The following is a 115,343-nucleotide window of genomic DNA, read 5'->3' on the forward strand; positions in this document are numbered from 1 at the left end:
CTCCCAGCTGAGCTAAGCCTCCAGAACCCCTGCGATTGCAGGGCATTTTGCTAGGTGACCCGTAGGGGATTCGAACCCCTGAATGACAGCGTGAAAGGCTGCTGTGTTAAACCGCTTCACCAACGGGCCATTTCTAAGAAAGTGATGGCGGATGGAGTGGGATTTGAACCCACGAGACGGTTCGACACCGCCTACACGATTTCCAATCGTGCTCCTTCGGCCGCTCGGACATCCATCCGTATATTTGAAGTGGATCAAAGCGATCCGCTTGTTTGCCTTTCAGAATTCATATGTTAGCATGCTTTCATCTGAAACGCAAGAACTTTTTTAAATAAACTTAAAAAGTTCAATGTGACATAACTTTTCTGCTAGGCACAATAGCCATTGTAGCGCGTGGAGGATGTACTGTCAACGAAAAGTAATGAAAATCTCAACTTTTTTCTCTGTCTCCCCCCACAGATGCGAATTACGTATATATCATTACCTGTCAGTAGTGATGTTACTCGCCGAATACCACTCTTTTTGTCGAGTCGGCTCGTATCTACACTAATAACAGAACTCACCATAAAGAAAGCCGAGATGGTATAATTTAACTCGAGACAAGACTGGCGGTGGAAGACCACGGCACAGCTTCCTGTAAAGGAGGTGATGCTGATGGTCTCGCTCGGCACGCTTTACCTTTTCCTAAAAGTACTGGCAACCTTGCTAAGCCTCTGGTTTAGCACCAGGAAGCTCTACCGCTGGATAAGAAAGTGGCGTAACAAGCGAAAACCCACCGCCTAAGGTTGACCGCCTGACGGTGGGTTCGCTGTTTTTGTAATCATGCGCGCCGTGGGTGTGCCACAGCTACTTGTCTCAGGAGCCTTGCCGCTGCAACGGTATTGGCTCCTTTATTTATATGTCGGATCATCAATATCTCTACCAGTAGTTTAACACCCTTTTATCACTCCATACAACACAGGCAACAATTACAAGTAGAAAGGATTTGAAATGGATGACCTCGATCCGTCTAGCTACTCCTCAAGACATTCCTGCTGTCTGTACGATTGATGCAATCGTTATTGGTTCAACCAGTCGTTCATCTGAACTTCAAGAAGCCATCGAAAAAGGGCATTGCTACTTGGCGTTAATCGACATGAATATCGTCGGTTTTGCCATCATCAATCAATCGTTTTTTAAGAACAGCTTTATTCATCTACTCATTGTTCACCCTCACTATCAGAACCGAGGCGTTGGCGAGGAGATGATGCGTTATCTGGAAACGATCTCCCCTACGGAGAAATTGTTCACTTCTACTAACCTTTCCAACGAAAGAATGCAACGCCTCTGCCTAAAGCTCGGATACGTTCACTGCGGAACCCTGACTCACCTAGATCCAGATGATCCTGAAATGTTTTTCTGCAAATACGTGCGCCAGTCGCTATGATTGATTCCGCTCGTAGATCAGACGTAGTCCTTTTAGCGTAAGATTCTGATCCACGACATGGATACAAGAGGTCTCATTCGCAAAAAGAGAGGCCAGCCCTCCCGTAGCAACTACGGTAGGCTGCGTACCGTATTCATCCATAATTCTGCGTACAATGCCTTCAACCTGTCCGACGAACCCATAGAAAATGCCGGCCTGCATCGCCGCTATCGTATTGCGCCCGACTACACTTGCAGGCTTGGTGATTTCGATTCGCGGCAGCTTGGCAGCACGGGTAAAGAGTGCCTCGGTCGATATCCCAATACCAGGAGCAATCGCCCCGCCCCAATACTGCGCCCGCTCATCCACATAGCAAAAGGTCGTCGCCGTACCGAAATCGACAACAATAAGTGGTGCGCCATAATGATGAATCGCAGCAACAGCGTTCACGATTCGATCGGAACCTACCTCTCGCGGATACTCATACTTGATGTTCAGTCCCGTCTTGATACCCGGTCCGATAATCAGTGCTTTTTGTTGCATGTACTTCCCGCACATACGTTCAATCGTGAGGTTTAAAGGTGGCACGACAGACGAGATAATGACGCCTCTCACCTGTTCAAAGTCAAGCCCCACGCTACCAAACAAGCTTTTGACGAGCATGCCGTACTCGTCTTCCGTTTTGTTACGATCCGTGGACACTCTCCAATGGTGTTGGAGCTCGTCGCCTTCATACAAACCCAACACAATATTGGAGTTGCCTATATCGATCACCAATAACATCGTGGTCGCTCCTTACCGCTTGCGCGTATTCAGATCGAGGCTGATATCAAACGCTTTGACAGAATGAGTCAGCGCCCCTACCGAAATGATATCTACGCCTGTTTTTGCAATGTCACCAATCGTCTCCAGACTCACACCGCCAGATGCCTCGACAACGGCCCGTCCATTGATAAACTGCACGGCTTCCACCATTTGATCGAGGGACATATTGTCGAGCATGATCGTATCGGCACCTGCTGCCAATGCTTCCTGAACCTGTTCGAATGATTCGGCCTCTACCTCTACTGTCATCGTATGAGGAATAACCGCGCGTGCCGCTGCAACAGCTTGTGCGATACCGCCCGCTCCTTTGATATGATTGTCCTTGATCATCACGGCATCATACAAGGCAAAACGGTGATTGTAGCCTCCCCCGACTCGAACTGCGTACTTTTCCAAAGCCCTAAGGCCTGGCGTAGTCTTTCTCGTATCGACAACTCGTGCCTTCGTCCCTGCGACGGCCGTTGCGTATTCACTCGTTTTCGTGGCAATCCCAGACAAACGTTGCATTAAATTAAGGGCAAGTCGTTCTCCGCTCAAAATCGAACGAACTGAGCCGCTGACTTCGGCGATCTGCTGACCAATCTCCACTCGTGCTCCTTCTTCTACTTTTGCCTCAAAAACGAGGGTAGAATCAGCCGTGGCAAATACTTGCTCCGCAATCGGCAAGCCTGCCACGATTCCCGCTTCCTTCGCATATAAAATGCCGACACCCTGTTCCGATTCAGGAATCGTGCTCATGGTCGTCACATCACCAAATCCCACGTCTTCCTGTAGCCATTCCTCTATTTTTCGCTGAAGCTCCCGTTTATTCCACATCATGCTTCTCACACTCCTCTTGGACACCATCTTCTACAGACTGGATCAAATGCTTGCGCCACACCAAGTCGTCTTTATTCGGAAAATCAGTACGATAATGCCCACCTCTGCTTTCTTCCCGCAAAAGTGCCGCTCTCGTTGTCAGGACGGCAGTATTCAACAGATTGAAGAATTCAAACGTTTCCAGACTCTCAGGCTCGTACTGGTAGTATTGCTCCATTCGCGCAAGCTCTGCTAGTGCTTTCGTTAATCCCTTATCGTCACGCTTCACACTAACATGCCGCAACATGAGCTTTTGCATTTTCAATCGTTGTTCACGTGTATTGAACGTTTGGGGCAGTTTTTGCTTGAAAACAACCTCGAAGGGATGAATGCTTGGCAAATCATCCATCTGCTTGATCCGCTCCGCGATCCGGTGACCGAATACAACCGCTTCCGATAACGAGTTGCTGGCCAGTCGATTCGCTCCATGTACTCCTGTGCAGGAAGCTTCCCCGCATGCAAAAAGCCGCCTCGTCGATGTCTCCCCGTTCAAGTCAGTCTGGACCCCACCCATAATATAATGGCAGGCAGGAGCTACTGGAATCCAATCTGTCACCATATTGAGCCCGTATTGTAAGCAAAAATTATAAATCGTCGGAAAACGCCGCTTAATAAGCTCCTCCGATTCGTGGGTAATGTCGAGATACACGAACGTAGACTTCGTCTGTTCCATCTCAGAGACAATCGCCCTGGCGACAATATCACGCGGCGCCAGCTCTTTTTGCGGATGGTACTTTTCCATGAAGCGATCACCATTGCTGTTACGCAAAATGGCACCCTCCCCACGAACGGCTTCCGAAATCAAAAAGCGCGGGGCTCCCGGATAGTAAAGCGCAGTCGGATGAAACTGAATAAATTCCACATCTTTAATTCGAGCGCCCGCCCGATATGCGATGCCGATCCCATCTGCGGTAGCGATTTGCGGATTCGTTGTGTAACGGTAAAGCTGACCTGCACCTCCTGTAGCCAGTACCGTTGCTTTGGCTTCCAGGAAAAACAGTTCGCCATCCGGCTTCCGCACGAGGACTCCCACGCATTCGCCATCCTGCGTGATGACATCCACAGCAAAATGATATTCCAGAACCTGAATGTTTGGCTGCTCCATCACACGCTTGGACAGTGCGCGGACGATCTCTGCTCCAGTGGCATCTCCATTCGCATGCAAAATTCGCCGTTTGCTATGCGCGCCTTCCTGTGTCAGCTCATACTCCCCTTGTTCATCGCGGTCAAATTCCGTTCCGTATGCAATCAGTTCATGCAAGCGATCAGGACCTTCATGCACCAGTACTTCCACAGCGTTATACGAGCAAAGACCTGCTCCAGCGATTAACGTATCCTGTCGATGAAGGGCGGGAGAATCCGATTGGGCTGTTACAGCAGCGATTCCTCCCTGAGCCCAGCGTGTATTACTATCATCGAGTCCCTTCTTGCTGATCAACACCACATCCGCATACTCACTCGTTTGCAACGCCGTATACAACCCAGCAATCCCTGCGCCAATAACAGCTACATCTGCCCTCATCCGAGGTAAGGTGTGCAAATCAAAGTCCACAATATAACGGGGAATCATGACTGTGTCCCTTCTCTCTTGTAACTGATGATTTTCCACCCATTATAGCAAATACATGCTTGAAGGAGATGCAAAAAAAGAGCACCCGCAAAAGCGAGCACTCCCCTCTATCCGATTAATTCGAATGCGTTACACATTCTTTACACGTGCCATATACCTCGAACTTGTGCCCCGTCACCTGAAACTCTTCCGGTACCGCGGAAATGATATTCATCGGACATCCTGGCAAAGAAGAAGTCTTTCCACATTCCGTACAAATCACATGGTGATGATGGTGTCCATCTGTCGAACAGGCCAAACGGAATCTGCCTTCCCCATCCAACTCCGTCTCCTCCAGAATCCCCAGCTCAACAAAAGTGGAAATGTTGCGATAGACGGTATCGAAGCTGAGTGTTGGATACTGCTCCTTGATTCGTTCCATAATATCCTTGGCAGACAGGTATCGCTTCTCGGTTGCGCAGATTCGAATCATCTCCTCCCGCTTGCCGGTATACTTGAAACCATGTTCTTTCAATATTTGCAGCGCTTCTTCTACTTTCATCGACAAACACTCCTTCCTTTTGTCATAACTGGAAAACTCTTATCGGAAAGCGACCCGCAGCTTTTTTACACCCAATACAACCAGCATAACCAGTACTGCCATCAGTACAATTGTACCACCAGATGCCCAATCAAGGAGATAGGCAAAATACAAACCGCTCAGCACGGAAAACTCCGCGAACAAAATCGACAAGAAAATCGTTTGACGAAAGCTTTTTGCGATTTGCAGACTAGCCGCTACCGGAAGCGTAATCAGCGCCGAGATTAACAGGACACCGACAATACGCATGGAAGCCGCAATCGTCAGAGCGACGAGCACCATAAACAACAGGTTGATCGAACGCCTTGCCACGCCGGAGACGCGAGCGAATTCCTCGTCAAAAGAAACCGCGAAAAGCTCCTTGTAAATCAACACGACTGTCCCTAAAACGACAACTGCCACACCAATCAGTGCATACAGGTCTTCGATGGACACCGTCACGATTTTTCCGAACAAGTACGAATACAAATCTGCATTAAAACCGTCTGCGATACTGATCAATACCGTAAACAGCCCAAGCCCCGCAGATAAAATAATCGGAATCGCCAAATCCTGATACGCTTTGTACACCTTACGCAACCGCTCGATGAACAACGAACCGATCACCGCAAACAACATCCCGAAAAACAGCGGATTGACGAGGGAGAAAAAGGCGACCTTTTTGGAAATGAGCATCCCGGCAGCTACACCAGACAGTGTGACGTGTGACAAGCCATCTGCCATCATCGACAAGCGACGAACAATGAGAAACGTGCCCAAAATAGGGCAAATCAGACCAATTAAAATCCCTGAAAACAGGGTATACCGCAAAAAGTCATACTGCCACCAATCAGCAAGCATGTGTATATTCCTTCTTTCTTACCTATTTACAAAGCTTAATGATGATGAGACAGCAGTCTGACCGAATCACCGTACATACTTTGCAAGATTTTGTCTTGGTTGTGCTCAAAATCGTGCGCTGTTCCGTGGAAGTGAATTTTCTTCTGCACACAAGCCACCTTGGTCACCCATTGAGACATGACTCCCACATCGTGGCTGACGATCATCATCGTCAATCCGTTCTCTTCCTTCAGCGAACGAAGCAAGCTGTAAAATTGATCGATCGATTCCTGATCGACTCCGACTGTTGGCTCATCAAGAATCAACAGCTCCGGTTCAGCCACGAGAGCTCGCGCTATGAATACGCGCTGCAATTGCCCACCGGACAAGTTGCCGATTCGTTGATCCAGCTTTTCCAACAAGCCGACACGCTCCACCGCAGCCCGAACATTCTCATGATGCTGTTTGGTCAGTCTGCGAAAAAGGCCCACTTTGCCGACCAATCCAGAAGAAACGACTTCTCGGACTGTCGCCGGAAATCCACCAGCTCCATGCGCGACCTGTTGAGCGACGTATCCAATGCGATTCCATTCACGAAACTTGGATAGCGGTTGCCCGAACAGCTCCACTGTCCCTTTGTTTGGCGTCAACAGACCCAAAATTAGCTTCATCAGCGTAGATTTTCCTGATCCGTTGGGCCCGACGATGCCCACAAAGTCTCCGCGTTCCAGTGTGAATTCAACCTCATCGAGAACCTGTTTGTCTTCATATTGAAAGGAGACGCCTGTGAGCTTAATAACTGGCACCTCTTGTTTATGTGGTTCCATGAAATATCCATCCCTTAAATCGGATTTGTTCTTATTTGATTCCCTTCATCGTACTACGATTTTGCCCGAACCACAAGCATCCTACTAATCAATGAAAAAATGCCGCCTGGCCAGCGACATCTTTTCGAGGGAAAGCTTATTGGAGTGCAGTCTTCAAAGTGTTCATATTGTCGCGCATGATAGACAAGTAATCACGACCCGCCTTTACATCATCTTCCGTCAAACCTTCCAACGGATTAAGCGTAGCCGTCTTCACGCCAGCTTCCTTCGCAATCACTTCCGCTACCTTCGGAGAAACCAATGTCTCGAACAGCACATAAGAAATTTTGTGTTCCTTTACATGCTCAACCAAGCTCTTCAACTCTGTTGTGGATGGCTCATCAGAAGGATTGACCCCAGAGATCGCTACTTGCTCCAGCCCGTATCGTTTTGCCATATAGCTGAATGCGCTATGAGAAACCATGAATTCTTTCTTCGGCGCTTGCGTAACCATATCTTTAAAATCTTTATCCAGCTGTTCCAGGTCTGTTGCTAATTGTGTGTAGTTCTTTTCGTAATCAGCAGCGTGCGCCTGATCCTTTTGCACGAGTGTATTTTTGACCTTCTCCGCCTGTGCCTTCAGTTGCATCGGATCGAGCCAGACATGAGGGTCCAGATCCCCGTGGTCATGACCCGCTTCTTCTGCGTGGCCTTCTTCTGTGTGGCCTTCTCCTTCATGCTCATGCTCAGCTGCACGAATCATCTCGAGACCTTCCGTCGCATTTACGATCGTTGTCTTGTTTTTGTCGAGGTTAGTTACAGCCTTCTCTACCCACAGCTCCAAACCACTGCCGTTATAAGCGAAGATATCTGCTCCGGAAAGAGCGACTATGTCTTTTGCGGTTGGTTCGTAGTCGTGAGGCTCTACGCCAGCGGGAACCAGATTCGTTACCTCCACGTGTTCACCACCGATTCGCTTCGCTACATATTCCAATGGATAAATCGTCGTGTATACTTTTGGCTTCCCTGACGCTTCATTGCCAGCTTGCGGAGTCCCAGCCGTTTCGTTTGCTGCTCCACATCCAACCAACCCCACTGCCGTAATGAAACTGAGGGCTGCTAACATCGCTCTTTTCATCTATATTTCCTCCTGCTCCAATTCAAAATGATTCCGATTTACGCTCTTATCGTTTTTCATTATACGGAGAGGAGCCCAAAAAGTAAATAGGATTTATTCCGATTTAAACGTCATACGTACACATCTTCTCTCCCAGCTTCACAATTTCTCCATCTCATTATGATAAAATAATTGGCAGGAGGTATGTCCAAGATGAAACGTAAATCATGGTTAGCCATTACTTTTATCACCGCAGCTCTGCTTACTGGCTGTGGCTCTACTGATCAATCTGAACAGAATCATAGCGATCACACGCAGCACGCCCCCAATGGAGATTTGCAGGAATTGACTGCTTCCGCTGATCAGCTACCAAAATTTTTAGACAACCAAGACCCTGTCATTATCGATTCCTACAAAGTTGCTGCCGCAAATCGTGAGCTGCTCAAATCCATTCCATGCTATTGTGGTTGTGGTGAAAGTGCTGGACACGGGCATAATGGCAACTGCTTCATCAAAGAAGAAAAGTCTGATGGCTCCATTGTCTGGGATGACCACGGTACTCGCTGCGGTGTATGCATGGAAATCGCTGTTATTTCCGGCAAGCTGAAAGCAGAAGGCAAATCTACAAAAGAAATTCGTACCTACATAGACCAAACCTACGGGCAAGGCTACGGAAAACCAACTCCTACCCCGATGCCTTCCTAAACACAGATAACAAGACTTCCCGGCGAGGAGGTCTTTCTTTTTTTCATTTTATAGAAAATCTTGTTATACCTGAGCTACCTCGTTATGGTTTTCACGTGTGTCTGTGGGATGGTTTACCTGTTCGCTAAACCTTGTTTGCTCCATGCCATCAGACGAGTAAAAGATGTATACGGCTCCTTGCTGTTATCCAGCCCTTAACCAAAGCCTCCTAATAGAAAAAGGGAGTAAAGCCCCTGCGCTCTACTCCCTTTTTGCATTTAATCAGACTGCCCGTTAAGCAGGCGCTACCGCAAGCATACGCTCCAAGGAAGCACGTGCCGCATCAGCAACATCCTCTGGCACAAAAATCTCCGGCTTCATATTCTCCAGCGCCTCGACGCACTTCTTCAGGTTGTTCACCTTCATATTCGGGCAAACGAGGTACTTGGAAGCGAAAATGAACGTTTTGTCCGGGCTGTCCTTTTCCAGCATGTAGCGTGTGCCGTCTTCCGTTCCAATGATAAACTCCTTGTGCGAAGACTCACGGCAGTATTTCAAAATTCCGGTCGTGGAACCAACGTAGTCAGCCAGGGATACCACTTCTGGGCGGCACTCCGGATGAACGACAACCACAGCCTCTGGGTGCTGCTGCTTCAACGTCATGATGTCTTCTACAGACAGTTGGTCATGCGTATTGCAGTACCCTTCCCAAATAATCATTTTTTTGTCCGTGAATTGGGATACATAGTGGCCGAGGTTTTTGTCCGGCACCCAAATGATCTCATCGCTGTCGATCGACTCGATCACGCGCTTCGCGTTGGACGACGTACAGCAGATGTAAGTTTCGGCTTTAACATCCGCAGAAGTATTGATGTAAGCCACTACTTTTGCATTTGGATGCTGTGCTTTGAGCTTGCGCAGTCCATCTACGTTCACCATGTCCGCCATCGGACAGCCAGCCCGTTCATCAGGAATAATGACGGTCTTTTGGGGATTGAGAATTTTTGCACTTTCTCCCATGAAGTGAACCCCACAGAACAAAATCACATCGGCATCCGTTTCTTTTGCTTTCTGCGCCAATCCAAAGGAATCGCCAATGAAGTCAGCGACCTCCTGAATCTCGGGACGTTGGTAAAAGTGAGCAAGAATGATGGCATTACGCTCTTTCTTCAGCTGTAGCAGTCGTTCACGTAACTCAGCGTTGCGCTGGGCTTTTTTTTCTAACGCTAAAGCGTCCATGGAAAAAATCCCCCTACGGTGGTGTCATAATTTACGGTCATTGTAAGCGTATAACCTCCCCTTGTCAACGTGGTACATTTTGCACAAAAAAAGCAGAAACCGGCCTGTACAGACGCAGCTTCTGCTTTTTCATTCTCTTACTCGCCCTTTTCTCCGAGAACGCGCTCCCGAATAAAGCGGGCTACGCCTTCCTCATTATGGTGTGGGGCGATATATTTGGCCACTTGCTTGATCTCGTCAGAAGCGTTTTCCATTGCAACGGAATATCCTGCGCCCGTCAATGCCTCACGATCGTTTTCGGCATCGCCAAATGCCATCACTTTCTCTGGGGAGATTCCCCATTTCTCACAAAAGTATTGAAGCCCTTCCCATTTGGAAACCCCTTGAGGAATTACTTCGACATTCTGCTTGCCGGATGAAGTGATAGTCACTTGCTCGCTCCAAGGCTTTAGCTGCTCTTTCACCCACTCCAGACGATCCAGGTCTTGATGCCAGACGAAGAACTTGACGATTTCTACTTCCCCTGACTCTACTTTTTCCAGTACTTCTGCCAAAGGCTCTACGCGTGCGAGTCTGTAATAAGGAAAACTCAAAATCGAGAATCCTTCTACAGATGCGTCCTCACTCATGGTCGCTTCCAAACGTTCACGGTCTTCTTTGATCATCCAGCGATTGCTATTCGTATCATGAAGCTCATAATAAATCGTTTCTTGCCTCAGTGCATGGATCGCACCGATTACCATCTCAGTGGGAAGGAGCCATTGACGGACCAGCGTGCCATCCCCCTCGAAAACAGTGCCGCCATTGCTACAGACATAGCCGTCAAAAGGAAAGGAATCGATCGGAATTTGAGCGGAGCCATACATCCTGCCCGTAGACAAAACGAGTTTGCAGCCTTGCTGTTGTAATTGGCGAAGTGCTTCTTTCGTTCCTTCTGTCAGCTTTGAATCGTGAGTCAGTAAGGTTCCATCCATGTCAAATGCAGCCATGCCTGGTGTAAGCAACATATCCAATCCCTCTCATTCCCTTTGGAGTTGAGTCACTATAGTGGAGGAGAAGAAAAAGCACAGTTCTCTTCGACTCTGACGCGCCAGCATGGTGATTCACTGGCCGTCTCCACTTAAAAAAGGGGACCGTCGAGCCAAAGCCACCCTACGGGCGGATGTTTCTCAAGGAAGAAGTGTTCGACAAGCGTGGTCCCCTTTTTTAAGTTCCGACTGGGGTGGCGTTGTCAAGGTCTACGAGCCCTGTGCTTTTTCTTCTCACCAGCTTTATTGCTTCATCGATACCTTTTAAAAACTTAACCTAATACTTTCCGATATTGCAAAAAAGGGCACCTGAGGCGCCCCTTATTGTTTCGGTTCTTCGTTTGTATCTTCTTGCTTTGGTTCTTCTTTTACTTCTTCTTTTACTTCTTCCAGCTTCGGTTGAATGTTCACGACCACATCTTTATTTGCATCTGGATCGTTATCCATTTTACCTGTTTCGATCAATTGCTTGATCTGTTCAGCATCGAGAGTCTCAACACGGAGCAGCGTGTTCGCAATCAGATCGAGCTGATCACGGTGCTTCGTCAGCAATTCTGTACACTTTGCGTAGCACTCGTTGATAATATTTTGCATTTCTTGATCGATCTCGTACGCAATCTTATCGGAGTAGTTACGCTCATTGCCATAGTCACGGCCCAGGAATACCTGACCTTGACTCTTACCGAATTGCATCGGTCCGAGCTTGCTCATTCCGTATTCGGTAATCATGCTGCGAGCGATAGCAGTCGCGCGTTGGAAGTCATTATGCGCCCCGGTACTAATATCCCCGAGCACCAATTCTTCCGCAACACGTCCACCCAACAGGCCAACGATTTTGTCGAGCAGGTCTGTTTTGGTAGCAAAGAAACGGTCTTCCTTCGGCAGCATCACGGTGTATCCGCCAGCTTGGCCGCGCGGAATGATTGTTACCTTATGTACCATTTCTGCATTTCTCAAGTGGTATCCGATGATCGTATGACCGGCTTCGTGGAAGGCAACCAGACGGCGCTCGTCTTCGCTCACTACGCGAGACTTCTTCGCTGGACCTGCAATCACGCGGTCAATCGCTTCGTCTACTTCCGTCATCGTGATTTGCTTTTTGTTTCTGCGGGCAGTCAAGAGAGCCGCTTCATTCAGCAAGTTCTCCAAATCTGCACCTGTGAAGCCCGATGTACCACGAGCAATCACTTCCAGCTTCACGTCTTCGCCAATCGGCTTGTTGCGGGCATGAACCTTCAGTACCGCTTCACGGCCTTTGATATCAGGACGATCAACTGTAATTTGACGGTCAAAACGTCCCGGACGCAAGAGAGCTGGGTCGAGAATGTCAGGTCGGTTGGTCGCAGCGATCATGATAATCCCTTCGTTTCCACCAAAACCGTCCATCTCTACGAGCAACTGGTTGAGAGTTTGCTCGCGTTCGTCGTGGCCGCCGCCGAGTCCAGCTCCGCGTTGACGACCCACGGCGTCAATCTCGTCAATAAAGATAATGCAAGGAGCATTTTTCTTAGCATTTTCAAACAGGTCACGTACGCGGGATGCACCTACCCCAACGAACATTTCCACGAAGTCAGAACCGGAGATGCTGAAGAATGGCACACCAGCTTCGCCTGCAACAGCACGCGCGAGCAAGGTTTTACCTGTACCCGGAGGACCTACGAGCAGTACCCCTTTTGGAATACGAGCGCCAACCGCATTGAACTTGCGGTTGTCTTTCAGGAAATCAACGACTTCCTCCAGCTCAGCCTTTTCTTCGTCCGCTCCTGCTACGTCGTCAAAAGTAACGCGTTTCTTTTCTTCGTTGTAAAGCTTCGCGCGGCTTTTACCGAAGTTCATTACTCGGCTTCCGCCACCTTGGGCATTATTCAGAAGAAAGAAAAACAGGATGAAGATGATGACAAAAGGAATGATAGAGGTCAAGAACGTGAGCCAAATGCTGTTACCCTCGGCAGGATTAACAACTACATTCTTCATCTTTTGTGCATCAATTTTCTCTTCGACTAGCTTAATAATATCTGAGTCATACAAAAAAACATTGGTGAAGAATTTGTTGCTTTCCTGTCCCGGAATAGCTTTAGCCAACGTACCCTCTACTCTGTAAGTACCATTTTCAGGTCGAATAGACAAATCGGTGACGTTGTCAGCTTTTAGCTGTACCCGGAATTCCTGATATGTAAGTTTCCCAACCTTATCAGTACCGGAGAGGATGAAATTCACGATCCCGACCGTGACAAGAAAAATCAGTAGGTAGAACCCGGTATTACGAAAAAAGCGATTCATTCCTTACCTCCTCTCACGAACAGACACTTTTCACATTTTATCATAGAAAGTACGGTCTCCACAACAAACCTACTTCGTGTAGACCTCAGGCTTCAATACACCGATATAAGGCAGATTACGGTAGTGCTCGGCATAGTCCAAGCCATATCCCACAACGAATTCGTCTGGAACATCGTAACCCTTGTAATCCGGTGAAATATCCACCTTGCGACGCTCTGGTTTGTTCAGGAGAGTCACCACTTTTACAGAAGCAGCTTCCCGATGGCGCAACAGCTCTACCAAGCGACTCAGTGTCAGTCCACTGTCCATGATGTCTTCTACAACCAGTACGTGTCTGTTTTCCACAGATGTATCGAGATCCTTCAAGATTTTCACCATGCCAGAGGACTCTGTTCCACTTCCGTAGCTGGAAACTGCCATAAAGTCCATTTCGCAGGGAATGCTCATGTGACGGATCAGATCAGCCATAAAAATGACTGCGCCTTTCAGCACGCAGATGACCAATGGATTTTTATCCTTGTATTCTGCAGCCAGCGTCTCACCCAGTTCTCGAACTTTACCTGCAATATCCTCTTCTGATAGCAAAATCTTCTCGATGTCTTGATTCATGAAAAAACCTCCCGCCAATCTTCTCCAAACTCTACCCGCACGTGTAGAAAACGCCTGGTCTGTCCATTGATAGGCGCTACGGCGGAACGGCGCACACCTGGTACCAAAATCACCTCATCCCCCGCCGTCAAAAGCGGAAGCTTGTCACGCCATGCTCGTGGAAATTTGGCATCAATCAATAAATCCTTTAGCTTTTTTCCATTTGCTGAGCCAAACAGGGTGATGCGGTCTCCAGGTTTTCGGTTACGCAAATACAGCGATCCTGGCAACTGATCGGCATCAAAGACCGCTTCATTTGCCGAGAGTCGCTCCCAATCCATGGGACCTTCCAGGTAAGTAATATGTACCGTGGCCTTGCTCTCGTCGATCCAGGTTACACCGGGAACGGCGAGTTCGTAACTATACGTATGTATGCGATCCTGTCGCTTTCTACGACGAAAAGTGATTCGCTCGTACACCCGGTCGACTACCAGGTCATTGGGCAAATGCAATTCCGCAGAAGGGCGACTTCCCCCTAGCATGTGCAAAACGGTCTCCACATGTTGCGAAGACCATTCGGTATGTTTTGAGAGATAACTTAATATTAGAGTAATCATTCTCCTTTGTAAAGCAACGTCACAAGTTTGAAACTTGTCATTGTCCATCAAAAATGCTTCAGGTTTTTTCTCAATCATTACCTTTTCCAACTGCTCATTCGCCAGCCGCATTAAAAGCGCTTCGTCCTGCCGAATTGCCTCTGCAGTTGCCAAGATATGCTCTCGATACTTGTCATTCACTTTTTCTAATAAAGGCATGACATCCAGACGTAGCAGATTGCGCGTATACTTGCGCGATTGGTTGCTACTATCCTCACGAGGGACGAGTTGATGTTCCCGACAGTAGCCTTCCAGTTCTTGACGCGTTTTATGCAAGAGCGGACGCACGAGCTCAATCGGGCAATCCGCAAGCATTCTTCGCTTCGGCATCCCTGTCAGTCCATGCAATCTGCTACCTCGCACAAAACGAAAGAGAATCGTTTCCACCTGATCGTCAGCATGGTGGGCCAATGCCAGCTTGGTCGCTCCTTGCGCCAGACCTACCTCTCGATACAGCCGATAGCGAATGTCGCGGCTCGCTTCTTGCCCGCCCAATCCCGTCTTTTCCATATAAGCGGGGACGTCATACTCAAATAGGTGGAAAACCACGCCGAGTTCACGACACAGCTCTTCTGCATAGAGTGCGTCCTGCCTTGCCTCTTCCCCACGAAAGCCGTGATTCAGATGGACAGCATGCAGCTTCCAATGATACTGGTATTGTTTATTGAGAGAAGCCAATATATGCAACAGTGCAGTAGAATCGTTACCGCCGGATATTCCGACAACAACACTCTCACCTGGAAGCAAAAGCCCCTCGGCCTCAATCTCGTTGCGCACGCTTGCCAGCATAGCGGGCTCCTTTCCAGATCGTCAGAACCGAAATTCCAAATATAAGTCCAGAAGCAATCGCGCCAGCCACCATCAATGTCTTGGTCGCCTGAGTAATCCCTCCGACATAATCGTTGTTTACAAAAGCAAGCATGGCTTTGTAAGCCAACGATCCCGGCACCAGTGGAATAATGCCTGCGACGCTAAAATTCGTAGAAGGAACTCGCAGTATAATAGATAAGAGCTGGCTGAGCAAAGAGACAACAGCAGCTGAAACAAACGTCGACAGCAAGACCTCTGCACCGTAGATCGGAAGAATGGAGTAGACGAGAAACCCGACCACTCCGGCTAAACCAGCCGCTACGATTGTTCGAACCGGCACATTGAATAGCACACACCACGCTACTGAGGAGGCGAAGCTAAGCGCCAATCCTTTTAACAACATCGTACTCACCTCGTAAACGAAAGAATAATGGCTGTGGCTACCGCTACGGAGACAGCTGTCAGCATCGCTTCTACCCCGCGTGAAACACCTGCAACCAAATCACCAGCCATCAAATCTCGAAGTGAGTTAGTGATGGCGATCCCCGGAAACAACGGAAGCATCGCACCAATAATAATGATGCTTAAATGCAACTGCGGAAAGACCGTCACGGTCAACAACGCGAAAAGTCCTCCTAGTAAAGCGGCAGAGAACTCCGTAAAAAACTTCATCCGGACAAACTGTTCTAAATATTCCTGGCTCAGGTTCACAATCAACCCGGCTATCGCAGAGGGAACCAGACTGCCCCAATCTCCCCCTGCAAGCATAGCAAAGGAGCCGCTGGCCGTAGCGGCTGCTAGATGCTGCAACCATTTCGGATAGATCTGCTTTTTCTGATCGATCTCACGCAGCGTCCGATAGGCTTGCTCCAAATTAATTTTCCCACCGACAAACTGTCGGGAAACATCATTCACGAGCGTTATTTTATTGAGGTTGGTCGTACGTTTGGGGGTACGAACCATTCTTGTATGATCGAATCCACTGCAACGAAAGGACAGGATGATACTAGTGGGCGTTGCCGAGCTGTTTACATCATCCATCCCAGCAGCCTTTGCGATCAATGCCATTGTCTCTTCCGTCCGGTAAGTCTCTCCACCGTTTTTCAAAATAATCGAGCCTGCCAACAAGCAAGTATCCATCACCAAATCTGAGGACACGAACCGTCACATCCTTCACATAAACCATGCGTAATACAAAGTACCAGCCAATAGGAGTAACGAGGCGACAAAAAGACCGCTAATGCCCGCGCCTACATTCCCTTTCGCCCGCGCTTTCTTTTGCGACTTTTGCGGTTTTGCGCCCATGCTATCTCGCAAGACTGCCAACAGCTCCGCTCGCATTTCTTTCGCGGTCGCAAACTTACCGTGAAAAGCCTTCAATAGAGGCTCTCGGTAAGGATACAGGCTGTCACTTTTTCGTATTATATCACAGAGTAATATCGTGTGACGTGGGTCACCATGGCTGTTTTTCCACGTTTCCGGTCCAACCGTCAGACGCACCATCATCACGGCTGTCGAGAACAGGTCGTAACTTACTTCAGCCCGTCTATCACCTGCGTGCCAAAAAGCTCGATCATACTCTTCTGTAAACTGCCGAACCGCATTGCCCAGCTTGGTCACTCCACCGAAATCAATCAAGCGTACCTGCTTGTCCGTTTGGGTAACCATCACATTCTGCGGTTTCAAATCGCCAAAAATATAGCCATGCTGATGCAAAACATCCAGCCGAGCCAGCAATTGAACCATCATCACGGCCACCCAGTCCGTACCCTCTTGCTTGATATATTCATCCAGTTGTAAGCCTTGAAGATACTCCATCGCATAAAACGTACAGGCCTTCCCGTTTACAACGAGATCATCTACGTCGCACAGGAGCGGTCCCACTCCGGAATCCCGCCCCTGCTGTGTGCTTTTCAACACATTCACTTCCATTAAAATATCCATCCCTTCCACACCGACCTTAACCGCGCGCTGTACGCCACCTTGGGATACCAAGTACACGGTCCCGTTTGCACCACGCCCCAACTCCCGTAAGACGTGGTACGATTTTTTGTTCCATTTGCCTGTAAAGTGCTTGGGCAGGTCGGGGGTGGCTGCCTTAAAAGACATGGTCACGCAGCATTCCGTTCGAATCGTCCTCATCGTCTTGATCGATGTAACGATCTTGCAGTGAGCGTGGGAGCTTGTCCTGCTCAAACAGGGCAATTGCCTCTACGATGGCGGGGCCTGTAGGAGTAATTCCGCTCATTGCCAAATCACTCGTAATTTGATGGGCCTGCTCGACCTTTTCTGTCCACGGAATGCGGATATCGAGATGCTTTTGTTTCCCCGGAAATGAACCGACCGCCATTCTGCTATGGCCACTCCGTGAATGCAGACTGATACTGAAATCGTGAATCGCTTGCTGAACAGCCGACAGCTTTGGCTTCATACTTCCTGAGGTATCGACCAGCATCACGACGTTCAAGCTGCTTCTTTCACCCAACTCGTCAACCATCCCGGCAACCTGCACTCTTTTATCAGGTGCCAGCTCCTCTATTCCGGAATCGCCCAAAATCTCTTTTAATTCTTTATTTACCACTTGATGAATGGTGCGCGTCATTGCTTTTCGCGTCAGCATTTGTACCGTTTGTGCAAGCTGTTGGGGATACACGATGTCGCAGAGTCCACCTCCTGCTTCCGCAATATCCCTGATCTCCTTCTCCCCTTTCTCACCCAACTCACTCTTGTCAATTACGCCAATCACATTAACCGTAATTCCTTGCTCCCTTGCCAATGCCGCCGCAGCAACGGGACTCATCCCTGAGTTGGAGCAACCGTCTGTCACTACCAGTATTTGACGAAGTGTCGCTTCTTTCACAATAATCTCCCCATTCGATCTGTTTTGTCAGTCCCAGCTCCGTGTAGCGAACGTTCATCCACTTCACTTCGCAGGATATTTTTAGCAACAGTATCGACGGGTAATAGAGAAAACATACTCCTAACTCACAATCCGAGGACGCTCCAGCTTCTCCATGCCATGTACCGCGATGGCAGCCCACTGTGGTACAAAGCGGTCAATTCGCGCCACCAACACGGTCATGTCATCAACAATTTGTCCGGAATGCTGGCGAATGACTTTTTCCAATAGTAAATCAGCGACCTCCTGTGGATCATTCGTCTCCAGTTCGCTGATGATTCGCTTCATCCACGCTTGCCTGTTTTCAATATGGCGAGGCGCTTCATAGATACCGTCGGACATCATGACGAGCAGATCACCAGGCTTGAGCATACGAGATACAACATCCACCTCGATTTCTTCCAAAATCCCAACTGGCAGGTTGTTGGCGGTAATCGTGATGACATCTTTATTTCTTTTGACAAAGCTCGGGGTGGAGCCGATTTTTACAAAACGGGTATGAGCGGTTTGCAAATCGATCAGAGCCAAGTCCACCGTCGCGAACATTTCCTCCTTGGAGCGCAGAGCGAGCACGGAATTAACGGTTTTGATCGAAATTTTTTCGTCCATGCCAGAACGCAGAAGCTGCTGGAGCATATCAAGGGCTGATTGACTCTCTATGGATGCCCGCTCGCCATTTCCCATTCCATCGCTGATCGCCAGCGCCATTTTTCCATTCCCCAAATCCATCGTGCGGAAGCTGTCACCAGATAGTAGCTTGCCGTCTTTGGCTGCGCCTGCAATCCCGATATCGATCTCATACGTTTTGGCGGAAGCAAGGCACATCGTGCATGAACCGTCTTTTTGTGCTTCACAATGCCGCTCGCGAACCACAATGTTTTCTCCCAGTATCTCTGTGAGCATGGGAGCCACGATCTTCGCGCATTCATCGCGGCCATAGCAAGTCGGCTGACTGATTTCGATATCGACCTTCCCTTCTTCCAAGCTGTGTATTTCTACGCGGCGTACCGACAGACCCAAGCCCTCCAATGCTTGTGAGACCTGCTTTTCCTGAAAGCTCAGCTCCATTCCCTCTCGCTGTATTTCCCGGGCAAAATCACTCATGACCCGAGAGACTCCAGATAGCTGGTCAGCTACGAGCATTCGGCTTTCCTTTATCTGCTTTTTCAGTTGGTCAAACGATTGCTGGCGATCGTATTCCTGCTCCATCACAGTCATGACCTTCTCTGTTTTTACACACTTACGCTCCCAATCACGGGGCGGTGTAACCCCAGCCAATGTACCGTGCTCGTACACTTTTTCCCTTAAAAAGCGCATGCCTTCATAGGTCGATTGTGTATCTTTTTCCCAGCATTGTTCTTTTTTCCAGCATTTTTGGCAGGTGAATTCAGATACACGGCTGAGAAAGGCATCAGCCTGTTCTTCTATTTCTTCAGGATCGGCGGTTTGGGCAAAGCTATGGGAAAGTTGCGTAAACAAGTCGGAGAATTGCTGGATTTTGCCCGCCGTCACATCGCGGACTCGGCGCATATATTCTTGATGGGATTGTAGATTCTCAGGGGTCCCGGGGATAAATCTGGCTACTTTTTTCCAAATAGCGGCAGGGGTTAGAACGAAGAGCACAATGGCCAAGGAGGTTTCGATCAAGGAGAAGTAGAGTGTCTCTTCTGCTCCACCGTAAATCGCGAGAATAGCCGTACCGATTAATAAGCCTGCAGATACGCCCACTTTGCCGCCTTCCTTCAGCAAGCCTGCCAAAAGACCGGAAAAAGCAAGCAGATTGATTTGTAAAAGAGCACTCACATTAGCCAGACTGAGGATGAGACCTGTAACCACACCAACAGCCGCACCGATCGTGCCACCACCGACAAAAGCAAACACGAGTAGCAAATAGCGTGAAAGTACATGCTCCATCGAAATGCCTTCGACCATCCAATCCACAGTACCCGTCATCAGGGAAGCCAGTAAAATGACTAACGAAACGATCTCTTCATTTTTGAGAGGCTCATAAGGCTTCGCCAAATGAATGATCGATAAGGACTGAATGAATATGAGCGTCAGCACAAAACCAAGGATCGCTTCTACTGCTACCATCACGAGCTCGTAAGTCGTTACTTGATTGGTCAGCACCGCATACAACAGACGGCTAATGAAAATCGTCCCAACAACCAGCAAAGGCGTCCGTGAAAAATCTTTCTTACGCATTTTATTCATCAGTTTGCAGGCAAAGAAAGCAAGTATCACGCTCAAAGAGGTTTCCAGTCCAACTGGCACTGACTGGGTAAAAGCACCGATAATAAGAGCCATCCCCGTGACAAGCAAACAATCTCGACGAATATAAAACATGACAATGAAATACGGTATAGCAAAGGGAGTTAGCTCCTCCACGATCAGAGCTCGTCCTAATAAGAAGCCCATAAGGATGGGGAGAACATTCCACTTCTCTATGATATCTGCTACTTTTTCTCCCCACGTCTGGGCAGTGGTACCCATTCGATCGGACACTTGCCGCGTCCAAGCATGTCCGGCTTGTGTTACGTTTTTGTTCGCAATCATTTCGCTCCACCCCGTTCTTTGTCAATGTGTTTCTCCATTATACGGAGGGGGCATTGTAAAATTTGTCAAAAATCCAATGAATATTCACGGAATCGTGCGACAAATTCAGTAACGCAAATGGACAAAAAAAACCGACGTTATGGCGGATAACGTCGGCTGACAGGTGATTCGCGCTTTGCGAAACGGGCTTAGGATACTGTATTCGTCAAGACTTTGAAATGACCTTCCTATTTTTACATTCAAAATGCACTTTCCACGAAGAAAGAAAAGTCATAATTTTCGGAATTAAAAAAGGCCGACTGCGGCCCTTTTTCTCTACGCTTTTCTTCAAGAGGGACTGTTCCCGCTGATAGCGGGGTGGCTGATCTTGCCTCACGAAGACTTATTTTTAAAAATGGATGGATGTCCCGGACGTAGACGTCAGCAATTTCACTAATATGCACCAGTCCGGTCACATCGCCTGGCAGATGAACACACGCTCCGACGCGGAATGTTTCCCTCTCGTTGAAGAGCAGCTGTATACTCAATCCGGAATCATATAGATGCTTTCGCCTTGCTTGGTAAACAAAATTCGCTTACGTACCAGCTCTGCCAAGTACTCCTGATCGTTTAACCGACTTGCTTCATAGGTCAGATCGTCTTGCTTTTGCTGCAAGACAGCTGATTCTTGCTTCAAGACTCCCAGCTCTGTCTCCTTCTTGGACAACTCGCCACTTTGCAAAAACAAGGTATAGCTAGTCCAGACGAAAAAGCACAGGATCACAAAGAAAAAGAGACGCATTCTCCTTCTTTGCCCTTTTCGGTTAATGGAAGAGGTTCTTGATTCCTTCATCAGTACGCCACCTCGAATCTACTCCCGCTTTCTCTTTGAGTGAAACCAATTCTTCCAATTGGTCCAAAATCCTGTTGTTTTTCCGTACATTTTTTTCCCCAAATGTTGACCCCATCTGGCAAAAGGAGAGGTGACAAAACGCGTCACTTTCCACAAAAAGCCGAGGATCCCGAGCAACACGGAATACAAAAATGTCAGCACCATGATGATCACGCGGAAAAGAAAGAGGACAGGACGTACTAGCAGGATGTCTATAATTTTTACGACCGTACGGTAAAACCACTGACAGAATTTTATCACGCGGTGCAAGAAAAGGATATACTTCTTACTACCTAATAAGAAATATAGCCACGCGCCAAATATCATTCCAAAAAATATCGGAAACCGAATGATCCCGTCGTTCACTTTCACCAAAACTAAGAAGACAACGCCCATACTGCCCACCCAAAAAAGGATGTCAAAGAAAAAGACCAACCAGAGTGGCAGTCTGGCCTTGCCCTTAAATACATGGTACGTATCAAATCCCATACCCATCAGTGCACCACACGTCGACATGGCCAATACCGTCTGCAACTGGATGACGATGTTCACTTGAATAACTTGCCGAAGAATCCTCTCGACCGATCGCCGGCCTGCCCTTGCTCCAGATAGGCCATCTCGTGAACGAGCCCCTCGATCGCTACTTCTCCGGTTTCCAGACTCAGATTTTTCATATGCAGGTTTTGGCCTCGTATGGTTAAAAAGCCGCCGTCCGTCTCCAAGAGGAATTCTTCGCTGTCAAAGCTTTCGACGTTTTTTACTCCCGAAATCGCTAAGCTGCGACGATTAATCATCACGACTTCATGACGTGGCCGTCTCGTGTGATCGTTCATGATTACTCCCTCCTCGCGTACCCTTCTTGTACTATCGTATGGGGAGGGATGTCCTGTTAGAACAAAAACGGTCCATACACAAAAGAAAACCCCGTATAAATACGGGGTTTCGTCTCACTATCTTTACTTGTAAACGGTGTAGTTCCCGTTCACGTAGATGATTTTGTAACCGGTACGCTCCGTGATGGTTTTCAGAGGCAGGGTAGGAACGTTGTTTTTCAACTGAACCGCTGCAGGCAGCGTTACATTTTTGCCATTGATGGTCGCTACGTTTGAACCGACCTTGAATTGCATGACCGTATTGCCGCTCACGACTTTTGCCGTTGTTTTGGTGTAGCTGATCGAAAACCCGAGGGCATCACGGAAAAACGTAGTTGGCATTAGCGTGTTGCCATTTACGGTATACGGTGCCACTGCGAGTCCGGTTGTTTTACCAGCCTTCGTAAAGGAAGCGACGCTCTGCTTGAAGCTCACGCCATTCAGAGCCACGATGGTCGCCGGACGGGAGAAGAGCAGGCCTCTCTCCTCGGAGTTGTAGACGCCAATGCTGTACACGCCTGGAGTAGCTGGATTCACAATGCCAGCAGTCTCGGCGATATTGACCTGAGCTACTGTTTTTGCCGGAATATCCTGGGCAGGAATAATAATCAGATTTTGTCCGCGTACACCAACAAAGCTAGCGGCCACACCGTTCACCGTTACTGTGTTCGCTGGCAAGTAAGCTGGAACACGGAAGCCAACTGGGAGTACGACTTCAATGAAGCCCTGATTACGAACAATCGGAGCACCCATAGCTTTGATGCCGATTGAAATACCAGCAGGAGTAGAGGCAGTCGCTCTCGTCAGCCCAACCGTTGCCAATGTATTATCCACCGCAACTGGTGGAGTCACTCCGGAAACTTGAAATTCCTTCGATTTATAGGTCTTATTGTCGATCTTGGCTGTCACGGTATAGGTTCCCGCTGTTCTCGGAGTGGTCAAGTAGCCTTCGAATGCAAACTTGATGCTCGCGCGATTCGTACTAGTGAATCCGTAAGGTGTGCGGAAATAAACCTTATTCCCCAACACGCTTACATTCGTCACTTGTGCGCCATTGACGGTGACGCTGTTACTGGTAAGAACCGGTGGAACGGTTACTCCATTTGGGAATTCGACCTCGATTTCTGCGTTCGACCCCAGCTTGTTGGAAAGATCCACGTCAAATGTATAGCTCGTACGCGCTCCCGCTGCACTATCCGACAAAGAAACGGTGAATGGCGTATTGCTTGTGTTTGTAATCTCTACATCTTTTGACTTGTATTCTTTGCTGTCATATTCAATTTCAAACGAATAGTACTTGTCTGGTTTCGATGGGTTTACAATTCCCGCGGAAGAGGTAAACTCCAGCTTTATGTAGCTATCTCCGTCTGCACCGCTCGGGATCTCAATCCGAATCGAGTCGCTGTCGAGAATCGAGACGTAATCCGGTTTGTACCCGTTTACCTTCACATCAGATTTGCTGATGCTCTTTGGCAGCATGTCCTTGGAGGGGAAATTGACATAAATGTATTTGCCCTCTTTCAGCTTGCTTTTTGAGCTGAGATTAAATTTTCCGAGCGTTAAGGAGATGGAGTCCTCGGCATTTTTACTGCTTGGGGAAGCCTCGAAGTCACCCTTGCTACTACTACTGCTGCTACTGCTCGAAGATTTGCTGATCGTAATCTTTTCGCCCTTGTAGCTGGTCTCCGCACTTGTTTTCACTTCGATCTCGTAGCTGCCCTTGTCTTCCGGGTTGGTGATATTATCAATGGTTAGTGTAAGCACAGTGCCTTTTCTGATCTTCTCATCGACTTCGACCTCAACCACATTTTTGCTTACGGATACGCTGTCGATCGAAATCTTGTCATTATCGTCATCTTTTAGCGTGACGTCCGATTTTTTTAATTTTTTATCCACCGAATAGTCAGATGGGAACCTAACGAAAATACTGTCGCCCGATGATAGGTCCTTATTGATTTCAAACTCAATCGTATATTCTGTTTCCTCGTCCACACGTGTACTGTCTGCAGAAACATCCTCGATAGAGAGAGCATAAGCCGCTTTTGGCTCGAGCATCACTGGACTTGCCAGTACCGCAGTGGCTAGCAGCACTGAGATCCCTTTGTTTACGCTTTTGTTCAACGGTAACGCCTCCTTATCTAAAGTTCCCTACTATGATAGGAAATGTTCGGCAGGAAAGGGTTACAGACTGGTAACGAATGATTTTACCCACAGCTTGGAAAAGTCGATCCACCCAAACGAATCGACCGCAATTCCTTGCAAGGCGGGATGGTAGTGATCGAATCGCTTCGTATGGTACAGGAAAAGCAGCCACGCCTCATCCCTAAGTATGTCCTCCATCTTTTCCAACGCCCGCATACGTTCTTTGCTGTCCTGTAGCTGAAGAATTTTTGACATCCGCTCCTCAACAATCGCCAGCCTGTCATCATCTAAAAAACGATGTACCAAGGAGCATTTGTTTTTGTATATCTCCATCAGCCCCAGCTCGATATCACGTTGCAGGACTTCCCCCATCATAGCCATATCGGCATGTTGAGCTGTATCGTACGACAAGAACTGACCTTTCGTAATGCCCTGCAATTCAAGTCGAATGCCAACCCGCTGACACCTCTCCTGAAGCCACTCTGCTTCTTCTCTCTCTTTTTTCGCGTCGTTAAAACTCAACAAGACAGCCTCGCCCTGATACGCGCTTTTTTGTAGCCAATGAGCCGCCTCCTCTATGGTATGGGAGGAAAAGTGCATGCGTTGGCTTCTCTCCGGCAAAAAGCTTCCGGCAGGCGTACACGTCTCTTTTTTCAGTTCTCGAATCATTTGTACGGGGTCGATCAGTAGTTTGATCGCCTGGCGAAAAGCGAAGTCGTGCTGAATACCTGGCTTTCGAAAGTTGAAGTTCAGATAGTGACAGCCTACCTCTTGAACCTCCAAAGATTTGCTATCATCTTCCGTCGCTTCATCCTCAGCCAGCGAGAGCTGATACCGTTGCTTCGAAGAACATGATCCCGGTACTCGCCAGATTTCTACCCGATCCAGAATCGCCCGCTCCCGATAATAGTCGTCGAACGCTGCCAATACCAACCGATCCTCTGTAAATTCGACCATCCGAAACGGGCCTGTCCCTACAATTGCAGACTCCGAAAACGGCACATCATGCGGCAAGATCGACATTCCGATGCAAGATACTAAATGCAAGAAAAAACCGTTTGGCTTCCGCAGATGAAAAGTAATAGCTCCGTCATTTCGCTGTTCGATCCAATCGATATCGTCCACTTGCCAACGATACGGCGAATCCAGCTGAATCAGTCGCTGAACGGTATAGGTTACATCTTCTCCTGTCAGTACACGACCATGGTGGAATCGGACTCCTTTTCGTAAATAGAAGGTCCAAGCAGTCATATCCAGATTTCTTTCCCAAGCATAGGCTAGCTGGGGCTTAAAATCTTGTGTTGCCAAATCGAAAATGACAAGCGTGTGGCAGATTTGCTGGATAAAATGACTCTCCGCCGCTACTGCTACGAATGCAGGGTCGACGGTGGAAAAAGCTCGTTCACGCGGAATACGTAAAATCTCCTGACTCCTCTTATCGTTCTCTATTGCAACAAATCCGAATTGACTGTCCCATGTTTCCTGCAAAAGCCGCTTCGCACCCGCAGGCAAATTTTTATGATGCAAAAGCTCCACTGCTTCCCCAACTTTTCCGTCCATCAGTCGCTTCTGAAAGTAACTAGCCAAAAAGTCAGTGATATCGCAGAGAATCGTGAGCCTCGAATGATTGCCCCGACCTACCCCTGCCTTCCATAAAAGAAGCCCCTCACTCTCCCATTTGCGCAAAATCAGTTTCACATTGCGGGGTGTACAGCATAGAAGATGGGACAACTCTTGTATACCGATCTTTTGTTCGCGCCCCGTCTCCCATTCGGATAGCCCGAGTAGCATCTGCATAAAGTGCTCATTGCTTTTCATAAGGCATCTCATTCCTTAAAAGGTGAAATTTATAGAGGAATCTTACCCTTTTTCTTCTCCTTTTCATAGCTACAATTGGAAAAAAGGAGGTCGTCCCCATGAGCTTTTCGCAACTCCATCCCAACATTCGCATACGAATCGTGACTTCCTTTCTGACACGTCTGGTAGGAAATATGATCTTCCCTTTTATGGCCATCTACTTTTCTGCCAAGCTCGGTCCTGCTATAACGGGGCTCCTGTTAGTCCTGACCGTATGTGCGCAAATCTTGATGGGCTTCTACGGAGGCTACCTGGCTGATCGATGGGGCAGAAAAAAAGTGATGGTCTACGGACAATGGATTCAGTGCTGCGCTCTCTTCATCATGATGGCAGCGAACTCCCCGTGGCTCGACTCTGCTTGGCTCACGTTTGCCATGATGCTCGTTCAGAATGCGAGTAACGGAATGATTAACCCTGCCGCAGATGCGATGCTCATCGATGTCAGTACGAAAGAAAACCGGACGTATATGTACGGCATCAGCTACTGGTCCAACAACTTATCGATTGCGCTAGGTTCTGTGGTGGGAGGACTCTTGTTTGCTACCCATCGCTTTGAACTGCTTCTCGTGCTAACGGTTGTCAGCTTTCTCACACTGGTGATCATCGCCTTTTCCATCAAGGAATCGTACCAGCCAAAGCCAAAGCCAATGCCCTTTGTCGGATCGAGGACAGGTATCTTACGGGATATGGTTGCAAGCTACAAGCTGGTAATGACTGACCGTCGTTTCATCCTCTTTTCACTAGGCGGCATGCTCATCTTTGCACCGGAATTCCAAACACCTAACTACATCGCTGTCAGACTTGCTCAAGAGTTTGCCCCGCGGAGCATTGGTTTATTTGACTGGTTTACTGTTGAACTAACTGGCCTCAAAATATTCAGCCTGATCCAGCTCGAAAATACGCTGCTCGTGGTATTATTCTCTCTTGCCGTCACCAAGCTCATCGAGCGCTTGAAAGAAGCACCTGCCTTGTATATAAGTGGACTGATGTATATTGCCGGGTACTCACTGATTATGTACAGCAACTCCCTTATCGTTATCCTGGCTGCGGTGCTTATAAGCACATTAGGCGAGCTGATTCACGCTCCCATTCGCCAAACCTATCTGTCGCAAATTGTAAAAGATGATTTACGTAGCTCCTACATGGCTGTGAACGGACTTGTTGTGCCCGGAGCGCGGATCATGGGGGCAGTCGGAATCACTTTGGGAGCTGTCCTCCCGTCCTATCTAATGGCACTCCTCATCTTTTCGCTGGGGGTCGTAGGTGTCATCCTCACCCGCTCGATCGTGTTGCAAATGGATTCCAAAGAACGTTTACTTCCTCACACAAAAGAAGCTGCCCGATGACACAGGCAGCTTCTTTTTTTGAAATGTTACTGGCTCGTCAGGCTCTCCAAAATGGCATCGCCTCTCCCGCCAATTTTCACAATAGCGTATTTGGCATTCCGCTCCACTTCAAGTCCGGTTCCTTCCGGGACAAAATAGCTTTCTATGCCGTATTCCACTCGATTGCCACCGATTGTGCTTCCATTAATGATCACATCCGATGGCTGAGGCTCGTAGGCCCGATTCCATTGACCATTGCGCTCATAATAGCCACTGTAGCTATGCAAGCCATTTGCTTGTTGACGGAGTACGACACGAATCTTATCCCCTGAGTCAACCTGTTCCTGGTCCAATGCAGATATGGTGTAGCCAAGTCTGACGTAATCCCCTTGCAGCAACGAACGCGGATCGATTGGGACCAGCTCCAGCTTCACCGTTTTTCCGTTGGCCAGGATCGTCTCACTGCTCCATACTTGATAGCCAATCAAAGCAAATTGCAGCAAAATAACAGGAAGCAACACAAGCGCTTTTCTCACAAAAAGGGAAGGCTCGCTTTTTGGCCACTCGATTTTCGCCCTTCGATCCCACCACAAGGTAGCGACGAAAAACACCAGGCTGAGCAAAAGCAGGCTCAGTGACTTGTGCAGCAAGCTCCATAGCATGTCATAGTACTTCATGAGGAGAAAGGCAAACCAGAAACCGAGCACGATTCCAAATCTCACCCTATTTTGCTGATGCAATGTCCGATACAACAAATACGTGCTGACTGCGAAAAAAGCCAGATTCACAACTACATTCATGGAGCCTGATTGAAAGCTTTTCTCCGTCAGGATCAAAAGCGAGAGTAAGGCGTACACCAACGAGCTGTTTTGCAAAACGACTGGCAATTGCTTTACGTAATGCATCGCCATCTGCGTAGCAAAGATGATTACGAGCACATATTCAAAGGAAGGCAGGTACTCATCCAGCTTCGTAGCGAGGACGACTAAAAAGGTCAACTGTGTCAAAAGCCGCGCCGGAATGGCTGAGACAGCTTTCCACACGTATAACAGTACCAACAGGAAAACGATCCAATAAGCTCCTTCTAAAAAGAGAATAGAACCGACACCCAATAGATACCCCATTGTGAGCAGCGTATATCGTACCGTTGTATTCATCCTGCTCATAAACACCACAGGGCCAATAAAGCCAATTAATGAAAGGAAAAACAGTAAATCAATAACCACTTCGTCTTGAATGATCAGAAAAAGCAGACCTGCTATCGAAGTGGCTCCAATGGATGCGGCAATGGTTGTGACGAGAACCGTGAATGCCTCTTGAAAAAACACAACCCATTTGCTTTTTTGATGCGCTGATTCCTTACGCAGCCAATTAATCCCTGCAACTGCTCCCCAAACAATGAGTACAGTCAGCAGCATCATGAAAACAAAGAAGCTTTCTGAGAAATATTGCACCATATAGGATATGAAATTAGCGAGCACAAACAGCGCGAGCAACGATGCCGTCACAATCAGAAGCCCGCGACTCGGCACCCATTTTAAAAACGTAACAAATAGAATCCCGCCCGTCAGGACATATAAAAGCTCAGGGAGCGGACCATACACTTCGGTGAAGGATGAACCGAAAAGACTGAGGGAAAACGTCAGAAACGATAGGTAGTAAATCGGCTTGGAATGCCATTTCCCCGTAGAGGTTAACCAGAACAGGACCATATTCCCCAACGCAATCAACCAAAAAATCATGAACCACCACTCGTCTTCACGTGCTACATGAATGACGGATGGATGGAGAAAGAAATAAATCGCTAAATGAGCGAGGACATAGCTGATGACATAGAATGGCTGATAGCGCGTGAAAATCGCGAACAGCAAATTCGGTATGAGCCATACGACGAACAGCATATAGCTGTCGGCATGTGAATTGTATATTTGCCCCAACAAAGCTACACTGGTGCCAAAAGCCAAGCCTCCAGCTACCAGAAGCCAATTGCTCAAAAACGAATGTCGTTTGATAAAACGCAATCCATAGGATAATAAATAAAAAAGAACGAGGATTGCCACACTGACGCCGATCTTTTGTTCCCTGACCATAACCGGCCAGTTCGAAGCAAAAAAGTATAGGATAGATGATAACAGAAGCGAAATGGACAAAAAGTAGCCCGTTCGAACCCCGTTTTGTTGCATACTGCACACATCCCTTCGGAAAATGCCTTCAGGTACTCCCATTATATCCCTTCGTTGAAAAAAAGCCTAAAAAAAGACTGCCATCCCGGCAGTCTCTGTTCGTATGCACATTACCCTTTGAGGTAAGCATCTTCTTCTTTTTCATCACGCGGAACGGGAACTTCGCCGATGACGGTATACAGTGAAGCCGCTTCTTCTTTGCGTGGGTTTTCTTTGATATCCTCTACTTTTACCGAAACGATTTTTTGTCCGAAACGGATTGCCAGCTTGTCGCCGATTTTCACATTACTGGATGCCTTTGCTGGGCGATCGTTGATTTCCACACGCTGTTTGTCGCACACTTCTTTTGCGAGCGTGCGCCGCTTGATCAGTCGAGACACTTTCAAGTATTTATCAAGTCTCATGTTTGGCTTCCTCCCACCATTTGTCCATTTCTTGCAGGTCCGTCTGCTCAAAGGTACGGCCCGCTTCTTGCAGCTTGCCTTCAATATAGGAAAAGCGCTTCTTGAACTTGTTGTTGGTCAATGCGAGGGCTTCCTCCGGATCGAGCCCGAGGAAACGCGCCAGATTGACTACCGCAAATAGTAAATCCCCCAACTCGCCAGCTCGTTCTTCCTCTGATGCTTCTTGTAGTTCGTGGTATTCCTCTTCTACCTTTTTGTACACGTCTGCAATATCGTCCCAGTCAAAGCCGACTTGGGCTGCTTTCTTTTGCAGCTTGTACGCATACATCAGTGCTGGCAAGTCGCGCGGTATTCCCGCCAACTGTGATTGAACCGTTACATCGATGCCTTTTGCTGCTTTTTCCTGTGCTTTGATCTCCTGCCAATTCGCCAGCGCTTCCTCGGAATCATTCGCGCTCTTTTCTCCGAATACGTGCGGGTGGCGGCGAACTAGCTTTTCATTCAATGTCGCGACAACATCATCTACCGAAAAATATCCGTCTTCGGCTGCCATCTGCGAATGGAGCATGATTTGCATCAACAAATCCCCCAGCTCCTCACACATCGCATCTGGATCATCGTCGTCGATCGTCTCCAAAACCTCGTACGTCTCTTCAATCAAGTTTTTGCGGATGCTTTGATGTGTTTGCTCGCGATCCCACGGGCATCCATCCGGACTGCGCAGGATCGCCACGATCTCCTTCAAGTAGGAGAATTGGCGGTACGACACCTTCTCGTCCTTCGTCGGCGGTACATACACCAGGGACAAATTCCCGAAATGATCGAGTCTGTCCAGTTCATACAACGGGACTGTCTCAATGATTTCTTGACCCGCTACCCCTACGGCTGTCGCTACGGTCACCTCGTAATCATCCGGCAGCACTTCCATCAAGGTCAGCTTCACATCAGAGGCCACAAACGCATCGTACACTTGCGCGATAATCGTGTGCAGACCCGGTGATACTTTATGAGCAGCGATGGCCGTCCCATCCAGCAGAGAGAATCCCTCAATCGGATCAATATGTAGGCGGGCAAACAACGGATCGATAAAGCTCTGTCCACCGCCAATTTCGATTTCTACGCCACGGTTTGGTCCCTCTGCCAACAACAACTGCACGGTACGTTCCGCCACCAAAGGATGACCTGGTACGGCATAGACAAGGCTACCAGCTTCGTTTACCCGTGAAAAAAGCCGCTCCACAATATCGGTGTACACATCAGAAAACGTATCGTGCTGCTCATATACATCGTCAAAGGATTCAATCGTGATGCCTTCTGCGATCAACTCGGCTACGACCGGATGCTCTTTCGTGCGCAAATACAGCTGTTTGGCAGCTTTGAGCGTACGATAGATGCCATAAGGAAGCTGGTCCAAATCTCCGGCACCAAGACCGACTACGGTAATGGTCTTATTCTTCATTTCCACTTGTCACGCCTCCTTTTCGTTCATTCTCGCCTTCTCCGCTGGGAGGAGCTTGTATTTCGTTAACAGCGAAGCAATTCGCTTTCCTTTTGGCAAAAATTGAATATCACTTCTCGTGAGTCCACCCGTTTTCAAAAGCGCCAGCAAATAGAACAATGCTCCTAAAGCGACAGCAATCAAGCCTACCAGCGTATAGAACAAGCGATTGGAAAGTCCGGCACTGGCCAGCACTGTATTAGCAAGCCACTCCACAATCAGCACGACAATCGACATCACAACGACAGACACAAATGGCTTTTTCACCGTTTGACGGAATCCAATGTTTGCTCCCGTGTATTTGATTACCGCTAAAACGTTTAGTCCCATGGCAACCAAATAAGCTAAAACGGTGGATACTGCTGCACCAGAGATACCCCAGAACGGGACGAGTGCCAGATTGAGGATGAGCTTCACCAATACACCAATAAACAGGTTGCGGGCAGGTCGCATTACACGCCCCAAGCCTTGCAAAATTCCCGCGCTAGCAATACTCACCGTGGCGAAAATAATCGTGAAGGACTGTACAGCGAGGGCCTCGGTACCGTTGCTATCTCCGTAGAGCATGACGTTGATCGGCTCCGCCAACAGAGCAAGTCCAAAGGAAGCAGGCAATCCCAACAGGAATGTCAGTCGAATCGCCACTTCGGAACGATGAGAGATCAATTGATGCTGGCGCTGGGCAACAGCTTCACTGATCGCAGGCACTAACGCCAGCGACAAGGACGTGGCAAAAAACGTACCAAACTGAATGAGTGGTTGACCACGGTCAAATGCACCCTTCAAAAGCTTGGCCAAGTCCTCTGGGGTCCCGCTCCATTGCAGTATATTGACGACGGTCATCGAGTCTACAAGCGGAACAAGCGGCAGAACCAGAGCGCCCATACAAATCGGAACGGCATAGGTCAAGAGATGACGAAGTATTTGACGATTGGTCCACGGTTGCACGGATGATTGCTGAACCTGACCCATGGACAGCTGACCCATCTTCTTGTCCGCTCTCCAATACCAAAGCAAGACGAGAATTGCTGCAATGGCACCTGGAAAAGCAGCAAAAACGGCACCTGTACCAGCCAGGTAAGGGTCCTGATACACGTTCATCGCCCAGAATGCAGCAACCAGAATGAAAATCACGCGAATGAACTGCTCAGCAACCTGAGAGACGCCAGTCGGCATCATGTTTTGATGCCCCTGAAAATAGCCGCGCAGGATCGCAGCCATCGGTACCAATGGCAGTGACCAAGCTACCGCTCGGAGCGGGGTAATCAAATGCTCATCACCCATCATACTGGCAATAATAGGTGCCCCTCCATATAACAGTAAGAAGAAAAAGATCCCGAGAACGACCAGCGATATACTGGCTACTCGAAACGCCCTGCGTGCCCCGATCGCATCCCCGACAGCGACGCGCTCGGAGACGATCTTGGAAATGGCAATGGGGAAACCCGCCGTCGCTAGAATCAACAAAGCGGTATACAGCGGGTATACTTGCATATATACGTACAAGCCGATATCTCCGGCAATGTTTTGGTATGGGATGCGGTATACAGCGCCTAAAAGCTTGGAGACAAGACCGGCAATTCCAAGTATCGCCGCGCCTTTCACAAATTGAACGGAAGCTTTTTCTTGACCCATGTGAGTGAAATTTCTCCTCTCCAACCTAAAACTTCGTTCATTATACCACAAGCATCTGAGCATAAAAAAATGAGTGAAGTCACCAAAAAGGTCACTTCACTTATATAACTCTTATTCATTTCACTGAAGTCGTCATAAATTCTGGCTACTATTGCAAATGCTTTATATCAGCGTTTGTTGTTGTATCATTGGACTCTCACTCTCCCACGTGATGCCTTAATTATACAGAAAAAAGGTACAGTCTTCTCATCTTTCGTGAGTGACCGTACCTTTCTCGCACCAACGGGACTTTTTCAGTGGCCTCTTTTTTTCAAGGGGATTTTCAACGTTTTGAAGTAATCGCTAATGATTTATTCTTTTAGTTTTCCACTTTCATCTATTTCTCTCATAAGTTCTTGCTCAACTCTATTTTCTTCATTGATATCGTCTGTTTTTGCGTTTCTAAGACTCCTCGGTTCTTCATAGTCATTTTCATCAAGTGTTTTTTTCAATTCGTCCAATGATATACCTGATGATGCAATCTCAAGCAAATCCGTGTTCTCTTTTGAACCTATCGAATTCACATGGTTGTGTGAGTTTGATTCGCCTTCCTTTTTAGGGAATATTTTATCATCCTTAATCACAAAATGTCCCTGCATTGCTCCTACAATAGTAAAGGCATCATCATGAACTGGTCCTGTGTATTTATCTAGGAACAGAACTAAATTTTCCTTTTTTTCAACGACAGGATCTTCTTCCATATATGTCTGTAAGACTGTGATTGTATCATTTTCCTTTATACCGAGATTTTCTCTATATACACTTTTTATCTTTACATCAGTTTTAACAAAAACAACATCCTTATATTCAAATTTATCACCTTTTCCAGTAACCTCGGCTTCAACAACAAGTGGTGTATCCTGAGATAATTCCCCTAGACTTGTATACACTTGTGCTAATTGTCCATGAGCCATTGCATAACTCTCATCGGAATTTACATACAACCCGTACCCACCTAAACTAATGATTCCAGCAATAGAAAACAAAAGTATTACTTTTTTCATAACGGATGTCTCCTTTGCATTTAGTATAATTTATATATTCCTTGGCGGTCACCATCATATGGGTCAACTACATGCGAATGAGCATATAGCATTAACTCATCCCGGCAATCGTAATGATCCAAACCATGTATATGTCCTATTTCATGTGCAGCTACATTTTCATAACATTCATAGGTAAAATCGTGTCCTTTAACTGGTGAATTTGCTTTATAATACTCATTTAATTTTATTGGCTTCTGACTCCTATTAGGAGAAGCTAATCCGATCCAAGTTACTGATCCATAGTCGTCACTAGTAATTATCATATCTGCCCGATCTATATTCGATGCTTTTACAAAGTCAAAAGGAGAGTCTGCCATGTCCTCCCAAGCAATTGCTCCGATAGCTACTCTTGTCCCAAAATCATATTTTCCATCCTGTGTGTAATGGTACCTAATTTTGATTACACCATCTTTATTATATTCCCAATTAGCACTATCAGTTTCATAATGAAGCCGATGAGAGCTAGCTGCACTTACTACTGAGGTGAGTAACATAATTACAACGAACATTAAAACAGATACTGAGAACACTCTCTTTTTCGACAAAATCCTCACTCCTGTTCAATTATTTACATATTTAACCATAACATTTTTTGTAAATTAATCAACGTATTTTTAAACGGAAAGTTTCAAATTGTTTTTGTGATAACAAAAATCACTGATCATCCAATGGTAATCTTGTTGTTCTATTTCTAATATATGGATTGCTGAACGTTTCTCAGCTCAAGCCATTTGAGGCAGTCGAATCAAATTCAACACCCATTTGAAAATCGGCAAAAAGAGAACGCGCGCAGCTTGCATTCAAGATTCATGACACGTAGTTGCAGGGTGATGACCGATTCGCTTGTCTCTCGAAGGCGTACTCGAAGGCGTACTCGAATACGCCCCAGTCCATAGGAACATTTGCCTTCTCCAAATTTCCCTTCGATCGCGTTACGCGCTGAAGCATCCTTTCGCGCCTGGTCCCGATCTTGTTTTTGACGAATTGTCAATCCAAGTGCGACAGAGCTTCCATGAATGATTCCTGAGCCGTCTTCCAGCCTAGACATTTTCTTGGCCGCTTGTTAATCAGACACAATACTTGAGTAAGCTCTTCCTCAAAGACCTCGGCAAAATCCTTACCTTTGGGGAAGAACTTTCGGAGAAGACCATTCGCGTTCTCATTGGTACCCCTTTGCCAGGAAGAGTAGGGATCGGCAAAGTAAATAGCTAGATCATTTGCTGACTCCAACCATTCATAACAGGAAAACTCTTTTCCTCGGTCAACGGTGGCTGTCTGAAACGTACCCTTGGGAAAAGAGACTCCAAATGCCTTCTCTAAAGAGGCCGCTGTGCGATCAGGCATCTTAATTGCAATGTAGAGGCGGGTCTTACGCTCAGCGAATGTAGCGACGCTTGCTTTATTTTTTCCCCGACTGGAAACAACCGTATCTAGCTCCCAGTGACCAAAACTATGACATTTCCTCACTTCTTTGGGGCGCTGGTGAATGGACTTTCCTACGTTGAATCGGCCATGCGTTTCTACAGGACCTCGGCGTTTGCCTTTGTGGCGAAGGATAGCAAAACGAAACATTCTGTTCTGGGCATTCTTGATTATCCGTCCAGTAATCTGCTCGGGCCAACCTCCCGGCAATGTATTCTTCACTTTCGGTTGTCCATTTCCCACGAGAAACAGAACGTTCTCGCCGCTTTACGTAAGCCTCATGATCAGCCTCCGCCTGATATTGTTATACCCCATACCCTCGTTTTAACTCGCGGGAAATGGTAGAGTGATGACGTTTGAGTTCTGTGGCAATTAGCACGGGTAGACCAACAACCCAAGCGAAGAAGGAGTGCTAGCTGACTACGTTCCGTTATGCTAAGATGTGAACAACTCATGATTGATTCTCCTTGTGTAAAAGGTTGTTGTGATGACTCCATTTTACATGAATCAATCATGGGCTATTTTTTATCTACGCATAGGTGTCGCACTTCATATTACAATCCGTCACAAGAAAAAACAGCCTCGGACCCCGGGGCTGTTTTTCACAATTACATGCTATTGCTCCATCTGCTTTGCCAGGAAACCGGCCGCTGTTTCCGACATTTTGATCTCCAAATCACTCATCTTCGTTGACTCGTTTTTGTTGAGGAGGATCACGGACCCGATTGGATCGCCTCCTGCAACAATCGGTGCGATGACGAACGAGCCCATCGTCTCGTTCAAATCACGACAAATTTCATAAGAGCCTGCGTTTTTCTCCAGTCTGGTCTTTCTTTCCTCCAAGCATTTCTCAACAATGCTACCAATTGGTTTCTCCAAGTATTCCTTTTTGGAGGCCCCTGCCACAGCAATGACAGTATCCCTGTCTGAAATCAGTACGGTATGATTCATGCTTTCATACAAAGAGTCGGCGTACTCTTTTGCAAAATCACCCAATTCTCCAATCGGTGAATACTTTTTGAGAATGACTTCTCCGTCACGATCCACGAAAATCTCAAGCGGGTCGCCCTCACGAATGCGCAGTGTACGACGAATCTCCTTAGGAATCACGACCCGACCGAGGTCGTCAATTCGACGAACGATACCAGTTGCTTTCATGTCTTGTTGCCTCGCTTTCCCGTAAGAAGTGGGTAGTGAATAGATGGTGGTTGGTTGTATTTTTTCCTCAAATTCTAATTTTAACTATGGGTGATGGTATCAATTTTTGCCAGTTACTTCAATTACTCTCCCCCGGGTGGTAGCGAGTGATAATAGTATTTGCCCACGTTTGAAGAATATGCGAGAAAACGAAAAAACAGGGAAACGAATTCCCTGTTTTTCTTCGGACTTCTTATTTTTTTGCTGGAGCATCATTTTTGGACTGCGGGATGTTGAATTTCGTAATGAGCTTGTCCAGCTCGGTCTTGGCGAAAGTATCGTACGCTTTCTCCAAAGAACTCGCGCGGAGCTGTTCTTTCATCTCATCAAAGGTCTTTTCTTTGCGATTCTCGACCTTAATAATATGGTAACCAAAATTAGTTTTTACTGGCGGTCCAACTTCACCGACTTTTTGTGTCAGGGATGCTTCTTTAAATTCTGGTACCCATTGCGTTACATCCGCATTTTCGTACAAGCCCCCAGACTGCTTGCTGCCTGGGTCATCTGTGAACTCTGTTGCCAGCTTCGCGAAGTCTTCACCCTTTTTCAAGCGCGCTTCCAAGTCGTTGGAGATTTTCAACGCCTCTTCTGGTGTGCGCTTTTCGGTAGAGATCAGGATGTGGCGAACAGAAGCAACGGTACGGGAAGCTTTGTCCATTTGATCATAGGTTTGCTTCAGCGTAGCATCGTCGATATTCTTTTTCATCACATTGATGGACTGATTGATCAAGTCCATCTGATTGAGAATCATGTCCTTGGTTACGCCTTGGCCATCCATGAGCTTGTTGAACTGAGCTTCATCCTTGCCCAAAAAGCTCATGTACTGTGTTTTGATTTTCTCGAAAGTTTTCTCAGCGAGTTCTTTAGACTCTTTTTTCATAGCGTCGTCGGAACGGCTAGCCAAAACCTTGGTAGCTGTGAACTCACGGGCAAAAGCCTTCAGTGATTTGCTATCAGCCATTTCAATCATGGTACCTTGTTGTGGGTTCATGAAGTTAATGACACGCAGGAACTCTTCGAACTCTTTTCCTGTTACAGTTCCTCCTTGATACTCCACAATGACCGCTTTCTGGTCTGCTGCGTAAGGCAGAGTGAGTTTAGGGAATTGTACCAAAGGATCATTAGCAGCTTGATTGCTGCCATCTGTCTGATTCGCTGGAGTTTTTGAGTCTTGCTTCGCTTCTTCTGCTTTTCCACCGCAACCAGTCATGAGTGCCACGACCAGAACAGCCGAAGATAGAATCGCTACAGAACGTTTCATAAATAAGGTTCTCCCTTCTCAGGCAAGCCCATTTTGTCAGTTAAGACACAGGGCTCTCCGTACCGGTGTCTCTTCGCACCTGGTGAAATTGACGCAGCAGCTTTTCAACCAACTGCACGCCCTCATCTTCTTTTAACCCCTTTACTTTAACAGCAATCGTGATCTGTTGTCCACCCGACAGCCCAACCCTCTTGCTCCAGTTACTGGTAAGCGCAAACAGCGCTCCACCATCGATATTGTTGTTCTGACTAGGGTGCAGTAACAATTTAATCTCGTCTGGATTCTTCTGGCTAATTTCGGTGATATGGTGCTTCAAGGCATACACCCGCAAACGGGAAATAGTCAACAGATTATCAACCGGCTTCGGAACTGGTCCAAAACGGTCTAGCAGCTCCTCTGCCAAATCGTCGACGTCTTCCAAGGTAGACACCGCGACAAACTTTTTGTACATCTCGATTTTCTGTCGGCTGTCCGTAATGTACATCGACGGAATATAGGCATCCAGTTGCAGGTTGATCTCCACAGGTGTGACAATTTCGTGTTTGACTTCGCCCTTCAGCTCATCAATGGCTTCTTTCAGCATCTGGCTATACAAGTCGAAACCAACCGTATTAATAAAACCATGCTGCTCCGCGCCCAGCAAATTACCCGCTCCACGAATGGACAAGTCTCGCATCGCGATCTTGAAACCAGAGCCGAGCTCGGTAAATTCCTTGATGGCTTGCAGACGTTTTTCCGCTACCTCTGTCAGCACCTTGTCCCGTTGATACGTAAAGTACGCGTACGCAATTCGATTGGAACGACCTACACGTCCACGCAGCTGATACAGCTGAGACAAGCCCATTTTATCTGCATTGTAAATAATCAGCGTATTGACGTTCGGGATGTCCACCCCGGTCTCAATGATCGTCGTGCTGACCAATACGTCAAAATTCCCTTCCAAAAAGTCGAGAATGACGCCTTCCAGCTCGCTTTCGTTCATCTGTCCATGCGCTACAGCGATACGTGCGTCAGGAACGAGCATCGAAATCTGCTCCGCCATCTGTTCGATTCCCTGTACTTGGTTGTAGAGGAAGAACACTTGCCCATCACGAGCCATCTCACGCTCAATCGCTTCGCGAACGAGAGCAGGGCTGTAATCCATCACATACGTCTGCACCGGAAAACGATTTTCTGGCGGCGTTTCGATGACAGACAAATCACGCACACCGAGCATCGACATGTGCAAGGTACGTGGAATCGGCGTAGCGGTCAGAGTCATAACATCCACATTCGTTTTAATCTGCTTCAGCTTTTCCTTGTGGCTCACACCAAAGCGCTGCTCCTCATCTACGATTAACAGACCGAGCTCGCGGAATGTCAGGTCTTTGGAAAGTAGACGGTGCGTACCGATGACGACATCGACTGTGCCTTCCTTCAGTCCTTTTAGTGTGGCATTCTGCTCTTTACGCGAACGGAATCGACTCAATACCTCCACGCGGATCGGATATTCCGCAAAACGCTCACGGAACGTCTCGTAATGCTGCTGTGCCAGAATCGTAGTCGGAACCAAAACAGCTACCTGTTTTCCGTCCATGACAGCCTTGAAGGCAGCACGAATCGCAACCTCAGTCTTCCCGTAACCTACGTCCCCACAAACGAGTCGATCCATCGGACGTTTGCGCTCCATGTCCGCTTTCACTTCCGAAATCGCGCGGAGCTGGTCTTGTGTTTCTTGATACGGGAACATCGCCTCAAATTCACGCTGCTCTGTCGTGTCGGGAGAGAATGTGTGACCGACAGCAGACTCGCGGGCTGCGTACAGCTTGATCAAATCTTCGGCGATATCCTTTACAGACGACTGGACTTTGTTTTTGACGCGTTTCCACTCGCTGCCGCCCAAGCTGTAAATCTTCGGCTGTGCCTCTTCACTCGCCACGTACTTCTGCACATGGTCGATTTGATCAATAGGAACAAACAGACTGTCTCCTGCTGCGTATTGAATATGAAGGTAATCTTTATGAATTCCGAGAATTTCCTTGGTTTCAATTCCAAGGTATTTTCCAATCCCGTGATTCACGTGCACGACGAAATCACCGGGCTTGAGCTCGAGGTAGTTTTTGATACGCTCCGCGTTGTTCATCGTCTGCTGAACTTTGCGCGCCTTGCGCTGTTTCGCGGTAAACACTTCACCTTCCGTAATAACAACCAGCTTGTTTAGCGGAAGCTCAAAGCCTGTCTGGAGGTTTCCTAAAATGATCGTAGGACGCCCCGGAGGTACTGTCTCGACTGCTTCTGTTAAAACATCCGCTTCCATTTCGTAGTCATGCAGGACACGCTCCAGTCGCTTCGCACGCTCCAAATCAGCTGCGACAAAGACGATCTGATCCTGGGACTTCTTCCAACGGGCCAGCTCTGTTTTCAGCACGTTCATCTGTCCATGGAAGTTTTGCATGGTACGACAAGTCAGATTTACAATGTTTTGCGGCTGGGTCTTCGGTGATTGTCTCAAAAATAGGGAGAGGTAAACGATCTGGCGCTTTTTCGTCGACACGATCTCGTCGTACGTACGCGACAGGCTGAGATTGGACATATATTCGCCCTGAATGATGCGTCCCGTCAGCCATTCCCCTTCTTCTTTTTGCAGTTGCGCTGCCGTATCCAACACACGGGAAGGCTCATCAACGAGCAGCAAGGTATCGGAAGGCATATAGGACAACAATGTATCACCCGTCGGGTAAATGACAGAGATGTACGAATACAGCTGTGCAAAACGCTGTCCCTGCTTCATTCTCTCTGCATCAGAGCCGATTCGCTCCATGACTTTTTCCTTGGCAGCCCCATCCTTCAAATTGGCGAGGGTTTCTCCCAGCTTTTGTTCTAAGCGAACAGCCGATTCCTGCAATAACGGAGTCGAAGCAATCATTTCTTTTGCTGGACCAAGAATATATGTCTGGACCGATTCCAATGACCGTTGGGAGAGCATGTCAAACGTACGGATCGAGTCGATCTCTACATCAAAAAGCTCGATCCGCACTGGCCACTCCGAATCAATCGGATACAAGTCGATAATTCCACCGCGAATACTCATTTCTCCCTTGCGCTCAACCATGTCCACTCGCTCATAGCCAAGCTCAATACATCGGAGCAAAAAGGACTCGATATCGAGCTCATTACCGACGGATAACTGAATCTGCGCTTCCTTCCATACTTGCGGGGGAACGACCAAGCGACGCAAGCCAGCAAAAGGGGCAACCAAAAAACCCGTAAAGCCTTGGGCCAGACGGTTGAATACATGAATTCGCTGCGCCAGCATTTCAGGGCTGGCAATAGCAAGCTCAGAGCCAATCAGCTCATTACCGGGATAAAGCAACACCTGATCAGAGGGAACCAACTCGATCAAATCTTCGTATACTTTTTGTGCTTGGTACATGTTATGCGTCACTACACAGACCGGACGATCTGCCATTTGTTGCAATGACGCCATCAATACTTGCCGGGCGGAACCAGCTAAGCCAGAGACAAGCTGCTCATGTAGCCCCTTCTCCAAACCAGCCACGATTGTCCCGACGTTCGTGTCCTGTTTCATCGGGTTAATGATGACTTGCATTCACTAATCCCCTCTCTAATTCTTCTGTCAACTAAAATCAGAGCTTCGCTTACGCTCACAACAACCGCAGGTCAGCCATGCGAAAAGAAGCCTTAGCTCCCCAAGCTAAGGCCTTGTCAGTGCAAGCCTCCCTAATGCGTATCCACTTATTGAAGTGGGTTTCCGACTAGCGAAAGCTCTGGATGCTGAATCAGCGCTTCACGGCAATAGTCGCACGTGATGCTGACGACCGTATCTCCACTTTGTTCTCTCGATATTATAAGAGCACGTTCCTCCGGGGTCAAGGAATCAAACCCGAGTTGCGCTTCTGTTACTTGCGATTCGTCAAATTCTGCAATCTTCATGCCGCAGCAACGACATGTATAGCGTATGCTCATGCACATACCACCCCCATACTGTTCCTATCGGTTAGTATGGACGAATGGGTGGGAAATCATACTACTTCTTCAAGCTGTTGTAATGGTTCATGACCTTTAAAAACGACTCTCTTGTCCACATAGCGCATGCATCAGCAGCCAAGCTCACCGCTTCTTGCATGTCAGCTCTTTCCGCCACTGGAAACGTATTCAAAACATAGTCGCTGACGCTCCGCCCTGGTTCAGGACGACTGATTCCGACCTTGATTCGTTTAAACTCCTGTGTGCCCAAATGCTGAATCATCGACTTGATGCCGTTGTGCCCACCAGCGCTGCCTTTTTCTCGCAGACGTAGATGGCCCGTCGGCAAATCAAGATCGTCGTAGATGACGACGAGATCGTCCGGAATGAGCTTGTAAAACTTCAGGACTTCCGCAACCGATTCACCGGAGAGATTCATGTACGTCTGTGGCTTCACCAGCAGCACTTTCTCGCCCTCGATTCGGCCTTCGCCCACGAGTGCGCGAAACTTGTTTTGTGTAACAGGAATTCCCCATTTGTCGCTAATCTTATCTATGGCCATAAAGCCAGCATTATGTCTGGTGTCTTCATATTTTTTGCCGGGATTACCCAATCCAATTATGACTTTCACACTTATTCCCTCCTACTCTCTTCCCATTGTACTCCAATGGTCACGTGAACAAAAGGAAAAGGGCAGAGATGAAATCACCTCGCCCTGCTTTTTCATGCCCTATTTTATTCGTTCGCGGTTCCTGCTTTTTCAGCCACTGCTTCTGCCTCTTGCTCCGCATCAATCGATTCTTCGGACTTGACCTTAACTGGCAGGACACTGATCAACACTTCCGTGGAATCAAGCCCCAGCTCCACACCTGGCGGAACTGTCAAATCCCCTACCAACACGACATCCCCGATGTTGAACCCGTCGACATCGACTAGGAACGATTCTGGTATATTACCTGGCAAGCAAGTCACTTCCACACTGTGGCGGACAAGGGTAGCTACACCCAATTCCGGATCTCCTGTCATGAGGACAGGGACAGACGTGTGTATTTTTTCATTCATATTGATCTTCTTAAAATCTGCATGCAAAATGTTCCCCTGCAAAGGATGCCGTTGCAGCTCATAAACCATGACATCATGCGTGTTCCCGTCTACACTTAACCGGAATGGCTTGTTCGTCGACTGCTGACGCAGGGCCGCATCCAGCTCTCTTCCTTTGACCTGAATCGGCTTATTGCCCACTTCGCTGCCGTAGATAATACCGGGAACCCAGCCTTCGTTACGCAGCACCTTTACAGCATTGCCTGTCTTTTTTTCGCGAGACTGTGCCTGTAATTGTTCCACAAAAAAACCTCCTTCGGACCGCTAGTAAAAGTTTCCTCACTAGCTTGTCCATCGGAGGTTTAGTTCAACCCCCAAAGAGGGGATTGTATATTAATCGAACAACTTGCTTACGGAAAGCTCTTCGTGAACACGAATGATTGCTTCACCAATGATTGGCGCTACGGAAAGAACGGTAATCTTATCGATAATTTGTTCTTCTGTCAGCGGAATCGAGTTGGTCACAATCAGTTCCTTGATCTTCGAGTTAGCAATACGCTCAATAGCAGGACCAGAAAGAACTGGGTGCGTGCAGCATGCATATACTTCACGTGCGCCTGCTTCTACAAGTGCACTAGCAGCCAGTGTGATCGTTCCAGCGGTATCGATAATATCGTCGATGATGATCGCTGTTTTGCCTTCGATGTTACCCACGATGTTCATTACTTCGGCTACGTTTGGTTCTGGGCGACGTTTGTCAATAATGGCAATAGGCGCTTCCAGACGTTCTGCCAATTTACGAGCACGGGTCACTCCACCGTGATCTGGGGATACGACAACGATATCTTTCAGACCTTTTTCAGAGAAGTGTTTACCTAGGATAGGCACACCCAGCAGATGATCTACTGGAATATCGAAGAAGCCTTGGATTTGTGTTGCGTGCAGATCCATCGTAATCACACGTTGTGCACCTGCAGTCTCGATCAGGTTAGCAACCAGCTTGGCTGTGATTGGATCGCGTGCACGTGCTTTACGATCTTGACGAGCATAACCGTAGTAAGGAATGACCACGTTGATGCTCTTAGCCGAAGCGCGCTTCAATGCATCGACCATCACCAAAAGCTCCATCAGATGCTCATTAACGGGAGCAGATGTTGGCTGAATGACAAATACGTCACAACCGCGAACGCTTTCATTGAGTTTGAGTTGGCATTCGCCATCACTAAAGCGCACTACTTGTGCGTTTCCGAGTGGTACGCCGATGTGTTCGGCGATTTCTTTTGCCAGTTCCGGGTTTGCGTTGCACGTAAATACCTTCAGTTTTGGGTCGCGGTAGTTAGCCATGATCTTCTCAAGAACCTCCCGTTTATGATTGCTTTTTGCCCTTGCGAGGCATTTTGTTCGCGTAATCGATTTTATTTACTTGACGCTCACGAGCGATCGCAAGCGCATTATCTGGCACATCTTGATTAATGGTCGATCCTGCAGCTACATAAGCATTTTGTCCAACTGTAACTGGTGCAACCAGATTGCTGTTGCATCCGATGAATGCGCCATCTTTTACTGTTGTTTTATGCTTCACTGCCCCATCGTAGTTGACGGTAATCGTTCCACAACCAATATTGACTCCGTCTCCGATTTCCGCATCTCCTACATAGCTGAGATGTGGAACCTTCGTACCGTCACCAATTTTCGCATTTTTCAATTCCACGAAATCACCGATTTTGGCGTTGCTTCCAATCTGTGATCCTGGTCGAACATAAGCAAATGGCCCGACAGAAGAATCGCTTTCTACACGCGAATCAACCATCACCGAGTAAGAAATGGTCACGCCACTCGCTACTTCCACATTCGTCAGATCCGCTTGGGGTCCGATTACACAATCAGCTCCAACGGTTGTTTGTCCACGCAGGAAAGAACCTGGGTGAATCACGGTATCTGCCTCAATCTTCACATCAGTTTCGATGTACGTAGAAGTTGGGTCGATGATTGTCACACCATTTCGCATGTGACCAGTCATAATACGTTTTTTCATGTAGGCTTCTGCTTCCGATAGCTGCACACGATCGTTCACACCCATTGTTTCCTCTGGGTCAATCGCTTCGTACCCCACTACCTTTTCACCTGCATCACGCAAAATACCGACAACGTCTGTTACATAGTATTCGCCTTGTGCGTTGTCATTTTTCACTTCCGCCAAGGCTTTCCACAATTTTCGGTTGTCATAGCAGTATATGCCCGTATTAATTTCTCTGATCGCCCGTTCCGCTTCCGAAGCGTCTTTATGTTCCACGATTCGCAATACTTCGCCCGCCTCATTGCGCACGATACGCCCATAACCTGTTGCGTCAGGTAACACGGCGGTTAATACAGTTGCAGCCGCTTGCTGCTCCTCGTGATAGGTCAGCAAGGCCGACAACGTAGTCGCTGACAAGAGGGGAACGTCTCCATATAAAAGAAACGTAGTGCCTTCTTTATCTTGTAAAAACGGCGCTGCCTGCGAAACGGCATGGGCCGTTCCCAACTGTTCTTCTTGCAGTGCATAAGTGACGTCCTCGCCTAGCTTGGCACGGACAGCGTCAGCACCATGACCTACGACGACAACGATATCCTGAACCTGCATGGACGCCATCGTATCGACTACATGCTGAACCATTGGCTTTCCGCACACAGGGTGCAGGACTTTGTACAGCTTCGATTTCATCCGTGTACCCTGACCAGCAGCCAGAACCACGGCATGGATCTTAGACATGTCAACCCTCCATCGTAGAAGTTCCACAATGACTATATCCTAATTCATATGTGAATTTCAAGACAATCGATACAGGATTCTCCCTGATTCCTTGCATTGCCAGTAGTTAGACACAAGCCAGACAACATTTAATTTTCTGACAGAAATGTGATATATTGTTGGGCGAAAGGGGTTATTTGAAGGAGGTAGGATGAGATGAGCGCAGAGGTATACTTGCTGACTGGGTACTTAGGAAGCGGAAAAACCACCCTTTTGCAAAAATGGCTGACTCATTTGCGCATCACAGACCAGAAAGTAGTCGTCTTGATGAATGAAATGGGGGAAGAAGATATTGACGGGGAACAATTGCAAGGCTTCGGCTTTCCTGTCAAAAAAATGCTCGATGGTTGCATATGCTGCTCGATCAAAGGCGAGCTAACGGAAGGCTTAAAAGATATTATGAACACCATTGCGCCAGACCGAATCCTCATCGAGACTACTGGCGTAGCCGATCCACTCGATGTCATCGATACGATTACCCATCCAGAGCTGTATGATCGACTGGAGTTAAAAGGGACCATTAGTGTTGTCGACGCCTCTCGTTTTCTCGACCTCAACTCACGATTCTCCTCGACTGCCACTCTGGTCAAAACGATTCGAAATCAAGTGCGCTACGCAGACCTGCTTCTTTTGAACAAAACCGATTTGACTAGTCCTGATGTCATAGAGCGAGTCCGTCAAAAGCTCAGTGAAATCAATCCGACTGCACCCATACACGCTACTGTTCAGGCAGAAATAGAAGTCTCCCGGCTTTTGTCAGTCAAACGCACCGTTCATGAGCGATCGCCAGGCAACGAGATAAGCCGCCCCATTGCTGTACAGAAAAGCATCGGCCGAATGTCAACGATGGACAGGCTCAAGCAATCCCTTGGCCTAAAAACAAGCCAACCCTCTCTCTACAATAGTATCGAAACGTTTTCCTATGTATTCACCGGGCCCGTAGACGCGAAAAAATTCGAGGACTTTCTGTACGATCTTCCCAAAAACGTCTATCGGGCAAAAGGCTACGTCCAGTTCCACGGAAAGCCCGAGCTGATCTCGTTTCAACATACCGATAATCAGGTGCTCCTGTTCCCTTTTGAAAATTTCGGACCGAAAATGGTAGCTGTCTTCATCGGGGAAGGAATGGACCGAGAAATTATTTTGAACGATCTAATCAAATGTTATGGTTAACGGACGCCGAAGCACCCTGCCGCAAGTGACAGGGTGCTTTGTGTTCAGGACTTTTTAAGCACCAGCTTCGATAGTGCTCTCTTCCTCTTGACCTACGCGGTCGTATTCTGTTAGTACTGCTGCCTGGATTTTTTCACGGGTAGTCGAAGAAATCGGATGTGCAATATCACGGAATTCTCCATCTGGTGTACGCTTGCTCGGCATAGCTACAAACATACCATTGTTTCCGTCAATGACACGGATATCATGAACCACAAACTCATGGTCAATTGTAATGGATGCAATCGCTTTCATCCTACCATCCGTATTCACTCGGCGAAGTCTTACGTCTGTTACTTCCATCTAGTTCACTCCCTTTATCTATGTAACGCGTTTAGGATTATTTCCACCCGCTGGGTAAATATTCCTGCTTACCATTATGCAATATTTGAAAAAATATATAAATATGTTTATATGTCATTTTTTGGAAACATTTTCTGCAAGTACAAAAAAAGCCCAATGCGCGTGGCATCGGGCCGTTTTTCCATTATTTTCTATTCGATATAAGCTACAATTTCGATTTCAACTTTTACGTCACGCGGCAGTCGTGCCACTTCCACAGTAGAGCGAGCTGGCTTGTGATCACCGAAATATTGACCGTACACTTCGTTCAGTTGACCAAAATCATTCATGTCCTTGATGAATACAGTCGCCTTCACTACGTTCGTCAGGCTGCCACCGGCCTCTGCCAGTACCGCTTGAATGTTGGAAAAAACCTGATGGGTTTGCTCCACGACGTCACCCTCTACCAAAGTGCCGTCTGCACGCAGCGGAATTTGACCTGATGCAAAAAGAAATGGACCTACCTTTGCAGCTTGGCTGTAAGGACCAATAGCGGCAGGAGCCTTGTCAGTTGAAACAAAAGAGATTGCCATACCTATCTACTCCCCTCTTTTTTCAAAAAAACTGCCTAGCTCTATTTCAATTTGCTTGCCCTTGAAGTCTACATCCTGCAGTTTTGCAAGCGATACGTATTCATCTACCAAACGCTCAGAAACATCCGCTGTCGTTTCTACCAGTACGCCGCATCCCACAACGGTTGCACGGAATTCCTGCAGCAAATCAATCATGCCCCGCAGCGTCCCGCCAGCTTTCATAAAGTCGTCCACAATGAGGACACGAGACTGCTCGGCCAAACCGCGGCGAGCGAGTGACATGGTTTGGATTCGTTTACTGGAACCCGATACATAGTTAATGCTCACTACTGAACCTTCCGTCACCTTGTTGTCACGGCGCACAATCACAACAGGTACATTCAAAAACATAGCCGTCGCATACGCAAGTGGAATCCCCTTTGTTTCCACCGTCATGACGACATCCACATTTTTATCCGCATAAGCCGTTGCAAAGAGCTTTCCGATCTTCGCCATCGTTTGTGGATTTCCAAGAATGTCTGACATGTACAAGTATCCACCTGGCAAAAGTCTCTCTGGATTAGCGAGTTGACCAATCAGTTCGCGCATGAAGTGAAGGGCCTCTTCCGTTTTGACCTGTGGAATATACTTCACTCCGCCTGCCGCTCCCGCCACCGTTTTCAACAAGCCTACCCCTTGGACTTCAAAAGCCTCTTTGATGATAGACAAGTCTTCACTGATGGATGATTTCGCTGCGCCGTATTGTTCCGCGAACAGAGTGAGAGGAGTCAGCGTATGGGGATGGGCGAGCAAGTGCTGCGTCATGTCAACCAGACGTGCACTTCTGCGCAATTTCTTCATGGCTCTTCCTCCAAAACCGAATATTATGCTGATAATGTATCATTTCCATACGGGTTTATGCAAGTATTTCCCCTTCTTGAGCGCCTAACATTCGGACAACAAACACATCTTTGACAAAACCTCGCAACGCGTTGTAGATCCGATGCACTTTCGCTTCCTTTTGCACAAGAGCAAACACAGTAGGGCCGCTGCCAGACATCAGGACACCATCTGCTCCTGACGCGATCATGAGATCCTTGATCTGTCTTACTTGTGGATGGAGCGATAGTGTAACGTTCTCCAGTACATTCCCAAGAGATTGGCACATGAGTGAAAAGTCTTGCGTCGCGATGGCTTGCAGCATCTGTTTGGTATCAGGATGATTGTCGATCTGGGCCACACGCAAGTTGCCGTATACATCTGGGGTAGATACTCCGATAGGCGGCTTGGCTAGAATGACCCAGCACGGTGCAGGAGCTCCCAGATGCGCAATCTGTTCGCCACGCCCCGTCGCCAGCGCTGTTCCACCATAAACGCAAAATGGCACATCAGAGCCAATCTCCGCTCCGATTTTAGCCAGCTCATCTCTGGTCAACCCGAGATTCCATAATTGGTTCAAGCCGCGTAGTGTTGCCGCTGCATCACTGCTGCCACCTGCCAGTCCAGCTGCAACAGGTATTTGCTTGTCGATATACAAGTGTACGCCCTGGCGTACTTGAAATTTTGCTTTCATGAGCGTTGCCGCTTTATATGCATGGTTACGGATATCATCTGGTACGAAGCTGGCAGAACAGTCCAGCGTAATCTCACCATCTTCGCGTAGAGTCATGTCCACACGATCTGCCAAGTCTACGGTTGTCATCACCATTTCTACTTCGTGATAACCGTCCGGCCGTTTGGCAAGCACATCGAGAGTCAAATTAATTTTGGCCGGAGCTTTGACCGAGATACGCACGTAATTCACCTCTGCCTACTTTCTAAATTTCCTAGTTTCTTATTGTAGCATAGGCAAACTCTCCCATGCCACTTGATCAATTAAAAAGAATAGGATCGAGAGCATTATGGGTATTTCGAAAATTCAGCCCTCTTTCTAGAAAAAAAAGCCGGGATACCCCGGCCTTGTCAACGAGTTTTTATGGTGAGAAACGTCCGTACGTTCAAAACCCAAACGTTACAATCGCTTAGCGGCTAATGCTTCCTCAGCAAGCTGAACAGCGCGCTTGACCATGTTACCCGCGTCCCGTGTCGTGATGCCTCCCCAACCCTCGGATTTTACCGTATCGTAAAACCCAAGCTCTTTGGCCAGTTCCATCTTAAACTGCTCTGACATCAGTCCTCGTCTGCGACCCATAGCACCCTCCTTCTCGTTGACAGGCTTAGTGTGCTCCATACCGCTATTTTTATTGCCTGAACCAAATGTTCAGAGCTTTTCGATATAAAAAACAAAACAGTAGAACCCAAAAGGGCTCTACTGTTGTACAAATGTGATGCGGATGTGCTCGTTTTCGCGGCACACCGTCAATTCTACTGTTTCCGTCAAGATGTCAGCATAGCTGTAAGATACCCGCTCAAAGAGTTGGTCGTCATCCAGCTTTACCACAAACACAGATGGGTAAGTTTCTTCGAGGATGCCACTACGTTCAACGGTTTTGCGGCGACCGCCATTAGCCTTCAGCAGGATGCGCTCACCAATGTGTCCGTCCAAACTACGTTTAATGTCAAGTAACGCGTTTCTTGCCATTGTTCCATCCACCTCGCTTACATCTATTATAACAGCTCACTTATATTTTGTCAAAGAAATAAAAAATTATAGCAACCCTGCAGATATTTTGTCAACGGGGTTTTTTTCATAAAAAACGTAGATATTTGTCAAAAGATATGCATAAAGGGCATAAATACGCAAAAACCCCCTTTCTGGGGGATCGCGCCCAAAAATAAGGGGGTTGTCTACACGATTTACGTAATCAGTCCGCGGCGCATACCTTCGTTCGCTAGGCGGGCAAATTCGTCCAAACTGAGTGTTTCACCACGTCGGGTCGGATCGATCCCAATGTCGGTGAGCATCTGTATTACTTCATCCTTTTGGGTTTTAGGAAACAGTCCATTCATTAGGTTGTTCAACAATGTCTTGCGGCGCTGTGCAAACGAGCTGCGTACCACCCGGAAAAACACGTCCTGATCATCTACTTCCACTGGCGGACGATCTCTTACCTTTAAACGAATCACTGCCGAGTCGACATTCGGACGCGGGATAAACACACTTGCAGGCACAATCATCGCTACTTCTGTATCTGCATAGAATTGAGCTGCGACTGACAGAGAGCCATAGTCTTTCGTTCCTGGTTTGGCTGCAATTCTCTCTGCCACTTCCTTTTGAATCATAACAACGATGTTCTCGAGGGGCAATCTCTCTTCCAGCAGCTTCATCAGGATCGGTGTCGTCACATAGTAAGGCAAATTCGCCACTACGCTCAGCTTTTCCACTCCTGTCATCTTTTCTTCTATTAACTTCTTCAGATCCAGCCCCAGTACGTCCCCATGAACGACTTCAATATTTTCATAGGGTGACAGCGTGTCCTGCAAAATAGGCAAAAGTCGCTGGTCGATTTCGATCGCCATCACTTTTTTGGCTGCTCGTCCCAATTGCTCCGTTAGAGCACCGATACCGGGCCCAATCTCAATCGCTCCCTTTTCCTTGGTGAGGTCTGCCTCTGAAACAATGTTGTGTAAAATGTTGGTGTCTATCAGGAAGTTTTGGCCCAGACTCTTCTTAAAAGCAAAGCCGTACTTCTCCAATATCTCTTTTGTACGCGTGGGTGTGGCAATATCCTTGCCCGCTATTTGGGTCATGGCTTACTCCCTCTCTTTGTTGATGGCTGCAATAGCCGCTTCGAATTCTGCTCGACTGATTTGGAAGGCATTGAGCCGCTGCAGCATTTGCTTGGCGTTGGCATATCCGATCCCCAATGCTTCTCCCAGCTTGATTCTGCGTTCTTTGGCATCTACACCGGACGTCAGGCCATTTGCCAACAAGTCGTCAGAAGTAATCTCCCCAGCCGTTTCCGCCATTTCGGTACGCACTTCTGAGAGCGCACGAATAATCACGTCAGGTGTCGCATTTTCGACACCGATGTCGCCCTTTTTGGTCCCATCCTCCTGGGTAATAAATGCGTGCTTACAGCCTGGAACTGACTTGCTGATAATTTTTCGGATACGCTCCCCTTGATAATCAGGGTCTGTGAAAATAATAACACCGCGCTTTTGTTGCGCCAGCCTGATTTTTTCAATCGTTCTTTTATGAATGGCAGAACCGCCAGTTTCAATCGTATCGGCATTAACCGCGCGCTTGATCGTTGCGGTATCGTCTCGTCCTTCGACCACGATGACTTCCTTGATCTTCATCATGTGCTCCCACTTTCGTACAAAATCGGTACGATACTATTGTTCCAAAAAAACCGTACCTCAAGCAAAAAATACATGAAACATTTGGTAAACAGGATCGTCTAACTAACAAACAGCTTATCACAATAACCATCTTGGAAACAGAAGAACAGGAGCAATCGCTCCTGTCCTAAGGCTTCTGTGGTCCAATAATATATACAGTTTTGTTGCGCTTGCGACCGAAATTCCTCGCCTCGGACTCCGTGCCTACGAATACGTCGATTTTGCCACCTTTCATGGCACCACCCGTATCTTCAGCTCGACGATACCCAACACCTTCAATGTACACCCACCATCCATACGGAATGACGTTAGGATCTACAGCGATTGTGTGACCTACCTTGGCTTTTGCCCCTGTTGATGTGCGTCCATATCCCGGAGAGCTTGGGTGTTTGCCACCTCCCGAAGGAGTATAAGCGGTCAGGGTAACCCCGTTCAGTACTTTTTTCGGCCTAAATACTTTTCCACCACGCGAGACCGGACCCGCTGCAGAAGCAACCAGGACCCGATCTGGTTGACCCTTTTTCTGCAACATTGGGATTGCGGTACCCACGGCTACAACATTATCTTTCTTCGGTACAAGTACATCTCTTTTGACCAGATCACGGGAGACTTCTTTCCCATCTTCCATGATTAGCTTGTAGTGTGCAATTGCCTTACCTTCTTGCCCGCTCTGTAATACGCGGCTCTTACCTTTTTCCAGCGCTGGATCATTTTTGCGTATTTCTTGAAAGGTGACTCGCTCATCGACTTTTACCATTTTCTCAACAATTCGCTTTACGCTGATCGAGGAGTCCTTGGTAAGTGTAGCGGTCAATGCCGGTTCTACCCGGTCCTTCTCACCTAGCACGATGCCGCCGTCCTTCAACGCACCAGCAACATCACGACTAAGTGTCTCTATCGTTTTTTTCTGCCCGTCAACCTGGATTGGTATGGACCAGGTCGTATATAAAGTAATGAGTGCTCCGTCTTTTAGCTTCGTCTCTGGTGTCGGTTGAAGGGAATCCTTTTCCGTTACCGTAATGTTTCGCTCGGTTAAGAACTGCTCAACAGTCGTGGCTTTTGTAGCGACTGTCTTGCTTTCTCCGTCCATCGAAAAAGTGACCTGTTTTGGCTGAGTAGCCTGGGCAGAGAAATAGCCAATCATGGGAACGAGCACAAGAGCAAGGCAGCCAAACATGACGAGCCCACGATTCTTATACCTTTCCCATATCGCGCGTAACTCCATTTCCCACACTCCTTTTCCTAGAAAAGCACAAGGCTCTTCTTGTCTAGCCAGGTAAGGGTCGATGTAATTGCACTAATATTCTGGAAGTGGCCGGTACTTCACAAGGTCGGCTTTGATTGTATTTCACTTTCTCTCCTTTGTCAAATTTACCCTCCCATTTGGCTGAAACGATAATGGTATCAGACTAGCAAAATAGGCTTGGCGAATGGTAGCAGAAACCTGTCGAGAAGCCATGTCGGATGGACAATAATCGTTCGACACATTGTTCATCGTATGCGTCGACAAAATCGAGTAGAACCTGGTTACTTCACACAAAAAAACGGGAAATCACGTGATCAATCGTGATTTCCCGTTTTTATTAACCGTTCATGCGAAAAAGACGTCTGGCGTTGTCGGCGGTAATTTGCGCCATTTCCTCGTAAGACAATCCATGAATGTTCGCCATTTCCTCACAGACGTAACGCACATATCCACTCTCATTTCGCTTTCCGCGGAAAGGATGCGGAGTGAGATATGGGCAATCTGTCTCTATCAACAACTTGTCTAGCGGTACCTTCGCTGCTACTTCTTTTGGCTGCTTGGCATTTTTGAACGTAAGCGGACCACCGAACGAAATATAAAAATTCATATCGAGTGCCTGCTTCGCTGTTTCCCAGCTGCCGGAGAAGCAGTGCATGATGCCGCCAACATCTGCTGCCTTCTCTTCCTTTAGGATCGTCAAAACATCTTGGTGTGCATCGCGATTGTGGATGATGATCGGCATGTCGAGCTTGCGAGCCAGACGAATCTGCTTGCGGAATACCTCTGCCTGCACATCACGTGGCGACGTATCCCAGTAGTAGTCCAGGCCCATTTCACCCAATCCTACTACTTTCGGATCACGACTGAGTTCCTCGATCCATTCCAGGTGTTCGTCTGTCATATCCTTGGCGTCCTGTGGATGCCAACCGATGACGGCGTAAATAAAGTCATACGCATGAGCCAAATCCATGCAGCTTGGAATTGTTTCAGCGTTGAATCCGATGTTCACAATCGTACTGACGCCATTTTCTTGCGCACGAGCAATGACTTCTGCACGATCTTCATCGAATTCATTCGCATTTAGATGAGCATGGGTTTCAAATAACAAGATGGGTCCTTCCTTTCCTTGCCCTCGTTACTTCACGATTGCTCCGTTTGGCATACTTGGGTCAACAGTCGCAAGTGTCAACTGATCTCCTGCCGATGCTGCCAAGATCATTCCTTGGGACAGCTCACCACGAAGCTTCACTGGCTTCAGGTTAGCTACGAGGATCACTTTTTTGCCGACCATATCTTCTGGGGAGTAGTATTTCGCGATACCAGAAACTACTTGGCGCTTCTCGTAGCCGAGATCCAATTGCAGAACCAACAATTTGTCTGCATTTGGATGCTTGGCACATTCCACTACCTGTGCGACGCGCAGCTCTACTTTTCCAAAATCGTCGATGCTGATTTCTTCTTTTGCATCAGCTGGCTTGTCAGTTGCTGCTTCTGTTTGGTTGGTATTTGTTTCGCTCACAGGTGCTTCCCCTTTCAAAGCTGCTTGCTTTTTCTTGTTTTCTTCCGCTTGGCGGCGTGCCTCTGCTGTCGAGTCGTCGATGAAAGCGAGTTCCGCTTGAACATCCAGACGAGGGAAGAGCAGTTCCTTGCGGCTAACGATGCTTCCAGCAGGCAATCCACCCCATACACTTGCAGATTCCCAGTTGGTTGCTTCTTCATTGCCCAAAATACCCAGTTGATCCCAAATTTTCGCTGGTGCTTTGGTCATGAACGGTTGGATCAGCACGGAGCTAATGCGGATGCTTTCCACCAAATTGTACATAACGGTTGCCAGACGACCTTTGGTTTCTTCTGATTTCGCCAAATTCCAAGGCATGGTCTCGTCGATGTATTTGTTTGTACGTCCCACCAGCTCCCAGATGTGAGCCAGTGCATTGGAGAAGCGCATTTCTTCCATGTGCTCTTCCACCAGCGCCTTCGTTTTCATCGCAAGGCCGATCAAGCTGTCATCCGGCTCTCCTGCATCCTGTGGAGCTGGAACGACACCATCGAAATATTTCTCAATCATCGTAGCGGTACGGCTGAGCAGGTTTCCGATGTCATTAGCCAAGTCGTAGTTCAGGCGCTGTACGAACGATTCTGGCGTGAAGATGCCATCCTGACCGAAGTTGATTTCACGAAGCAGGAAGTAGCGAACGCCGTCAGAACCGTAACGGTCGATCAAAACCTTCGGGTCAATGACATTGCCCTTGGATTTCGACATTTTTCCATCCGGCATCAGAAGCCAGCCATGACCAAAAATTTGTTTTGGCAACGGGATGTCCAGTGCCATCAACAGGATTGGCCAGTAGATCGTATGGAAGCGCAAAATGTCTTTTCCAACCATATGAACATTGGCTGGCCAGAAGTTACGATATTTGCTGTCGTCTTCGGACAAATACCCGAGAGCAGAAATATAGTTCGTCAATGCATCAATCCATACGTAAATAACATGCTCTGGATCGGTTGGCACCTTGATTCCCCAGTCAAATGTACTGCGGGATACGGACAAATCCTGGAGGCCTGGTTTCAGGAAATTATTGATCATTTCGTTGCGGCGGCTCTCCGGTTGAATAAATTCAGGGTTTGCTTCAATGTGTGCAAGCAGTCTGTCCTGATACTTGGACATGCGGAAGAAGTAGTTTTTCTCCTTCACTTTTTTCACTTCGCGTCCGCAGTCTGGACACGCATATCCGTTGTCCGTTTTCGCTTGGGTTTCTGTCCAGAAAGCCTCACACGGTACACAGTAGAAGCCCTCGTACTCGCCCAAGTAAATATCACCTTGATCGAGCAGACGCTGGAACACTTTTTGTACGACTTCTTTATGACGAGGCTCTGTGGTACGGATGAAATCGTCATAAGAGATGTCCAGCTTTTCCCACAGGTCCTTTACCCAATCGACAATCGGGTCGATGAATTCGAGCGGTTGTTTGCCCTCTTCGGCTGCACGCTCTTGGAGCTTTTGACCATGCTCATCTGTCCCTGTCAGGTAATACACATCATAGCCGCGCAAACGCTTATAACGTGCCAAAGCATCACACGCGATTGTGGTGTAGGCGTTACCGATGTGGAGTTTGTTACTTGGATAGTAGATCGGTGTTGTAATGTAATAAGTAGGTTTCATTGCAACTATTCCCCTCCTGTTTACGTTAATGAAAATAAGGAAAAGCCCACCCCAAAAAATTGGGGCGAGCTCTATCTCGCGGTACCACCCAAATACTCCGTCCCCTCACGGAAAACGGACTTGGTGAGTCAAAACATGACTCTACCCGTAACGTGGGCATACGTCACAAACTACTTGGTACGGTCAATGCCGTTACTGTTCATTTGCAAGACTCAGGGTCCATGTTCAGCTTGCTCGCTTATACCGGTTTTCAGCTACCCCGGCTCTCTGAAATAAGGAGATCGGCTTACTCTTCCCATCATGGTCGTTTGGTATCATTTGCTGTATTTATCCTCTATTGTACACGACCAACCTGTTTTGTAAACATCCTCGACACCCCCATCTTCCTAAGCGATTTTATCGCTCGCTTCATGCCAACTTTACAAATTACAAGCAGAGAGGGGAAAACTTGGGGTTTTTGTCGAATCATCTGTTGTGTTTCGACATTCGTCGACTCATTCGACACCCAATAATCCCAGTAAATTTTATCCATAAAAATTTCCATATCCCTTCCAACACTTTGAGAAACACCTATTTAACAGCATTTCGGTTTTGAAAAAACATTTTGCTTTTCAAGGAATTGTCAAAATCATGTTGACACCTTTGGGAATGGCTGGTATGATTATCCCAACAGAAAATGTCGAATATTGACGATAAATGATGAGTGTATAACAATAGCATCGACATATACAGTATTTTGGGAGGAGATTTTAACTATGATGAAATCAACCGGTATCGTTCGTAAAGTAGATGAATTGGGTCGTGTTGTTATTCCAATCGAATTGCGCCGCACTCTGGGTATCGCTGAGAAAGATGCTTTGGAAATCTACGTTGACGGAGAGCGCATCATTCTGAAAAAGTATGAGCCTGCATGTATCTTCTGTGGAAACGCTGACAAAGTATCTCACTTTAAAGGTAAAATTGTGTGCCAAGATTGCCTGACAGAAATGCCTGTTAAACGCTAATATCATTTGATTACATAAACATGCCTTTGTGGGACGAGCCCCACAAAGGCTTTTTTTTGCTATTTTTTCTTCAAAAGCGCTCGGAAGAAGAACAGCCTGGGCGCATACAAATCAGAATAGACCACATCTATCGGCATTTCAAAGGATACATCGCCAGAAAACTGTAATCCAACCTCCGCCAAAACTTGCTGTAGTCGAGCTAAATTGATTAGCGGGTAATCAAAAGTGAGCACGAGCTGCCCATCGTCTTTTAACACCCTGTGAAATTCACTGAATGCTTGCACCATAACCGGGTCTTCGAGATGCTCGAGAACAGAGATGCAAAATACAGTATCAAACTTTTGATTTGAGTACGGCAAGTAGGTTAAATTGGCTCGACAATAATGAATACCATCAAAATAGTGCACAGGCAGGCTGTCTGCTACCCTTTTCCCAAATACGTCCACAATATCTTGATAGATCGCTTCCTTAGATAGTATCCGATTATCGAGATCACAAGCGTGTACTTCCCTGCAATGATCGGCCAAATAAAATTTGAATGGGTGGCAGATCCCACAAGCTGAATCAAGCACAACGTCATTCGGATTGGCAAACCGTTTGGCCCAAGCATATTCGTACGGTCTACTGTTCCATGTAACGGGCAGGGTAAATATGAAGTGATCGTCTTTTTCATCTGTATTCACAATAAAACGAGAATCACGTATACTCACTGTTGATTCCCCCTTCCATTCCTTCCGAAAACACCGCGGTACCCCTTACCATCGTATTAAACGTAACCCGTCGAGATGACGAAAAGAAAAAAGCCGACCGCATCGGCCAGCTTTGCTCACTCATTCCCTTTTATTCACGATGATACTCGTTGTAAACATCTCGTTTGGATACGTTTCGATCATCAGCTGCTTGCTTGATGGCTTCCTTTTTCCCCATGCCTTGTGCGCAGTAATGATCCACGTGCTCCACGATACTCAGCGATTGCCACCATGCATCATCGACTTCCGCTTCCAGCGGACCGGTGTTGCCTTCGACAATGACACAAAACTCACCGCGCACCTCGCCGCTTCTGAGCCATTCCAACAGCTCGTCCAACGTCCCGCGCGCAAATTCCTCGTAGCGCTTTGTCAGCTCTCTTGCCAGGACAGCTCGCCGATTCCCCCACGCTTCCCGCATGGCCGCAAGCGTCTTTTCCACCCGATGAGGAGCTTCATAAAAAATCAGCGTTTCTGGATATCGCTTCAGTCGTTCCAGCTCTTCGCGTCTTTCTTTGTTTTCGCGTCCCATAAATCCGCAAAATACAAAGCGATCAGTAGGAAGGCCGGAAGCGATCAAAGCTGTCAACGCCGCATTGGCACCTGGAACGGGGATGACAGAAAATCCTGCTGCGGTCGCATCTCGTACGAGCTCCGCACCCGGGTCGGAAATAGCCGGCAAGCCAGCGTCGCTTACCAAGGCAATCTTTTTGCCCTCGGCAAGCCACTGCAACAACCCATTTCCACTTGCCTCCTTATTATGCTCGTGATAGCTGACCGTACGTTTTTCGATTTGAAAATGATTCAGCAGCTTTCTCGTCTGGCGGGTATCTTCACACGCGATGACATCGACTTCACGCAACGTATTTAGACACCGCACCGTGATATCATCGAGATTACCGATGGGTGTAGCCACCAAATAAAGGACTCCTGCTTCTTCTGACGCAAAACTGCGTTGCACATTCATTCGGAGGCCCCTCCAATCAATTCTTCTTTTTTCTTGCGCGTTAATCGTTTGATGCTCTCTTCACGCTTGAGACCCCAGGAACGGTCTGCTCCTTCTTCCCAATAGAGCAGCTCCACTGGCCCGCGGCCTCTCGTATACTTGGCACCCTTCCCTTCATTATGAGCAGCCAAGCGACGGATCAGCTCTGTTGTATATCCGGTGTAGAGTGTCCCATCCGCACAAGAGAGGATGTAGACATAGTGACTCTTACTCGAGGGAATCTCGTCTGCCATAATAGATTTCCTGTAGTTCTTCACAGTATTGCTCTCCATTTTCATACACAATCAGCGGCGGCTGAATTCTCAGCTCCGGCTTTCCACCCCTTATTCCCTCGATCAGAACCATATTCGGCTCTGCTTCCCTACGCGGATAAACCAGACGCATTCGTTTCGGCTCAATGCCGTATTGGCGCATAAGTGAAACGATGTCGATCAAACGTGTGGATCGATGCACGAGCGCCAGCTTCCCGCCATTTTTTAGCAACTGACTCCCCACGCGAATGACATCCTCCAAGGACAGCATAATCTCATGACGAGCGATCGCAAAGTGCTCGCTGATGTTTTTCTCCCCACTGGTCGCAGGCATATATGGCGGATTGCAGGTGATCAAATCGAAATTCCCGTGCCCAAACAGCGACACCGCATCCTTCACATCGCCATGATGCATCGTAATTCGTTCGTTCAAACCATTCAATGTCACATTGCGGCTCGCCATGCTGAACAAACGCTCTTGAATTTCGATTCCATCAAAACTGGCTTCTGGCGTACGCGTCGTCATAATGAGCGGTATAGCTCCATTGCCCGTGCACATATCCAATACTTTTCCGCGTTTCGGCACCGATGCGAATCGCGCCAAAAGAACTGCGTCCATGGAGAAGCAAAACACCTCGTGGCTCTGGATTATTTTCATTTCATGTGTCAATAAATCATCGATGCGCTCTGTTTCGTACAGCGGCACGTTGGTGACAGGTTCCATCTGCGACTCGTACTCCCTTTTGTTCTTGTCTTATTATTCCTATCCGGAAAAAAGCGACCTGACACGTGGCCCAGGTCGCTTTTTCATGTGGTGCTGGTTACTCACCGCTTATTTTTGAGGGCCGCCGCTCAGGAATGAGAGACAGAACAGGCAATCCCCTTCTTTTCGCAGGCTGCCGAAATGCACATTACAGATATGAAATCCTTCCGCGTACAAACGGGCTAGGTTGTCATATCCTTCGCCGACCACTGCCTTTTTGGCTTTTTCCTTCGCGACAGGGCTTGTTCCCTTTTGTTTTGCTTGGGAGCCGGTCTTTTTCCTGTCTAGTCGGTTGCGAAGGTGCTGGTTTTCAACGAGTAATTGGGCGTTTTCCTCCATCAAAACAACGATGACGTCTTTCAGTTCACCAATTTCCTTATAAAGGTCGCCAATACGTTCTTCAATGCTCGCCATCTTGACGAAGATTTCCCGTTTGTCCACTAGCTCACCTCTCCCCTACCCCCACACTTTATTCAAAGGTGGGGAGACCTATCGCAATCTCATCCAATCCGAATTCGGTGACACGTTTGTCAATTGAAAGCTCTACTTGAACAGATTGGTCAAGCACGTTTACGGAAACGACTCGTCCATTCCCCATCGGGGTGGTGACCAATTTGCCGACGTCCGGCATCTCATCCTTCGAGCTTTCATAGTTGTCGTTCTCGTATTTTAAACAGCACATCAACCGGCCGCATAGACCAGAGATTTTGGCTGGATTCAACGAAAGATTTTGGTCCTTGGCCATTTTGATCGAGACTGGCTCGAAATCGCCGAGGAACGTCGAACAGCAAAGCAACCTGCCACAAGGACCGATTCCGCCGAGCATTTTGGCTTCGTCACGCACACCGATCTGGCGAAGCTCAATCCGGGTGCGGAATACGGAGGCGAGGTCTTTTACCAGCTCACGGAAATCAACCCTGCCGTCAGCAGTAAAATAAAAGATAATCTTGTTGCGGTCGAACGTGTATTCCACATCGACCAGCTTCATATCGAGCTTGTGCTCTTTGATCTTCGTCTGACATACAGCAAAAGCATTCTTGGCGGCTTGCTTGTTTTCATCCACCTGTTTTGCATCTCGCTCGTCTGCCATCCGAATGACCTTTTTCAGCGGCAATACGACATCAGACTCAGCCACTTCTTTTTTGCCAATGACGACCTTGCCAAATTCGACCCCTCGCGCCGTTTCCACGATGACGGTGCAGTCTTGCTCAATCGGCAGTCGGTCAGGGTCGAAGTAATATATTTTGCCCGCTTTCTTAAAGCGGACCCCAACAACCTCGTACAAGGGTTATCCCTCCTGGAATTGAAGAACCAACCGCTCAAGAGCCAACTGTGCGTTGGCATTTCGCTCTATCCGATTTTTCGTCTCCATGACCAAATCTATCCCACGCAAGAGCTCAGCTTTTGTCCATACCAGTGCTTGTCCTTGCAGCACATCCTGTTGGTCGCTGTTAATGAGATGGGCATGCCTGCCTACTTGCAAATACAGGATATCGCGCAGCCAAAGGATGAGCAAATCTAAAAAGAGGGGTAGTTCCTCTTTACTTTTGTCGCTCTTTTGCAACATATCATGGATCGTTAAGAGTGCAGATGAATTGCGCTGTTTGCACTCCTGCACCAATTGTATCACTAGATTTCTTAGCTGTGCAAACGATTCTGATTGGCTGAGTATCATAGCTTCTTCCACATTTGTCGTAATGTGGGAGGCAACCTGCGCCATTCCCGCCAAAACGCCCTCTGCACGCAGCTTTTCCGCAATCGATTCTGCAGAAAGTGGTGAAAATTGAACGATTTGGCATCGAGATAAAATCGTAGGAAGAATCGCATGGCTGTGCTCTGTCAAAAGTAGTGCCAGTACACCAGCGGGCGGTTCCTCCAGAAACTTGAGCAGACTGTTGGCAGCCTGTGTCGTCATTTTATCGACGTGCTCGATGATATATACCTTGCGTGACGACTCGACGGCGCGCATCGCCATTTCTTTTTGCAGCGAACGGATCTGGTCGATCTTAATCGAAGCCCCATCAGGCGTAATAAACAACACATCCGGGTGGTTGCCACCCTCTATGCGCCTGCATGTAACACAGGCCCCGCAGGCGTCTGCCTCCCTTTCTGAACAAAAAAGGGACTTCGCCAGATGCAGGGCCATCTGCTTTTTACCTGAACCTTTGGGACCCGCCAGCAAGTAGGCGTGTGCCAGTCGTTCGTTGCGCAAACTATGAGACAGCAGTTCCTGTGCTCGTGGCTGCTGAGAAAAACGGGTCCATGTCATGATGGTTTCACACCCACTAAAAATACAAATTGATCAACATGCCGCGGATTTCGCCAATCCTGGCTAACAAATCAATCGTTGGTGCCTGCTCGCTCAAGAGCTCATCTGTCAGCTTGAGCAGCTCTGCATCCACCTCTTTGACGATCTTGTACAGCCTGCTGCGACCACGTCGATTCATTCCTCGTCTGTCATCTAAGGCAATACCGAACTTCACAGCCTCTTCCATGAACTGCTTGACGAGATTTTTATAAGCATAGAAGTCACGAACGGCGCGGGAACGAGCAAGAATCTGTCCCTGCTTGTCTATGTCTGTCAGCAGCCGGGTAAGCTTCTCCTGAGACATACGTTCGTCTTCTCCTTGAATCATCGTGCCAAAATTCAGCTTTTCCAGTTGAGGATTCTTGCGTGAATCCGTCGTTTTAATCAAGTCCAGTTTAGGCCGTAACCCATCACTGATTTTCATATCGCCACCTCCGTCGCCCGATCCAATACTGGGTTTGTCCCCATGAGATCAAGTATATACGAAAGCTGCGAAAAAAGAGAGGAGGAACCACATTAAAATGAGTGGAACTCTCCGACATCCAATACGAATACTGCCGCACCACCCACCTGTACTTCCAGCGGATAGGGCATGAACGAGTCTACCGCATTACTGAGTGGAGAGACGGGAGTGACCATTTGTTTGCGGGATTTGCAATTATGCGCAATGATGTCGATTACTTCCGGCACGCTTTCGTCAGACGTACCGATCAAAAAAGTTGTGTTACCGGCGCGTAAAAAGCTACCCGTACTAGCCAGCTTCGTAGCACGAAAACCTTTTTTCACCAGTTGTTGAGACAGACGACCACTATCTTTATCTTGGACGACCGCAACTACCATTTTCATCGGCTATCACCCTTTCTCCCATGATCGATTCCCAATTCGACTTCTTCATTGTATGAAAAACACGTAGGCTTGGTACGTTATTTCGCTTAAACATATTATACAGCATGTACATCATCCTGCGGTACAGGGAACCTTACAGCTTTACAATCTGTCTAGCAGTGCCTGCAAGGCAGATTGATATACATGTTCCATCGGCTGCTCGGCATCAATGACGACAAAGCGCTCTGGGTCGCGTTCCATGACCAGCTGATACCCTTCTCGAACAAGCTCATGGAAACGCATCCCTTCCAGATCGAGACGATTTACTTCTCGTCCACGGGAAGCATTAATCCGTGCCAATCCGGTTTCGGGCTGTACATCAAAGAATAAAGTCAATTCCGGCATACAGTCTCCGACAGCAAATTGGTTAATCTGGTAGACAGCATCAATGCCCAATCCCCGCGCATGTCCTTGATAGGCGAGACTACTGTCGATAAAACGGTCGCACAGTACCAGCTTACCCTCCGCCAAAGCAGGTAACACCTTTTCCGCCAAATGCTGACCACGTGCTGCCGCATACAAGAGAGCCTCTGTTCTTTCATCCATTTGCGTGTGGGCCGGATTCAAAATAATTTCCCGAATTTTTTCGGCGATATCAATTCCACCGGGCTCACGAGTCAAAAGCACATCGACTCCCCGCGTTTTCAGCTCTTCGTACAGCTTGGCGATGACGGTGGATTTCCCAGCCCCTTCTCCGCCTTCTATCGTAATAAATCGGCCTTTTTTTCCTGTTGCCACTTCTATACTCCTTCCACCCCTGTTGTAGCAGGCCAGTTGCTTAAATTATCGTAATACCTGTATCGTTTGTAGCTGGTCGTCTTGTACGCCGTGGAATCGCGTTTGTCCTCTCGCCAATTCCTTTAGCATCGCCAGACTTTCTTCATCGATCCGCTCGCCTGGCACCAACACCGGAATCCCTGGTGGATATGGAATCACCATCTCTGCCACAATGCGTCCCAGAGCCTGCTCCAAAAGAATCGACTCCCTCGGGCAGTCAACGGCTTCATGCATCGGCAATGCCTGCTCGCGCAAATAATGGGAAGACACGACTCCCGCCAAAAGAATGCGCTCCTCCCCCGGTTCTACTTGTGGCGCCATCGATTCAAGCAATCTCCACAAAGCTTCCAGGTCACGGGAGGCTGTTCCTGTCGAGGCTGCGAGGAGTACATGAGAGTCATCCGCCAGCTCCGAGAAAATCCCGTGCTTTTCCATCCATTTCTGCAAGTCAAATCCACTGAATTGGGCTGTTCGCAAATGGAAAAACAGCTTCAACGGGTCAAGCGTAGCGTATACGCTGTTCGTGGACAGTCGCGGCCAATCCAGCCAGTCCAGTCGATCGAGTCGCTCCCGAAACTTGTCCAAAAGCGGCAACAACCTGTTCCACTCCTCGATCGCCTCCAACACCAGATGACGTCTGGCTACATCGAGCGAAGCCATCAGCACATAGGAAGGGCTGGAAGACTGAAGCATGGCGAGATGGCGGAACAACCGTTCACGATCAATCCGCTTCCCCTGAATATGCAGCATCGAGGACATCGTCATCGCTGTTCCCATTTTGTGTGTCGATTGGACCGAAGCATCTGCACCTTCCTGCATGGCAGAACGCGGAAAGGCAGGATGGAACCCGTAGTGGGCACCGTGAGCTTCGTCTATTAAAAGCGGTACGTCAAACCGATGGACAGTAGCCGCCATTTTCGCCAAATCGATACCCATTCCATAATAGGTCGGATTCGTCAAAAAAACTGCCTTGGCATCGGGGTGTGCAAGCAGCGCACGCTCTACATCTTCGCGCCTTACACCCGCAGCGACTCCTGTTGCCAGATCGACGGCAGGTACTAAAAAGATCGGGGTTGCTCTCGCCATCATAATGCCGTTGAATACAGACTTATGGCAATTGCGTTGTACGAGTATCTTGTCGCCCGGTCTGCATACCGTCATGATGAGGGCGATATTTCCTACTGTACTTCCTCCGATCAAAAACTTGGTCTGTTCCGCATGGAAGGCTTGCGCCGCCAAATCCTGCGCTTCTGCAATGACACCCTGTGGCTGATGCAGGTCATCTGTCCCGCTAATTTCCGTTACGTCCAGCTCCAAAATGTCTTGAAAGCGATTTTTCGCATGGTTGTCAAAGCTGTGGCCCATTTTATGTCCTGGCACATGAAACGGATGCGGCCGATGCTTGGCGTGCCGTTCAAGCTGTTCATAAAGGGGCGCACGCTTTTGTCGCTCCCGAAATTCAACATCTCTCTCCAACACGCGCGACTCACGTCCTTTATTTTTATTCCCCTATTTTAGCATGATTTGGACACGCATGAATCCAGCAAAAAAAAGACACCGGAATGCACCGATGCCTTCTTTCTTCACGCATCTTTTCGCAACCAAATGCGTCTCATCTGATGAATAAAAAATGGGTACTTTTCATCCTGTACATCGGTATTGACCATTTCCTGTTCGCACCGTTGACAGATAAACTGCTCACAAATGGCGATTCCGTCATTCTGCTCCTGTTCACAGACGATACATCGCTGAGCAACTTTTTCCATAGTGAAAACGCCTGCCCTTTTCCTCAATATACCAATCATTATACCCTATTATAGTCAGCATCATTCCCAAACGTTCGTGTTTTCGCCGATAGCTCGGTAGGCTTGGAAGTAGGACTGGGCTTCCTGCACAGGGAAACAAGCTGCCGCATCAATAACATAGGAATGCCTCATTCTGCTAACCAGCTCTGATAACGGCAGCTCTGCAATGGTCGTTCCCGCAGCATTCCCGATCACGAGCAAATCCGCATCCTTTATAGCATCCTGCCACGAATCGTATAGCGTCCAACGCGTCATCCTTTTGTTCGGAATTGGCTTGTCCTCCCCCGTGTACATGGCAACGTCCTTTCCAGCCAACCAGTCAGAAGACATCTGCTCCCATAGCGAATCCTCTCCCCAAAGTACGATCCGCTGTATATTGGCTTTTTGTAGAACGAGCCTGCATTCTTTTTCAAGCCATCGAACGATGAGAGAAGAGTCCTGGCGGGACGGGTAGAGCCAGCCGTGACCGATTCGTTTGTCCATACCGAGCGCACGACTGACTTGGAGCAGAGAAATTCCCTTCTCATCGCAGCTGGCACCAAGTTCGATATAAAACTGCTCCTTCCACGCCAAATAGCGCGGCAATTGCCGAAGCGCTTCATCCACTTCGCGCATCCCGCATACCATCGTCACCAGTGAGTAACGAGCGAGCTGCCTACAGAGGAATCGCATCCATCTCCCATCAGGTTCCCCTCCAAGCAAAGCACGCTCGTGGGTAAATAACGCCATGCGAATGACCTCATACTCCCCGGTGTGCACGTATTGGGTATGTAAAGTATCCGCCCAGTCGTATGGCACATCACTTCCGTAGACAAGCGCAAGCCATGGCCCCGTCCCCAGCTGTTGCATCCTTTCCTGAAAAAGCTTGCCATCACTCTCTTTTGTCAGCAAGAATCCATTGGCGCCTTCTTGAATGGCATCTGTGCTGCAAACAACCAGCTCGATTCCACATGCTCCTAGCTCATTTCCGAATCTGGCTACGACCTCCTCTGAAATGACCCAAAGCTTCACGCTCTTCTTCCCTCCTTACGCCCTACCCCTATCATTCCTTTTATCCTTTCCATAACAAAAAGCCGTCAGTCTAATCAGGCTAGACAAACGGCTTGTTTCATTCGTTGTATGAGCTTTCTCAAGATTTGCGACTGTGCGATAATGGAAACGCAGACTTTCATTCATCCAGACCGCTGTTAAAGGAAGTGACTTCTCATGAAAGAAACCGCCGCCCATACGATCTATAGCTACAAGCTGCTCTATCGTTTTCGCTGGCTATTCGTCGGCTACCTTTTTCAACTGCTGTTAATAGGCTTGTCCCTTATTTGGCACTCATTCATGCTACAAGTCCCCGCTTATACGCTGATTGTGACATTAGCGATTCTACCCGTTATACCGATCTGTCATTTGGTCTTATTTCGATTGTATGCCCTTCTGCGCGGCCATAAGCCAAAGACAACTGCCGATATGCTCGTCTCTCCATGGTGGGGGGCAGGCTATCCACTTCCCATCCCGCTCTCTGTCTATCGGGGAAGTGAGCTGACGGTAAACGTGGGGAGTATGGCGATTGCAGCCGGGGCTTATGTGTGGCTTTCGGAAGGATACGGACTCACCTTGATCACCGGAACGTTGATCATCTCGCTGCCACGCCTCCTCGCCCTCCTTACTTCCTTTCGTCAGCCAAGTCATAGCCGTGTGAAATACGAGGATCGCGGCGTTGCCTTTTTGCTTACCGATGGATAACCGAATCGATACACCTTTACATAACCCATAGCTTGATGACAATCAACGCCGCCAATCCAGGCAAACGGAGAAGTCCGACGAGCAGAGCCGTCACCGGGTTGATCGGGATGTGGAAGTTAGCCAGCTCTCCAACCAGATTGGTGAAAAACAGCAATAGTGCGCCAATCACGACTTGCATGATCCCAAATCCAATCCACCTGATCGGGCCCGTGACAGATTTGCTGACGGCAATCACGAGCAAAATTCCAACTACAATTAGTGCTATAACCCACTCAGTAGTCATCGGCTTTTTCCTCCTATGCCTGTTGGCGATTCCTTTCGCGCTTTGCTTGCGCGAGCAAATACATATACCGCTTTTCGGTCACATGCAAATAGTAAATGACATCATCCAAACCGCCATCCGGTTCACTGATCTCCACAAGATGGCGGGCATGCTGCCAGTCCATTCGCGCCTGATTGACTGCCACATCCAAGCTCGCTTCATTCCATTCCACCACGAACCGCGCTTTTTTTCTCCACCTACTCACCAGCAAGCTTCCCCCTCATTGAAAGTAGTAAAGTACCCCTGTCATGTTGTTCAACGCATGCAACAAAACGGCTCCCCAGATTGATTGGTACCGATGTCGAACGAATCCGAGTAAAAGTCCAATGACAAAAAGTGGAGCAAACAGGGCGAGATCCATATGTAGGAGCCCAAACCAGAAACTGCTCAGGAAAATCCCCAAAAGAGGCCCAATTCTCTGAACCAGATAAGTCTGAATCACGCCCCGAAACAAAATCTCCTCCGCAATCGGAACCAAGATGCCAATGACCACGAGTGAGGTGAGCGCCGCCAAAATATCCGTTTCTTTCGCCTGCACAATCTCTTTTTCGATCTGCTGCTCTCGCTCTGAAGATAGAGACAGTCCAAACCAGTCGGCAATTGGGTTAGTCACCACCGCATCCATCACTAGTGCAATCAAAAGAAACAGAGCAGCGAGCATCAACAGCATCCGGCCTAGTCGTACAGGTCGGCGAACGCCGATTTCTCCCAGTCGTCCACGAAACCACAGTGGAATCAAAATCAACAGGAACAGTTGAAAAATAGCTGATTCCAATATCCCTCCGATCGTTCCGATGGAAAAGAAGGTACCTTCCAGTAAAAACCCATACAACAGCAGTACGCCCGTTTGAAACACATGCAGCCAAGCTACAATATGCAGTACATCATTCCCTGTAAGCTCGTCATATTGCCACAGCCATGACGTCAGCTGCCGTCTTTCTCTTAGCAGGCTCACAATGAAACCAACGGTTGCAATGAAGCTAAATACCGTCACCCCAAATGCAAGTAATCCTAACCACACCTCCGGTTGCCCGACGGTACTAGCGACCCACTTTCCGTCTACCCCCTTGTGAAAACGAATCATGGATAACTCCGCAGTAAACATGAGCCAATACCCAATAAACAGCATGATCGCCCATGGAGTGGACTTTTGTCGCCGTATCCCACTCGCAAGCGACAGTCCTGGTCCTGTCAGCATCTCCTCACGCTCCTATTTCACTGTATGTCTCGTCCATTCAAAAAAGTCCGGCATTTCTATCAAGATTGCAAAGCTTTGATCTGATCTTCTGCCACTTGCTTGAGATATTCATTACGCGTTCGTAAAAACCGCGTCATATACGCCTCCAGGAACAACCAATCCGCGAGCTTTCCCAAAATACCCAGCGGAGATGTGTAATCAAAAATGTCGATCATCCTCGTCTGATTGTCCGTAATCGGAATGAACTCATGCGTGTGATGAAACCGTTTGAATGCGCCAGAAACCATTTCATCCACGAAATAGCACGGTTCCTCCATCTCTGTGATTTTCACCGTCAAATTCTGCTTGATACCGAAGTGAATGGCTTCCCAGGTAACAGTCTCCCCCAGGTTTATCAGTCCGCTCGTTACTCCTCCAATGGCTCTCTCCTTCGTGCTGGCGGTTGATTCCATATGCAAATCAATGCTTCTAGCAGCATCAAAGCAGACCTGTCGCGGAGCATCTATCAAAAACTCCATACGAATAACTGGCATCCTGCATCCTCCTCTTGAAACGAAAAAAAAGACAGGCAGACCCCGTCTTCTTTTCTATCTATAGCGTACTTTAGGATAATATTTAAAAAGTCGTCCTTTCAGCACCGAGAAAGTGGCGAGAACCTGAAGAAGGAGGAGCGGAGTGTAGGGGACCTACATGAGCACCGGACTTCGAAGGTGAACGACAATTTCGATGTCGAATGATCATCTAGAACTACATCGTGATCAAAGGACGACTTTTTAAAATTCCTTTATAGGTCGCGTCTGCCTTCCAATGCTTTGGTCAGCGTCACTTCATCGGCGTACTCCAAATCTCCACCGACTGGCAAGCCGTGGGCGATACGCGTCACGCGAATGCCAAAAGGTTTAATCAGCCGGGAAATGTACATCGCTGTTGCTTCCCCTTCGATATTCGGATTGGTCGCCAAAATGACTTCCTTCACCTGCTCGTCACCGAGGCGCTTCAACAGGTCAGGAATGCGAATATCCTCCGGACCGATCCCATCCATAGGAGAAATCGCCCCGTGCAAAACGTGATAATACCCTTCAAACTCTCGCGTCTTCTCCATCGCTACCACGTCTCGCGGCTCTTGCACCACACAGATGATGGAGCCGTCACGGCGTTTGTCCCGACAAATATGACATGGATCGAGATCGGTAATATTGTTGCAGACCGAGCAGTAATGAAGCTGACGCTTGGCATTGACCAATGCTTTTGCCAGATCAAGCACGTCGTCCTCTTTCATATTGAGCACAAAAAAGGCAAGCCGCCCAGCCGTTTTGGGACCAATGCCGGGCAATTTCATAAAACCATCAATGAGCTTTGAGACCGGTTCTGGATAAAACATCGCCTACTCCTCTTTTCCTGCCCAATTTTTAGAACAGGCCTGGGATGTTCATGCCTCCAGTAAATTTGCCCATTTCCTTGCCTACCATTTCATCTGCTTTGCGCAGTGCATCGTTCACAGCAGTGAGCACCAGGTCTTGCAGCATTTCTACATCTTCAGGGTCTACTACTTCTGGCTTGATCACGATGTCTTTGATTTGCTTATGTCCATCAATTTTCACAGTGATAGCACCACCACCAGCAGAGCCTTCCACGATTCTCTCTTTCAAGCCTTCTTGTGCTTTTTGCATTTCTTCCTGCATTTTTTTCACTTGCTTCATCATTTGTTGCATTTGCTGCATGTTTTTCATTGAGGTATCCTCCCTAAATGGTTATGAGTGTATGATTTAGTCTTTGACTTCAACAAGACCTTCTCCGACGAGCTTGATGGCTTCCGCAAAAAACGGGTCCTCTTCTGGCTCATCAGAAGCGTCTTTTTGACCAACCTGCTGGTCTACACTTTGCCACTCTTCCTCCATGACAGACAAGAGCTGCAAGGGCCTGCCCAACACCGTAGACATAACGCGCTCGATCACGCTCCGAAGCTCTGCCTCCATCGTCTTATCGCAATGGATAGAACTGTTGAAGGTAACGACAACCGCTTCATTGCCGGCAGCTACCGGTTGACCATTGACTAGCCAAGCCTGGTACTGGATCTTGATCTTTTTCAGTTCGGTCAAAATTTGACTCCACTGCCCACGCACTTGTCTCGTCAAATTCTCATCCATGGCCTTCGCGACTTCCCTGACTCTGTTCATCGGGGTTCGTGAACCACCAGAAGCCGCAGCTATGCGCCTTGGTTCGCTCTTGCGCGTTTCTTCGGCCTTTTGCTGGCCGGGAATGCTCACCTGACCTTGCATCACTTGAACCAAACGCTCTTCCAAAACGCGGATACGATTGGACATCGCGGTCAGTTCCTCGCTGTTAACGGGTGAGGCTCCCATAGATTCCGTCGCATTCGCATTAGGCTGGCACATTTTGACAAGGGTCAGTTCAACCAGCACCCTTGCATAGGTCGACCATTTTAATTGCGACAAAGCCTGATTGCAGGTCTCAATCGCTGCGTAAAGCACCGGAAACGAGTACAGCTTTGCAACCTCTGCAAACTGGTCATCAATCATGGTCCGCTCGACAATCTCTTCTAGCTGCGGAGCTGTCTTCAATAACAGCATATCGCGGTAATAGTAGAGGAAATCGTGCAGGAACTGCTCCGGGTCCTTCCCTTGCACCATGACTTTATCAAATTGCTCCATGACCTGCGCAATATCATTTTCGGCAATATGTCGCGCAAGCACAGAAAAGTAAGATTGGGCAACTGTGCCCGTAATCTGCATAATATCACTAGCACGAACCTCGTCCTTGCTATAGCTAATCGCTTGGTCCAACAAGCTAAGAGCATCACGGGCTCCACCTTCAGCCATCTTCGCTACGAGCTGCAGGGCCTGCTCCTCCACCTGCACCCCTTGTGACTGGCAAATCCTTTGCAAAAGATCGACCATCACTCTCAGTGGAATTCGGTGAAAATCAAAGCGCTGGCAACGAGAGATAATCGTAGCTGGCAGCTTGTGCGGCTCTGTCGTCGCCAAAATAAAAATGACGTGGGACGGCGGCTCTTCGAGGGTTTTTAACAAAGCGTTAAATGCCTCTGTCGTCAGCATATGCACCTCATCGATGATGTACACTTTATACCTGACGTCGCTCGGGGCAAATTTCACTTTGTCGCGAATGTCGCGGATCTCTTCAACACCACGGTTGGATGCCGCGTCGATTTCCAGCACATCCGTTACAGAACCGTTGGAGATGGCTCTACACGTATCGCATTGATTGCATGGCTCGCCATCTATGGGCTGCTCGCAGTTCACTGCTTTCGCCATAATTTTGGCTGCACTTGTTTTTCCCGTACCTCGGGGACCGTTGAATAAATAGGCATGGGACAGCCTATTTTCGCGTAAAGCATTACGCAAGGTTGTCGTAACATGCTCTTGTCCGACTACGTCTTGAAAAGTCTGCGGTCGGTATACGCGGTATAGCGCGGTATAAGCCATGTTCGTGTGACACTCCCCATCTGCACAGTCCTCTTCTATATCCTATTCAGTATACACGATTGCCACCGTTCGTACAAAGTGAACGGACATGTCTCACTTAAAAAACGCCCCGTTCACAATTGTGCGGGACGCATTCTACACCTAATATGGCAGCATGATATGGAAGGTCGTCCCAAACCCTTTGGAGGAGACACGGATTTGACCGCCAATATCGTGAATGATTTTTTGGCAGACAGACAATCCGAGCCCTGTCCCTTCCTCTTTTGTCGTAAAAAACGGATCAAAAATCTTATCAATAATGTAAAGCGGAATGCCTGGACCTGAATCGTGAATATCGATACTCACTTTGTCGCCATCCTGATCGAAATGATGGGAAATCTGAAGCGATCCCTGCTCTCCCATTGCTTCTATTCCATTTTTGCAGATATTAATGAACACTTGCTTCAATAGCTCGTTATCCCCGACGACCATCGGAAGCTTACCGCAAGAGGCAAACTGGACATCAATTCCGTACAGATTCGCCTGTGACTCGACGATCGGCAAAATTTCCTCAAAAACGGTATTTAAGTCGACCATGGAATATTGAATATTACGCGGCTTGCTTAATAGCAGGAATTCACTGACTAAAGAATTGATGCGATTGATTTCTGTGAGCATGATTTCGGTGTACGTTTTCTCCCTCTCCATGCCACTGTCACCAAATAACTTGAGGAACATTTGCAGAAAACCTTTGATCGAGGTAAGGGGATTGCGAATCTCGTGTGCTGTACCAGCAGCAATTTGCCCGATCATCGCCAAGCGCTCATTCCGCTCGAGCTTTTGGGCGAAGGATCGCAGGTTTGTTATGTCTTTGAAAAGAATAAACGCCCCCACTATTTTCCCTGACTCGTCTTGGAGTGTATTTGCGTCGACAATCAGCTCATAGCGTTGGTTGTCATTCGTCCAAGAAGTCGCGACATTTTGCAGCTTTACGCCTTCCAACAGTTCTTTTTTAATGAACCGATGCGGTTCGGGGATGCCGCTAAATACTTGATCGACGTGCTTATTGATGACGTCCAGTCTCTCCATACCCAGTAGCTTACACGCCGTCTGACTGGCTTCGATAATGATCGATTTCTCGTCGAGGATAAACAAGCCCATGCTTGTATCATAGGTCAGTTTGGTCAGCAATCGTTGCGATAAAAGCTGATCGCTTTCTTTTAGGAGTTGGGGAAAATGAATCATGTACAGAAGTTCTTCTGCTTGCTGTGCCATGATCATGACAGATGTGTTCCTGCATTTCCCTTGTTTATCACGCCATTCCAGTTCGACCTCGCCTTTGGTTCCCACTTCTTCTTCCCTTCGCAAATATTCCTCATACAGGTGCTCTATGGAACCTCGATGGGGAAGAAGAGAGCTGATTGGCTGATTGACTAGTTGATCGCGTGAATATCCGGTTACACGAAGCAGTTGTTCGTTGACCTCCACGATACTACCCGCTTGATTCACCAATAAAACGGCAGTAGGCAGTTGATGCATGAACCGCTGCAATCGACCGGACGAGCCAACGAGATGTAACGAAGAAAGTGCACTCATTGCTTGTCCCTCCTGGCCTATGACGTATTTTGAAAGGAAAGAAACCGAAATCCTTTCCGCCTATTATGAAAATTCGTGAAAATATTCATAAAACCTTCATTCTATCCGCTTGAAAAGCATGGAAATGTTTCGCTAGTTATCGTCAAATTGCAACAAAAAATAATTGGATCGTAAAATAAACATAAACAAAAATAGCATGCTTCCCTTTGGAAACATGCTATCTGTACATGCGTGATAAGTACCGTGCACCTATCTTCGATAATTCTTATCCAAGCGTTACTTATGGTAGCAGCTCAGAGCAGGCTACCCTGCGGCACACGCGATGATCCACTTATGGCTGCTTCCTTCCGGACCTGACCAGATTCATGGGTTCGCGTTGCACAGGACCCGCTCCTCAACACCGCCGCCATAAGGCAGCCTCACATAAGAAAACCTAGGATAGGAATTCAACCCTGCTGTTGCGGATTGCAGGTTACAGGGCACCGCAACCTCCCCGTCTAGCACGGTAGAATTAGAATACCAAAGTTAAAAGCCGATAGCAAGGAGTAAACCTATCCAGTGTTAGGAAATCTCTCTATCCTTACTAACTCTTCCCTTGCAATCCGCCGATTGTGTAATCTGAATAGCTCCATCCTCAAAAGCCTTCTTAAAAATCGAAACAATGGAGGGATCGAACTGTGTTTTTTGGCATCGCAGAATTTCTTCGTATGCCTCATTTGCTGACATGGCTTTGCGATAGGAACGTGTAGAAGTCATCGCATCAAACGTATCTGCAACGGCAAGAATACGCCCGATCAGCGGGATTTCTTCCCCTTTGAGCTGATCAGGGTAACCTTTTCCATCCCATCGCTCATGGTGATGCCGCACCCCTGGACTGATATGAGACAGGTTTTCTATCTGCTCCACAATTTTTCCACTGATGATGGAATGAGTTTTCATGCATTCATACTCGTCAGGTGAGAGCTTTCCTGTTTTTAAAAGGACGTGATCCGGAATGGCTACTTTTCCGATATCATGCATTAATCCAGCATAACGTAAATCATCTCGTGAAACGGCAAGCTGCTCCTGTTGCTGTAAATAATCATAGATGATAAGGGCGTAGTGTGTAACTCGTTCTGAATGTCCTGCTGTATAAGGGTCCTTCATCTCTACCGCTAAATAAAAACTGCGAACGATTTGATCCAGGCTCTGTTGCGAATACTCCCGCTCTCGGGTAATTAACGAATGCATCTGTTCTGCCATGGTGTTGAACTTATTCTCCAGTAGCGTTATTTCTTTCATTCCCTGTATCGGGACGCGTATAGAAAAGTCCCCTTTCAACAAGGAGTCAGTGGCGGATACCAAGCTATAGATCGGCTCACCAATCCATTTTGATAAACGATGAGCCACATAACAGGCAAATAAAATAACGATTAAAAGGGTGAAAAAAAAGATGAGGTTCAATCGTTGTAACCGTTCATTAATCCCGTCTCTTGGCAACCACTCAAAATAAACACCACCGCTTTTTTCAGATACTTGACGGTATACGTAAATGTCCTTGCCTTGGATGAGCAAAGAAAAGAGTCCTTTTTCATTGGAATGTTCCCACTGAGTGCGCACGATTTCATAATGAGGAAGCCCCGAAACATGGCTTCCAATCATCGCTTTATCGGTGTGAATCATAATGGTTCGGGAGGGGGAAAGAACCATCATGCCATACTCTTTTGGAACGACGTAGGTACGGACCCAGTCAGTCAGTTTATCCAGATCGATTTCCACCAATAAAAGCCCCGTAGCTCCTGGATTCGAACTCTCCAGACGCTTCTCGAGAAAAAATGATCTTGGATACTCCTCTTTCTCCCTTTTGGTTAGAAAATCTACCCTGCTTTCTCCGGTTCCCCAATGCTCTCGTTCCATAAATTGATTATCCGCACTCCAGCTCTTATCTTCGCGTAAGGAGAAGACTCTCCCATCTTCACCGAGAAAAACAATATTGCCTACCACGTTTTGTTTGTGGGAGAAACGATCGAATAGATTTTGGACAGCTTGTTCCTGCGATGGCCATCCACGCCGGATGCCATTTTTATTTCCCTCGACAAAAGATGGTCCCTCTGTCATACGCACAGTCAGCCTAATCGCCAATTCATCGGTATCCTTTTGGATAGACTGAAAAAGAGACAAAAGACGTTCATCGACGAGTCCTATATTCGCATCCATGTTCGTCTTGTATAGCTCAAATACTGCCTCTTTGGCTTGATCATAAAAAAGGAAGCAAATAAAAATAGTAGGGCCTAGAATCAATAATAAAAATGTGGAAAATAATCGATCCCTCCACTTCAGGTACACAAGCCTCCCCCTTTTTTCTCAGCTGTTCACTAATCCTATAGCTACACCATTTGTAGTGGGTACGATTATATAGTGTCACTTCACTATTTCCCGCTGGGATCAAACGTAAACCTTTGTTCGAACCAAAAATGGAATCTTTTTCATCCATAGACAAACGGACGCTGTCGTAATATTCTAGCTAAGAATTATTATCGTATGTGAGGAGATGCATCAGATGAGATACATCCTCCTGGTTTTTCTCGGAGCATGTAGTTACGGCATACTATCAACCATCGTAAAGCTTGCCTACAAGCAAGGGTATTCGCCCGCAGAGGTAATTGGTGGGCAAATGTTTTTGGGCTTTGTGCTGACCTGGATACCCGCTCTTTTCTTCCTGCGAACCAAGCCTCCCCTTCGCCAGTTGCTACTATTGGTCGCTGTCGGTCTGACTGTCGGTTCGACGGGAATGATGTACTACAATGCCCTGCAATATATCCCAGCTTCGATCGCCATCGTCCTTTTGTTCCAGTTCACGTGGATGGGCGTACTGATTGAAGCAGTGATGACTCGCCGGATGCCTGGAAAGGAGACGATTTTTTCCCTCCTGTTGCTGCTGACAGGGACACTTTTTGCAGGAGGAATTTTTGAGAGCGGTGGATTGGCCCAATTTCATATCCTGGGTGTCATATTCGGCCTTCTCTCAGCCGTTTCTTTTACATTGTTTATTTTGTTCAGCGGGAAAACCGCCATTTCTGTTAATCCGTGGCTTCGTAGTTCCAGCATGGCGACGGGCTCTTTTCTGTTGGCCAGCCTGATTTACCCACCTGCTTTTCTATTCAACGGAGCATTGTTGGACGGGTTGTTTCCATACGTATTTTTACTCGCCTTTTTCGGGATTTTGATCCCGACGGTTTTTTTCAATTATGGTATGCCCCACATCGGACCGGGGATGGGAGCCATATTGGGAGCAGCTGAGCTACCTATGGCTGTACTCTCCTCCTATGTCATTCTGAATGAATCTGTCTCTATACTCCAAGTGAGCGGTGTCGTGATCATTTTACTCGGAATCATCTTGCCGGAATGGCTGCGCCAGCGAAACATTCGAAGAAACAAGGTTACCTCATAAACGTTGTCCAAAGCCCATCCATTGTGCCACTACCACACAGACGGACGGGTTTTTTTATGATAAAAATAAAAAAACCTCTGCTCCACGCAGAGGGGTTGTTGACTTCGTCATTATTCCATTCGGGTTACTCTTTTCGATCAGGATCGATCATCAGTGGCTGTGGCGCAGCTGCCATGCTTTTTTGTTTTCTCCAAACGGTAAATCCATAATAAGCAGCAGCAATGAGAACGAGTACACCTAATACAGAAAAAATCACAGTTCGATTATTTAACAAGGCCACATAAGAAGTAAGCAGCTCCACCTTATTTCCCATGAAATGACCAAGCAAAAACAAGATCAGTGTCCATACAAAACCGGTTGTGTACGAAAACAGAGCGTACCGTGGAAACGTCATTTTCCCGATTCCGACCAAGTAAGGAACCACATGCCTGACGACAGGAAAGAAATAGCTGATACAGAGAGCGTAGCTTCCGTAACGATCGAGCAGCGACTGCGCTTGCTCTACGTACTTGTTCATTCCTTTTTTGCGACTAATCCAGTTCAGTGCAGGTGCACCTAGCCATCTCCCGAGCACATATCCCAATGACAGCCCAGACACAACACCCAAATAGGTTGCAATAAATGCAGGAAAGACATGCAGAAGTCCCATCGAGGTCAGCACTCCCGCAGACAGCACGATCACCTCGTCAGGAATCGGCATACCAACAATCCCTAGCCATAACATAAAGAAAAGCGCAAAATACCCAAACTGACCCACAGACTGGGACAGCATATCGACAATCATTTTGAAATCCTCCTAGCCGACACCCTTACCATCATCCTTTCGGCAGATGTAGACAAAGGCAGGTGGCAGATTCAATGGAACCATTTTCACCGATACTTGTTCAAATACAGAGGAAAGCTGCTTTTTCATTTGCAGTGAATATTGAAAGGCAACAAATACTCCGCCTGGTTTTAGCGCATGATATACCTGATCCATAATTTGATCACGCAGCTCTTGTGGGAAGTTGGCAAATGGCAATCCTGACAAAATACAGTCGGCTTTCCCCAATCCTGCGTCCGTAAGAACTCGATTCAAATCTACCGCATCTTCGTGGAATCGTACATCGGGAAATTGTGGTTCCAACCTCATGCGCATCTTGGTCTCCTTTTCAAAGGATACCAGTACGGCTTCCGGTTTTTTCTTTTGCTCGATCCACTTCGTAAAAATCCCCGTTCCTGCTCCTAATTCCACAATTGTATGTGCTTGCTCCCAGTCGATGGGCGCAACCATTTGTTTACAAAGCGCACGGGAGCTAGGAGTAATACTGCCTACTTGGCCAGGTGACCGCAAAAAATTATAGAAGAACATCATCCGATCCTTCATGCTGGATGGATGATGACAATCGATCATCATGTTTATATACTCCCTTCTCAGTTCTTGCTTATCCATATATCATATCCAAAAAACATTACGAATTATCTACCAAAAACGAAAGATTTTCTTACTACTATAACAGTAAACGAATGTAAATAAAAATTCCTCCGTCTATAGTCGGAGTAAATAATCACGCTTATGATGGTTTTTTGAGTGATTTCTATACGTTACAATGTCACTAGATCAAGATTTACATCGAATCAAGGAGGACTTATTTATGGATTATAGAGGTGTAAAAGTCATCACGCACGCTAGCACATTTTTTGCACCGATCCTTGTGCCAATTCTGGTCTGGCTGCTCGTACAAAATCGTGACGCCAAAAATATGGCGCTGCAAGCTTTGTTCTTCCACATCATTATGACGGTGCTCATCGCGATTTCCTGGTTCTTCACCTTCTTGTTGATCGGGATTCCGTTCCTGATTGTGTTTGGACTGATGGCGATCTACTACCCGATTAAAGGTATCCTTTACTCCTTAAATGGACGCCCGTTTTCCTACCCATTCGTTGGTGGGATTGGCCGATAATCTCGATACACAACAAAGACCAGCTATCCTTTGGTAGGAAGCTGGTCTTTGTGTTCAGGTAGAGCCTATTTTCAATCGAGATTAGGAGCCTACTGTGAAGCGCTCATTTTGATGCTTCGGATTTTCGATTTCATCAAGCATCGCCACTGCATAGTCAGCATAGCTCACATAGCTCTGTCCACTCGCGTTCACTAACAGATGGTCTTTTCCGAGTCGGTACGCGCCTGTTCTTTCTCCTGCTGCGTCAAAAAAGGCAGATGGACTGATATACGTCCATTGAATGCCGTTTGACTCTTCCAATACACGCAAGTACTCTCCATGCTTTTGTGCAGTTGCCAAGTAAGCCTTAGGGAAATCAGGAGTTTCTACTAGGCGCAGTGTTTTGGCTTCGTCTACAAACAAACTGCCTGCACCACCTACAACGAGCAAACGAGTAGAAGGAGCACCCTTCAATGCTTCAATCAGAGCCTTCCCAGACTCGACATGCAAATGTTCTTGACCTGCTGGTGCGCCAAAAGCGTTTACGACTACGTCAAATCCATTCAAATCTGCTGCTGTCAGGTCAAACACATCTTTCTGAATCACAGCTACATCTTTTTGCTCGATTTTGGATGCATCACGCACAATCGCTGTCACTTGATGGCCACGATCCAACGCCTCTTTCATAATTACCTTACCTGCTTTACCGCTTGCTGCTACAATTGCAATCTTCATGATGATATTCCCTCCGTTTTGTATGTTTTAGATGTAACTTATTTAGTTACAACACTTCCAAAAAGAATAGGCGTTTACCGCATCGCCTTGTTGTAATCATTTTAGTTACAACGAAACGAAATGTCAACCCTGTTTTTTTAACACATAAAAAAGCACCGGGGTATTCACACATACACCAGGTGCTAGCTGTTACTTCTTTTTTTTCGGACCACTCCAGGTGATGAACCCGCCTTGCAGGTGAGCCATCTGCGAAACGCCGTGTTTCTTTAAAATTTTTGCTGCCCGCTTGCTACGCATCCCGCTCCGGCAGTATAGCAATATATCGTTTTTGCTGGAAATTTCTTTTGCACGTTGGTCGAGCGCAGACAAAGGGATATTCACTGCTGATGGAATGTGACCCGCTTTATATTCGTGCGGTTCGCGTACATCGATGAGCAGCACCCTGCTTTTTTGGTTAACCCGTTCCTTGAACTGATCTGACTTGAGATTTTCCAACCCCTTTACAGGAAGGAAGCGAGAGATGAGATACCAAATAATGACCGCATAGGCGAACAGCAAAAGAATCGTAGTGAAACTCATAGGAAGCTCCTCTCCAAAATCGGTTTAACGGCTCTTGACCAAAAGCTCTACGGCTTCTTTCACCAGCTTGCTCGTGTCTCCTCCAGCAGCCTGTTCCTCTAACAAACAGCGTTGCAGGTTTTCCGCTACAATCTGGGCAATCGCCTTGTCTGAAGCGTTGCGAACGGCAGAGAGCTGCGCTACTACGTCTTTGCAGTTTTTCTGCTCTTCCATCATGTTCAGCACACCGCGGACTTGTCCTTCGATTCGTTTTAAACGTCTTTTAATATCGTCACTATAGTTGTAATCCATATGAATTCCTCCTGTTTCACGACAAGGCATACGTATCAATCTTGGAACTAACTTACATACAGGTATCTTATGCGAAATACAGGCAATGTCAAGCCAAGCGCCTACGCGGGCTGTATTAAATAAACAGGTTTACTTTTGCCTGTGTCGCATCCCCCAAATAAGCAGCTACACCTGCATACTCCATTCCGTCGAGCAATTCCTCCTGTTTGAGGCCGAGCAAGTCCATCGTCATCGTACAAGCGACCAGCTTCACTCCCTGCTCCTGTGCCAGCTCGATGAGTTGTGGAAGCGTCAGGGCATTGTGCTTTTTCATGACATGCTTGATCATTTCTGGACCCATGCCCATCATGTTCATTTTAGACAGCCCGAGCTTCTTGGCGCCCCTTGGCATCATCCAACCGAACGCTTTTTCAAGCCATCCCTTTTCTACCTTCACGATCTCGTCTTTGCGCATCGTATTGAGTCCCCAGAAGGTGAAGAAAATCGTGACATCATGATCATAGGCAGCAGCTCCGTTCGCAATAATAAAGGCTGCAATTGCTTTATCCAAGTCACCGCTAAACAACACAATCGTCGTTTTTTCTTTTTGTTTTTCCATGTAAGAACACTCCTTCATAATACTCATACTTGTATAGGTATAAAAATAAGCAAAAGAAGCTTTTGCAACGAAAAGCGTCTTTCCTTATAGAATGTCACTCCAAATCTTGATCGCCGTTGCACAAATCAGCACAATCAGGCCATAACGCAAATATTTCACATCGCTCTTGGCGCTGACCATACTGCCCACCGGCGCCCCCAAAACACTTCCGATGACCGTATACAAAACGGGCACGAGCGGAATTTGCCCACCCGACAGCTTCCCGATCACACCACCTATTGCGGAGATGAATACAATAGCCAAAGATGAGGCAATCGTCACCCGCGTAGGTATTTTCAGCACGGTCAGCATGATCGGAATGAGGATGAACGCTCCCCCTGCACCGACAATCCCGGATACGATTCCTACGGCAAACGCAGCACCAGCAGCAATGAAGCGATTATATTCGACCTCCCCTGCTGCCACTTCTGTCCCTCTATTTTTCACGAGCATCAAAATCACAGCGATGATTGCCAGTATCCCGTACACCAAATTAATGCTTTCATTCGACAAGTATCGGGAGAGAGCTGCACCAATCAGGCTTCCCCCCAAGATACTTACCCCCATATCTCTGACGAGTCCTTTATGAATCAGGGGCGAGTTTTTCCCGTATCTTTTGCGGAAAGCCAGTACGCCAGACAGCGACGCGAAAAATACTTGAAACATCGATATCATCGAAACTTCTTGGGCGGAAAACTGCGCTACCCCTAGTGCCGGTGGTATAAACAGGAGCATCGGATAGCTGATGATCGCTCCGCCAATCCCAAGCAACCCGGAAAAAAAGGAGCCGACAAAACCGATAGAGACCATAAGCAGAAGTAGCAAAACGTCCATATATCCTCCTTGCATTCCTACCTAACACATCGGAATGCTCAACCCTCTTTTCAAATGAACCATCTTCAAGTAAAATTAATTCCAAGTAAATAACTATGAATAAGGTGATTTCGATGATTCCCTTTTTCAAATCCATTTTTCAGCATCGGTGCCCCACCTGCCAAGAACCTTTGCGCTCACACAATAATGCCTTGTTCAGTGAAAAGCAGTGCCCAAATGGCCATTACAAAGAAGAAATCTATACGCACCTTGGCGTACGTATCGTTTATGAAAATCAGGAGTAAGCGAGCACGACACGAACCGTTAGCGGCTTCATCCAAAAGTGCTCGCTTCTGTCTCCCTACAGCTTTTTCACTAAAAATTTGTATACACCGTTATCAACCTCATGGGAAACCAGCTCATTCCCGGTTTGCTTGACCCAAGCGGTGAAGTCGTTCAGAGAGCCTTTGTCCGTCGAGAGTACCTCCATGGTTTGACCGGATTGCATTCCGTCCATTGCTTTTTTTGCTTTGACGATTGGCATCGGGCAAGCCAGGCCTTTTGTATCTACCACCATATCCGCCATTTTTTATTCCTCCTGTTATATAAATGCGTGATCAAAGGACGATTTTTTGAACTACCTCTTGGTTACTTATCGTGAATGGCGCAGCGATTTGGCCCTACTTCCATCTCTTGTTGTTCCTCTTCGCTCGGTTTTAATTTCCCCATGTTCACTTGACGAATCTCTTGGTACGCATTCGGCTGCGGCGGCAAATGATGCGTAACGATATGCCGGAATTCACTTTCATCCGCAATCGTTAGCCCTGGATTGTTGCGATACAAGTCACCCAACCGGGCAGATACGACACCCATTGGACCAAGCTCCGTGTAGCTGCCAAAATGTGCAGGCAGCACGACTAAATGCTCGGGAAGCTCTTTATATCGATTATACAAGGTGTTATGAAGGTCTCCCACCCAATCTTCTGCTTTCCCAGCCAAATCGGGACGTCCGATCGAAGCTACGAACAGACTGTCTCCCGTAAGAAAATACGTATCATCGACAAGTAGTGACGTACTCCCGATGGTATGTCCGGGGGAGTAGATCGGCAGGATCGCGATTTTGGTTGCACCCACCTGGATTTCCTTCCCTTCCTCTAGCTTACGATAGGAGTACGTAACTTCTTCCGCATCTTTTTCTGGAAGCCAATACGATGCATCGAGTCGTTCTGCCAGCTTCTTTCCACCAGAAATATGGTCGGCATGCAGATGGGTATCGATGGTGTGCTTAATCGTCCATTGATGCTTGGCTGCAAATGCTTCGTACACATCCGTCATCCGCAATGTATCGACGACAGCCGCTTCCCCTCCTGATACGATCATGTAAGACAAGCAGCCTTTCCCAATGCGGACAAACTGATAAATCGCACCACCATCACGGAGTTCTCCCACCTTCACTGGCTCCAGATGCTCACTCCACGCCTTCATGCCTCCTTGCAGGTAAGAAACATCCGTAAAACCCGCTTCTGCCAGCATCTCTGCGACAAAAATAGACGAGCCCTCTTTTGCACAGACGACCAACACCTTTTGATTCACAGGGACTTTCTCAAGAACACTCTCCACCCCATCCAGCAAATCAAAGTAAGGGATGTTCATGCTCACGACTCGATGCCCTTCGATTCGCCAATTCTCATAATCGCTCGTATTGCGAACGTCTAGAATAAACAATTCCTCCTGAGCAAAAAGAAGCTGTGTTAGCTCGTGTGCTGTCATCGCCTTCACACTTGTTTGTTGTTCCATCATCTTTCCCTCCCCCTTATTGTTTTTCTGCCGGGCCATTCCAGCCGGACATACCCGGTAGCACATTAGTGATTTTGGTAAAACCTTTTTTGGCCAGCAACTGACATGCCATGTCGCTGCGTTTGCCGGATCGGCAGATCATGTAGATGTCGTCATCGAGCTGTAGCTCATCCAAGCGCTGCTCCAATACTCCCAGGGGTATCGAGATGGCTACAGAAATGCGGTGAAAAGCGTATTCTGCCGGTTCTCGCACATCAATGAGCGTCAGCTTCTCGTTGGCTTCCAGCTTTTTTTGCAGTTCTTCATTAGAAATGGTCCGCAAGAAATTCGTCTCCTCTTTCACCTCATGGGTACTCGCTTTTCGCAGGAAATGCTTCCATACTTCCCCCTCCTGAATCGAGCCTAAATATTCATGCCCCGTATTGTTTGCCCAGCTCTTCAGGTCAGCCAATGACCCTTTATCCGTCGCCTGTACCTCCATCACTTGACCCGGTAACATCTCTTCCATTGCTTTTTTTGTGCGTACGACAGGCATTGGACATGCCAAGCCTTTGCAATCTAATGTTTTATCAGCAGAAAAATTCGATTGTACGGACATGTTGTCTACCTCCTACTTTTTGAATGAAAATGTGATCAATCAACTTTATACGTATACCCCTATAGGTATTATGATATGCGCCTCGTTTTTCTTTGTCAATAGTCGAAACGTGACCGACCTACTCTTTCATACGTATTTTCTTAGAAATGAACTTGTATCAACATGGAGGCGCCCAATGAAACTAGCTGACCGGATGAAGGAAAAGAACACGAAGACAACAGAGCTGTCTATTTGGGGACCATACTTACGGGAAGAATGGGAAAAGCATTTTGCGAGCCATCTGACCGAAGAGGATAAAGAGAGGATTTTTCTCAAAAATAAAGACGGCTACCAGGGGTATCTGTGGCATTTATTCAGCTATAAACTGAGAGATTGTCTTGAACGCGAGGAAGCGGATGAAGCCTTTCAGCAGGTGGCCCATGAGTCGTACTATGTGTTTTACCAGCTTGCTAACGAAGTTCTGATCTTGGAAAATGCTGCGAGGTTTTCTGTCGCGGACTTGGAAAAGGAATACGATGTGTACATCGTGGATAAGGACTTTACGTGGACGTATGTGAAGACCCATGAAACCGAGTGGTGCGGGCCTTATTTTTGTAAGAAGTAGAATGGGGAAAACAAAAAGAGGAAGCATTCGGATACCTTTAGGGGTATACCGCTATGCTTCCTTTTTTGATGGATGGGTTGATTATCGTTTTTGGAGATACTGCAAACTGTTTTCCATGATCTCTATGAAAGGGGGAGCAACAATTTCTTGTCCCCATAATCTTACCCAGAGGTCTGTATTCGGATTATCAACAGCTATGTAAACCAATAGCTTTGGATCATCGCTTGGTGCAAATCCGATAAATGAATACGTATATTTTCCATCGATGAAATTTCCTTGCTGGTCGCGTTTCTGCACTATTCCTGTACGCCCAGCGACTGTATGCTCTTTTATGGAAAAGGCTGTATCTGAGCCAGGTTTGTTGTTTACTAACGTCTCTAAAATTTCTCGAACCTGTTTGGCTGTTTCCCCTGATATGACTCGATGCCCTTTGTCAATGTGATTCGTTTCCTCCCTCGTGACATGGGGTTTCATCAATTCACCCCCGTTGGCGATGGCCCCGACAGCAGCTACTTGTTGAACGGGAGAGGCAGAGCCAGCAAGTCCATAAGCTGCCATTGCCTTATTATAGGGAGTATCCATGTTTGGTATCTTTCCAGACTGTTCATTTAATTGTTCTGTGCCCGTTTTCGCTCCAAAACCGAACCGTTCAAAATATTGCTGTAACGAGTCCTCTGGTATCCGTTCACTGAGCTTGGCAAAAGCGACTTGAGAAGAACGTTGAATACCCTCTAAATACGCAATCTGTCCCCAGCCCTTCCCAACATTATGGTCTTTTATAAACTTGCCCGGGGTAATCTCGTAAGTTCCGGACTCATAAGTTTCGTAGTTCTTATACTTCCCCTCTTCAATAGCAGCCGCCAACGTCACGATCGGAAATGCGACCACAGGATCTGACATCGCCCTGACTATGTGTGGAACTCGGTCAGTTGGTCTTTTCAGATTCCCCATCCCAAGAATTTCTCCGTTATTTGGATCGGTAACAATTACCGTCATATTTTCAGGCTGATAGGCTTTGTTGGTCTTATGTATCGCTTCTTCTATATAGTCCTGAATTTGTGAATCGAGGGTCAGAACCTTATCTGTTTGGGATGTCGTTCCTGCGGCTTGTGCCTTTTGACTCCCCTCTGTATTCATCTGTTGTGCGCTCGGCACGGCCTCCGAAGGCATCCACTGATAAGCGATAAACAATAAAGCCAATGAAGCAACTGCGCCTCCGATTACCTTGGCATATTTTTTGCGCTTTTTCATTTGTTCGAGCAGCTCCATTTCTCGACGGATATGACCCGCGATTTCACGTCGTTTGTCCTCGTCCATCTGAAGCGACGGAAATGCTTGCAGCACTGTGCTTAGCTCTTTTTCTTCAAAAGATGACGTCATGTAAATTGACCTCCCTGCCGCTATTGCCTATTTGTTTTTGCAATTCCTTGATCGCACGATGGAGCGTCGTGCTGACTTTTTCTTCACTCCAGCCCAAGATTTCTGCCGTCTCTGCTGTAGATACTCCCTCGATCAACCGCAGGATGAGAACTTCTCGATACGTGCTTTTCATGTGATTCATCGCTTCATATACTTCTTGCAATTGTTCCTTTAACACCAATGCCTTCTCTGGTGTACGCTCTTTGGAAGTGAGGAATCGGAGGACGTTTTCGGGGAACCAGTCCATCATTTTTTGCTTTCGCCTATTATCAATCGCTGTATGGCGTGCGATGGTCAGAAGCCATGTCTTGGGCTGTGCCCTTCCTTCGTAGCTTGATAAGGCTCTTAGCGCCTTCGTAAAAACTTCCTGGACTAAATCCTCGACATCTCTCCGTCCGGTAAAATACGCGAGGTAATTGTAAATATCATGGCCGTATTGCTGGAACCATCGCTCTATTCGGTCATCGGAATCCATTCGTACACTCCTTTGTGAAGTTTGTATCTTATTAGACGCAAAATTAAAATTTGCTTACAGTTTTTGTGATAGAAAAAAAAAATGCTGTCCCACCTAAGCTTTTATCTAGGAGGACAGCACCTTTTGACGATAATACGTTATTCAGTGGAGGCGTTTAAAAATGGAGAAAAAAAAGTGTTAGAGAGACTAGGGTCTCGGATTATCGTGATATTTATTTGTAACCATAACATCAAGTTAATCGGATATATCCTTAGAGGTCCCTATGAATTGCTCTTTTCCGAAAAAAACGCTTCTTCTGCCGCCCAAGCAAACAGAAGAAGCAGTCTGGTTTTGAATTATACTTTGAACTTGTTGATCTGCTCCTGAAGCTCCTCAGCCATCTTCGAGAGGGAATCCGCTGACGAAGCGATCTCCTCTGTGGAAGCCTGCTGCTGCTCCGTAGCGGCAGATACGTTGTGCACGCCGCCCGATGCTTCCTCTGCAATCGCCGAAATCTGCTCTACGTAATTGACAACCTCGTCCGCGCTTGCCGCCATCTGTTCCGCGCCTGCAGATACTTCCTGAATCTCACCCGCTACCTTGTTGACCGCATTCGAGATATTCTCGAATGACTGTCCGGCTGCTGTGACAATCTCCATGCCACTTCGCGTCTCGTCGCTGTTCATTTTGACCGCTTCAACCGCCTTGCTTGTATCATTCTGGATCAGCTGTACTAGGTCAGTAATTCGTTGGGCAGACAAAGAGGATTCTTCGGCCAGCTTTCGAACCTCTTCGGCAACGACAGCGAAGCCGCGGCCATGCTCTCCAGCTCTCGCGGCCTCAATCGCCGCATTCAGCGCCAGCAGGTTCGTCTGACTCGCCATATTGTTAATAACCTCGGTGATCGTTCCGATCTCTGCCGAACGTTCTCCCAGACCGATAACGAGCTCGGAAAGGGACGTGATGGAATTACTGACAGCATTCATCTGTTCGACCGCTGCCTTAATGATCATATTACCTTCCTCAGATTGTTTTGCTGCGTCAACGGCCGATACCGATACGCTCTGTGCTAGCTGTGCGATCTGTTCCGAACTCAAAGCCATTTCACCCATAGCCTGCGAGGAGTTCTTGACAATATTGACCTGCTCGGAGGTACCCACAGCTAGTTCCTCGACCGTTTGGGAAATTTGCTCGGATGCCTTCGCATTTTGCTCGGCGCTGGCTAGTAGCTCCTCTGACGAAGCTGCTACTTGCTCAGAAGTCGTAGCAACCGATTCAATCATGGTGCGGAGATTCGCTGTCATCGTGTTGAAGGAAGCTGCCAGCGTGCCCAACTCGTCTTTATTCCGTAGCACAATCGTCTCGCCCGTTAGATTGCCACTCGCGATCAGGATAGCGGCCTGATTCATTTTCTGGACAGGTTTTGAGATGATGTGTGACATGAAGAAGGCGATGAGCAGCGCAATGGCCGCCGCAGCGAACGTAGACACCATAATGATAACAAACGCTTGCTGAGAAAGCTCTGAAGCGCTTTGACTAACCTGTCCGGCCCCCTCATTGTATATATCGATCAAGTTCTTGATATTATCATTGGCCTCGTACCACAATGGGTAGGCCACGCTATGTAACTTGCTTGCCTCATCATATTTGTTTTCTCTGCCCAACTTCACGAACTCAGGCATTTTTTCCAAGTATGCATCGTATTTGCTGTTAAACTCTTCGAACAGATTGGCAGCCTCACTGCCTTCCTTATTACTGGCATACACAAGCGTCTTAAGTTTCTTCCGTTCATCCTCGATTTTGACGAGCAGTTGATCCAGAACCTTCTTCTGCTTCGTGAGCTCCTCCTCGTTCTGTTCAACGATAATATCGAGCGCAAGACGCTCCACATCGGAAATGTCTCCATTCATCGTGCCAAGCAGGGTAACTGCTGGCATCCATGACTTATTGATATCCCCGGATATCGTGGTTACTCCTTTGATCTGGCTTAATGCAAAAACGCTGACAAATGCCAGCAACGCAACAACTGTAAGAAACCCCGCAAGTAATTTGGTGCGAAGTGAAAGCCCTGTTCTCCCCATTGTATTTCCCAACTTGCCACTCATGCTCCCCACTCCTCAGATGCAAATATATGAAACCAATAAATATATCGACATATAACACAACGAAATGTAGAGTGAGGGAAATCGATTTTCCAGGGTCGATAATCCCATCGCAATAGCGGATGCAGCGGCATTCACAAGTGGCGGCAACTGATACAAAAAATGGAAGCATATTTTTGCCACAGTGGCAAAAATTGTGACTTAAACCATAAACTTGCCCCACAATAAAGCATAATCTTGCCATAGGATTGCATATTCTTGTTCTTCACAGACTAAGTTTCTCTGGCTTCTTCAAAAAATTAAAGCATAAAGTTGCCTTTAGTTTATTTAACAACCATAAATTTACCGTAAGTATACAGAATAATTCATTAACTAATGCCCTTTATCTCACGTCTCAAATCGTAACTTTATATTGACAACAATTTGAGGTAATAACAAAAAAGAGCGTCTTTAAACGCTCTTTTCTTTAAGTGAGGAATGATGATGTTAATAAACCTATTTAAAGAATAGAATAATAAAGTGAAGACAGCATTGATCTAATTACTCAAATGGATATATGGATACTGATGAACCACCTTATCTTTAACCATATATCTATAATATTTAACTAACTACTTTCTCCTGAGAGTTGTTGCCAAATTGATTTAAAATCTTTCCCAGTCATAGTTGCATTCTTAGGTCGTAACATTTCCCACTCTTTATCAGAAAGTGATTTAATATAGGCTTTGGCTGTCATAGGACTAGCGAAAGCTAGACTTCCCCCTGTTTCGTTTACAAATCGCTTCCCTAGTGATTCGGCAATACTGCGGGGGATCGAGTTCATCCTCATAAGAATTGCTGCTTCGCTATTTACACCATAATAAATCATTGCTGGCAAGTTATTGTACCTCCGCCTTTCTTCATCGGTCATTTTATCAAAATCAAGTCCTGAATTAGGCAATTTACTTAAAGAAGCAAGTCCCCAGGTACCATAATTAGTTAGGTTACGATAGATTGCTTTACATGTTGTAGATAAAGCGGTTGTTAGACTCTGCTCGTCCAACTCTTTCCCTTGTGCAAAGTATGCCTTTGCTATTTCTTCAATACTTGTACCATTAACCCAATCATGAGTAATGTCAGCTATTCTTTTATTGTCAAACCCCTTACCACCAATTTCATCCAATGGTTGAGCTAACTCCGTTACGCTAAACATTACTCCAACTAAATTTTGAAGTACTTTAGATTGAGAACCAAATAAACTCTCTGGCTCCCAATCAGATGAGTTTAATTTATTCTCCAATCGACTAAGACCTGCAATTGCTCTCCCTACACCTTCTGGTGCAAAACCTGTGGTATCTGCTAAAGCAGAAAAGCTGGATTTTTGTGCTAACTCGGCTACATAAGCCTTTGTAGCACTTAAGAGAGCATTTGCTTTTTCCTGTGATTTTGGATCATTAACTTTGTCCTTTAAAGTCTTATATCCCAGTGTATTTCTAAGCAACAGTTCTGTCTCAGTGAGAAGCTCCTCAAGATTTTGTTTTTCGTTCCACAGATGTGCAATATAAGATCGAAATGCACTCCACTGCTCCTGATAGATAACTGTATGAAGTTGATTTAACTTACCTGCTTTGTCCACTTCATCCAGCAACTGCACAAAAGTTGAAAGTAAAGATTCAACTGCATTTTTTAAAAAGTTTATTGTTTTTGTTCTATCCTTACCAGCAGCTACTCCAACAACACCTACGCTGTCCTGATCCATACGACCAGCTCTTCCAGCCAAGTTCCAAAAGTCCCTAGCAGACATTTCATTAGCTTCTTTTCCCTTTGGTCTTCCTGCTTTAAATCTTGAGGATAAGAATATTGATGACACTGGAAAGTTAATTCCCTGTGTTATAGTGCTTGTCGCACATAGTACATCCAGCTCTCGAATCTCTGCTAACCACTCCATCAATGAACGAACTTCGTCTGGCAAGCCCGCATGATGGACACCAATTCGCTTGTTTAGTAGATTAATTAACTGAAATTCAGGACTCAGTTCTGTCTCAAGAAAACGTTTTACTAACGAGATTTCCTCAGAAATAGGTTTGGTCTGCTTTATACTTTTTTCAATGTTTCGAGCCATTTCCCAAGTATCGGAAATTTTCCTACCAATCGCAATACTAGTCCCACGTTCTGAAAAAATCTTTGCCATTGCACCAGTTTGGTTTGTCAGGGATCGAGCCTTTGTTACACTTAAATCTAAAGGTTTGTTCCCTCCAGCTGTATGCTCACCTGCTAAATGTATCGTCTTTTGTGTTGTAATCATTGTCTCGTATTTCATGGTCCAGTCTCGTTTGTCTGGGCATATATCGTAAATCCCCACAATTCGGTCGTTTGGTTGCCATGGAGTGGTACTTAAACTAATAGTTTTCCCCCTAGCTGGGGCTAACCATTCAACTAAATCTGAGGAATTCGGCACAAATGGCATTAGTAACAGAAAGTTCGCTTTGTCACATTCTCTTTTAATCGTAGCTAATAACAACTCTAATCTTAGCCCGCGATCCTCGTCCTCAATATTATGTGCTTCATCTACAACTACAAGGACAAGAGGTCTCGATACCTTCTTATTTCTGATGATTAAATCTAATTTTTCTGGTGTCATCACTAAAATATCAAAAGAATTTTGTGATGTCTCAGTTAATAGCGCTTCCTCAAATCCATCAATATCAATTGCTCCTGTCATTTGCATTACCTCGACACCTATTGGCCCGAAATCTCTACGTAATCTACGGGTTATTTGGGATACAAGCGCTCTTGTAGGTGCAATATACGCTACCCAACCTCGATCTGCATCAAATTGATTTAACGCAAGTAACATCCTAAACTGAGCAAGTGCTGTCTTCCCGCCGGATGTAGGCAAATTAACTACAACCGCCCGATTAGCAGTATCCAACAATCCTTGTTCTTGCAGAGCAGCTCGTTGCGGTGGCAGTAATTCAAACATTCCTTGCGCTTTAGTTACATGTTTTACAAATTTGGACACCCTTGAGTTAATCGTTTGGAATGTCCACCATAATGACCCAACAACCATTTGCCTTGCTACGACGTGAAGCCACCTGATCACATTTTCAAGCGTTATATCTCTTCCATTTTTCGTTGCTTCAGCTGATGCTTCAAAATGACTGTTTAAATCTTCAAGCACAGCTGATGGTTCGCCTTGGAGCATATAAAGAGATAATATTTCTGTTGCTCTTGCCCAATGATAAAGAGCAATTAACCGATATGCTGCAAACTTAGACGCAGAATTATTGTTAGAGAGATACTCCTCTTCATAAAATTTTTGTTCCTCCCGTAATTCCGCAATTAGTTCCCGTATTCGATCAACGTCGTCCCAACTTTCTTTACGTATGAGCCTAATCCAACATTCATATAGACGAATAAGTATTCGTTGATCCCACTCTTGGTTATACAACCTTGGTGGCTGTATGTCCTCAAATTCCTCTCTAATCCAGCGGCGAATATCAGACCATCGATCCCCAGCATAGGCAAGTCCAATTAAGCGAAATACGTGAAGCATTTTCCCTTCATCATCTATAGGTATTCTTTGAACACGAGCGTACTCATACGCGAGAAAGGCCCCTGCTTTAGATTTTCTTTCCATTTGCAGATTATCACTCGTTGGGTGCAATAAAGCTTTTAAACCTTCCAATGCGCCAAGCTCATATGCTAAGGCGACACGCTGAATAAGACGCTCATCTCCATCGATGTTTTCATACCCTATATCCAGCTGATTTCCAATAACTTTATGGACCAAACGTGCTTTCCGTAACTCATCAGCTTTTTGCATATCCTTTTCTGAGATCGCCCGAACCGTCCAATGCTGCTTGATATTCTCAATATCTTGGTCCAAAATTATCATTATTTTTACCTCGCCACTTTTGCAACATCCGAAGAGAAACACTTGATCTTTCCGGATGGCATATAGAGTGCCCTTAACTCAATACTTGTGTTTTTTGAACAATCCTTAGCCAAAGCCTTTGCACGAGCACGCAAATCCTTTTCGTCCGAAATGACATCCCTAATTAAAAAGCCATATAGGGATACATCGCCATCATCAGACAAATATCGTCCAGCTGCTGTTTCGTAATCCGATCTCCATGATGCATTAACTGCGTGAAATCCCAAATATTTGACTAGAGCATCCTTTACCACTGGAGATGATTTTAAATCTGAGAGTTGTTCTGACAAACCATGCCGACTTGTCATAACATTGGGTGGATACTTTTCCTCAAACGATGTTTTAACCTCACCAAAAGAAAAACGAACTGAATTATTCATATAATGAAATCCTACTAGATCACAACCAGCAGGGCTAGATTTTGGATTTTTAAGATCGCGGCCTCCAGGCCATGGATACACACAATTATGATGATCTATTAGATATGCTTCTGCAATAGCTTCCCCAATTTTCCAATCTTCATGATCAGTTTTTTCCGTTAGCAATCTTGATAAATTTGCTTGGCTAAAACCGGTTAATGCCAGAGGCGCCAATGTTGAACTTAGAATGTCTTTTCCTTCTGCATCATCAATAATCGGAATAACTCGGTTTATTATTACATCATACTCTTTTAAATTATATTGAATTCCACGAGCAAGTACTGGCTTAGAATCCACATTATATGATTCAACCCCTATTGGAATCGTCATCGGTATCCTCCGTAAAATGTCTAATTTTCCAGTTAAAATATTCCTATAACCTTCTCTACCCTCCCACAAATTTCCTTTTGGAAAGAAAAAACTTTAGGCAAAAATACCTAAAGTTTAAAAACACGGAATCTATCCTCTTTATATCCACTTTACCGATTGATCTACATGTAATTCATTTTGTCTTCAAATTTTAGTTTCTAAAAAATTATCTATCTTCACTCATATATCCTAAATTGCAAAGTAAGGATTTCCAATAATTGTACATCTCCTTTTGTAACATTATTGCTGGCCTCCCTATCTCATTTGCTACCCTATTGGCACTTGGATAAACTCCTGATTGATGAAGTATAATCATTGCCTCTTGAAGTTTGTTCTTCGTATTATTCTTGTTTTCTATATTCATACTTTTTTTGTATCTCAAATAATTTTTTGAAATTTCCCTACTTAAACCGGGATATTTATCTCTAAGCATTGCTATATCAATACCTATATCCTTTGAGATTTGCTTTAGCGAAGGTACATGATCACTTTTAACACTTAAAATATGTTCTAAAGTATTTTCAACACTTTTCCAATCAATTTTTCGTTTTTTGATAAATTCTTTTTGTCCTTTAGCTTCGTATTTTTTTGAGAAATTAGCTTTCTCAATTTTTTGGTTTATGAATTCATTCATTGTAATTCCAAATACTGAGCAAACAAAAAATAGAGACTCAATACTTAAGGTGCTTCTGGATGAAACATAGTTATTTAAAATTGCCCTAACTTTCCTTATCTCTTGCCCTAGATTTTTATTCTTAATCTTCTCTTTTAGATAAATAATATTACGGTGGAGAGTTTTCTTAATTTGTTCTCCAGATTGCATTTGAGAGATTGTTAATAGATCAATCAAATTTAAACTGATAAACTCATAGTACTTAAACTCATCGTCTAAATTTAGATTTCTGCGTTCTAGATCGTCGTCCGGTTCTATTCCCAACCACTTATTACAATGTTCACAAAACCCATTGTTTAAATTACCTCCCAGGTGCTTATTAGTTTTGTTACATTTTTTATTTGTACACCTTTCAACTAACAGCGTATTATGAATTGGGCATATTTTCAGGCATTTAATCTTCCAAATTAGAGGTTCGTAAATAGGAGCACGCATTTTACGCCACTCTTCAAAGCAAACAGGACACCACTTTCTGTTTGTAGAATGTAACCAACTGAGTGAGATGTAACTCCTCCATATACTCATTGTTAACAAACTCAAATCTTTGCGTTGGCATAAATCCTCAAGTATCATAACAATCGAACCCTTGTACGATTCCTCATCTCCACAATTATTAATTGCTCCTGAATTTCGGTACAATGCTTTTCGATTTCGAACAGAATTGTACTTTTGAATTCGGGGTATGATCTCCTCCAAAACTAAAGTTCCTGTTCTTACACTATGCGCCTCAGCTAAACGACAAATATAGCTCGTTAAGCTCTCTACATAGGGTGTTCCTAATCCAATCGGTTCGAGACTGTAAAACATGCTTGGTTTAGTAATTTGGGGTATAGAAATATCCCAGGACTCGTAAATACTACTTGTACCACTGAGCATTAATCTATCCCCCCAACCTTATCCCTCTTTGCGCTTCGCTGCCCTACTCTATGTTGTTTAGATTTAGTAGCCTCAATTTTACTTCCTTCATATTCGTTTGTGAGTTGGTCTAAGCCCAAAATTCTGTGTAGCTCATTACGTTTTTCCTCATCCTCTTCTATTTGAGCCTCTCCTTCTGCTGCTTCTCTAGCCATCTTGATACATTGCTCAATAGAATAGGCAACTCTCAAAAAATCATCCATGGAAATACGAGTTTTATTCTCTAACAACTTTGTCCTAACAGCTAACGATAACCAATCCTTTAGAATTCCGATACAGCCTATAGATCTTTCATAAAAAAATTCTAAGTGATCATACAAAGTTGGCGTTCCTTCAAATGGCATGTGATGCTGAAAGGTATAAAGTACTTTAGCAAACGACTCAATATGTGAAGGATTATCTGCTTTGTACCTTGAGAAATGAATATCATTACCGCGCCTAGTCAATTGACCACTCAAATTCCGGAAGTGAAGAATTTCATATGTCCCAATCAGTACATGCGGCACCTTTGAATGTGAGGCAAGGGATTTAATAATATCCAATTGATCACTTAATTTACGACCACTTGACATCTTTATTAAATGCTGTGCTTCATCAACAATAAAGGCGCCTGGATTTCGATATCTAAGAGCATTTTCTAGTGCTTTCCGAAGTGTACGGTTTTGATTATCTTTTACAACGGGATGCCCGATTCGTTTATCCAGATTTACCTTTTTATCAATTAAAGGCTCATAAAGTGCTTCTAATGATCTTATATAAAAATCTTTCCAGTCAAACTTGCCGTTGTCCGGAGCAATTGCTTCCTGGCCTACAACTGGAACTATGCCAGGGTCCTCTTCTAATTTTGGCCCAGCCTCTTCAATTAGTCTTTTAAGAATTCTTGTAAAGAGCGTTGACTTACCAACCCCAGTCGGTCCATAAACTAAAATTATTGGTCTTTTTTGATTTTGAATCGCATCATACAGTTGCGAATATGCACTTACTAATAGTGGATGTGCTACTGTGTAATTCTCAAAATACTCTATTCGGGATTGAATAGGCATGCTAAGAAGTTTTTCAGGAAAGGAACTTTTATCGGGCATGGTCAAAACTCTCCATAAACTTCGAGATTTAATGGTGAACGAGGACTCTTTTCATTTCTGACGAGCTTTAATGAGCTAATTTCTGACTGAGTTTGGCTCTTTCTCTTCTTCCCACCATCAAGTACTCTAAACGCTTCCTTTAACTCGCTATCTTTCAGGCGCTGAATCAATAATAGTTCTTCTGCTTCTGCAGACTTTAAAAAGTTTGCTAACTTGGCTGCTGTTATTTCTGTACTTTGTCCATGCATTTTCAACCTTTGACGTAATTCTTCTGAAGCAATGGTTACTTCTCGTTCAGTTCGATTTACAAAGGTCGAATAATACTCGGAATGTAATTCAACCCAACGATTTTTTACATAAACATACCCAATCCCCATATTATATGGGTCGTACTTTACAGGAAAACTTTTACCCGCAATATCCGGATCACGAAATACTTCAGACCAATAGTATCTTGAGTTAATTTTCACACCCCGACCTTGTTCAACTTTTGCTGTCCCTTTTCTTGTTGATGGTAGTGATAACATGTAAAAGGTTTCATCATAGGGAATAAGCGTGAATGAACGACTCCCTGTATTTGCTAAACCAGTCATAAATGCCTCCCGAGGACTTTCCCCTAACGCTGGATGAATAATGGTGTCGTACACATCGTATGCCCACTCTGATAGCAACTTAGAGAAACTTGCTAGTGTCCAAGTGGCCAGGTTTCTAGGATTGACCTCTTTTGTAACTTGTCGTACATTTTTCATTATTTGGGTGTTCCCTAACAAGTTATTAATAAAAGTAGTGTTTGCAGTCCCGAACAACCGCTCGCATACAGTACCAAAACGAGGCTTTGCTCCTGGACGTAGTTTCTTATTGCAATTATATAGGGCTAATAAAGTTTCAAAATAAATACTCTGGAACTCTTTCCCTCCATCGACTACTAGGAACTTTGGTAATCTTGAGTGCCTCTTTACACACTCTTTTAGTGTCATCATGCAGGATCGATAACTTGGCTTCTCAAAAGTTATATAGATAGCCAAAAATCGTCTAGTATAAGCATCAACTAAGAATGTTGCCCACGGTCTTCCTAAAACCTTATTGGTCTTAGAGCAGATTAAAGAAATATCTAATTCTGTATGATCCATATGACAAATCTCAAATGGTCGATCACCATGTCTTGGTGTTTTCAATTCTAATTCCCAATACCACTCTTCTTGGTTATATGCAGCTTTACTTCCTTTACGCTTTTTTGTTTGTTCATATTGAGGACGTTTATTCACATAGTTACAAAAGGTTTGATAACTTGGCTTTACTATGCCCATTTGAATACATTCATGATTTTTTGTTCCTTTGTCTAACAGCTTCGTAATGTGTTTGAATTAGACGGTTCATTATCTCAATTGATTCAGAAGGAAGCTTTTGTTGCCTATTTCCTTTCTCCTTATGGTTAGGAAGAAGTCCAACATATCCATTACCATATTGAAGCTCGGCAGCTTTATACTTTGCAATCCATAGCCTTAATGTTCTATCGTTTATTAATACTGCTGTGGAATTATTTCCACTTAATCTTGGTTCGATAACTTTAAGTCTGTAATTAGCAACCTCCAGATCTTTAGTCCCTGCCCTTTTTAAGATCTCGTATAGCTGTGTTTCTCTACTGTCACTCCTATAATTCAATCCTTTAATCTTCCCTTGCTTTAAAAAGAAATCGAAGCTCTCATTAGGTATCTCTACATTGAGTTTTTCAACTTCATTAATCACCGAGAGGCTGGAAACCCCAACGTTTACAATGTTCCATGGCTTTCCGTCCCACTCAAATCGAGAGCCAACTCTAATATCTAATTGAGAAGTACATAAAATTTGATTTTGCACCTTAGTTTTTTGAAGGTAAGAATACGCAGAATAAGATTCGTAACTGGGGTATATGAAAACGTTATTGTAATCAGTGATTCGAGTATCTTTTAGATTTATGTAAATGTCCCTTAATGCTATCAAAGAGTAAACATCGTCAGCACAAAAATTATAATCTCTTTGTGAAGATAAAAGAGTTTCAAGAGTAATACCTGGATTTTTGCTTACTATACTAGTTATGGCATCATAAGAACCATCTGGTACATTGGGGTTATCATTATGCAGATAATCTTCTAAGAACCTTATATTTTGTTGATATATCCAGTTTATCTCTGCTGATGATCTAACTCTAAACCCTAAACCATACTGTTCTGCATATGCTTCGGCAGGAGGACAGCGCCACTGGCCCTCTTCATCCTTAAAATAGCGATTAGGGTTATCCTGCATCAATCTTATTAATTCCTCATCCGTTTTCCATTCTTCCCAACCTATCCAATGAGTAGAAATAACAAAGAAATCAGGTGTATAGTTATGGCCTCGTATCTTCCCTTTTATTTCATACTTTAATTGAATTATTGATGGTTGGTCATAGTATTCAATTACGTCATCATCATGCTCATATTCGTAAATTCCCGCAAGTTCTACGGTATGACTCTCAAATTGAACGGTCACACCCATTTTCTTGCTTGCATACGTACCTGATACGTTATTACGGTTACTTTGAACACGCCGAACCGGTTCTGAAGACCTGATATTTTGAATCACCTTAATAGCCTCTTCTGATAAACTAAGATCCTCCTTCAGTTTTAAAAGTTCTACCTGAGTGAGCATATAATCACCCTTTTCCTGAAATAGAGAAGTCATACAGAGACTCTTTGGAAAGATTTTGTTAGGTGTGCTAGAGGGGATGTGGAGGATATTTACTGAAATGTAAGTTTACGTCTGCATAGTTTCTACAAAAAGATGGTTATTCCTCTGTATCTAGACATTAATCGATCAAGTAGACACTTTACATTTAAAATATACTTTTATCATCAGGTATAAAGTCTTTTACGGTTTGATGCCACGCTTGACGAATGTCGATTTCTCTTAAAACGCCAGACCCTATGCATAATTCGACTTGACGGGTGCTGGGATAGATCCCCTTCTCTAAGAGTTCTATCGCGGTACACCTAACACTTTCAGATAAGGATTTTAACCTCATTTTCTTACATAACTTCTTGTTATACATGTATTTGGATGAGATAGCCTTACATGTATCTGGGAAATATTTATATAGTAATCGTCTATCAAATCCGACTTTCTTAGCAACACAACTCACCGAAACTGTAGTAAATTCATCACTGTCAAGAAAACTCTCCATTGTAGTTTTTATCACAGATACATTAACATTTTTGGGCTTTCTTCGATTACTAGCGCTTCTAATTGGTTCTTTAATTAAAGTTGAAACCAAAATATTTTCAGAACAACCGGTAACAATTGAGAGTAAAGGAATTTCCGTGGAGTAGGAGATTTTTAACAAACCCGTTATAGTGGGCATATTTTTCTCCTTAACCCAATCCCATAGTGTTACTTTTGGTATTCCAACTTTTTTAGCAAAAGACTGTATATTATCACCTGAAAATCTTTTTATAAGCTCTCTTATGCTAACAAAAACGTGCTGTTTATTAGGGGTATCCCTTAATAACGATGCTGCAATGACCCTTCCTACTTCTCTCGCCCTCCATACGTCCCAATCTGAATATTTGTTCTCAGTTGAACACGTTAGAATCCTTCCAAGCCATCCATTACAAAATGAGCAATAACCTGGCTTCGTGTATCTATTAAGGATTGGCAGACATTTGTTACAATGATGACATTTGGTTTGAAGTCTGACGAGATGTTTATTACACACTTCAACATCCCAAACATACCAAATTAATGGATCATAAATGACTTTACTGGAGTTTTCCCACTCCTCATAACATTGGGGACACCAAGCCCGCTCTTTACGAAGAAGTGATTTTGTTGGTAAAATTTTACCCCAGGTAATTAAAGTATGATATTTTAAATCTTTATTCTCTGTAAGCTTACCCATTGCATTAATAAAATCAGCTGCTCCACTACCTATTCCATTTAGACTTACAGCACAATCTGAAAAGCCCTTTCCTCCCCGGTTAACAATTTTTCTTAAATAGTTCTTCCCCAATACCGGAATTATTTCTTCTACCACTAACGTTCCTGTTAGGACACCATGAGCCTCCGCTAATCGTGCAACGTAACTAGTTAAGCTTTCAGCGTGTACGGTTCCAGTTCCAACTGGTTTTAAGTGATACAACGCTGTTTTCTTAAAGTCATTTGGCATGGCCATGTCCCAAGTTTCGTAGTATTTCTTCTCCAAAGTAACTATCCCCATACAATAAAATTTATGGGTATTTTCTCCTGTTTCCATTGAATTATTCATGTTTTTTCTACTTCAATAAAATCCTTTAAAATTTTTCAAAGTCAAAGGGAGCTTGCTTAAAGCAAACTCCCTTTTTATATCTTTTAGTAAGAAATCAACAACTCAGTACGTAAAACACGGTCGAGATAATTTTTATCTGTCACAGGATCATACTCAACCACTTTCCATTCTTCTTTGTGCTCCCAGTAGACCATCATGACCTTAGCATAATCAGGGTGTTTAGCCTGTGCTTTTACCAATGCATTTCGCTCCTGATCGTTAATAACTCGTTTTGTTTCTATTAACAGGATTCCATTTCCATGTGTACGACCTTTTATGCCCACTATGAAATCAGGATAAAAATCAGGTTGTCCAGGTAAAGGCATTGTAACCGAGAAGGGTTTACGTGGGGGATTGCGATGCCACCACAAAACAGTACCGGTTAAGTCATTATCAAGGTATTCCGCGAAAGGGCGCTCCCATGTGTTTAAATCATCTGGGAATACTTCATAAAGATTTAATCTTGCTGGCTCCAAAGCTTCAATTGAATAAATTGAATCAGGAAGGGGTTCAGAGTCTTTCGATTGTGTAAATTGAGCTACAGTTTCTGATATAGCCTGCTTTAACTGTCGTGGGCGTAGTGCCAATATTTTATGTAGACCAGCCCTTATTTCCTTATCTGTTTCAAAAAGATGATCAATGCCCCTAATTTCAAGCTCTTTCTGAAACTGTTTTGTAAGGGCAGCATATAATGCTCGAGAATCAATAACATCAAAATCGTCAGCTGTTAAAAGTGTCGTTTGGGCACGGGCATCAATTTCCTTCTGAGCTAAATCTGCCCGGATTTCTTCGGGACGATCTTTTTTGTTACCGAAAATTTCAATTTCTTCTTTAATAATTTTGGTACCGCTTTGTTGAGCAACAATAAGAGAATCCTCATCAAAACGAAATCGTGATACGATGTGCTGTACTATATCAATATTGTTGAGGGATAGAATTGCACGTCGGAAGACTCTTGGTGATCCTAATGAAGTATTCAAAGGATAGTAATACCCTAATTTTTTGGCAGTTGTGACAGTGTTGGAACCATAATTATTGTGCAAATCATTTGCAAACCATTCCCCAAATAAGTCAGGTTGATAGATATCATTTTCAGTTTCAGAATTGCAATTACTATCAGAACTGGAGGTGTTATCTTTTAATGTAACAGTTTCATGGTTATCTGGGGCTTCTGTAACTGCACTTAAAGATCCATCTGTTTGCTCAATTGTTTCTTCTCCCCAATTATACGTTAAAAAGGTCTCATTGCCCTCTTGAGTAATTTGCATAGTTGGAATTTCTATATCCGAAATGACAACATTAGTAGTGACAGAAGCCAACTCAGTCTTCACTTGGTTTATTCTTTGAGCTGCGCTGGTCAAGCCAGTTTGACTAGTGCTATCAGAAAGAAAAACATATCCATAATTAAGGTAGTAAGGTAAATCCTTTACAACCTGTAGTCTACGATCCACACGCAGAATTCGTCCAACTACCTGAACTCCAAAATCCTCATCTCTATTTGGTCGAAATGAAACGAGTGTAAAAGCCCTTGGCGCGTCGAAACCAGTGGCTACAGACATCTTAAAGATTAACACTTCTACTGCCTCGTCCGCAGCAATTGTCGAAAGGAAAGGATCAGGCTCATCCGCAGTGTGGTGTCGAATAAGTTTACTATCCCCTTCCGTTCGAAATCCCATCTGCTTTAGCCAAGCTATAGTTTGTTCAATCGATCCCTCTTCCGAATCTACCTGAACGAGTAATAAGGGTACAACGGTTTGTCCTGTTTCCATCAATGCTTGTTTTATCCTATTATGTGTTGCCACAGCTTGCTTCAAAGCAGTTTGCTTGAAATTAATAAAACTTGCCACATCATTTGAAGCCTTAAAAACTGCTGCTTTTACACCTTCTTTGATTAAGTGTTCTTCTATGGCTTGTTGGCGAGAAATAGTAATACGGCGAAGATTAGTAATTTCAGTAGCATTTGTAAACGTTGCAATATCCTTATCTCGTGGTGTAGCTGTCACTAAAATCGTTAGCTCTGGTTCCAGTACCTCTTTATAAAATGTGAAGGCCTTCGTCTGGCCACGAAATGTGTGATGAGCCTCGTCAATTACAACCCCGATGGCAAAACCTTGGGCTTTGGCGTAGTTTACCAACTCATCAATTGATGACATAGTTTCTGTACTCTTACGGGCAGTACGACTTGCCTCGTTAGAGACAGCTACGCTGGCCCAAGTAGTAACAAAAACGTCACCCGATTTCAAATCACTTATTGAACGATCGACAGCTGGGTTTTTAGGTCGGAGTGTAATAAACTCGGTTTTTATTGTATTAATTGCCTGATCAATAAGACCACTAAAAGGTGCAAACCAGAACCAGATTACCGGCGGTAGGCCTTTTGTATTTTTTAATTGGCTGATGTTTTCAGCCACGTGACCCGCCATTAATGTTTTTCCAGTACCAGTTGGTGCCTCAAATAATATTGCTCCGATGTCGGAAGTAATTAATTTTTTGTTTTCAGCATATTTCTTGGACTCTTTACTGAGTTTTGCTAATTCTTTCAAGCATGTAGATAGTACAGCGGTTCCATTATTTACTGCATCATTCTGGAAAGGTTTCAGTACAGTCCCAAACGTTTTAACGTTACTCATACGAATCCTCCCCCGAATCGATTAGTCAGATAGTCTGGTATTTTCTCTATTTGTATATGACCTACATTGAAACTTTGTCGTATCAAGCCCGGTTGCCATGAGTAAATAATTTGAGGTTTTAAAGATGAATTAATTCGATCTTCAAGTGCATCTAAAGCTTTTTGATCAAGTTTAGGTACATAAATAATATCAAGATTGTTTTCTTTTCCTTCAAGCAATTGAAGTGCTTGCTCTTCTCTAAATGGATATATAGCATTAGCGTGTAGACTTTGCAAAGCTAACCATATGTGATCGTGACGAATATCAATAACCATTGTTTCAAATGGGATTCGGTTTGTCCGTAAGTATGCGAAGCTGCCTCCAGTACCAGCCTTGTCTTTTATTCCATTTATAACAGCAGTTAATCTTGGTGCTGTAACATCTCGACAAACATTCTTATCCTTTTCTTTTTCCGTAGCTTCTGTACTTGAAACAAGAATAAAACTGCGCTTCTCACTATCTACATCTTCGTTGTTTAATTCAAGTACAGCTTGCCCAGTTGTTCCTGACCCAGCAAAAAAATCAAGAATGATGTCACCAGGTACAGTTGTTTGATCAATTAGATTTCGAATTAACGATGGTGGTTTGGGGTAAGGAAAATTCAAATCCATATTTCTAAGAGCTTTCGTTCCCTCACTAGTCAAACCAGAAGTTATTGCTCCAGTATTTTCAGCCTCTAGCTTTCCCGTTTCTACGATCCAACTAGACAAAGGTTGTGATGCACTTTTTACCCTTTTCTTATAGGTCTTGAACCTTGGCTTTCCGTATCCAATAAACTTATTTACCCAAAATTCTAAGTCATCCTGCTCTCCAAGATGTGATGGAGCTGTTCCGTCATTAATTGCTGTCTGTATTTCTTCAGCAGATCGATAGAACGCAGGCTTTATTTCGTTTGGAAAATGAACGCCATTACGTGCAATAAGTTCTTCCATTGTCTCTGTTCTAACTTCCTTATTTCCTAAACGCTCCTCCGTGGCACGTGCCCAAACTCGATTGGGATCACATGGATACCATATATCGGTATTTGGATTGTAAAGTGGGTAAAAAAGATTCTTACGTTGGTGTCTATCAAATCCCAATGTCAGCTGAGTTGATGTCCACCAGTCCTGTTCTATCTCATCCCAGTTATTATACTTTCCCCAATCTTTTGCACTTCCCTTAAATTCAAAGCCAGCACCAGCATATATTAGTACGTGCTCATGATCTAATGAATAAAAATTCTGGATGCCTGCAGCATTACTCGAACGTCTTTTTTTCCATACGAGAGAACCAACTCGCATACCTGAAAAAACTTCATCCATTAGCAATTCTAATTTTGCTCGATTTTCATCGTTTATTGAGACTAATATAACACCATCACTGGATAACAAGTCTTTTGCAAGTACTAAACGTCGATATAGATACTCTAACCAAGTAGAATGTCGATAAGCATCATTTTGGTCAATAAAATGGTCATTATATATAAAATCCTTATTCCCAGTATTATACGGTGGATCAATATAGATGCATTTTACACGGCCTTTATAGGCAATGCTCAAGTAGCGAAGAGCGTCGAAATTGTCTCCTTCGATTAATAAGTTATCGAATGGGGGTTCTCCGATTGATAACTCCTCATCCAACTCCACTGTAACAAAGTCATTGTTGAGCGATCGTTCATGCTCAATTTCATCACGTTCCCATACAAGTCCTAACTTCCGAGTAGCATCACGTTTATGTAGCAGTCTAATTAATTCCTCTTTACTTAGGTGAGAATAACGATCCACTGCCATACCAACACTCCATTTCTGTTCTGTGATTTTAGTTTACGGAACCCAAATCTTTATGTCTACATTCCAGGTCATTAAGTTTAAAGAGGGATTTTGTAATTTATAAAGCCTACCAAATCTTTTCGGGTAGGCTCAGAGTTAAATTTCTATTCAACTTTTCATTCAGTACTCTCGGTAACTTACGGTGTAAATTCAATTATCACTCTCGAAAAAAATATAAGGGGACATCCCATTTTAGATGTCCCCTTATTATTTCTCTAAATCAAGCATAAGTTTGCCGTTAGTAAAATCAAGCATAAGTTTACCTTTGCGGTAAACTTATGCTTGAAATCACAAAAATATGCTTCCATTTACGTAACTCTAAGCGGAGAGAGTGGGATTCGAACCCACGCACGCCTCACGACGCCTAACGCATTTCGAGTGCGTCCCCTTATGACCACTTGGGTATCTCTCCATATTTGGTTTGTCAGAAACATTACTTACTATAGCAAAATACAGTCAAAAATGCAAGACTCATTCCTCTGTATGCCCCTTGATTTGCGCGGCTCATTAGGCCAAACTAATAACAGCACACACGATTGGTATCCGATCAGAAGAAAAGCGAGGAACATATATGAAACGTGAACGTTTGGACAAGGTGCTGGCCAATATGGCAATCGGCACGCGCAAGGAAGTGAAAGCATTAGTAAAACAGCGACTGATCGTCGTAGACGGCGTTGTCGCAACAGACCCAGGAATGCATGTCATTGCCGAGGAACAAGAAATCCTTGTGGATGGAGAACCGCTTAACTTTAAGCGCTGGGTATATGTTTTGCTGAACAAACCGCCGGGGGTGGTTTCAGCTACAGAGGACAATGTCCATGAAACCGTAGTGGACTTGCTCCCGTACGAGTGGGCAATCAAAGTGCACCCTGTAGGCCGACTGGATATTGATACAGAGGGTCTCTTGCTCTTGACCAATGACGGTCATCTCTCCCATAGCCTCTTGTCCCCGAAAAAGAAAGTGGACAAGGAGTACTTTGCACGTATCGAGGGCCGGGTCACTGAGCGTCATGTTCAGGAGTTTGCCAAAGGCGTGGAATTAGAGGACTTCACTACACTGCCAGCCAAGCTGGAGATTATCTCTTCGGGAGAAACGTCAGAGATTCGTGTCACCATCATGGAAGGAAAGTTCCATCAGGTAAAGCGGATGTTTGCTGCTTTCGACCTGCATGTCGCCTATCTGCAACGGATTCGTATGGGCCCGCTTCACCTTGACCCGTCACTCGCCCCTGGTGAGTATCGCGAACTGACCGAAGAAGAGCTGCACATGCTGCAAAACGTAAACAAATAAAAACCGCCTGCATACAGACGGTTTTCCAGACAGCCGGGTCATTCCTGTACCGGCTGTCTTTTTTTGCGTAACCCACGAAAGAAGTCCTTGAGCATCTGCCCGCATTCCTCTGCAAGCACACCCTCGATGACTGGCACCTGATGATTGAAGCGCGGCTCCGCGAGCAGGTTCATTAATGTCCCGGCACAGCCCGCCTTCGGATCGCGAGCGCCATACACGACCTGTTCGATGCGGCTTTGAACGATTGCGCCCGCACACATTGGACACGGCTCCAACGTCACGTACAGCGTACACCCGATCAAACGCCATCCACCCAAGCGTTTACTCGCCTCCCGTATCGCGATCAATTCGGCGTGCAAGGTAGGGTCTTTTTGTGTTTCCCGCAAGTTGTAGCCACGACCTACGATTTCCCCGTCGCGCACGATGACCGCACCGATTGGAACCTCCCCAATCGCAGCGGCTTTCCGCGCCTCTTCCATGGCTTGTTTCATATAGTAATCATGTTCATTTTCTTGTATCACGTTTCCCTAAAGCTCCTTCAAAAAACATTCTTTCGTCCCAACAAACGGACCCTTTTACCCAAAAAAAAGTTGATTCAAGAAGTTTTTGTCCCTACCCGTTCACATACTATCTGCGAGATTACATACATTAATGATGTAAGGAAGAAGTATGCAAATCATTGTTAGCCTCTTTCTGGAGGGATGTGAGTGGGCTTAACCTCTGCAAATACGTTATTTGATCGCTTTCACAGTCCGACTAGAGGTCTACTGGCAAAAGAAGAAGTGTTTTCCCACATCGAACATACCATCTCATCAATAGGTGGTCCATTTGAAATTATTGTGGGGGCCGACTCTCAATTAAAAAGCCGCGGGACTTTTTTTGCTCTTGTTATCACAGTGATCCGTCCCGGCCATGGGGGTACCTTCTTTTATCACAAATTTCAGGAACGCCGGTACTCATCCTTGCAGCAGCGTATATTCCAGGAAGCGATGTACGCAGTCGGACTTGCCACAGAAGTACGCCAATATTTGCGGGACCGCCACTTAGATACTCCCATCCGCCTGCATTTTGATATCGGCACGAATGGTCCTACCCGTAAGTTTATCCAGTCTTTGTTGAGCTTAGCAGAAACCAATCACTTTCGTGCCGAGATCAAACCGAACTCCTTCTGTGCATCTACGATTGCCGACAAGTACACCAAGTAACAAAACAGGCGGATTGCTAATGGGGCGTCCGCCTGGCTTTGTTTTGCCCTTATCCTGTTGGTTCAAACAATTCGGGACAGGCTGCTGCATCTCCTGCCCACCGTGTTTTTCCCGCTCACAGAGTGATTGACAATGTACGAGACGTGAGCTATCATAAGCTTTAATTGAAGCGTTTTCACAAGGCGTGTTACTGGTAATGCAGGCATGAGCCGAGAAGATCTTTTTCTTGTTAAAAAGGTTTTTTCGGCTCTTTTTTCTGATTAACGTCATGGTTCATCGGCGTTTTTCATTAAATTGGATGTGACCGCTTGCGGTAAGCAAATACGGTCATGGACCGTTTTTGTCTATCTAAAGGTGGTGGAATGGATTGTCCCGTGAAAAGGAAAAAACGTACGCAATTACGCGTGTGTTGAACCATAATGTCGTACTCGTGGAAGAACCCGGATCCGGACAAGAAATTGTCCTGTTCGGAAAAGGAATCGGATTTGGCGCAAAACCCGGGAATACCATCCCCGCCCATGACTTGCGAGTGGAAAAGCGCTTCAGGCTCGAAAATGAAAGTCATCAGAAGCAGTATCAGAACATTCTGAGCCAAGTAGATCCTGCTGTCGTAGGAATTGCGGAAGAAATCATCGCTCTCATTGCGAGTGAGATCACGCCAGAATTGAACGAACACGTCCACGTTGCCTTGCCTGACCATATCCAGTTTGCCATCTATCGGCTCAATAACGGCATGGAGATCGTGAATCCCTTCTTGTTCGAAATCCAGACGCTGTACACGAAGGAGTACGCACTAGCGAACCGGGCAGCGGATATGATCAAAAACGCATTCGACCTGGACATTCCCGACAGTGAAATCGGATTTCTGGCCTTGCACATTCATTCCGCGATCAGCTACGTCCCAGTAAAAAAGGCTGTCCAATTCACCAACATCATCACGGAGTTGGTAAGCCTGATTGAAGAGCGAACAGCCATTACGATTGAACGCAGTACGATTGATTACGTTCGCCTCATTACCCATTTGCGCTTTGCAGTTGAGCGCATCCGTCAACAAAAATTCATCAAGAACCCGCTTCTGGACCGAGTCAAAACCACCATGCCAGAAGCCTATCAATTGGCAACAGAGCTGGCTCAATACATCTCCACCCGTCTTGAGATCGCTGTACCAGAAGACGAGGTTGGTTACATGGCTCTGCACCTTTATCGCTTATTACAACAAAATTAAATCATAATCCTGCGTGTTACTAGCTCGACTAGGCATGAGCGGTGAGATCATACGGACATAGTAAGTATGTCGTCGTATGAATTCAACCGTCTCATGCCTTTTTTGGTTCAGACGCAAAAGGAGGATACTATGCTACGCAGTCTATTTTCCCGGAAAAAACAACAACAAGAGGTAACCTTTCTAGCACCATTAACAGGTACCGTACTCCCTCTGTCCGAAGTTCCTGATCCTGTATTCGCAGGTAAAGTCGTCGGTGATGGTGTAGCGATTCTGCCAAGTGCAGACACTCTCGTCTCCCCTGTCGATGGAAAGGTAACGCATCTTTTCCCTACTCACCATGCTATCGGGCTGTCGACTGAAAGTGGTCTTGAGATATTGATGCATATTGGAATTGATACCGTGAAATTAAACGGGAAGGGCTTTACCCCATTTGTCTCGGTTGGCGATCAAGTGAAAGCTGGCGACAAGCTCATCCAATTCGACAAGGGCGTACTGGAGGATGCGGGCTGTCCGATTGTGACACCCATCGTCATTACAAACGGTGATCGGGTTGCTGAAAAAAATGTAGTGGCAAAAGCAACTGTGCAAGCAGGTCAAGAGCCACTCATGACTGTCGTCTTAAAATAAACGAAGTGCATGGTTGGGGGAGGTACAACATGGTTCAATTTGAAGTAACCGTCAATGTAGAGGGTGGGCTCCACGCGAGACCGGCTGCTCTACTCGTGAATTGTTCGTCACAATCTCAGTCAAAGATTACGCTGAGCAAAGGGACAAAACACGCAGATGGCAAAAGCATTCTTGGCATCATGACGTTGGGTGTCTCCCAAGGCGATACCCTGACCGTTCAGATCGACGGAGCGGATGAACAAAACGTAGCAACTGCAATTCAACAGCTATTGGAGCAATCCTCGTCAAACATATAGTGTAAACGACGGACAGGAAGGTGAAGGATGTATGTTAAAAGGAATCCCGGTTTCCGCTGGCATTTCGATTGCCCCTGTTTTACGCCTCACACACGAAACAGCCATCACGCAGGCAGAGTCCATCACTCCAGTAGATACGACTCAGGAGCTTGGACTACTTAGCAAGAGTGTAGAACAAGCACGCGAACAACTAGAAAAGCTAAAAGAACAGACAGAGGAACAATTAGGCTCGGAAAAGGCAGCCATCCTCTCTGCTCATATCGCCTTTCTGGATGACCCGGCATTTGTCGGGGAGATGAGTGCGCTCATCGAAAATCAACAACTCGCGGCATCTACCGCCGTTTCGCAAGTAGCCGATCAGTTCATCGCTCTCTTTGAGAGTATGGACGATGCCTACATGAAAGAGCGCGCGGATGATATTCGTGATGTGAGCCGCCGTCTAATTCGAAATATTTCGGGCGGTGACACCATCATCTCCTACCCGGAGGAGCCTTTTATCCTGGTTGCATGGGACGTCACCCCATCCGAGACGCTTCAGCTTCCACTCCAGCATGTACGAGGAATTGTCACGGCAAAAGGCGGCGCTACCTCTCATGCAGCCATCTTGGCACGCTCTCTCGGAATTCCCGCTGTCATGGGCGTAGGCGATGCCTTGATGGAAAAAGTAGACTCCGGAAGCTTGCTGATCATCGATGGAACCTCTGGACAACTGATTGTTTCGCCTGATACGGATACACTGGCTACCTATCAGGAAAAAGCCGCGCAGGAAGAAAAGGAACGCCAATTGTACGAAGCCATTAAGGAACTGCCTGCCGAAACCACCGATGGCCACCGTGTTCACCTGATGGCAAACATGGCTGTGCCAGAAGAATCTGATGCATTGATCGCATCGGGTGTAGAAGGAATCGGCTTGTTCCGCTCCGAGTTTTTGTTCATGGATCGAAGCACCCTTCCCGATGAGGCCGAACAATTTGCTGCATACAAGCATGTAGCCGTTGCTTTTGGCGACAAGCCAGTCATCATTCGCACCTTGGATGTTGGCGGCGACAAGCATTTGCCAGCACTCGCGCTACCACAGGAGGAAAACCCGTTCCTTGGCTTCCGCGCCATGCGCATCTCGTTAGCCAGACCGGAATTGTTCCTGGTGCAATTACGCGCGCTCTTGCGTGCCAGTGCATTCGGTCGCCTGCTGATCATGTTCCCGATGATTTCCCATATGGAGCAGCTGCGTGAAGCCAAACGATTGCTCGAGCAGGCAAAAGCAGAGCTACGGGCAGAAGGGATCGCTTTTGACGAGAATATCGCAGTAGGCATGATGATGGAGATTCCGGGTGCCTGCCTGCAAGCAGATGCGTTTGCGAAAGAGGTAGATTTTTTTAGCATCGGCACGAATGATCTCGTTCAATATACGCTGGCAGTAGACCGGATGAATGCCAATATCGCCGAGCTGTACAGCTACTACCATCCAGCCGTATTACGACTGATTTCCCAAGTCATCGAAGCTTCCCATCGGGCAGGTATTTGGACCGGGCTGTGTGGGGAAATGGCGGGAGATCCGTTGGCAACCAAGCTCTTGCTCGGATTGGGGCTCGATGAGTTCAGCGGTGCCGCTTCGGTCATGCCAAAAGTCAAAGAACGTATCCGCTCCACCAGTTTAGAGGAAGCGAAAAGATTGGCTGAACACGTCCTTACACTCTCTACTGTAGACGAGGTCGTTCAGTATCTGAAAGACAAAGCCTTATAAAAGGTTTTGTCGCCCGAGTAGTGAAAGCGCTTCCAAATATATCGATCAGAATAGTCTCTCTCCGGCTTATTCCTTGTGCCCTCATCATTTTGCCATTCATCCGGAGAGCGGCTTCCCTGATAAATTCATCCCATTCCAAGGAGGTTTTATCCTATGCTCGCTTTTCTGCAAAAGATTGGGAGAGCCCTCATGCTCCCGGTCGCAACGTTGCCAGCCGCAGCGATTTTGCAAAGCTTTGGTCTTCTCAAATTCGAGAAGGATCTCAATCTCGGCGCCTTTGGTGCATTTATGGACACGTACATCGCTCCGCTTTTGGCTGCTGGCGGTTCAGCCATTTTTGACAACCTGGCATTAATCTTTGCTATCGGTGTTGCGATTGGCTTGGCTGGAGATGCTGTTGCTGCTTTGGCCGCCGTCATTGCCTACGTCGTATTGACGAAAGTACTTGCAGCTGTTCCTGCTGCCATGCCTTTCATTGCGGATGATGTAAAACTGAACATGGGTGTCATTGGCGGTATTTTAGCGGGTGCTATTGCAGCGTTCTTCTACAACCGCTACCATTCGATCAAGCTGCCTGAATGGCTAGGCTTCTTTGGTGGAAAACGCTTCGTCCCGATCGTCACTTCCCTTTCCATGGTTGTCGTCGGCTTGATTTTCGGAATCATTTGGGGGCCAATCCAGATTGCCCTTGACTCATTGGGTTCTTGGATCGTAGGTCTCGGCGCAACAGGTTCCTTCTTCTTCGGATTCTTCAACCGATTGCTCGTTCCATTTGGTCTGCACCACGTACTCAATGCGATTGCCTGGTTCCAAATCGGTGACTTTACAGATGCGACCGGAAAAGTGGTACACGGCGACTTACATCGTTTCTTTGCGGGAGACCCATCAGCAGGAATGTTTATGACTGGCTTCTATCCGATCATGATGTTCGCACTTCCTGGAGCGGCTTTCGCTATTATTCACTCAGCGCGTCCTGAAAAACGCAAAGTAGTTGCTTCTATGTTTATTGGTGCAGCTCTCGCTTCGTTCCTGACTGGTATTACCGAGGTAGTTGAGTTTGCGTTTATGTTTGCTGCTCCACTCTTGTATTTTGTTCACGCAATATTGACGGGTGTATCCGGGTATATCGTGACATCTTTGGGCATCAAGCACGGCTTCGGATTCTCAGCGGGTCTGATCGACTACGGTATCAACTACCATCTCTCTACGAATGCTTGGATGATCATCCCGATTGGTCTGGCATTCGCCGTGGTCTACTACGCCCTGTTCCGCTTCCTAATCGTGAAGCTGAACCTCAAGACACCGGGACGTGAGGATGACGAAGAAATGACAACTACAGCTACGGGAAGGAACAATTCGATGCAGGATAAAGCGATCCAAGTGCTCACTCACATTGGTGGAAAAGAAAACGTCGTTAGCGTAGACGCTTGCATCACTCGTTTGCGTCTCATCTTAAAGGACGACAAGAAGGTCAATGACAAAGCTTTGAAGGACCTCGGTGCAGCAGGTGTTATGCGACTGGGTCAAGGAAGCGTGCAAGTCGTCTTCGGAACCCATTCCGAGCTGCTAAAAGAAGAGATTAGCAAGCTGTAAAAGATAAAGAATGCCCGGTCACGGTGAAATCCGTACCGGGCTTTTTTCTGTTTCCTGAATGGGTAACGGACGCGACCCGGCATCATTCCCACCATGTGTCGTACTATATGGGCATCGCGCGTTGTTTTCCAACTCCTTTTCAAACATGACTAAGCGCTCGAGAAATCCCTCGCAAGCCGGCATACTCTGTGGCGCCATCATTTCAATTTCGTAAGCGACGGTCTTTCTCCATATTTCCAGCTGCCTTTTATTTGCCTCCCAAGCGTTCAATCCATCCCACCCCTTTTGCTAAATCAGCAAACCATTCTGATAAAAAGATCAAGCATGCTGCATCGTAGCTTTTTCGCCAACACTGGCAAATGATTAGCCTTGAAGTCATATTCTCCCTTCTCGTACTTCAAGTATGTCGAAGCATTTCGAAACCCGAGTGCTTCCGCCATTTCTTGCAAGGTTAGCTTGCACTCATTACGTCGTTGCGCGATAAACGGGAGGTTGAGCCGTTCCATCAGTTATCCCCTCCTGATTTGCAAAAATGGCAAATATTTATAGTTACATCATAGCCTTTCAATTTTAGCAAAGTCAATACAGTTTTTGTCATATTAGCAATCTTGTTTTTTCCGTTTTGGAAAATTGTTAGAATGGAATTGCCAAAACGATAGAGGTGGTCTCACGATGTCCATAGTTGGTCAACGCATAAAATGGCTGCGCGAACAAAAACAATGGTCACAACTTCAATTAGCTGAAAAGCTGGGCATACATAATACAGTACTTTCGCGGATCGAGTCAGGTGAAAAGAAGGGCGTCGATGTTCATCTGATTTCCAAAGTCGCAGATTTATTTGAAGTATCCACCGATTTTCTCCACGGTCGCACGGAGGAACCATCTTGGCAACGCGGTTCTGTCCGGGAAACACCGGCGACCTTTTTGGATGTTGATGGCCTGACA

At 46.3% G+C, this 115,343-nt stretch carries 111 protein-coding genes, 3 tRNA genes, 1 other RNA gene, 3 pseudogenes and 1 other annotated feature (1 of these 119 running past the window's edge); of the genes and pseudogenes, 17 read left to right on the forward strand and 101 right to left on the reverse strand.

Going from position 1 to position 115,343, the window contains the following annotated elements:
• Nucleotides 1–55 precede the first annotated feature (55 nt).
• Nucleotides 56–129, reverse strand: a tRNA-Glu gene (locus tag HP570_RS24660).
• Nucleotides 130–145: 16 nt separating this feature from the next.
• Nucleotides 146–238: transfer RNA gene (locus HP570_RS24665), tRNA-Ser, on the reverse strand.
• Nucleotides 239–994: 756 nt separating this feature from the next.
• Here HP570_RS24665 and HP570_RS24670 point away from each other — a divergent pair.
• Nucleotides 995–1,426 (forward strand): GNAT family N-acetyltransferase, encoded by a 432-nt coding sequence (locus tag HP570_RS24670; protein WP_173627486.1) that lies wholly within the window; start codon nucleotides 995–997, stop codon nucleotides 1,424–1,426.
• On the opposite strand, the gene HP570_RS24675 is transcribed toward HP570_RS24670, so the two are convergent.
• From HP570_RS24675 to HP570_RS24705, 7 genes are all read right to left on the reverse strand, one after another.
• Nucleotides 1,421–2,188: a type III pantothenate kinase gene (locus HP570_RS24675; protein ID WP_173627487.1), complete on the reverse strand. Its 768-nt coding sequence runs from the start codon at nucleotides 2,186–2,188 to the stop codon at nucleotides 1,421–1,423. The two genes, HP570_RS24670 and HP570_RS24675, sit on opposite strands and share 6 nt — an antisense overlap.
• Before the next feature lie 12 nt (nucleotides 2,189–2,200).
• Nucleotides 2,201–3,049, reverse strand: coding sequence for a carboxylating nicotinate-nucleotide diphosphorylase (gene nadC / locus HP570_RS24680; protein ID WP_173627488.1), 849 nt, complete (start codon nucleotides 3,047–3,049; stop codon nucleotides 2,201–2,203).
• Nucleotides 3,036–4,658 (reverse strand): L-aspartate oxidase, encoded by a 1,623-nt coding sequence (nadB, locus tag HP570_RS24685; RefSeq protein ID WP_173627489.1) that lies wholly within the window; start codon nucleotides 4,656–4,658, stop codon nucleotides 3,036–3,038. Before nadB ends, nadC begins: the two co-directional genes overlap by 14 nt.
• Nucleotides 4,659–4,773: 115 nt before the next feature.
• Entirely contained in the window at nucleotides 4,774–5,199 is a 426-nt protein-coding gene (locus tag HP570_RS24690; protein ID WP_012683901.1) for a Fur family transcriptional regulator, read from the reverse strand.
• Between the two features lie 39 nt (nucleotides 5,200–5,238).
• Nucleotides 5,239–6,078: a metal ABC transporter permease gene (locus tag HP570_RS24695; protein ID WP_016740937.1), complete on the reverse strand. Its 840-nt coding sequence runs from the start codon at nucleotides 6,076–6,078 to the stop codon at nucleotides 5,239–5,241.
• 35 nt (nucleotides 6,079–6,113) lie between these two features.
• A complete protein-coding gene (locus tag HP570_RS24700; RefSeq protein WP_012683899.1) occupies nucleotides 6,114–6,884 on the reverse strand; it encodes a metal ABC transporter ATP-binding protein in 771 nt (256 codons plus the stop codon).
• Between the two features lie 136 nt (nucleotides 6,885–7,020).
• The gene (locus HP570_RS24705) at nucleotides 7,021–8,001 is read right to left on the reverse strand and encodes a metal ABC transporter substrate-binding protein (RefSeq protein ID WP_173627490.1); all 981 of its coding nucleotides are present in this window, start codon (nucleotides 7,999–8,001) and stop codon (nucleotides 7,021–7,023) included.
• A gap of 192 nt (nucleotides 8,002–8,193) precedes the next feature.
• Here HP570_RS24705 and HP570_RS24710 point away from each other — a divergent pair, with 192 nt between their 5' ends.
• Nucleotides 8,194–8,685: a PCYCGC domain-containing protein gene (locus HP570_RS24710; protein WP_173627491.1), complete on the forward strand. Its 492-nt coding sequence runs from the start codon at nucleotides 8,194–8,196 to the stop codon at nucleotides 8,683–8,685.
• A gap of 273 nt (nucleotides 8,686–8,958) precedes the next feature.
• On the opposite strand, the gene nadA is transcribed toward HP570_RS24710, so the two are convergent.
• The 16 genes and pseudogenes from nadA to HP570_RS24785 form a co-directional block, all read right to left on the reverse strand.
• Nucleotides 8,959–9,903, reverse strand: coding sequence for a quinolinate synthase NadA (gene nadA, locus HP570_RS24715; protein WP_012683896.1), 945 nt, complete (start codon nucleotides 9,901–9,903; stop codon nucleotides 8,959–8,961).
• Between the two features lie 137 nt (nucleotides 9,904–10,040).
• Nucleotides 10,041–10,910 carry an HAD family hydrolase gene (locus HP570_RS24720; RefSeq protein ID WP_173627492.1) on the reverse strand — a complete coding sequence of 290 codons (870 nt, stop codon included), beginning with the start codon at nucleotides 10,908–10,910 and terminating at the stop codon, nucleotides 10,041–10,043.
• A 342-nt stretch (nucleotides 10,911–11,252) separates the two neighbouring features.
• A complete protein-coding gene (gene ftsH / locus HP570_RS24725) occupies nucleotides 11,253–13,211 on the reverse strand; it encodes an ATP-dependent zinc metalloprotease FtsH (RefSeq protein WP_173627493.1) in 1,959 nt (652 codons plus the stop codon).
• 69 nt (nucleotides 13,212–13,280) lie between these two features.
• Complete coding sequence (hpt, locus tag HP570_RS24730) at nucleotides 13,281–13,820, reverse strand: hypoxanthine phosphoribosyltransferase (RefSeq protein WP_012683892.1); 540 nt, start codon at nucleotides 13,818–13,820, stop codon at nucleotides 13,281–13,283.
• A complete protein-coding gene (tilS, locus tag HP570_RS24735) occupies nucleotides 13,817–15,244 on the reverse strand; it encodes a tRNA lysidine(34) synthetase TilS (RefSeq protein WP_173627494.1) in 1,428 nt (475 codons plus the stop codon). Before tilS ends, hpt begins: the two co-directional genes overlap by 4 nt.
• Complete coding sequence (locus HP570_RS24740) at nucleotides 15,216–15,668, reverse strand: threonine/serine exporter family protein (protein ID WP_012683890.1); 453 nt, start codon at nucleotides 15,666–15,668, stop codon at nucleotides 15,216–15,218. Before HP570_RS24740 ends, tilS begins: the two co-directional genes overlap by 29 nt.
• A gap of 5 nt (nucleotides 15,669–15,673) precedes the next feature.
• Nucleotides 15,674–16,423, reverse strand: a complete 750-nt coding sequence (locus HP570_RS24745; protein ID WP_012683889.1) for a threonine/serine exporter family protein — start codon at nucleotides 16,421–16,423, stop codon at nucleotides 15,674–15,676.
• Between the two features lie 15 nt (nucleotides 16,424–16,438).
• On the reverse strand, nucleotides 16,439–17,407 hold the full coding sequence (locus tag HP570_RS24750) for a serine/threonine protein kinase (protein WP_173627548.1): 969 nt from the start codon (nucleotides 17,405–17,407) through the stop codon (nucleotides 16,439–16,441).
• On the reverse strand, nucleotides 17,364–18,125 hold the full coding sequence (locus HP570_RS24755; RefSeq protein WP_173627495.1) for a vWA domain-containing protein: 762 nt from the start codon (nucleotides 18,123–18,125) through the stop codon (nucleotides 17,364–17,366). The genes HP570_RS24750 and HP570_RS24755 overlap by 44 nt, the downstream gene beginning before the upstream one ends.
• Nucleotides 18,126–18,245: 120 nt before the next feature.
• Nucleotides 18,246–20,720: a stage II sporulation protein E gene (gene spoIIE / locus HP570_RS24760; RefSeq protein WP_173605664.1), complete on the reverse strand. Its 2,475-nt coding sequence runs from the start codon at nucleotides 20,718–20,720 to the stop codon at nucleotides 18,246–18,248.
• A gap of 385 nt (nucleotides 20,721–21,105) precedes the next feature.
• A pseudogene (locus HP570_RS29715) lies at nucleotides 21,106–21,247 on the reverse strand (hypothetical protein); the annotation flags it as partial.
• Nucleotides 21,244–21,552 carry an FtsB family cell division protein gene (locus HP570_RS24765; RefSeq protein WP_012683885.1) on the reverse strand — a complete coding sequence of 103 codons (309 nt, stop codon included), beginning with the start codon at nucleotides 21,550–21,552 and terminating at the stop codon, nucleotides 21,244–21,246. The gene HP570_RS24765 and the pseudogene HP570_RS29715, both read right to left, overlap by 4 nt.
• Before the next feature lie 18 nt (nucleotides 21,553–21,570).
• Entirely contained in the window at nucleotides 21,571–22,143 is a 573-nt protein-coding gene (gene yabQ / locus HP570_RS24770; RefSeq protein WP_173627496.1) for a spore cortex biosynthesis protein YabQ, read from the reverse strand.
• On the reverse strand, nucleotides 22,140–22,424 hold the full coding sequence (yabP, locus tag HP570_RS24775; RefSeq protein ID WP_007726414.1) for a sporulation protein YabP: 285 nt from the start codon (nucleotides 22,422–22,424) through the stop codon (nucleotides 22,140–22,142). The genes yabQ and yabP overlap by 4 nt, the downstream gene beginning before the upstream one ends.
• Nucleotides 22,425–22,547: 123 nt before the next feature.
• On the reverse strand, nucleotides 22,548–24,584 hold the full coding sequence (locus tag HP570_RS24780) for a copper amine oxidase N-terminal domain-containing protein (RefSeq protein WP_173627497.1): 2,037 nt from the start codon (nucleotides 24,582–24,584) through the stop codon (nucleotides 22,548–22,550).
• 60 nt (nucleotides 24,585–24,644) lie between these two features.
• Nucleotides 24,645–26,423 carry an SgrR family transcriptional regulator gene (locus HP570_RS24785; RefSeq protein WP_173627498.1) on the reverse strand — a complete coding sequence of 593 codons (1,779 nt, stop codon included), beginning with the start codon at nucleotides 26,421–26,423 and terminating at the stop codon, nucleotides 24,645–24,647.
• Nucleotides 26,424–26,521: 98 nt separating this feature from the next.
• On the opposite strand from HP570_RS24785, the gene HP570_RS24790 reads away from it, so the two are divergent.
• Nucleotides 26,522–27,808: an MDR family MFS transporter gene (locus HP570_RS24790; RefSeq protein WP_173627499.1), complete on the forward strand. Its 1,287-nt coding sequence runs from the start codon at nucleotides 26,522–26,524 to the stop codon at nucleotides 27,806–27,808.
• 26 nt (nucleotides 27,809–27,834) lie between these two features.
• Here HP570_RS24790 and HP570_RS24795 read toward each other — a convergent pair whose 3' ends face one another.
• The 16 genes and pseudogenes from HP570_RS24795 to glmU form a co-directional block, all read right to left on the reverse strand.
• A complete protein-coding gene (locus HP570_RS24795; protein WP_173627500.1) occupies nucleotides 27,835–29,970 on the reverse strand; it encodes a GDYXXLXY domain-containing protein in 2,136 nt (711 codons plus the stop codon).
• Between the two features lie 110 nt (nucleotides 29,971–30,080).
• Nucleotides 30,081–30,374: an RNA-binding S4 domain-containing protein gene (locus HP570_RS24800; RefSeq protein WP_012683879.1), complete on the reverse strand. Its 294-nt coding sequence runs from the start codon at nucleotides 30,372–30,374 to the stop codon at nucleotides 30,081–30,083.
• The gene (gene yabN, locus HP570_RS24805) at nucleotides 30,364–31,833 is read right to left on the reverse strand and encodes a bifunctional methyltransferase/pyrophosphohydrolase YabN (RefSeq protein ID WP_173627549.1); all 1,470 of its coding nucleotides are present in this window, start codon (nucleotides 31,831–31,833) and stop codon (nucleotides 30,364–30,366) included. Before yabN ends, HP570_RS24800 begins: the two co-directional genes overlap by 11 nt.
• Nucleotides 31,834–31,842: 9 nt before the next feature.
• On the reverse strand, nucleotides 31,843–33,507 hold the full coding sequence (locus tag HP570_RS24810; protein WP_012683877.1) for a putative polysaccharide biosynthesis protein: 1,665 nt from the start codon (nucleotides 33,505–33,507) through the stop codon (nucleotides 31,843–31,845).
• A gap of 350 nt (nucleotides 33,508–33,857) precedes the next feature.
• Complete coding sequence (locus HP570_RS24815; RefSeq protein WP_064202225.1) at nucleotides 33,858–34,550, reverse strand: hypothetical protein; 693 nt, start codon at nucleotides 34,548–34,550, stop codon at nucleotides 33,858–33,860.
• A gap of 20 nt (nucleotides 34,551–34,570) precedes the next feature.
• Nucleotides 34,571–35,137 carry a matrixin family metalloprotease gene (locus HP570_RS24820; protein WP_173627501.1) on the reverse strand — a complete coding sequence of 189 codons (567 nt, stop codon included), beginning with the start codon at nucleotides 35,135–35,137 and terminating at the stop codon, nucleotides 34,571–34,573.
• A gap of 206 nt (nucleotides 35,138–35,343) precedes the next feature.
• Nucleotides 35,344–35,565: pseudogene (locus tag HP570_RS24825) on the reverse strand (transposase); the annotation flags it as partial.
• Nucleotides 35,566–35,579: 14 nt separating this feature from the next.
• Nucleotides 35,580–36,469, reverse strand: a pseudogene (locus HP570_RS24830) (IS30 family transposase).
• A gap of 160 nt (nucleotides 36,470–36,629) precedes the next feature.
• Nucleotides 36,630–37,172, reverse strand: a complete 543-nt coding sequence (gene spoVT, locus HP570_RS24835; protein WP_012683876.1) for a stage V sporulation protein T — start codon at nucleotides 37,170–37,172, stop codon at nucleotides 36,630–36,632.
• Between the two features lie 232 nt (nucleotides 37,173–37,404).
• On the reverse strand, nucleotides 37,405–38,472 hold the full coding sequence (locus tag HP570_RS24840; protein WP_012683875.1) for a peptidylprolyl isomerase: 1,068 nt from the start codon (nucleotides 38,470–38,472) through the stop codon (nucleotides 37,405–37,407).
• A 40-nt stretch (nucleotides 38,473–38,512) separates the two neighbouring features.
• Nucleotides 38,513–42,061, reverse strand: coding sequence for a transcription-repair coupling factor (mfd, locus tag HP570_RS24845; RefSeq protein ID WP_012683874.1), 3,549 nt, complete (start codon nucleotides 42,059–42,061; stop codon nucleotides 38,513–38,515).
• Nucleotides 42,062–42,207: 146 nt separating this feature from the next.
• Nucleotides 42,208–42,438 carry an anti-sigma-F factor Fin gene (locus tag HP570_RS24850; RefSeq protein ID WP_007726431.1) on the reverse strand — a complete coding sequence of 77 codons (231 nt, stop codon included), beginning with the start codon at nucleotides 42,436–42,438 and terminating at the stop codon, nucleotides 42,208–42,210.
• Between the two features lie 61 nt (nucleotides 42,439–42,499).
• The gene (pth, locus tag HP570_RS24855) at nucleotides 42,500–43,069 is read right to left on the reverse strand and encodes an aminoacyl-tRNA hydrolase (protein WP_173627502.1); all 570 of its coding nucleotides are present in this window, start codon (nucleotides 43,067–43,069) and stop codon (nucleotides 42,500–42,502) included.
• A 104-nt stretch (nucleotides 43,070–43,173) separates the two neighbouring features.
• Nucleotides 43,174–43,782: a 50S ribosomal protein L25 gene (locus HP570_RS24860; protein WP_173627503.1), complete on the reverse strand. Its 609-nt coding sequence runs from the start codon at nucleotides 43,780–43,782 to the stop codon at nucleotides 43,174–43,176.
• Nucleotides 43,783–43,872: 90 nt separating this feature from the next.
• A complete protein-coding gene (locus tag HP570_RS24865) occupies nucleotides 43,873–44,823 on the reverse strand; it encodes a ribose-phosphate diphosphokinase (RefSeq protein ID WP_007726399.1) in 951 nt (316 codons plus the stop codon).
• Nucleotides 44,824–44,845: 22 nt separating this feature from the next.
• Entirely contained in the window at nucleotides 44,846–46,231 is a 1,386-nt protein-coding gene (gene glmU / locus HP570_RS24870; RefSeq protein WP_087350655.1) for a bifunctional UDP-N-acetylglucosamine diphosphorylase/glucosamine-1-phosphate N-acetyltransferase GlmU, read from the reverse strand.
• Between the two features lie 195 nt (nucleotides 46,232–46,426).
• Between glmU and HP570_RS24875 the strand changes: the two genes are divergently transcribed.
• Nucleotides 46,427–47,443, forward strand: a complete 1,017-nt coding sequence (locus HP570_RS24875; protein ID WP_173627504.1) for a CobW family GTP-binding protein — start codon at nucleotides 46,427–46,429, stop codon at nucleotides 47,441–47,443.
• Nucleotides 47,444–47,497: 54 nt separating this feature from the next.
• On the opposite strand, the gene spoVG is transcribed toward HP570_RS24875, so the two are convergent.
• From spoVG to metG, 11 genes are all read right to left on the reverse strand, one after another.
• Nucleotides 47,498–47,785, reverse strand: coding sequence for a septation regulator SpoVG (gene spoVG, locus HP570_RS24880; protein WP_007719936.1), 288 nt, complete (start codon nucleotides 47,783–47,785; stop codon nucleotides 47,498–47,500).
• A 191-nt stretch (nucleotides 47,786–47,976) separates the two neighbouring features.
• On the reverse strand, nucleotides 47,977–48,357 hold the full coding sequence (locus HP570_RS24885; protein ID WP_012683869.1) for a RidA family protein: 381 nt from the start codon (nucleotides 48,355–48,357) through the stop codon (nucleotides 47,977–47,979).
• A gap of 6 nt (nucleotides 48,358–48,363) precedes the next feature.
• Nucleotides 48,364–49,197 (reverse strand): pur operon repressor, encoded by an 834-nt coding sequence (gene purR / locus HP570_RS24890; protein ID WP_012683868.1) that lies wholly within the window; start codon nucleotides 49,195–49,197, stop codon nucleotides 48,364–48,366.
• 55 nt (nucleotides 49,198–49,252) lie between these two features.
• On the reverse strand, nucleotides 49,253–50,131 hold the full coding sequence (gene ispE, locus HP570_RS24895) for a 4-(cytidine 5'-diphospho)-2-C-methyl-D-erythritol kinase (RefSeq protein ID WP_012683867.1): 879 nt from the start codon (nucleotides 50,129–50,131) through the stop codon (nucleotides 49,253–49,255).
• A gap of 216 nt (nucleotides 50,132–50,347) precedes the next feature.
• Nucleotides 50,348–50,527 carry a small, acid-soluble spore protein, alpha/beta type gene (locus HP570_RS24900; RefSeq protein WP_012683866.1) on the reverse strand — a complete coding sequence of 60 codons (180 nt, stop codon included), beginning with the start codon at nucleotides 50,525–50,527 and terminating at the stop codon, nucleotides 50,348–50,350.
• A 117-nt stretch (nucleotides 50,528–50,644) separates the two neighbouring features.
• A complete protein-coding gene (gene veg, locus HP570_RS24905) occupies nucleotides 50,645–50,917 on the reverse strand; it encodes a biofilm formation stimulator Veg (RefSeq protein WP_005830485.1) in 273 nt (90 codons plus the stop codon).
• 215 nt (nucleotides 50,918–51,132) lie between these two features.
• Nucleotides 51,133–52,026, reverse strand: coding sequence for a 16S rRNA (adenine(1518)-N(6)/adenine(1519)-N(6))-dimethyltransferase RsmA (gene rsmA, locus HP570_RS24910; protein ID WP_016740913.1), 894 nt, complete (start codon nucleotides 52,024–52,026; stop codon nucleotides 51,133–51,135).
• A 3-nt stretch (nucleotides 52,027–52,029) separates the two neighbouring features.
• Nucleotides 52,030–52,578 carry a ribonuclease M5 gene (gene rnmV, locus HP570_RS24915; protein WP_012683864.1) on the reverse strand — a complete coding sequence of 183 codons (549 nt, stop codon included), beginning with the start codon at nucleotides 52,576–52,578 and terminating at the stop codon, nucleotides 52,030–52,032.
• A gap of 169 nt (nucleotides 52,579–52,747) precedes the next feature.
• The gene (locus HP570_RS24920) at nucleotides 52,748–53,845 is read right to left on the reverse strand and encodes a resuscitation-promoting factor (protein WP_012683863.1); all 1,098 of its coding nucleotides are present in this window, start codon (nucleotides 53,843–53,845) and stop codon (nucleotides 52,748–52,750) included.
• A 358-nt stretch (nucleotides 53,846–54,203) separates the two neighbouring features.
• Complete coding sequence (locus tag HP570_RS24925) at nucleotides 54,204–54,974, reverse strand: TatD family hydrolase (RefSeq protein ID WP_012683862.1); 771 nt, start codon at nucleotides 54,972–54,974, stop codon at nucleotides 54,204–54,206.
• Between the two features lie 27 nt (nucleotides 54,975–55,001).
• Nucleotides 55,002–57,029: a methionine--tRNA ligase gene (metG, locus tag HP570_RS24930; protein ID WP_173627505.1), complete on the reverse strand. Its 2,028-nt coding sequence runs from the start codon at nucleotides 57,027–57,029 to the stop codon at nucleotides 55,002–55,004.
• A gap of 57 nt (nucleotides 57,030–57,086) precedes the next feature.
• Nucleotides 57,087–57,340 (reverse strand) — a binding site (T-box leader).
• A 444-nt stretch (nucleotides 57,341–57,784) separates the two neighbouring features.
• On the opposite strand from metG, the gene HP570_RS24935 reads away from it, so the two are divergent.
• Nucleotides 57,785–58,033: an AbrB/MazE/SpoVT family DNA-binding domain-containing protein gene (locus tag HP570_RS24935; protein ID WP_007719913.1), complete on the forward strand. Its 249-nt coding sequence runs from the start codon at nucleotides 57,785–57,787 to the stop codon at nucleotides 58,031–58,033.
• A 59-nt stretch (nucleotides 58,034–58,092) separates the two neighbouring features.
• Here HP570_RS24935 and HP570_RS24940 read toward each other — a convergent pair whose 3' ends face one another.
• The 13 genes from HP570_RS24940 to HP570_RS25000 form a co-directional block, all read right to left on the reverse strand.
• On the reverse strand, nucleotides 58,093–58,743 hold the full coding sequence (locus HP570_RS24940) for a class I SAM-dependent methyltransferase (RefSeq protein ID WP_173627506.1): 651 nt from the start codon (nucleotides 58,741–58,743) through the stop codon (nucleotides 58,093–58,095).
• 130 nt (nucleotides 58,744–58,873) lie between these two features.
• On the reverse strand, nucleotides 58,874–59,746 hold the full coding sequence (gene rsmI / locus HP570_RS24945) for a 16S rRNA (cytidine(1402)-2'-O)-methyltransferase (protein WP_012683859.1): 873 nt from the start codon (nucleotides 59,744–59,746) through the stop codon (nucleotides 58,874–58,876).
• Nucleotides 59,743–60,018 carry a GIY-YIG nuclease family protein gene (locus HP570_RS24950; RefSeq protein ID WP_007719905.1) on the reverse strand — a complete coding sequence of 92 codons (276 nt, stop codon included), beginning with the start codon at nucleotides 60,016–60,018 and terminating at the stop codon, nucleotides 59,743–59,745. Before HP570_RS24950 ends, rsmI begins: the two co-directional genes overlap by 4 nt.
• Nucleotides 59,993–60,760 carry a tRNA1(Val) (adenine(37)-N6)-methyltransferase gene (locus HP570_RS24955; RefSeq protein WP_007719904.1) on the reverse strand — a complete coding sequence of 256 codons (768 nt, stop codon included), beginning with the start codon at nucleotides 60,758–60,760 and terminating at the stop codon, nucleotides 59,993–59,995. Before HP570_RS24955 ends, HP570_RS24950 begins: the two co-directional genes overlap by 26 nt.
• A gap of 108 nt (nucleotides 60,761–60,868) precedes the next feature.
• Nucleotides 60,869–61,240 carry a DNA replication initiation control protein YabA gene (yabA, locus tag HP570_RS24960; RefSeq protein ID WP_012683858.1) on the reverse strand — a complete coding sequence of 124 codons (372 nt, stop codon included), beginning with the start codon at nucleotides 61,238–61,240 and terminating at the stop codon, nucleotides 60,869–60,871.
• A gap of 28 nt (nucleotides 61,241–61,268) precedes the next feature.
• The gene (locus HP570_RS24965) at nucleotides 61,269–62,084 is read right to left on the reverse strand and encodes a PSP1 domain-containing protein (RefSeq protein WP_012683857.1); all 816 of its coding nucleotides are present in this window, start codon (nucleotides 62,082–62,084) and stop codon (nucleotides 61,269–61,271) included.
• A gap of 3 nt (nucleotides 62,085–62,087) precedes the next feature.
• Entirely contained in the window at nucleotides 62,088–63,068 is a 981-nt protein-coding gene (gene holB / locus HP570_RS24970) for a DNA polymerase III subunit delta' (RefSeq protein ID WP_173627507.1), read from the reverse strand.
• A 16-nt stretch (nucleotides 63,069–63,084) separates the two neighbouring features.
• Complete coding sequence (locus HP570_RS24975) at nucleotides 63,085–63,531, reverse strand: YaaR family protein (RefSeq protein WP_012683855.1); 447 nt, start codon at nucleotides 63,529–63,531, stop codon at nucleotides 63,085–63,087.
• A gap of 92 nt (nucleotides 63,532–63,623) precedes the next feature.
• Entirely contained in the window at nucleotides 63,624–63,953 is a 330-nt protein-coding gene (locus HP570_RS24980; protein WP_007719896.1) for a cyclic-di-AMP receptor, read from the reverse strand.
• Nucleotides 63,954–64,094: 141 nt separating this feature from the next.
• The gene (tmk, locus tag HP570_RS24985; protein ID WP_173627550.1) at nucleotides 64,095–64,736 is read right to left on the reverse strand and encodes a dTMP kinase; all 642 of its coding nucleotides are present in this window, start codon (nucleotides 64,734–64,736) and stop codon (nucleotides 64,095–64,097) included.
• Nucleotides 64,737–64,775: 39 nt separating this feature from the next.
• On the reverse strand, nucleotides 64,776–66,248 hold the full coding sequence (locus tag HP570_RS24990; RefSeq protein ID WP_173627508.1) for an aminotransferase class I/II-fold pyridoxal phosphate-dependent enzyme: 1,473 nt from the start codon (nucleotides 66,246–66,248) through the stop codon (nucleotides 64,776–64,778).
• A gap of 104 nt (nucleotides 66,249–66,352) precedes the next feature.
• On the reverse strand, nucleotides 66,353–66,535 hold the full coding sequence (locus HP570_RS24995) for a sigma factor G inhibitor Gin (protein ID WP_007719893.1): 183 nt from the start codon (nucleotides 66,533–66,535) through the stop codon (nucleotides 66,353–66,355).
• 60 nt (nucleotides 66,536–66,595) lie between these two features.
• On the reverse strand, nucleotides 66,596–67,585 hold the full coding sequence (locus HP570_RS25000; RefSeq protein ID WP_173627509.1) for a hypothetical protein: 990 nt from the start codon (nucleotides 67,583–67,585) through the stop codon (nucleotides 66,596–66,598).
• Between the two features lie 195 nt (nucleotides 67,586–67,780).
• Here HP570_RS25000 and HP570_RS25005 point away from each other — a divergent pair, with 195 nt between their 5' ends.
• The gene (locus HP570_RS25005) at nucleotides 67,781–68,308 is read left to right on the forward strand and encodes a hypothetical protein (protein ID WP_173627510.1); all 528 of its coding nucleotides are present in this window, start codon (nucleotides 67,781–67,783) and stop codon (nucleotides 68,306–68,308) included.
• 16 nt (nucleotides 68,309–68,324) lie between these two features.
• Here the strand turns inward: HP570_RS25005 and HP570_RS25010 are convergent, their stop codons facing one another.
• From HP570_RS25010 to HP570_RS25055, 10 genes are all read right to left on the reverse strand, one after another.
• Entirely contained in the window at nucleotides 68,325–68,591 is a 267-nt protein-coding gene (locus HP570_RS25010) for a pro-sigmaK processing inhibitor BofA family protein (protein ID WP_173627511.1), read from the reverse strand.
• 13 nt (nucleotides 68,592–68,604) lie between these two features.
• A complete protein-coding gene (locus HP570_RS25015) occupies nucleotides 68,605–68,835 on the reverse strand; it encodes a DUF2508 family protein (RefSeq protein ID WP_012683849.1) in 231 nt (76 codons plus the stop codon).
• Between the two features lie 15 nt (nucleotides 68,836–68,850).
• Nucleotides 68,851–69,828: a CPBP family intramembrane glutamic endopeptidase gene (locus tag HP570_RS25020; protein ID WP_173627512.1), complete on the reverse strand. Its 978-nt coding sequence runs from the start codon at nucleotides 69,826–69,828 to the stop codon at nucleotides 68,851–68,853.
• 59 nt (nucleotides 69,829–69,887) lie between these two features.
• The gene (locus tag HP570_RS25025) at nucleotides 69,888–70,361 is read right to left on the reverse strand and encodes an SRPBCC family protein (RefSeq protein WP_012683847.1); all 474 of its coding nucleotides are present in this window, start codon (nucleotides 70,359–70,361) and stop codon (nucleotides 69,888–69,890) included.
• A gap of 251 nt (nucleotides 70,362–70,612) precedes the next feature.
• The gene (recR, locus tag HP570_RS25030) at nucleotides 70,613–71,209 is read right to left on the reverse strand and encodes a recombination mediator RecR (RefSeq protein WP_012683846.1); all 597 of its coding nucleotides are present in this window, start codon (nucleotides 71,207–71,209) and stop codon (nucleotides 70,613–70,615) included.
• 28 nt (nucleotides 71,210–71,237) lie between these two features.
• The gene (locus HP570_RS25035) at nucleotides 71,238–71,549 is read right to left on the reverse strand and encodes a YbaB/EbfC family nucleoid-associated protein (protein WP_026134079.1); all 312 of its coding nucleotides are present in this window, start codon (nucleotides 71,547–71,549) and stop codon (nucleotides 71,238–71,240) included.
• Between the two features lie 45 nt (nucleotides 71,550–71,594).
• Nucleotides 71,595–73,292 carry a DNA polymerase III subunit gamma/tau gene (gene dnaX, locus HP570_RS25040; protein ID WP_173627513.1) on the reverse strand — a complete coding sequence of 566 codons (1,698 nt, stop codon included), beginning with the start codon at nucleotides 73,290–73,292 and terminating at the stop codon, nucleotides 71,595–71,597.
• 141 nt (nucleotides 73,293–73,433) lie between these two features.
• Nucleotides 73,434–74,867, reverse strand: coding sequence for a PAS domain-containing sensor histidine kinase (locus HP570_RS25045; RefSeq protein WP_012683843.1), 1,434 nt, complete (start codon nucleotides 74,865–74,867; stop codon nucleotides 73,434–73,436).
• A gap of 241 nt (nucleotides 74,868–75,108) precedes the next feature.
• Nucleotides 75,109–75,373: signal recognition particle sRNA large type (ffs, locus tag HP570_RS25050), an RNA gene on the reverse strand.
• A 55-nt stretch (nucleotides 75,374–75,428) separates the two neighbouring features.
• Nucleotides 75,429–77,192, reverse strand: coding sequence for an HD domain-containing phosphohydrolase (locus tag HP570_RS25055; RefSeq protein ID WP_173627514.1), 1,764 nt, complete (start codon nucleotides 77,190–77,192; stop codon nucleotides 75,429–75,431).
• Between the two features lie 214 nt (nucleotides 77,193–77,406).
• Here HP570_RS25055 and HP570_RS25060 point away from each other — a divergent pair, with 214 nt between their 5' ends.
• A complete protein-coding gene (locus tag HP570_RS25060; RefSeq protein WP_173627515.1) occupies nucleotides 77,407–78,297 on the forward strand; it encodes an EamA family transporter in 891 nt (296 codons plus the stop codon).
• Between the two features lie 124 nt (nucleotides 78,298–78,421).
• On the opposite strand, the gene HP570_RS25065 is transcribed toward HP570_RS25060, so the two are convergent.
• A complete protein-coding gene (locus tag HP570_RS25065; RefSeq protein ID WP_012683840.1) occupies nucleotides 78,422–79,081 on the reverse strand; it encodes a DedA family protein in 660 nt (219 codons plus the stop codon).
• 12 nt (nucleotides 79,082–79,093) lie between these two features.
• Nucleotides 79,094–79,693: a class I SAM-dependent methyltransferase gene (locus HP570_RS25070; RefSeq protein ID WP_012683839.1), complete on the reverse strand. Its 600-nt coding sequence runs from the start codon at nucleotides 79,691–79,693 to the stop codon at nucleotides 79,094–79,096.
• Nucleotides 79,694–79,931: 238 nt separating this feature from the next.
• On the opposite strand from HP570_RS25070, the gene HP570_RS25075 reads away from it, so the two are divergent.
• Entirely contained in the window at nucleotides 79,932–80,240 is a 309-nt protein-coding gene (locus HP570_RS25075) for a DUF4870 domain-containing protein (protein ID WP_012683838.1), read from the forward strand.
• A gap of 81 nt (nucleotides 80,241–80,321) precedes the next feature.
• On the opposite strand, the gene HP570_RS25080 is transcribed toward HP570_RS25075, so the two are convergent.
• From HP570_RS25080 to HP570_RS25115, 8 genes are all read right to left on the reverse strand, one after another.
• Nucleotides 80,322–80,954: an NAD(P)-dependent oxidoreductase gene (locus HP570_RS25080; RefSeq protein ID WP_064202255.1), complete on the reverse strand. Its 633-nt coding sequence runs from the start codon at nucleotides 80,952–80,954 to the stop codon at nucleotides 80,322–80,324.
• Between the two features lie 189 nt (nucleotides 80,955–81,143).
• A complete protein-coding gene (locus tag HP570_RS25085) occupies nucleotides 81,144–81,533 on the reverse strand; it encodes a rhodanese-like domain-containing protein (RefSeq protein ID WP_012683836.1) in 390 nt (129 codons plus the stop codon).
• 24 nt (nucleotides 81,534–81,557) lie between these two features.
• The gene (locus tag HP570_RS25090; protein WP_173627516.1) at nucleotides 81,558–81,824 is read right to left on the reverse strand and encodes a metal-sensitive transcriptional regulator; all 267 of its coding nucleotides are present in this window, start codon (nucleotides 81,822–81,824) and stop codon (nucleotides 81,558–81,560) included.
• A 115-nt stretch (nucleotides 81,825–81,939) separates the two neighbouring features.
• Nucleotides 81,940–82,422, reverse strand: a complete 483-nt coding sequence (locus HP570_RS25095; protein WP_007719857.1) for a DsrE/DsrF/DrsH-like family protein — start codon at nucleotides 82,420–82,422, stop codon at nucleotides 81,940–81,942.
• A gap of 84 nt (nucleotides 82,423–82,506) precedes the next feature.
• Nucleotides 82,507–83,295 (reverse strand): sulfite exporter TauE/SafE family protein, encoded by a 789-nt coding sequence (locus HP570_RS25100; protein ID WP_173627517.1) that lies wholly within the window; start codon nucleotides 83,293–83,295, stop codon nucleotides 82,507–82,509.
• Between the two features lie 340 nt (nucleotides 83,296–83,635).
• Nucleotides 83,636–83,860, reverse strand: coding sequence for a sulfurtransferase TusA family protein (locus HP570_RS25105; RefSeq protein ID WP_173627518.1), 225 nt, complete (start codon nucleotides 83,858–83,860; stop codon nucleotides 83,636–83,638).
• Between the two features lie 62 nt (nucleotides 83,861–83,922).
• Nucleotides 83,923–85,074 carry an MBL fold metallo-hydrolase gene (locus HP570_RS25110; protein ID WP_173627519.1) on the reverse strand — a complete coding sequence of 384 codons (1,152 nt, stop codon included), beginning with the start codon at nucleotides 85,072–85,074 and terminating at the stop codon, nucleotides 83,923–83,925.
• A gap of 13 nt (nucleotides 85,075–85,087) precedes the next feature.
• Nucleotides 85,088–85,669: a sulfurtransferase TusA family protein gene (locus tag HP570_RS25115; protein WP_173605698.1), complete on the reverse strand. Its 582-nt coding sequence runs from the start codon at nucleotides 85,667–85,669 to the stop codon at nucleotides 85,088–85,090.
• Between the two features lie 175 nt (nucleotides 85,670–85,844).
• Between HP570_RS25115 and HP570_RS25120 the strand changes: the two genes are divergently transcribed.
• A complete protein-coding gene (locus HP570_RS25120) occupies nucleotides 85,845–86,273 on the forward strand; it encodes a DUF4275 family protein (RefSeq protein ID WP_012683830.1) in 429 nt (142 codons plus the stop codon).
• An 81-nt stretch (nucleotides 86,274–86,354) separates the two neighbouring features.
• Here the strand turns inward: HP570_RS25120 and HP570_RS25125 are convergent, their stop codons facing one another.
• The 13 genes from HP570_RS25125 to HP570_RS25185 form a co-directional block, all read right to left on the reverse strand.
• On the reverse strand, nucleotides 86,355–87,653 hold the full coding sequence (locus HP570_RS25125; RefSeq protein WP_173627520.1) for a penicillin-binding transpeptidase domain-containing protein: 1,299 nt from the start codon (nucleotides 87,651–87,653) through the stop codon (nucleotides 86,355–86,357).
• Nucleotides 87,637–88,167, reverse strand: coding sequence for an RNA polymerase sigma factor (locus tag HP570_RS25130; protein WP_173627521.1), 531 nt, complete (start codon nucleotides 88,165–88,167; stop codon nucleotides 87,637–87,639). The genes HP570_RS25125 and HP570_RS25130 overlap by 17 nt, the downstream gene beginning before the upstream one ends.
• A gap of 335 nt (nucleotides 88,168–88,502) precedes the next feature.
• On the reverse strand, nucleotides 88,503–90,251 hold the full coding sequence (locus HP570_RS25135; protein ID WP_173627522.1) for a methyl-accepting chemotaxis protein: 1,749 nt from the start codon (nucleotides 90,249–90,251) through the stop codon (nucleotides 88,503–88,505).
• 604 nt (nucleotides 90,252–90,855) lie between these two features.
• Nucleotides 90,856–94,125, reverse strand: coding sequence for a DEAD/DEAH box helicase (locus HP570_RS25140; RefSeq protein WP_173627523.1), 3,270 nt, complete (start codon nucleotides 94,123–94,125; stop codon nucleotides 90,856–90,858).
• A 5-nt stretch (nucleotides 94,126–94,130) separates the two neighbouring features.
• On the reverse strand, nucleotides 94,131–94,913 hold the full coding sequence (locus tag HP570_RS25145; RefSeq protein WP_173627524.1) for a hypothetical protein: 783 nt from the start codon (nucleotides 94,911–94,913) through the stop codon (nucleotides 94,131–94,133).
• A gap of 205 nt (nucleotides 94,914–95,118) precedes the next feature.
• The gene (locus tag HP570_RS25150) at nucleotides 95,119–96,501 is read right to left on the reverse strand and encodes a TniQ family protein (RefSeq protein WP_173627525.1); all 1,383 of its coding nucleotides are present in this window, start codon (nucleotides 96,499–96,501) and stop codon (nucleotides 95,119–95,121) included.
• A complete protein-coding gene (locus HP570_RS25155) occupies nucleotides 96,501–97,622 on the reverse strand; it encodes an ATP-binding protein (RefSeq protein WP_173627526.1) in 1,122 nt (373 codons plus the stop codon). The genes HP570_RS25150 and HP570_RS25155 overlap by 1 nt, the downstream gene beginning before the upstream one ends.
• A 2-nt stretch (nucleotides 97,623–97,624) precedes the next feature.
• Nucleotides 97,625–98,929, reverse strand: a complete 1,305-nt coding sequence (locus HP570_RS25160) for a Mu transposase C-terminal domain-containing protein (RefSeq protein WP_173627527.1) — start codon at nucleotides 98,927–98,929, stop codon at nucleotides 97,625–97,627.
• A gap of 10 nt (nucleotides 98,930–98,939) precedes the next feature.
• Nucleotides 98,940–100,322: a TnsA endonuclease N-terminal domain-containing protein gene (locus HP570_RS25165; protein ID WP_173627528.1), complete on the reverse strand. Its 1,383-nt coding sequence runs from the start codon at nucleotides 100,320–100,322 to the stop codon at nucleotides 98,940–98,942.
• 151 nt (nucleotides 100,323–100,473) lie between these two features.
• Entirely contained in the window at nucleotides 100,474–101,901 is a 1,428-nt protein-coding gene (locus HP570_RS25170; RefSeq protein WP_173627529.1) for a TniQ family protein, read from the reverse strand.
• 83 nt (nucleotides 101,902–101,984) lie between these two features.
• A complete protein-coding gene (locus HP570_RS25175) occupies nucleotides 101,985–104,570 on the reverse strand; it encodes a DEAD/DEAH box helicase (protein WP_173627530.1) in 2,586 nt (861 codons plus the stop codon).
• Entirely contained in the window at nucleotides 104,567–106,378 is a 1,812-nt protein-coding gene (locus tag HP570_RS25180; RefSeq protein ID WP_173627531.1) for a site-specific DNA-methyltransferase, read from the reverse strand. Before HP570_RS25180 ends, HP570_RS25175 begins: the two co-directional genes overlap by 4 nt.
• Nucleotides 106,379–106,740: 362 nt before the next feature.
• Nucleotides 106,741–106,829: transfer RNA gene (locus HP570_RS25185), tRNA-Ser, on the reverse strand.
• A gap of 159 nt (nucleotides 106,830–106,988) precedes the next feature.
• Here HP570_RS25185 and HP570_RS25190 point away from each other — a divergent pair.
• Complete coding sequence (locus HP570_RS25190) at nucleotides 106,989–107,708, forward strand: pseudouridine synthase (protein WP_142498779.1); 720 nt, start codon at nucleotides 106,989–106,991, stop codon at nucleotides 107,706–107,708.
• Nucleotides 107,709–107,746: 38 nt separating this feature from the next.
• Here the strand turns inward: HP570_RS25190 and tadA are convergent, their stop codons facing one another.
• Nucleotides 107,747–108,229 carry a tRNA adenosine(34) deaminase TadA gene (gene tadA, locus HP570_RS25195; protein ID WP_173627532.1) on the reverse strand — a complete coding sequence of 161 codons (483 nt, stop codon included), beginning with the start codon at nucleotides 108,227–108,229 and terminating at the stop codon, nucleotides 107,747–107,749.
• A 186-nt stretch (nucleotides 108,230–108,415) separates the two neighbouring features.
• Between tadA and HP570_RS25200 the strand changes: the two genes are divergently transcribed.
• From HP570_RS25200 to nagE, 6 genes are all read left to right on the forward strand, one after another.
• On the forward strand, nucleotides 108,416–108,913 hold the full coding sequence (locus HP570_RS25200) for a ribonuclease H-like YkuK family protein (protein WP_012683824.1): 498 nt from the start codon (nucleotides 108,416–108,418) through the stop codon (nucleotides 108,911–108,913).
• Between the two features lie 367 nt (nucleotides 108,914–109,280).
• Complete coding sequence (gene glcT / locus HP570_RS25205; protein WP_064202267.1) at nucleotides 109,281–110,138, forward strand: glucose PTS transporter transcription antiterminator GlcT; 858 nt, start codon at nucleotides 109,281–109,283, stop codon at nucleotides 110,136–110,138.
• Between the two features lie 129 nt (nucleotides 110,139–110,267).
• The gene (locus HP570_RS25210) at nucleotides 110,268–110,765 is read left to right on the forward strand and encodes a PTS sugar transporter subunit IIA (protein WP_173627533.1); all 498 of its coding nucleotides are present in this window, start codon (nucleotides 110,268–110,270) and stop codon (nucleotides 110,763–110,765) included.
• A gap of 29 nt (nucleotides 110,766–110,794) precedes the next feature.
• On the forward strand, nucleotides 110,795–111,061 hold the full coding sequence (locus tag HP570_RS25215; protein WP_012683821.1) for an HPr family phosphocarrier protein: 267 nt from the start codon (nucleotides 110,795–110,797) through the stop codon (nucleotides 111,059–111,061).
• A gap of 31 nt (nucleotides 111,062–111,092) precedes the next feature.
• Entirely contained in the window at nucleotides 111,093–112,805 is a 1,713-nt protein-coding gene (ptsP, locus tag HP570_RS25220; protein WP_173627534.1) for a phosphoenolpyruvate--protein phosphotransferase, read from the forward strand.
• A 153-nt stretch (nucleotides 112,806–112,958) separates the two neighbouring features.
• Nucleotides 112,959–114,398: an N-acetylglucosamine-specific PTS transporter subunit IIBC gene (gene nagE / locus HP570_RS25225; RefSeq protein WP_016740874.1), complete on the forward strand. Its 1,440-nt coding sequence runs from the start codon at nucleotides 112,959–112,961 to the stop codon at nucleotides 114,396–114,398.
• 18 nt (nucleotides 114,399–114,416) lie between these two features.
• On the opposite strand, the gene HP570_RS25230 is transcribed toward nagE, so the two are convergent.
• Together HP570_RS25230 and HP570_RS25235 are read right to left on the reverse strand one after the other, a co-directional pair.
• Nucleotides 114,417–114,668, reverse strand: coding sequence for a hypothetical protein (locus HP570_RS25230; RefSeq protein ID WP_064202271.1), 252 nt, complete (start codon nucleotides 114,666–114,668; stop codon nucleotides 114,417–114,419).
• A gap of 23 nt (nucleotides 114,669–114,691) precedes the next feature.
• Nucleotides 114,692–114,904 (reverse strand): helix-turn-helix domain-containing protein, encoded by a 213-nt coding sequence (locus tag HP570_RS25235; RefSeq protein WP_012683818.1) that lies wholly within the window; start codon nucleotides 114,902–114,904, stop codon nucleotides 114,692–114,694.
• Nucleotides 114,905–115,070: 166 nt separating this feature from the next.
• On the opposite strand from HP570_RS25235, the gene HP570_RS25240 reads away from it, so the two are divergent.
• On the forward strand, nucleotides 115,071–115,343 hold the 5' portion of the coding sequence (locus tag HP570_RS25240; protein ID WP_234126094.1) for a helix-turn-helix domain-containing protein. The gene runs 84 nt beyond the window's last position; the window shows 273 of its 357 coding nt (coding positions 1–273); it begins with the start codon at nucleotides 115,071–115,073; its stop codon lies beyond the right edge, outside the window.

The sequence above is a fragment of the Brevibacillus sp. RS1.1 genome (assembly GCF_013284365.1).
In the GTDB taxonomy this organism is placed as follows: Bacteria; Bacillota; Bacilli; order Brevibacillales; family Brevibacillaceae; genus Brevibacillus; species Brevibacillus brevis_D.

Bases quoted from the DNA above. Each gene is read 5' to 3' on its own strand.
- HP570_RS24670 (WP_173627486.1), top strand. From the start codon at position 995: ATGACCTCGATCCGTCTAGCTACTCCTCAAGACATTCCTGCTGTCTGT.
- HP570_RS24675 (WP_173627487.1), bottom strand. From the start codon at position 2,188: ATGTTATTGGTGATCGATATAGGCAACTCCAATATTGTGTTGGGTTTG.
- nadC (WP_173627488.1), bottom strand. From the start codon at position 3,049: ATGATGTGGAATAAACGGGAGCTTCAGCGAAAAATAGAGGAATGGCTA.
- nadB (WP_173627489.1), bottom strand. From the start codon at position 4,658: ATGATTCCCCGTTATATTGTGGACTTTGATTTGCACACCTTACCTCGG.
- HP570_RS24690 (WP_012683901.1), bottom strand. From the start codon at position 5,199: ATGAAAGTAGAAGAAGCGCTGCAAATATTGAAAGAACATGGTTTCAAG.
- HP570_RS24695 (WP_016740937.1), bottom strand. From the start codon at position 6,078: ATGCTTGCTGATTGGTGGCAGTATGACTTTTTGCGGTATACCCTGTTT.
- HP570_RS24700 (WP_012683899.1), bottom strand. From the start codon at position 6,884: ATGGAACCACATAAACAAGAGGTGCCAGTTATTAAGCTCACAGGCGTC.
- HP570_RS24705 (WP_173627490.1), bottom strand. From the start codon at position 8,001: ATGAAAAGAGCGATGTTAGCAGCCCTCAGTTTCATTACGGCAGTGGGG.
- HP570_RS24710 (WP_173627491.1), top strand. From the start codon at position 8,194: ATGAAACGTAAATCATGGTTAGCCATTACTTTTATCACCGCAGCTCTG.
- nadA (WP_012683896.1), bottom strand. From the start codon at position 9,903: ATGGACGCTTTAGCGTTAGAAAAAAAAGCCCAGCGCAACGCTGAGTTA.
- HP570_RS24720 (WP_173627492.1), bottom strand. From the start codon at position 10,910: ATGTTGCTTACACCAGGCATGGCTGCATTTGACATGGATGGAACCTTA.
- ftsH (WP_173627493.1), bottom strand. From the start codon at position 13,211: ATGAATCGCTTTTTTCGTAATACCGGGTTCTACCTACTGATTTTTCTT.
- hpt (WP_012683892.1), bottom strand. From the start codon at position 13,820: ATGAATCAAGACATCGAGAAGATTTTGCTATCAGAAGAGGATATTGCA.
- tilS (WP_173627494.1), bottom strand. From the start codon at position 15,244: ATGCTGGCAAGCGTGCGCAACGAGATTGAGGCCGAGGGGCTTTTGCTT.
- HP570_RS24740 (WP_012683890.1), bottom strand. From the start codon at position 15,668: ATGTTGTTAAAAGGATTGGCGCTTAGCTTCGCCTCCTCAGTAGCGTGG.
- HP570_RS24750 (WP_173627548.1), bottom strand. From the start codon at position 17,407: ATGAGGACGATTCGAACGGAATGCTGCGTGACCATGTCTTTTAAGGCA.
- spoIIE (WP_173605664.1), bottom strand. From the start codon at position 20,720: ATGATTGCGAACAAAAACGTAACACAAGCCGGACATGCTTGGACGCGG.
- HP570_RS24765 (WP_012683885.1), bottom strand. From the start codon at position 21,552: ATGAAGGAATCAAGAACCTCTTCCATTAACCGAAAAGGGCAAAGAAGG.
- yabP (WP_007726414.1), bottom strand. From the start codon at position 22,424: ATGAACGATCACACGAGACGGCCACGTCATGAAGTCGTGATGATTAAT.
- HP570_RS24785 (WP_173627498.1), bottom strand. From the start codon at position 26,423: ATGAAAAGCAATGAGCACTTTATGCAGATGCTACTCGGGCTATCCGAA.
- HP570_RS24790 (WP_173627499.1), top strand. From the start codon at position 26,522: ATGAGCTTTTCGCAACTCCATCCCAACATTCGCATACGAATCGTGACT.
- HP570_RS24795 (WP_173627500.1), bottom strand. From the start codon at position 29,970: ATGCAACAAAACGGGGTTCGAACGGGCTACTTTTTGTCCATTTCGCTT.
- HP570_RS24800 (WP_012683879.1), bottom strand. From the start codon at position 30,374: ATGAGACTTGATAAATACTTGAAAGTGTCTCGACTGATCAAGCGGCGC.
- yabN (WP_173627549.1), bottom strand. From the start codon at position 31,833: ATGAAGAATAAGACCATTACCGTAGTCGGTCTTGGTGCCGGAGATTTG.
- HP570_RS24810 (WP_012683877.1), bottom strand. From the start codon at position 33,507: ATGGGTCAAGAAAAAGCTTCCGTTCAATTTGTGAAAGGCGCGGCGATA.
- HP570_RS24815 (WP_064202225.1), bottom strand. From the start codon at position 34,550: ATGAAAAAAGTAATACTTTTGTTTTCTATTGCTGGAATCATTAGTTTA.
- spoVT (WP_012683876.1), bottom strand. From the start codon at position 37,172: ATGAAAGCAACTGGTATCGTTCGTCGAATTGACGACCTCGGTCGGGTC.
- HP570_RS24840 (WP_012683875.1), bottom strand. From the start codon at position 38,472: ATGAAACGTTCTGTAGCGATTCTATCTTCGGCTGTTCTGGTCGTGGCA.
- mfd (WP_012683874.1), bottom strand. From the start codon at position 42,061: ATGCAAGTCATCATTAACCCGATGAAACAGGACACGAACGTCGGGACA.
- HP570_RS24850 (WP_007726431.1), bottom strand. From the start codon at position 42,438: ATGAGCATACGCTATACATGTCGTTGCTGCGGCATGAAGATTGCAGAA.
- HP570_RS24865 (WP_007726399.1), bottom strand. From the start codon at position 44,823: ATGGCTAACTACCGCGACCCAAAACTGAAGGTATTTACGTGCAACGCA.
- glmU (WP_087350655.1), bottom strand. From the start codon at position 46,231: ATGTCTAAGATCCATGCCGTGGTTCTGGCTGCTGGTCAGGGTACACGG.
- HP570_RS24875 (WP_173627504.1), top strand. From the start codon at position 46,427: ATGAGCGCAGAGGTATACTTGCTGACTGGGTACTTAGGAAGCGGAAAA.
- spoVG (WP_007719936.1), bottom strand. From the start codon at position 47,785: ATGGAAGTAACAGACGTAAGACTTCGCCGAGTGAATACGGATGGTAGG.
- HP570_RS24885 (WP_012683869.1), bottom strand. From the start codon at position 48,357: ATGGCAATCTCTTTTGTTTCAACTGACAAGGCTCCTGCCGCTATTGGT.
- purR (WP_012683868.1), bottom strand. From the start codon at position 49,197: ATGAAGAAATTGCGCAGAAGTGCACGTCTGGTTGACATGACGCAGCAC.
- HP570_RS24900 (WP_012683866.1), bottom strand. From the start codon at position 50,527: ATGGGTCGCAGACGAGGACTGATGTCAGAGCAGTTTAAGATGGAACTG.
- veg (WP_005830485.1), bottom strand. From the start codon at position 50,917: ATGGCAAGAAACGCGTTACTTGACATTAAACGTAGTTTGGACGGACAC.
- rsmA (WP_016740913.1), bottom strand. From the start codon at position 52,026: ATGACCCAAATAGCGGGCAAGGATATTGCCACACCCACGCGTACAAAA.
- rnmV (WP_012683864.1), bottom strand. From the start codon at position 52,578: ATGAAGATCAAGGAAGTCATCGTGGTCGAAGGACGAGACGATACCGCA.
- HP570_RS24920 (WP_012683863.1), bottom strand. From the start codon at position 53,845: ATGGAGTTACGCGCGATATGGGAAAGGTATAAGAATCGTGGGCTCGTC.
- metG (WP_173627505.1), bottom strand. From the start codon at position 57,029: ATGAAACCTACTTATTACATTACAACACCGATCTACTATCCAAGTAAC.
- HP570_RS24935 (WP_007719913.1), top strand. From the start codon at position 57,785: ATGATGAAATCAACCGGTATCGTTCGTAAAGTAGATGAATTGGGTCGT.
- rsmI (WP_012683859.1), bottom strand. From the start codon at position 59,746: ATGAATGTGCAACGCAGTTTTGCGTCAGAAGAAGCAGGAGTCCTTTAT.
- HP570_RS24950 (WP_007719905.1), bottom strand. From the start codon at position 60,018: ATGGCAGACGAGATTCCCTCGAGTAAGAGTCACTATGTCTACATCCTC.
- HP570_RS24955 (WP_007719904.1), bottom strand. From the start codon at position 60,760: ATGGAACCTGTCACCAACGTGCCGCTGTACGAAACAGAGCGCATCGAT.
- holB (WP_173627507.1), bottom strand. From the start codon at position 63,068: ATGACATGGACCCGTTTTTCTCAGCAGCCACGAGCACAGGAACTGCTG.
- HP570_RS24975 (WP_012683855.1), bottom strand. From the start codon at position 63,531: ATGAAAATCAGTGATGGGTTACGGCCTAAACTGGACTTGATTAAAACG.
- HP570_RS24980 (WP_007719896.1), bottom strand. From the start codon at position 63,953: ATGAAAATGGTAGTTGCGGTCGTCCAAGATAAAGATAGTGGTCGTCTG.
- HP570_RS24995 (WP_007719893.1), bottom strand. From the start codon at position 66,535: ATGGAAAAAGTTGCTCAGCGATGTATCGTCTGTGAACAGGAGCAGAAT.
- HP570_RS25005 (WP_173627510.1), top strand. From the start codon at position 67,781: ATGAAAGAAACCGCCGCCCATACGATCTATAGCTACAAGCTGCTCTAT.
- HP570_RS25010 (WP_173627511.1), bottom strand. From the start codon at position 68,591: ATGACTACTGAGTGGGTTATAGCACTAATTGTAGTTGGAATTTTGCTC.
- HP570_RS25020 (WP_173627512.1), bottom strand. From the start codon at position 69,828: ATGCTGACAGGACCAGGACTGTCGCTTGCGAGTGGGATACGGCGACAA.
- HP570_RS25025 (WP_012683847.1), bottom strand. From the start codon at position 70,361: ATGCCAGTTATTCGTATGGAGTTTTTGATAGATGCTCCGCGACAGGTC.
- recR (WP_012683846.1), bottom strand. From the start codon at position 71,209: ATGTTTTATCCAGAACCGGTCTCAAAGCTCATTGATGGTTTTATGAAA.
- HP570_RS25035 (WP_026134079.1), bottom strand. From the start codon at position 71,549: ATGCAGCAAATGCAACAAATGATGAAGCAAGTGAAAAAAATGCAGGAA.
- dnaX (WP_173627513.1), bottom strand. From the start codon at position 73,292: ATGGCTTATACCGCGCTATACCGCGTATACCGACCGCAGACTTTTCAA.
- HP570_RS25045 (WP_012683843.1), bottom strand. From the start codon at position 74,867: ATGAGTGCACTTTCTTCGTTACATCTCGTTGGCTCGTCCGGTCGATTG.
- HP570_RS25060 (WP_173627515.1), top strand. From the start codon at position 77,407: ATGAGATACATCCTCCTGGTTTTTCTCGGAGCATGTAGTTACGGCATA.
- HP570_RS25065 (WP_012683840.1), bottom strand. From the start codon at position 79,081: ATGATTGTCGATATGCTGTCCCAGTCTGTGGGTCAGTTTGGGTATTTT.
- HP570_RS25070 (WP_012683839.1), bottom strand. From the start codon at position 79,693: ATGATGATCGATTGTCATCATCCATCCAGCATGAAGGATCGGATGATG.
- HP570_RS25075 (WP_012683838.1), top strand. From the start codon at position 79,932: ATGGATTATAGAGGTGTAAAAGTCATCACGCACGCTAGCACATTTTTT.
- HP570_RS25080 (WP_064202255.1), bottom strand. From the start codon at position 80,954: ATGAAGATTGCAATTGTAGCAGCAAGCGGTAAAGCAGGTAAGGTAATT.
- HP570_RS25085 (WP_012683836.1), bottom strand. From the start codon at position 81,533: ATGAGTTTCACTACGATTCTTTTGCTGTTCGCCTATGCGGTCATTATT.
- HP570_RS25090 (WP_173627516.1), bottom strand. From the start codon at position 81,824: ATGGATTACAACTATAGTGACGATATTAAAAGACGTTTAAAACGAATC.
- HP570_RS25095 (WP_007719857.1), bottom strand. From the start codon at position 82,422: ATGGAAAAACAAAAAGAAAAAACGACGATTGTGTTGTTTAGCGGTGAC.
- HP570_RS25100 (WP_173627517.1), bottom strand. From the start codon at position 83,295: ATGGACGTTTTGCTACTTCTGCTTATGGTCTCTATCGGTTTTGTCGGC.
- HP570_RS25105 (WP_173627518.1), bottom strand. From the start codon at position 83,860: ATGGCGGATATGGTGGTAGATACAAAAGGCCTGGCTTGCCCGATGCCA.
- HP570_RS25110 (WP_173627519.1), bottom strand. From the start codon at position 85,074: ATGATGGAACAACAAACAAGTGTGAAGGCGATGACAGCACACGAGCTA.
- HP570_RS25115 (WP_173605698.1), bottom strand. From the start codon at position 85,669: ATGTCCGTACAATCGAATTTTTCTGCTGATAAAACATTAGATTGCAAA.
- HP570_RS25120 (WP_012683830.1), top strand. From the start codon at position 85,845: ATGAAACTAGCTGACCGGATGAAGGAAAAGAACACGAAGACAACAGAG.
- HP570_RS25125 (WP_173627520.1), bottom strand. From the start codon at position 87,653: ATGACGTCATCTTTTGAAGAAAAAGAGCTAAGCACAGTGCTGCAAGCA.
- HP570_RS25130 (WP_173627521.1), bottom strand. From the start codon at position 88,167: ATGGATTCCGATGACCGAATAGAGCGATGGTTCCAGCAATACGGCCAT.
- HP570_RS25135 (WP_173627522.1), bottom strand. From the start codon at position 90,251: ATGAGTGGCAAGTTGGGAAATACAATGGGGAGAACAGGGCTTTCACTT.
- HP570_RS25140 (WP_173627523.1), bottom strand. From the start codon at position 94,125: ATGATAATTTTGGACCAAGATATTGAGAATATCAAGCAGCATTGGACG.
- HP570_RS25145 (WP_173627524.1), bottom strand. From the start codon at position 94,913: ATGACGATTCCAATAGGGGTTGAATCATATAATGTGGATTCTAAGCCA.
- HP570_RS25150 (WP_173627525.1), bottom strand. From the start codon at position 96,501: ATGCTCAGTGGTACAAGTAGTATTTACGAGTCCTGGGATATTTCTATA.
- HP570_RS25155 (WP_173627526.1), bottom strand. From the start codon at position 97,622: ATGCCCGATAAAAGTTCCTTTCCTGAAAAACTTCTTAGCATGCCTATT.
- HP570_RS25160 (WP_173627527.1), bottom strand. From the start codon at position 98,929: ATGGGCATAGTAAAGCCAAGTTATCAAACCTTTTGTAACTATGTGAAT.
- HP570_RS25165 (WP_173627528.1), bottom strand. From the start codon at position 100,322: ATGACTTCTCTATTTCAGGAAAAGGGTGATTATATGCTCACTCAGGTA.
- HP570_RS25170 (WP_173627529.1), bottom strand. From the start codon at position 101,901: ATGAATAATTCAATGGAAACAGGAGAAAATACCCATAAATTTTATTGT.
- HP570_RS25175 (WP_173627530.1), bottom strand. From the start codon at position 104,570: ATGAGTAACGTTAAAACGTTTGGGACTGTACTGAAACCTTTCCAGAAT.
- HP570_RS25180 (WP_173627531.1), bottom strand. From the start codon at position 106,378: ATGGCAGTGGATCGTTATTCTCACCTAAGTAAAGAGGAATTAATTAGA.
- HP570_RS25190 (WP_142498779.1), top strand. From the start codon at position 106,989: ATGAAACGTGAACGTTTGGACAAGGTGCTGGCCAATATGGCAATCGGC.
- HP570_RS25210 (WP_173627533.1), top strand. From the start codon at position 110,268: ATGCTACGCAGTCTATTTTCCCGGAAAAAACAACAACAAGAGGTAACC.
- HP570_RS25215 (WP_012683821.1), top strand. From the start codon at position 110,795: ATGGTTCAATTTGAAGTAACCGTCAATGTAGAGGGTGGGCTCCACGCG.
- ptsP (WP_173627534.1), top strand. From the start codon at position 111,093: ATGTTAAAAGGAATCCCGGTTTCCGCTGGCATTTCGATTGCCCCTGTT.
- nagE (WP_016740874.1), top strand. From the start codon at position 112,959: ATGCTCGCTTTTCTGCAAAAGATTGGGAGAGCCCTCATGCTCCCGGTC.
- HP570_RS25235 (WP_012683818.1), bottom strand. From the start codon at position 114,904: ATGGAACGGCTCAACCTCCCGTTTATCGCGCAACGACGTAATGAGTGC.